This window comes from Echinimonas agarilytica, from assembly GCF_023703465.1.
Taxonomy (GTDB): domain Bacteria; phylum Pseudomonadota; class Gammaproteobacteria; order Enterobacterales; family Neiellaceae; genus Echinimonas; species Echinimonas agarilytica.
On sequence record NZ_JAMQGP010000003.1, the window covers coordinates 115,344 to 230,686 of the forward strand.

Below are 115,343 nucleotides of genomic sequence, written 5' to 3' on the forward strand. Positions count from 1 at the left end.
AGCTATTGAGCCAAGTCGAGCAACACATTCGCTATTTCGACAATAGCATTGGCCAAAAAGCCGGCACTAGCTTGTCGGATATTTGGGAGCAAAGTCGAAGCGAATGCATGGTCGACAATGGGCTTGGAGTGATGCTGCCAGATGCGCGTCGCATGGTGACACATCTAGACCAACTACTGAATGTCATTGTGCCGCAAAAGATCGAAGGCCTAAGAACCCTCGGGCGTAATTTTGGCAATGATTTAAGCCAGTACTATCATATTTTGTCAGACATCGATAAACGCATTGCACAGCAAAGCCGGCGTATTAGCAAAGAGGTTGACGAGGAGTTATTCCTCGATGGCGTATCAGAGTCTTCGGTTAAAATTAGAAGTCGCATTAGTGAACTTGAGTTTTGGCCAGAGCTTCAACGTTTTAATCAGCTCCATCAACATTGGCTGCAACAAGAGAGCCAAATACTGCCAGATGAAGACTATGCACATGCAATGCGCACCGTGCTCGACATACTAGGCAGAGCTGTATTGCAAGGCGGGATAAGCCAATTGTTAGACATTGAATTGCACTTGAAAGAGGGGGCCAGTCATTTGGTGATTCGAACCGACAAACAGCTCAATGAATCCTCCAGTCATGGCATGGCGTATTTAATTCTGTGTAAGTTCTTACTTGCTTTCACACGTCTACTCAGAGGCGACTCGAAAGCCACTATCCATTGGCCAATTGATGAAATTGGCACTTTGGCAAATCACAACGTGGCGAAGATTTTCGATGCCTGTGCAAACAACCAAATTACGGTACTTGGTGCGTTTCCGAACCCAGATTCCGAAGTGCTCAATCTATTCGAGAATCGCTATCTGATCGACAAAGAAAAGCGACGTCTGCAAATTGTGCAGCCGAAGCTCAGTGCCATTAGTCAGCGTATTCAACAAGCGGCACAGGCGGGTAGCTCTAAGGAGGTGGCATCATGATGAGCGAAAAAGGTCGTGTATTAGAACGTTTGTTGTCAGGACATTTTATTTGTCAAACCACAGACGAAGAAGGCTATCGGTTCTTAATGGTCGACGCGAATGCAGAAGCCATTGAATCAAATTTGAGCCTGCTCAACCGAACTCTCACAAAAGTGGCTGATAACGATGTGTTCTTTTGCGCTTATCAAGCCATCGGAGACACCGAACGACGACACCTCACCGCACAGTTTAAAGAAACCGCCAATAGCCTTCTCCCTTTGGTGGAGTGGCTGGTACTAGTGCAAGAGGCCACAGGGCAAAATGCGCCGCTGAGTGAGGGCTGTGTGGTGCGGTTAAATGAATTGCAAACCATTATTGAAGATACCCCTGCTTTTACTGAGCAGTTGGCAAAAATCTCTCATTATCCGTTGTTTAATTCATCGAGTAATGTGGTTGATGCGCAACTCAAGTTAGTGTTTAAACGCTTAACTGAAACAGGATATCTGCTTCGTCCAAACCCTGATAAGTTGATATATGTGGCAACGGGTAAAATTGATTATGTTTTTGAGGTTATAAAATTTATTGGTGAAAGCGAAAACTTAGCGCTGACCGAGCAGGCCGAAGATGCCATTAAACAAGGTGAGTTGTTATGAGCCAACCGTTGCATGCGGCGGGCGTGAAACTGCTCAAAGCACTCAGCAATCATTCCGATATCATCATGAAAGCTTATCTTTCCGGTCATATCAGTGAGATTGAGCATTCGCCTCAAGTGATTGAAAATCTCATTCAGCTCGGCGTTTTGTGGCGGCCAGAGCCAAGCGAAGATCTGCGCTTAAGGCGCGCAGTTCGTGCCATGCTGGAAAGCAGTTTACGTGACGACCGCAACCGTCAGGTCGATGCGAATATTGGCTCTCGTTTAAGCATGATCAAAACGTTAGCTGAACACTACAAGGAAGCCCTTCATCATCACAAATTCACAGACGCAGAAGTTCACCTAGAAGAGCTCACCGAACAAACCTACGGTTTGGCCGAAACGCTTAAAAGTAGTGTGCGTAGTTTGTGGAATAGGATTCATAATGAATTTGGTTATGTGGCATCGGTCAAAGCCAAAATTCGAGAAAATCAGCTGGCACAAAGCCAAGTGACCGACATGCTGAATCAGCTCGAAATGCTCGACTTTGAAGAACTAACGGAAATTGCAGGTGGTAACCGTGAATTACGGCGTTTGCTGGTAAATGCATTGCATCGCAGTCACAGCGATATTTCGCTTGAATTAAGCACAGTTCAGAGCCGACTGATCGAGCTTTTGGGACAATTTCGTGAGTATTTAGGGCGATCACAATTGTTAAAAGGCTTTGCCCTGCACATGGCGCAAAAGCCTGATTACAAACCCAGAGAGTATTCGCAGAGCCATCAGGTGCCCAGTTTATTCAATCGTCCAAGCCCGATGCTCAAGCCTGCACAGGCGAATGTGAATAACAGTACGCATGAGCTTGAGCTGCAAACTATTGTGGCGCGCTTGAAACAAGTGACGCACAACCTAGACCATCAAGACAGTAGCCCCCTTGCGCAAACCTTTGTATTGGAACCGCAAGCTTCAATTGCGCTCGACGCCGAGCCGCTTAAAGCTGCGGTAGAAGATTACTTCTGCCAAGTAATCGATGGTCAAGTGCTCATCTCGGCATTGAGTTACCATCAGCAACAACAGCTGCCGTTTGAGCAGGAAGTGTGGATTTATGCCGTGATGGGTGGTTTCCAAGGCTTATCAGCAGAAGAACAACATTTTTTTGAAATGGGAACGCAAGGCCATCCCCATGCCCAGTTTAACGGCAATTATATTATTGAAGATGTGCATCTAGGTCTGCGCTAATGAAAGCGCCACTTGCTGACTTAACACGTTTTTTTAATTCGCCTAACCGGAGGATTAAAGTCGGCACTCGCCTTTACCAGTGGTTAGAGCAACAAGATTACCTTGGTGGGCATGAGGGCTTGCATCAGATTGAGTTAACACACCTACAAAAACAGGCACTTAAAAGTCAAATCGAAGCGGCTCTAAATTTATCCTTTGCAGAAGTGGAACAATTCCAAACGCGCTCCGACTTTGGGCGCACGCGTATTCATAAATCAGCCCCCATTCAGCCTGAACAACACTATGTGATTGTGAAGTCGGTTTCACGTCCCTTGCTCGAATTTGGTCATGGCAGAACTCTGCCACAAGGACAATCACTAAGAGTTGATGTGACCACACTGAATAAGGGGGAACTGAAGGCTGTGGTTGTTGTTGAAAACCTCGATAGTTTTGATGAGTTTCATCGATTTAATCTGCCGGCCGTTGTTCATCATGCGCTGATTGTATTTCGTGGTTACAACAACGAATCGAAAGGAACAAAGGCTTTGTTATGCGCTGTAAGCGAGCATGTTCCGGTGATCGCAGCTTATGATCTCGACCCCGCAGGGCTTTGCATGGCTCAACAGAATCGCTGTATTAGCCATGTTTTGATGCCCTCAGTGGGCAATAGTCAAACGCTAACATCAGATTTAGAGGAATTTAAAAAGCAAAGTGCCCAAGCTCAAAAATTATCTCAGCTCAATTTTGGCAAAGCGCAACCTCTTGCTGAGAATGTATATCAAAACAAGTTAGCGATCATGCAGCAGGGGATGCTGGCTTCTGGCGTTCCATTGGAAGTTTTTGAATTAAATTAACCGATTACAACGAACCAACCCTTTTTCGGGGTGTCAATTTTAGTGTCGCTCATTTTAGGGATGCGACTACATTAGTTATATTAATGTTCGTTGCGTGTTGTAGCAGGCTGAACTCTCAATTAAGTAGATATTGCATGAAAAAAAGCATTAAGTCCCGTTCAATGGTTGCGATCATGTCAATGTATTTCGCGCTATTGACGCCTCACTTCCTTGCTGCACAAGAGCAAGCCTTACTCAATGAAAATGAAGATATAACGCCTACTTTTGCCAGAGAAACTTCCCACGAAAACTTACCCGATGCAGATTTAATCACGGATGTTGAGATAGGATCGGCTGAATTAGTGGGAGAGGCTGTTGAGGCCGAATCTTCTCAAGGTTTGCCGGTAGCGGATTCAGCCGCGTATCCGCAACTACAATCAGCAAATAACGAAGCTGTAGAGCCTGAGTGGGGCAATTTGGAATTACTGGGCGGTAGCGTTGCCCCCGGCACTGAACAAGCTTTGGGTTGGTTCTCAGGCCATTTACCGGGGGGCTTTCAAATGGCCACGCCGGTTGTCATTGTTCATGGTAGCGAGCCCGGTCCGCGTATCTGTCTCACCGCTGCGCTGCATGGTGATGAGGTGAATGGTGTTGAGATTGCTCGACGAGTGGTGCAAAACATTGATCCAGCTCAACTAAAAGGTAGCATTATTTCTGTTCCCGTGGTCAACATGGATGGATTGTGGCGAAAAGATCGGTACATGTCCGACAGACGCGACTTAAATCGAGCATTTCCCGGCTCACCCAATGGCACCACGGCTGCACAGGTCGCTTACAGTCTCTTTAACAACATCGTGAAGCACTGTGACAGCTTAATCGATTTGCATTCGGGATCGATGTATCGCGAGAATCTACCGCAACTCAGAGCCGACTTAACCACGACTGCGGTGGCTGATATGGCCAGTGAATTTGGCGAAATTGCAGTGCTTCAAAGCCTTGCTCCGCTGGGCAGCTTGCGAGGCTCTGCTACGGCAGCGGGGATCCCTACTGTGGTGATGGAAGTGGGCGGGCCATTTACGTTGGACGTGGGTATGGTTGAAATTAGCGTGAAGAGTGTTAGGAGCTACCTTGCATCCCAGGGCATGATCAAGCGTTCGTACTTTTGGTCTAAACCGCAACCCATCTTTTACGAGTCGAAGTGGGTGCGCTCTAGGCAAGGTGGAATTCTGATCAATGAAGTCGAGCTGGGAGAGAAGCCCCGCAAAGGAAAGTTGCTTGGCGTCGTTCGAAATCCGATTACAGATTCGGTGGAAGAAATTCGAGCGCCGTTTGATGCGGTAGTACTTGGCAGGGCACAAAATCAATTTGTCAGCGCAGGTTATGCCGTGTACAACCTAGGGAAACGCAGTACCTTTGAAGATCTAGAGCAAAAAGGTGAAGTGGTTAAGAAAAGTGTTGCTAGGAAAAATGCTCAAGAACTGGGGCTGAATGATGGCATCGTACCTCCTGAAGCGAATGTTCAACCAGAAGAGCCTCCACTTCCTTCCGAGCAAATAATAGATGAACAGAATCCGGAAATTGAACCTGTGCATCAGGCTACTGAAAGCGGCTCGGTCATGAGAGAAACAAGGAATAATCAGGCTGCCGAGGAGGCCGTATCGAAGGTTAAAATCGAGCTAAACACCGTCCCCACAGAACAACACGCGTTATCAACAGAAATCAGCCTAGAGTTAGCGCCAAGCCAACAAGTAGCGAATCCGGGAGATATTAAGTTGTCTGAAAATATTGTGAACCAGGAGTCACCTGAAGGAACATCTGATTCGCAACGGTCGACGCCAGAGCAAAGCTCGATGGACGATTTGAGTGAGGACGAGCATTAGCAAGTTATCAGTACGAACACCAGTGGACGCTCGCTAAATTAAATAAATTATATATTTATTATTAATTTAATAGGCCTGTTCTCGTTTTTGTCTATAGTTATATGACTGAGGATTGCAGGGATCAACTTGCGATGCTTTGTTGTGGGTGTGTTGTTTGTATTTAACAAAGAGAAAAGATATGAAAAAATTCAATTTATCAAAGGGATTTATCGCATTATTTGGCGCTAGTATGATTGCTATTGCAGGCGGTTGTGCAAACTCACAAGGCGAAATTGAATCAGAAACGGAATTTTCAGGTTACCTCGACAATTACGAAAACTTAACTGCGGTAGATGATGAACATTTCCGCTGGGTGAGCAAAAGCTACGATGCTAAAAAATACACCAAATTAGTAGTCGAGCCTGTAGAACTCTACATTGTGAACCCTGAGAAAAAAGCAGAGTTTGAAGAAAATCCAAAAGTTGTTGCGGTCACCCAAAAGGTGCTTGCAGAATTAACGGATGAATTGAAAAAAGAGCTTAGCAAAACCTATGAGATTGTAGATACAGCTGGGCCCGATACACTAGTATTTGCCTCGGCTCTCACCAGCAGCTCGTCACAACCTTTAGGAATGACAGGTTGGGAAGTGATGCCAATTGGCGCTGTTGTCGGCAGTACTATGGCATTGACGGGTAACCGTGCGCGCGTCGTTCAGCTAGTTTGGGAAGGTAAAATCTCAGATGGAGCATCAGGTGAACTTGTCGTGACAGGCATCAAAAAAGGTATTGCAGATCAAGAAGAGAAAGAAGAAGTGACGTTGGATGACTTCATGATCATCGTCAAAGAGTTTGCGAAAGAAACCGGTGCGTCAGCAGCGAACCTATTGTCGAAATAAATAGAACGACATAATGCCTTGGTTAACACCGAAGTAATATGAAGTTGTTTCAATAAAAAAGGCTGCAATGTGCAGCCTTTTTTACGTCAAGATTTAAAATTAACGAAGCCTTTTTCGAAACCCTAACAAGGCTAGGCCAAGCAAAGATGCAAAGCCCAAGCTTCCACCTCCACCACCGCCTGAACTACTGCCGCCATCATCGGGATCTGTAGGCGTGGGAGGTTCATATGTTGATAAAGGCGGCATTAAATCCAAATGGGTGTCTGTGTTTGGATCGGTGACCGTAATCGATTCAATGATCACGTAGTGTTGGTCGGTGAGATCCGTATCAACATCTGGATCGTTTCTTAAAGGCAATTCGGCCAACACACCTCCTGCGTTATAGACCGGCAATCCTGCAATTGCGTCAACCACGTCCATACCATCACCCATGACCACACCGAACGCAGTGAATCCGCCATTTTGAGAATCTAAGTTTGCAGCATTGTTTGCGGTACTAAAGAACCACTGGCGTGTCGCGCTGTCGGGAGACGAAGCGCTTTTCGCCATGGCAATGGTGCCACGAACATTTGAAAAAACAGGCTCATTTTCGACCGGGGCTTCACTGGGTAGTGTGGAGAGCAGTTGTGTTTCTGCATCATATCCAATACCACCACCTTGAATGACAAAGCCAGGTGAAGAGCGGTGAATAATTGATTGATCAAAGGAGTTATCCTCGTCATTCACGTAGCTCAAAAAGTTGGCAACCGTTTGAGGGGTTGAGCTATCGAAAAGGTTGACGTCAAAATCACCCATTGATGTTTTGAAGTGAACAACAGTGGCTTGAGCAAGCGGGCTAAACGCAGAAAGACTAAGAAAGGCCGATGCGAGCATCGAGCAATAATGATGTTTTGGCATGATACAGCTCTATTCATCCAATTATATAAGGATGGCCATTGTATACAAAAGACAATGAAAAACTGTGCTCGAAGTTTTAATTTTTTCACATAAGTGATGAGTATGTTGATTGGAGGTCGAACGCTATGGAGTTGAATGATAGCGCTGAAGGGGGCTTTGCTCGAGGCCATTATCAAGGAAAGGTGCAGGCCAGAGCTGAGTTTTGGATACTATTAAGTATTTAAAGTATTTATAAATATGGCAATGAGCACTTCACTAAACTACTACTATATTTACATCAGCTAGTTACATTTTGTTCTGTTAAAAAATTTTAAAAGGAATAAACCGATGAGTCCATTGTCTTTAGGGTTTGACGCGAAGCGCTCTCTTTTATGCCTCGTTGCCGCCGCCGCAGTTGTGATGGCCGGTTGTGCTTCAACGTCATCACCGGCACCGCAAAAAAATTCAGGCTTCTTAACTGAAACCTACTACGATAAGCTGGCTAGCGTCCAAGCTCCTGAAGATCAGGTGGTGTACAGATTTATCGCGCCAGGTTTTGATAAGTCAGCTTATCACCATGCAATTATCACCCCGGTCACTGTGTTTCCAAAACCTCAACCCACAGAGCAGATCTCTATGGAGATGATGCTGACGTTGCAAGGTAAATTAACACGATTGATTGAAGACGCCATGGCATCGGCTATTCCGATCACCAACACGTCTGCGCCGGGGGTGCTCCGCGTGGAAATGGCGATTACAGGTATTTCAATTTCCAATGAAGACTTAGCCCCTTATGAGTATTTACCTTTTGCATTGGTGGCTGCTGGGGTAAATAGCGCTGCGGGCGGGCGCGATCAAGAGGTGAAATTATTCTTGGAAACCAAGTTAACCGATAGTGTCAGTGGCGATGTATTAGCCGTGGGGGTTCGTGAGATTTCAGGTGAAGATTTAGAAAACGTGAAGGAAAAACTTCAAGCGCAGCATTTGAACCAAGGTCTTGAAGATGCCGGTAAAGATATGGCTCGAGCGATTAAGGAAATGTTCCAGTAATCACGGCCCAAGCCTTTAAATAAAAAAGCTCGGAGCTTTGAAAGCTCCGAGCTTTTTTGAATGAATGTGAAAAAGACAGATTAAACTGCAGCTTTGCGAGGTTTGTGTCCGTCACGCAAATGATCGATGCTGTCCCCAGTGAGCGTATTTCCGGTAATAGAAAAGGCTTTCCCAAAATTCTTCACATAACGGCCGTTAAGCGGTGTTAAACGAAACAAATTAAAGTCATTGAGAGCAGCAAGCTGCTCGATACGTTCGCCTTGGCGCGCTGCGAGTATGGCGAGCCCAGATTCAAACTCTTCAGTTTGATGGGCAATATGTGCTGCGCTAATTTGGTAATTGACGCGCACGCGAGCAAAAATAGTATCCGCTTGCGATTCATCCTGAACGATCAGCACGGCTGCTTTGGAGTTCCGTTTTAGGTTCAAGCCATGAACAGCAATATCACTGACCAAAATATAAAAACAGTCATCGCCAATCGCGAATGGTGCATACGACGCATAAGGATGACCGTCTTCATCCAGTGTTGATAAATTGAGAGTACGCTGAGACTCTAAAAACTCGAGGATTTCGTTGCTAATGCGTTGTTCCGCTATTTCACTTTTCATGAGGGCTCCTGAATTGGCGGTGCGTATTGAGAGGCAAGCTCTTGTAATTGTCTAAAACGGAGAACTTGGGTTTGAATTAATTCGCCATTTTCTTCTCGGCCCACAAAGACTTTAAATACATTGTCTCCGTTTTTATCATTAAACAGCAATGCCAAACTTTGTACCCCACGATGAGGTTTGTCTTGAAATCCAACGGATGCAATATTTGATGTTCGAATATGACCCTCGAAGCCTTCGCCTCCGCTACTCAAATTGAAATAGCCATGACTATAACTGCCCGATGGAAAATGACCTTTAAATTCAAATACGCTGCCTAAATGAATCACGATTGTAGTGGTTTTTCCCCACGTTGGTAACTCTTCTAACAACGGACTTACATAGGATTGATTCAGCGTTAATTCGCTCATTCAACTCTCCTAAGACGATGGTTAAAAATAGAGGGCAAGCCCCCTTAACATTGGCGATTAGAATGAATATTTCGCCGACAAGCGAACTGAACGCCCAGGTTCATAAACCTCTGACCATGCAACGCGATAGTTTTGATCAAACGCATTGTTCAGACTTAAATCGATTTTAAGTCCTTGGGCAAACGTCGAAGGTTCCCAGCTGACATACACATCAGCTAAAGTGTAGCCATCATATTCAGTGGCTTCTGCGTCGGCTGCTGGAACTCGATCTTGCTCAGATACATGCATGACTCGAACACCGGCTTTAGTGTCGATGTCCCAAAAACCGTAGTTCACATCAGCAACCCACTTGTCGGCGGGAATGCCGGCCAAGTAGTCGCGTGTAACTTGGTCACCCACCACGGTGTTGCCTTTGGCATGAGTTTGACCATAGCTCAGACTGGCTGACAAAGCGCCGATACTATAGTCTGCCCCAACTTCAAACCCCTTAAGCTCGGCATCTGTCGCGTTAAGGTGAGTGGACGTGCCGGTAATGCAGTTGCACGATGGTGGAGCGCCAAAGTCATCTTCGGTGACGACGTTAAGGTAGATAAAGTCGTCTACATCATTTTTGAAGACAGTAGCGAACAGTGACAGCTGGTCCTTGCCGAATACATTCTGAAAATTCAAATCTGCCGTGAGTTCAATATTGGCTGATTTTTCAGGTTTGAGATCAGTATTTGCAACAAATACATTGTCCCACCCCGGAGCACCGTAGTTAAAGTGAGTACCTTGAATATATAATTCATAGGAGGAAGGGGCTCTAAATGCCTCGTCGTATCGCAATGTCCAGCGCAGCCAGTCAGTTGCCTTCCAGCGGATCGCGGCTGATGGTGACCATGAACTCTCGCTGTAATCAGAATCTAAGTCCGCTGATTCTGTGTCGAAGTGATCGTAGCGCAAGCCGGCTTCAACCTGCCATTGCTCATTGATAATGTGTGTGACGTTAGTAAATGCACCCCATACATTGCTCTCTGCTTCTGACGGAGGCTCTGGACGATTGCTAGAATCAGGGTTCTCGGCACGGCTGGTGTTGACTGTGTCGCGGTAACCATCAATGCCTGCCATTACTGATGTTTTCCCTAAATCAAAGGTGTTGATGATATTAAAGCCAATGGTTTCAACATCACTTTGATCGGTGCCGCCGAACAGCGGCGTTTCTTCATTTTCTGACTTGTTGTAATAGGCTTTTGTAGTGAGGTTCAGTAGTGGAGATGTGCCAGATATCTTATAGTCGATTGCTATATGAGTATCTGTAACGTCGCGCTGAATCAGGTTTTCCGAGCCGTTTATCAGATCGTCTGCCGAGCCCACTGTGGGTGGAACCCCTTCGAGATTTGCTCGTCGTACTTGAAAATTAAGAGTTTGGTGGGAGTCTAAATTCCAGCCGAGTTTAGCCAAAATTGTCGAATTTTCAGCTTCTGTACCATACAGCGTATTACCGTTGCCTTGCTCCATTTCGCTACTGTCACGGAACGTTGCAGCAAATAGGCCGTTAAATTCATCATTTTTGGCGGCCACTGTTCCTGTGGTATTCCACACATCGCCATTATCTTGATATCCAGCTTTGACGAATCCTCCGACCGACTTTCCGGCAGCAATAACATCATCAGCAGTAATGGTATTTTGAACCACAACGCCGCCCAAAGCACCTGATCCCCAAAGGTTGCTTGAAGGTCCTTTCAATACTTCCACTGAAGACAGTAATTCGGGGTCTAAAAAGTAAGAAGGGCGGTGCGAGAAGTTGGTGTTACTGCGAGCGCCGTCGATCACTTGAAGCACTTTTTCGCCCGATAAACCGCGAATGTTGATACTTTGATTACCAGGAACCGCGCCGCCTTCAATGCTGACGTTGGCTTGGTATTTTACAGTTTCTGCAACAGAATTCGGTTGAATTTCTGAAATTTCTTCAGCACTCACCACTGCAATTTGCCGAGTGACATCTTCTTTGACTTGTTCTGTTCGCGTTGCGTTGACATGAACAACGGCAAGTTGCGTTGCTTGTTTGCTGTCGTCAGCTGCAATGGCATGTTGTGACAGTGTTGCGCTACTAATCGCCAGTGCGAGGAGTGATAAAGGGAATTGTTTAAACATCTTCATGTGTTTTAAATGATCCATTAGGTGTGATTGAAAGAAATGACCTTGAGTCAGAACCTGATTAAATTTGTTGCGAACGATAATGGATCTCATTATCATTATCAATAGAAAAATTCTGAAATATGTCCTATGAAGCTCGACGGTATGGTTACTGAAAATGCAAAATTTGAATGGCTTGGCGCTCAAGCAACTCGCTCTGATGTGAGGGTTTGGGCGTTTGTCGTAGCTGTTGCAATCCATATTGGCTTAGCAATGGAACTCTCAGTTCAAGACACTTCGCACGTGGAAATGCTCAGCGCCCCATCGAGTTTATCCATGCATGTATTTCAATTGCCTAGCTCCGTTTCTGAAACTAATGACTCCGTTGAACCTGATGTTCAGGCCATGCCTGAACCGGTCAATCAAGATGTAGAGGTTTCAGAGGTCATCAGCCCCGATGCGTACGACCCTATTGAAGCGGTGGAAGTGATTGAGCCCGATGCGGAAATAGCTCAACAAAGCGAACCTGTTGCTGAACAACAGAATGACAGACAAGCACTGGATGAAGATTCGCCTAATCTAGACGTCGATGCGGATCTTGTTCCCACAGTGCTCAACGACACTGTCGAGCCTGAGCAAGACTCGGGTCTACACAATGAAATCGTGACTGAACCTTCATTTAGAACACCGCCGCAACCACCGGTTTACCCACGATTGGCACAACGTCGAGGCCAAGAAGGAGTCGTGTGGCTAGAGATTCAATTAGACGAATTTGGCCGTCAACTCAATACCATTATTTTAACGAGTTCGGGTGTTGACTCACTGGATTTAGCGGCGCTCACAGCCGTCGCTCAATGGCAGTTTGAAGGCCGGCAGCGCGGGGATTCACGTGTGCCGTCAAGAGTCCAGATCCCAATTAATTTTTCACTGCAGTAACACTGTTCAATCAGTACTGTTTTATCGAGATTTTTATGTTTAATCAAACGTTTACGCAGCAGCTTGGTGAATTGAGTTGGCCCTTAGCCATTCAATCTATAATTGTTATTACGCTCATATTGGAACGGTGTTGGGTGTTGGGGGGACTGTCGATCTCTCGGGCAAAAATCTTGGCGAAAGCACCACTTTGGGCCAACGGCTACAAGACTTCATTAATTGCTCGAGGCGTCAATTTGCTCGCTCAGCATCAAGCCGAAGATAAAGCAATTCGAGAAGAAATTGCTGAGATCTGGTTGGCACAGCAGCGCCGACACCTGCAACGAGGCATTCGAGTGCTGCAGCTCATCGCGATTATCGCGCCGCTAACAGGGTTGCTGGGGACGGTGCTGGGTCTAATCACGGTCTTTGATGATGTATCTCTTATCGAGGGTGGAATTCAGCCGGCAGTGCTTGCCGCTGGGCTTGGCATGGCCATGTACACCACTGCGGCAGGCTTGTTTATTGCGTTGCCAGCTCTGATTGCCGTGCATCTATTTCAATTGTGGATTGATCAAGTTATTGCCAATGCTGAATTTGCCATGAATCAATGCCAATTGTTGTTAGCGGGTAAGGTCACCCATTGGACTGATGTAAAACGAGAAGCGGCATGATTAAAAGTTCGACATGTTCAGATCCCTCTTCTGGGGCGATTGAGCTGACGCCATTGATCGACATCGTATTCATTGTGGTGGTGTTTTTATTGGCCACTTCTAACGCGCCTGTGATGCAAATAGATGTTGATTTACCTTCCGATCAGCAGGGGCTCAGTGTCGTTGCAGATGCAAGCGAACCTGTGGTGATTGGGCTAAAAGATTCACCGCCGCGCTGGTGGATCGATGCGCAGTCATTCGCCACATACACAGAATTCGAATCTCAATTGCTGGCGCACGTCACGAGCACCACACCGACGCAACTAGCCATTGACCGAGAAGTGCCTTCAGAGCATCTCATACAATTAATTTCATTGTTGCAACACCATCAAATCAGCAATGTTGGATTACTTATGTCGCCTCAAAATAGCGACTCAGAATAAAGGAAATATCATGTCTCCCATTGACCGTCTCACGGCAAGCTATATGCCGCACGTTGCTCATATTATGAAAGGCCTAACGCTCATGATCGCACTGTTGGTCACCGCTTTGCCTAGCGCGGCAGAAACTCGCGTGATCAGTACCGATGCTGGCACTACTGAAATACTTATAGCCCTAAATCAACAGCACTTATTGGTGGGAGTGGATGTGACTTCATCCTTGCCTGAAGGACTTGATTTACCCAGTGTGGGTTATCATCGAGCGCTGCCTGCAGAAGGACTGTTAAGCCTCAAGCCAACTTTGGTCTTTGGCAGCGAACACATGGCACCTAAAGAAACATTAACGGCACTCAAGGCGCTTGATGTGCCAGTGATTCAGCATGCGACAGCAACGAATGCGGAGCAACTGAAACAAAATATTCAAGCGGTGGCAAAAGCACTCAATGTTGATTCGAGTAGCGCGCTGAAGGAAGTCGAAAAACAACAAAGCATCCTTCAAATGTACCCCTATGAGGCGTCATCGTCAGTGTTCTTATTGAGCATGCAAGGTAAAGGCATGCGTCAAGCTGGCAAGGGCACAGCGGGCCATGCATTCTTAAGCTTGTTAGGGCTGCCCGCCCAGGCCAATTATCAAGGCTATCGTTCTATTTCCGAAGAAGCTTTATTAACACTGCAACCGGAAGTCATAGTGATTGCGGCTCAAGGAGACTTGTCGGTTGAACAAGTGCTCAAAAATATGCCCGCGCTGGCGCACACGCCTGCAGCCGCACAGCATCGAATTGTGATTGTTGATGCCTCAAGTTTAGTGGCTGGGATTAGCTTGTCGGCATTGCAACAAGCGTCTGCGGTGGCTGCTCAGTTGAACGCATCGTCATGATTCGTCATTGGTCTAAATACGCCATAGCATTGCCACTGGCGGGTGTTTTATGGTTGTCGTTGATGAGTTCGATAGGCTCTGGCGCGATGCCTCTATCATTGAGTCAGAGTATGTGGTCGTTGTGGGATGGGCTGTTTGGTACAGACCACAGTGGTTTGTCGGGGTATGAACAAATTGTAGTGATGGAACTGCGATTGCCACGCACCTTACTGGCTATGATGGTGGGCGCTTTGCTCGCTCAATGTGGCGCGGTGATGCAAGGTGTTTTTCGTAATCCTTTAGCTGATCCCGGCATCATAGGTGTGAGTTCAGGAGCTGCACTAGGTGCCGCGATTTGCATCGTACTGTTACCTGCTTCAATCAGCGCATACGCATTACCAATAGCGGGCTTTGGCGGCGGATTACTGGTGACTTTAATGGTGTATAAGTTGGCGCAAGGACCAGCAGGAACCTCGGTGACGTTGTTGCTGCTAGCGGGGGTTGCTATTGCCGGTTTTGCAGGCGCAATGATCGGCTTTCTTACCTTTATTGCCAGCGAACAAGGGCTACGTGATTTAAGTTTGTGGCAAATGGGCTCTGTGGCTTCAGCGTCTGATACAGAGCTCGGCCTTATGGCGGCGGTCACAGTGATTCTTATGGTGTGCTTTCAATTCAAAGCATCGGCTTTGAATGCTCTGCTTTTGGGGGAATCCGAAGCGCGCCATTTAGGCATTGATGTTGAACGAATGAAACGCCAATTTATTTTGCTCACTGCGTTGGGGGTGGGGATCGCGGTTTCAGTGTCCGGCATTATTGGCTTTGTTGGACTTGTTATTCCGCATATTGTTCGCACCTTAGTTGGGCCTAATCACACGCGTTTATTGCCAATTTGTGCAGTGCTCGGAGCTGCATTAATGTTGATTGCAGATTCAATTGCACGCGTTGCAATGAGTCCTTCAGAAATGCCTGTAGGCCTTGTTACGGCTGCTATCGGGTCACCTTTCTTTATGGCACTGCTGTATCGCATGCGCCGACGAATATTTTAGGAGTAAACCATGTTTTCAGTGGCGCATTTAAAGTATGCAATGGGTGAGAAAAACATTCTTAATGTGGATTTGGCAGAGGCTAATAGTGGCGACTTTATTGCACTTTTAGGCACCAATGGGGCCGGCAAATCAACCTTTCTCAAGTCGATGACGGGCGAGCTTATGGCATCGGGGAGTGTTTCTTTTTATGGCCGAGCCCGCGAACAGTGGAATCGTCAAGCATTGGCAAAGCAGCTTGCGGTATTGCCTCAAGCGAGCGAACTATCGTTTCCATTTACAGCTCAAGAGGTGGTTGAACTGGGGCTAATCCCTTTAAGCTACAAGCAACAAGATGGAATACGCGTGGTACGCGAATCCATGCAAAAAACGTCGGTGTGGGACTTGGCCGACCGGTTGTATTCACTACTGTCGGGCGGGGAGCGTCAGCGAGTCCATTTGGCGCGTGTATTGGTGCAATTGTCGCAAGCCAGCGAACCGCCAATCTTGCTGCTAGATGAACCTACATCCGCACAAGATTTAGCTCAGCAGCACGACATTTTGAGTTTGCTTAAACAGCTGTGTGACGAACAACAATGGTGTGTTGTAGCAATTGTGCACGATTTGAATCAAGCGCTTCGATTCTGCAATCGAACATGGTTAATTCATGACTCAGAGCTGATTGCCGAAGGCGCACCAGAGCAGGTGCTTAACCTTGATACTATTGAAAAAGTATGGGGTTATCGAGGTCAATTACTTCGTACCGATGACCAACAGTTAGTTTTTATTTAATGCACGTAAGTTGCGCGCATTCAAATACTTCAATGCGCGCGAACAAAGCTAGAACAATCTTGTCAGTGTTAGCAGCCTACACGTTCTGATATTTTGTTGGCGGTATCAATCACAGCCTCAATCAACGCTTGCTGATCGGTATCTTTGCCAATACTAGAAGTCAGCGAAGACACAGACAATGCCGCGATCACCGCACCGTTGGGTTCTCCCACAATGGCAGCACAGACAGTCACGCCTTCGGTGAGAAGACTATGTGTGAAGCAATATCCCTTTTTCACAATATCATTTAAGTTGGCATCTAACGCTTGGCGTTGCTCGGTATTCATGGCCACATAATCTTCATCGCGTTCATAAATCAGTTCGCGAACGGCTTCTTTACTATGTGCCAGTAGCAGCCTTCCTGAAGTGCTTTGAACGGAAGGGAATAGCGTGCCTTCTGCAATGGCTAGAGAAACAGGCGCAGGGCTACGTGCTTGAACCACTACCATTACCTGACTTTGGTGCAACATGCTTAAATGGCAAGAGTGGCCGTGATTGGCTGCAAAGTCTTCCATGATAGGAATGGCTGTTTGACGTAATTTATCGATAGGCGACAGGCGCCTAGACAGCGTAAATAACTTCAGAGATACGCGGTACTTGCCTGAAACGTCATCTCGGATTAAGTAACCGCGGCTTTCTAAACCAACCAACACGCGATAAATTTCATTCGCGCTGCGGTCAATCCCGTCAGCAATTTCCTTTTGCGAGAGAGGAATGTCCTTTGTTGCCAAAAACTCTAATATGTCGAGTCCCTTGTCCAACGCGGGAACTGCATATTTGTTGGCCTTGGTTGTTGTCATTTAAAAATCCTAACGTTCCATCTTTGAGGTCAACCATGTTTGATTGTGAGTACAAACGTAACGAGCGTTAACCTACTTTTTAATCAATGGTCGTCATTAAATCATAGGTTGAGGCAGCTTTATATTGAATTGTGCTGAATCAATCCGCGTTCTCGTCGTTATTTGAGCTGTGTTAATGGTTCAGTGCTTTTGCCACAAGTTGTTTGCGCTCTTCTTCAGATAGGTAGTCATGTGCCGTTATCCAAGCCTTAGCTTGCGCTGTATTGTGGGCCAACCAAACTTCTAAAATTCCATTCATGCGCTCGTCATTCCGGTTGTTCGGAAGCTTGTGGTAGAGCCAATTTGCAGCGTTGGCATATTCTTGTTCGCTGGCAAGTGCGTATGCTGTGCTAAATACCGCTGATTGGTATTCATCTTCATTTTCCAATGTATCGATCCAGCTTTCCAATTGCGCCAAATCTTGCTGCGCAGCCTGAGTGCTGGCTTGATTGATTAAGGCTAGTTTTTCAGATGATGGCGGGAGCGTTTCGATCCAATTTAACGCTCCCTCTGGGTCTTGTTTGGCCCATGCGCTTGCCGTGTCGGATTGGCGTAATAGTTCCAGCGATTGCTCGATGGGAAGTTGTTCATATAAATGTTCGGCGGTGAAGGCCGGGTCATGTGCAGACATGGCTGCTGTGTAATCGGCAGCAACTAATTGTTGAATGTCGTTGGTTTGGCTAAGAAGCCAGTGTACAGCACCTTGCATATCTTGGTTGACCCATGTCTCTGCGATACCTGCGGCTATCGCAGCTTTGTGTTCAGGGTTTTCGGTTTGGCGAAGCCAATGCTTCGCATTGTCCAAATGATGTTGCGCAAATGCCGATGCACCCGCATAAATTATACTGTAATGAGGGGATTCAAGGTCGTGCATTAATCTCAAACCATCACTGGGATGATGTTGAAATAGCACGCGAATAGCAGGCACTAGCGACGAAATTCTTTGCTCTGGAGTAATGGTCAGAAGGTCCAATGAGGCCCGCAGTTGCTCAGGGTGCTGTTCAGCTATATGGCGCAGCGAGATTGAAACCAATTCAGTGTTGTTCTGCAATTGGCTGTGAAGCAAATATTGAAAAGCCGACTCGGAAGATTCAGAGGCCCAGATGGAGAATATGGCACTTAGGTCTGGCAATTTTATATCCATAGGGCCAAATGTACTGAGGTAATCGATGCTGTCAACTGGCGCCGATTTAATCCACCCCTCAAAAACAAATTGGTTGGCGCTGGCCTGAGTTGCCATAGGAATGGTGTCTGTAACCCAGTTTAGCGCATGAATCGGAGAGCTTTCCCCCCATGCACGAAAGGCAAAATCGAAAGTGTAAATCCCAAGACCACTCTCATTTATGAGCGTATTCATGATCTGAACTTGTTCATTTTCATCGGCCGCTTCAAGTACCGCAAGTGCAATCGATTGCTGTGGGTATTGTTGCATAAAGACTGCGGCGTATTGAATTGCATCGTTTCTTGACTCAATCAGCCATTGTTGAAAAATTGTCTGAATCTCATTCGCTTGCTCGAAGCCCTGTAAAAATTGTACAGCGCGTTGTAGGCGAACAATATATGACTTAGATTCTGTGCCGAAAGGGGCATCAGAGTGCTTTAGATCTGTTTGAATTTGCAGGGGTGGATTGCTCGAAGCATTAGACAATAGAGTGGTGTTAGAACCCAATAAAAAACATAGGGATATGATAATACTCAGCACAGCGCCGATCATCATGAATTTTAGAGGCATAAACTCGATCTCCTCTCGGTGATTGAAATGAACTCCCCAAGTGCTATGGGGAGTTCAGAAAAAGGAATTAACAGCCGGAGATAACGGTTTTTAAATTCCCAGAAGAGTTTTTCTTCAATGATTTCGAGCCGACGATGGAGTCGTCATAGTAACTACTGTTGTTTTTGGCAACGAAATTCGTGTAACTGCAACTTGGAACGGAATTGCCCGTTAGACTTAATGTGCCATTCCAGTTGGTGCCAAAATTGACGCCATATTGGATGAAGTGTGGTTTTTTCTTGCCTGAGTCTGCCACAATCGAAAAATTGTTGAGTTTCAGGTTTTTGGTCTTGGTCGTGTTGTGATTCGACCAGCTTACTGCTCCCAAGTTGTACCCGCCAGCATCGGCCCCTTTAACCGTTACATTTTGCGCCAGCAAGCCTGTTGTGGCTGATTCTGCCCACCATCCAAGTTGAATTGGTGCGCCATTTCTGCGGTGTTTAATGGTGGTGTATTTAACCGATGAATTATTAAAGTAGAGTTTTACAGCATCATCCAAAGTATCAATATAGCTACTTTGAATAGTGGAACCCGCAGCGCCGCCAAAACCGTCTGAATTGTTGTGGGAACCTCCGCGATTATCGATGATATTGATCCATTTTGCATCGATTTTGGTATTAAAAGAGGTGATGTGGTACGAACGAGCATTCACGAACTTTAGATTTCGAATCGTTACAACCCCAGAATTTTGAACGGCTATAGCCCCGTATTTCCACTTTGAATTATCTGGAATATTGTTGTTAACCGACCAAGACTGTTGTGACGTTCCAAAAATCGTCGCGGAGCGATGCCAAGATTGTTCGCCTTCTTTACCACCACTAATAGTGAGTGCATTGGGGTGATTGTAAACGCGAAAACCGCCAGTCACTTTCTTTCCCTTAGCAATGTGAATGGTTTTTACTTCGTTGGGCACAGGAAAGTAAAAGCCTTCTTTACCTTTGTTGGTCCAATTCACGTTGTTTTTCACTGTCAATGTGCCGCTTGCTGAGTTCCAAGTGGCATTGTTGTCGTTGAAATATCCAGAAGCCCAGTTTGGCAGTGCTAGGGCCGAGCTCGATGCCATAAATAGACATAAACTGAGACAAGTTTTTAATTTCATGAGTTTCTTCTCTGTTATTGATGTTTTATTTGAGTTGTGTGGCTCGTGTTTTTGAATCGTTAATGATGACAATTCAAATACTTCAGCAGCGAACTTATGTTTGCCTTAATCGAATGTGCGACAAGACCCCACTTGAATAGCTGTTTAATGCAGAGCCTTCAAACCGTTGGTCGCTAAGATTTATTGATTTTTTAAACCTCAGGAAATTAAGGATTGAATCAACATTTATTGATTTCGTATTAGTGATGCAATTCAACAAATAGCGGGTTATTTCAAGTTGTGAACTATTTTTGTTTGTGGGTTGCTGATTTGGCGAAAACTCGATCTACGATTTGGACATCGAAGGGAGAACGGTTTTGAAAGTAATTTGAGGCCTTTGCTGAGTTGCCTTGTATTATTTCGGTATGTGATGAATGGTTTTGATTCGTAGCAGTAGAGTGGTGTGAGAGGCGCTGATTCTGAATGGTTAAATAGTTGGGGGCATAGGTTGAATATGAATTTGTTGATGCTAATGCTTTGCGCCAAAAAAAAGGCCCTCTATAGTAGAGAGCCATAGTGGAACTGGTTTTGCTTTGTTCCTCTGCTTTAGAAGGATGCCTCCTTCCATTGTGTTCCAAAGCCTGTATTTGTCGTCAAGCTGAACCCTGTGCTCGTAGTCTGAGCTGTTGAGCTCGCCGTGAGTCTTTTATTAGGGTAATTGCGGCTTTCCAAATAGAAGTAGCCGTTGCTCGTTGCCACTTTCTTCCATTGAACTTTGTTTCCTGTATCTTGAGTTAAATCGAATGACAGGTTGCCATCCACGGCTTTTAAGCGCTCATTGTTCTGTGCTTTATTCTCAAGGTAGAAATAGCCATTGTCGGTTTCAACAAGGCGCCATTGCACCATGGTGCCATTCGTATTGACGAGCTTAAGGCCACCAGTACCATTGGTTGCTTTAAAGTTGTACCCGGCAAACAATCGACTCTCAAGCAATACATATTCAGATGTTACCGGTGGTGTTTCACCTGAATCGCTATTGATGTTGAGTATATTGTTATTGGTGGCAGCGCTTCCGGTAAATAGCATAGAGCGGTCTGCATTAGTGACCGGTTCGTCGCTAAACTCGGTGATCAATAAATTATTGAAAGTGACATCTTCTAAATTAAATTGCGCGGCTTTATCAACTAAACTTTTCGTTTTTTGGCGTCCATAAATCGTCAAATCATTAATTTCGATATTTCGAACCCCAGGATTATCAGAAGCCTTGTCCCACCAAACTGAATTATCAACTAGGCTTGATGTTTTAAGGTTGAGAATCGCAATTGGGTCACCGTACACATCCATGGTGTTAATGGTGATGCCATCACATTCTTGGTAGGTGCCAATCTGACTCATGACAATACCGTTGTTATTGCCAATATTGGTCCACTCGGGATAAACCATGGTGGTATTACTCACTTTAATTCCACCTGTATTGTATTTGCCGGCCCAACCACAGGTAATGAACCCACCGTTAAAACTTGGCCAAACTAGGTTGTCTTTCACGTCGATGTCAAAGGCATAAAATGAATCGTCAACCGGACGTAGGAAACTATTTTGCACCACCGAACCATTGTGTGGACGAAATGCGTCGTTGTTGCCGTGCCAGCCCCATATCTTCACGCGATCGATGACTGAGTTCCAACCAACCACAACCCCGTGCCACATGATATCGCCGATGATAACGCCACGTAATTTGGTGTTTTCACCACCGTTTAATCCTACGGCTTCCACCATGTAAGGTGATGATGTTGACGTGTGAGCCTTATCGTTTGGACGCCAATATGGACCGTTGTTTGGCGTTGAAGGAGAATTTCTATAGTCGCCCATGTAGAGCATTCCTCGACCATAAATCTCAACATTGTCAGCCACGCTCCAACTATTGCCGTTCTCGCCATTTGCGTCATAGCCAATGATATGGCCCGAAACCAAAGCATTTTGATGCAGCCATACTTTAGTGCCATGAGTTACGGGGATACCCTTCAGACCAAAGCGAGACTCTAAATCATGGTAGCCGGCGCGAAAAACAATGACATCAGCATCGACTAATTCTTGCCATGTGGTGGAGTTATCGTACACCACTTTGGTGTTGCCAGATGACGCGTTGGGCTCGACTAAGTCGTTGTTGATTGGGTCAGCAAAAATAGTCAGCATGTGCTTCACAACTTCATGTTGCCCATCGACATGTTTATTGCTGTTGACGTCGAAATTGACCACCACATATTTGGGCTCTGACAAGGTGAATTCAATCGTATTATTGTTGATCTTAGAAGGGGCCGAATCTGCACCGATCACTTCTACGTTGCTCGCATCGAATACCACGTTCTCTGATATTTTATTTGAATTTTTGGTGACTTGAATCGTAATAGGACCGTCTTGGGGCGTGAACGAAAGGGGGATAAAACTGAAATCTCTGTTATGCAGTAACGTATTATTTTTATTGGGGATCAGTTCATCTTGAGACTCCGCCATTCTGGGGTGGAGAGTCTTCCACTCGCCATTGCCTTGTTTGACGCGCGCGCTATACACGTCGGAACTTTGAAGGTAGGAGTTATTGGGAGTTGGAAGGTTTGCAATATTAATTTGTGCTATTGAGGTATTCACCGAAAATAGCGAAGCGAATACTAAAGTGCTTGATAGTGATAATCGCATGATGCGGCCTAATTTTTATTTGTGTGTGTGTGACTTAATAGGGAAACATAGCGGCAAAAAAATCAGTTATGGTGAAACCTGTTCTATGCCGTAAAGTGTGACATAACTGACTTATATTAAATTTTTAGAAATTTTTAATGAGGCCTTTAGCACAAAGTTCGACCTTGAGAGATACAAATTATGATTCGTACAATGCACTTGATTGACGGTAGCCTGACTCAAAGAGGGCGGGAGGGCGTTCAACATTGGGAGCTTAATGGTGGCGTGTTGTGGGTTGATATCGTTAATGAAAATGATGCCGATGAAACTCAGCTTCTAAAACAATTAGGGTGTCACACACTTGCCATCCGAGATGCGCAACGATTGCGTCATCCGCCGAAAGTGGAAAGCTTTGAGAACAACTGCTTTTTGTTATATAGAGGTTTTAACCAGTGCGGCAATGGGCTAGATATCCAAACTATGCAATTGGGTATTTTTGTCAATAAAAATCTATTAATCACTCGTAGAAACGGTGAATCAATTGGTGTTGAAACTGTTTGGCACAGTCCTCAGTTGATCAAGCAACTGAATGATCCAGCAGTTGTGTTGAGCAAAATTATTAACGCATCGGCGGAACGCTACCTTGAAGCTGTTCTCGATGCGGAAAAGGAAGTATCAGATCTAGAGGATGACATGCTTGATCGCCCGGATGACGCTTTGATGCAACGATTGATTTTATTGAAATCTCATTTTCGTAAATTGCTTCGAATATTTCGATATCACACGCGAGTGTTTCAGCGTATTTTATCCGGCTTTTCTGAACACATAGACATGTCACATGATGCTGTTAAGCATAGTTTTCATGATGCATTCGATAAACTCGAACGCCTCGAAAGCTTATGCAGTATGTACTACGACATTTGCGGTGACTTAATTGAGGGTTACATATCACTAAGCTCTCACCGATTAAACAAAACCATGCAGGTGCTCACGGTTATTACAGCTATTTTTGTACCACTGACCTTTATTGCCGGAATTTATGGGATGAATTTTGAGTATATTCCAGAGCTTGGCTATCGAAATGGATATTTTGTGTCGTTAGGTGCCATGTCCGCAATTGCGTTGTGTTTATTAGGCGTTTTTCGGGCCAAGAAATGGCTTTAAGTTTGTGGAGCATCGAGTCGTACTTTGACGCAATTAGAACTTAATTCAACAATCATCTTGCACATATGTAAGAACGAATATATGATTTTCCATATATTCATGGCGAGGCATTCCAAATGACCCCCTTAATGTTTTTTAAAGCACTAGCTGATGACACAAGATTAAGTTGCTTATTGTTGATTCAGTTGGAATCTGAGCTGTGTGTATGCGAGTTAATGACAGCCCTGGAACAAAGTCAGCCTAAAATATCGCGCCACTTAGCTCAGTTAAGAAAGCTAGGCTTATTATTAGATCGGCGCCAAGGCCAGTGGGTGTTTTATCGAGTAAACCCCGAACTTCCGTCGTGGGCAGCTGATATTTTGCAAACCGTTGCGCGAGATGAAGGTCAGATGGTTGAGAGTCATCGAGCACGGCTCGTTCGGGTCGAGAGTGATTCACAGAAAATGCGTAATATGTGCCAGTAAAAAGCACGCTGCGCTCACCTTTTACTTTTTCATTATTAATCCTTGGGACAAATATCATGGGTACTTTCGAACGCTACTTAAGTGTTTGGGTCGGTTTATCAATTGTGTTAGGTGTGGTGCTGGGCAATCTTATGCCAGATGCTTTTGCCGTTGTGGCAGGGCTTGAATTTGCACACGTCAACATTGTTATTGCCGTTTTAATTTGGGTGATGATTTACCCAATGATGATACAAATTGATTTTTCGTCCATTAAAGATGTGCGCAAAAGCCCGAAGGGGTTAGTGCTTACCTTAGTGGTGAACTGGTTGATTAAGCCTTTTACTATGGCGGCACTGGGATGGCTGTTCTTTCGGGTGTTTTTTGCTGGGTGGGTCGATCCTCAAACTGCGACAGAATACATTGCAGGTATGATTTTACTGGGCGTGGCACCTTGTACTGCAATGGTCTTTGTGTGGAGTCAACTAACCAAAGGTGATCCAAACTATACCTTGGTGCAGGTGTCGGTGAATGACTTGATCATGGTCGTCGCATTTGCGCCAATTACTGCGTTGTTACTGGGCGTTAGCGATATTCAGGTGCCGTGGGATACCTTGTTATCGTCAGTTTTATTATATGTGGTTTTGCCCTTAGTTGCGGGGGCATTGACGCGGTATGTGTTGCAGAAAAAGAACGATGATCAGGCGTTAGATGCTTTCGTTGGGGGTTTAAAACCGTGGTCCATGATTGGCTTGCTTGCCACTGTTGTATTGTTGTTTGGCTTTCAAGCAGAAACGATTTTGGCGCAACCCCAAGACATATTGCTGATTGCTATTCCACTTTTGATCCAAACTTACGGCATTTTCTTTGTGGCTTTTTATGCTGCTAAAAAATTGAAGTTAAGCCATAAAATCGCAGCACCGGCATGCATGATCGCGACCTCAAATTTCTTTGAATTAGCTGTGGCGGTTGCCATTTCATTATTTGGCTTGCACTCAGGCGCAGCGCTCGCAACAGTAGTGGGCGTATTGGTTGAAGTGCCCGTCATGCTTTCACTGGTGGCTATTGCCAACCGGAGTCGACATTTATTTGTTGAACAGGAATCCTAGCGCTCAAGGTTTCAATCACTATGAACTTTATTGAGTGCTGTTACCGCTATTGAAGCGTTTGGCGCGCTCAATCAAAGGGACAATGGTGCTGCCTTGAACCAATATAGAAAATAGCACCACCGCGTAAGTCATGACCAAAATGGCTTCGCGGACGTCAATTCCTTTATCTGCAAAGAGCATCTCCCCTTCAGGAACACTCATTGCCATTGCAAGTGCTAAACCGCCGCGTAGCCCCCCCCAAGTTAAAATGGGAACAGACATTGGGTTGTACGATCGCCAAGGCCACATGGCCATGTATGGCAGTGCTATGCTAATGAATCGTGCCGCAAGGACCACGCCAATGGCTGCGAGCATGATCACTCCATCTTCAATATGAAAGGTGAATGTGATCATCACCAATCCAATCAGTAAAAATAGCAAGCTGTTTAAAAACTCATCAATTAAGTGCCAAAAACCCTCAAATTTTTCTCGATCTCGGGGAGACATGTAGGGGTGAATGGATTTGTTCGCAATGAAAATACCTGCAACAACCATAGCGAGAGGGCCAGAGACGTGGATGACTTCAGCAAATACAAAACCAGCAGTAGGGATGGTCAATGTGGTCAGTAATTCAAGCGATGCATCTTGCGTGGCCTTGATCAGAATATGGGCCAACAGACCTAATCCCAAACCATAAACGATGCCGCCAATAGCCTCTTGCAAGAACAATAGACCGATACTGCCAATCGACGGTTCAGCGGTACCAAACGCGATACCGAATAGAGTCACAAATAACACTAACCCAAAGCCATCATTGAACAGTGATTCTCCCTCGATCTGAATGGCTACTTGTTCGGGGGCATTGAGCTTTTTAACGATGGCTAACACTGCGATAGGGTCGGTCGGTGATATTAGAGCGCCGAATAGCAAGCAATAAATAAAATCCAAAGGAAATTGTAGCCACTGCAATACATACCAAAGTCCCGCACCGACAATCGCGGTTGATAGAGATGTGGAGCAAACGACCAAAATTGCAATTTCTCGCCGCTGGTCGGATAAATGCTTCAAGTTAATGCCAAGCCCACCGGCAAATAGAAGAAAACCTAACATCCCTTCGAGCAATAGCGACTGAAAGTTTATGTTGCTCATCCAATCCACAATTGCGAGTGAGTGGCCGAATGCTCCTAATTTTCCCAGTCCGATAATGACAATGGATGACAACACAGTAAACGCGGTGATAGCAATGGTGTTCTGCAGCTTGCCAAAACGCTGGTTCACATGAGCAATCACTAACGCTGCAGCACCCAAATAGCAGAGTGTATTGTACGCATCCATGCATTGAGACCTTTTTAGAATAGGGTGTGTGTGACTCCATCATAGTCGTAGAAGACATAAAAAATAGTTTTGAATCCGCTGAATCTGAGCCGTAGGGCAAGCTGACTGATTCAAATCAAGGAAGGAGTGATTGTGGTTCAACCCGTCGGCTGTAATTCGGTGTAATTCATTGGTGCATAGCGGTTAGCTAAAGTAATTAATGTTACGTGATTGTAACAAGTTGTTGTGAGCCATTAATTTACACTATAAGTGACTAAAAAATAATATAATTTAAAGTGTTGTATGAAAGCATTGTACAATTCTAATACATTGACATTGATCAAATAATGTTTAAAAGTTGATCAGAGTGTCAAAAAAATGACGCGATATGGACAGTTGCACCGTCACGTATTTTTAACCGTGTACGAAACAAGAATACGATTCCGCTTGGATAGCTAAGCGGGCGTTTAAGGATTGCTATGAAAGCCCCCCGCAAGCACTTGGCTCTAAGTGAACAATGTTCAGCACTGACTGCTTACGCGTTAATCTTCGTGTTCTTCTTTCAGCCTTCAGCCGCCATTGCAAATAACATCATTGTTGATGGGCGCACAAAAACCTCGGTCACGACTCAAGGTGCAAAAACCGATGTGCGAACAGAAACTGTGCGCGGGGCCAGCGGTTTCAACGCTTTTCGCGAATTCGATGTGCATCAAAATAAAACGGTTGATCTTCATTTACCATCGGGTACCGAAAACCTGATCAACATGGTCTATGACAAGCGTTCCAACATTGAAGGCGCGCTGAACAGTGTCAAAGACGGCTCCATCGGCGGTAATCTCATATTTGTTAACCCTTATGGCCTGATCGTAGGCGAGCAGGGCAGTATCAATGTGGGCAACTTATCGGTGTCTACGCCAACACCAGAATTTATGAATGAATTGATCAATGCTGATGGGGTGATTTCTGATGCACGCACCCAGCAGCTGATGATTGGCAATATTCCATTGTCGGCTTCTGGTTTGATCACCGTGAAAGGCCAAATTAATGCGCAAGACCAAGTGTTGTTGCATGGTGCATCGATTGATGTTTCTGGTCGAGTGGCAGTTAACCCTGCGGTACAAAGCCTATCTCCGGCGTTTACTCAACTTGTTAATGTTGATGCCGAGCAGCTTGGTGCGGCGTTAGTTAACAATAACGGTGTGATCGAAATTGTTGCTCAAAACAACATTCGCATCGACGGAACTCTGATGGCCGATGGCTCTGACCAGTCCAATGCTGGCAGTGTGGTGTTGAATGCAGGCAAAGACATTGAGCTGAATTCCAGCACATTAATATCGGCCAAAGGGCAAGGGGGCCTGTCTGATGGGGGCGTGGTTTTATCGCTGGCTCAGAATGATGCGGTAATGAAGTCTGGTGCAGTCATTGATGTGAGCTCATCTGCCGCCTCTGGCAATGGTGGTTTTGCAGAATTTAGTGCAAAAAAATCACTGCGAATTGAAAATGCTGAATTTGCCGCCCATGCCACCAACGGTAAGAGCGGTTTGGTCTATCTTGACCCTGAAAAAATGGAGATCGCGGGACTCAAAACATCGGCCGGCAGCGAGCTATTAATTGAAGCTGATGAGTTGGTAGTGATTGAAGAAGGCGCAATCGTCTCTTCGAGAAGTGTCGACAGCGATCATGTGAATGGCGCTTCTACGGCTGATTCCGGCGATATTGTCATTCGAGCGCCAAATATTGTGGTGGAGCAACAAGCGCAAATACTAGCCCACAGCGATAGTGCAGCGTTTGAAGCCGGAGACGTCACGCTAACGAATTTACGCGATACAGAAGTGATCGATAACGATACGTTAGACGATATTATCGATAGTTTGGGGCTTGAAGGTAAAGACATTGCACGATTGCTTAATGGTGATCGAGACGCTCAGATTTTAGTGGGTGTGACGAAGAATGCTCAAAGTGAATACGTGGAAGGAACTGGCGCGATTATCAAAGGTAAAGATGTTGATATTCATGCCTACGCATCCGATCGATTTGTGTCTGAAGACCGACTCTTTGGGAAACGTGCCCGTGCCAACGTATGGTTGCACAATACTCAAATTGAAGCCGAAAGTATTAATGTTCAAGCGGAAGCCGATACCTCTTTAATTCCTGAATTATTTGATGAAAGTTTATCTGTGGGCGGTTTTGAGCTCGATCCAAATGCATTTGTTGAAAATAAAATTGATGCACTCGGTATTCCAGATTCCGCATTCTATGTAAAGACAGAAGCCACGGCAGACACTCGGATCAGTGGCGACAACACCGAATTACATTCAACCGGCGAAATGAGCATCGCCGCGCAAGCCATTAACGCTGCAAACCCATTGTCGGTCGGCTTTTACGTTGGCCTGGAAATTATTGAAGCGGATACAACCGCCACCGTGAGTGTTGAAGATCAGAGTGTTCTCAGATCAGACTCAGATGATTTTACGATCGAGGCCAGTAGTGACACTGAAACTACTGCGGATGCCAACGTTGCAGGCATTAATAAAAAAATCGAAATTGCGCTCGCACTCACTGAAATAGAGTCGACTGCCAGTGTGACCTTGTCGGGTGAAGGTGAAATAGAAGCGGAAAACCTAACGGTTTCTGCAACATCTTCTTCTGAGGTGGAAAACACCGCGCTTGCCAACAGCTCAGGTGGCGACAGTTTAGTGACGGCATTATCGATTTCTGATGTTCAGTCAACCGCAAACGTTCAGGCCAATGGCGACATCAATGCCGATACCTTAGAAGTGAATGCATTGGTTGAAGCAGAAAGTAATACCTCAGCATCGGGCGGTGCCAAGGGCAAACCGGGATTAAGTGACCGCTTTACCAATTTGCAAAACGCCAGCAAGGCATTGTTGCTGGACAAAGCTTTGCAGGCTTTGAACTTTCATAACAGCTCGATTCCAGACAAAATGTTCAAGCAAATGAAAGATGGCAAGTTCAATGTTGCAGGCGCCATCACTATTGCTGATTCAAATCATAATGCTTCTGCACTATTGGGTCCTCTGACTCACGCCAACGTGCAAAATGCATCCAATATTACAGCCCATGTAAGTGATGAAATTCAAATTGGTGCCGATGTTGCCTCTAGCTCAACGGGAACCGCGTTAGGCGGCGCCATTACTGTGGGTAACTACAACAATTCCTCGAACGCTGAAATTCTTGGCGGTGCAGAATTAAAAGCCGGAGATGTAAATGTTTCTGCGACCACTGAACATCCGTACCCGTGGGATTTTGACTATCGCTCTTACGAAGAGGTATACGACAAGTTAACGGGCGGCATTGCCGGCATGCTTTTTAATGGTGTGGCGAGCAATAAAAACAAAGCCAAAGGCAGTGGTGCGGCAGCATCTGTCAATAGTATTGAATACAACTCGAACGCTAACGCGGCCATTGAAGATGGTGCAATTGTGCGTTTAGTGAATACCGGCGAGCACAGGCTAAATGTAGAAGCTCAAACCGACACCAACTTAGTCATGATCGCAGGACAAGACCCTCGCAGTACAGGCAGCAACGCCATTGGTGGTTCGGTCAATGTTGTTGTGCTGGGTGGGGAAGTTTTAGCCTCGGTGGGGGCGGCTGATATCTCGAATGATGATGGCACTGGCACACTCGTGGGCGACTTGGTGAATCTCGATATCAATGCTCAAACCACGAACAATGCCATTGTGATCACAGAAGCGGGCGGCACTGCCGATCGCATTGGCATCAATGGCACTGTGGGTTACGTCAAGTTAGACAAACAAACCAAAGTCTATGTTGATCCGGCTGCTGATATCTCAGCACAGATATTGTCGTTAAATGCTGATACGGATTTAGGAATTTGGAATATTGCCGGTGGTTTTATTAAATCAGGGGCCGCAGGTGTTGGTGTCTCTGTGGCGATTAACGACGCCGACGTGACAACCACATCGATGATTGGCGATGACGATGATACCAAGCCAGCCTCTGCGTCTATTCATACCGAAGAAGTGGCTATTGAAGCGCGCGCTAAAGGTGTGCTGGATACCATTTCTATTGCCGGAGCAATTGTTTCAAGCTCCGATGAGAAGAGCACTGGTATTTATCAAAAATACAAAGATACCAAGAAAAAAGTAGAAGGCTATTTGGTCAGTGCGACTGATTTTGTAAATTCAAAACGTTCCACAGCATCTCAAGATGGTTCGGGGGGAGATAATTCAGCAAGTTCAAAAGACTCACCTAAACCTTCATATGGCGTTGCTGTGTCTGGCGCTGCATCGGTTAACCAAGTCGCTTTTGAAACTCATGCTGGCGTGCAAAACGCTGCACTCAACACCACTGACTTAAACACCAATGCCATCAATTCGGTTGATCTAGATGCTATAGCGGGCTCGGCCAGTTTAACCAAAGCGAAATCGAGTTCGACCAAAACGTCGGCGGCATTTGCCGGCGCATTTGCCTCAAATGATATGGACAACCGCACGACAGCCACCATTGACAATGCCACTATTGATGATGTTAATTCTGTGCAACTGCAAGCGCTTTCTGGTGGCGACCAAACAGCCGTTGGTGTTGGAATGGCCGTGAATACATCCAGCAGCTCAAGCAAGTCAGCCAGCATAGCAGGCTCAGTGTCTTTGACTCACTCTAACAATCAAACGACTTCAGAGCTGACCGGCAATAGTGAAATGAATGGCACTGCCAACCTCGATTCCAGTTTGGCCATGACAGCATACGACCAAAGCCAAGTTCATGCCGGTGGCGGTTCCTTATTCTATGGTGGGAAAGGCGGCGTAGGTGCTGCGATTACCTTTACCGAGATTGCGAATCAGACCCAAGCGATTATCGATCATGCAACTGTACAGAACCTGCACGCAGTGTCTGTAAAAAGTATTAATGCCGCCAACATTAGTAGCGGTGCGGCGATGGCGGGGGGCGGTTCGTCTACTAACAGCCTTGCCGGTAGCTTTGTCTTCAATGAAATAAACAACAGCAATCAAGTCTTAATTGAAAATGGCACGGTCGCTTCAACAACCGATGGCGATACTATTGAATTAGTAGCCATTGATCAAAAAACTGTATCTGCACTTGATGCAATCATCGACGGCCGAGATTCAGATTCTGACATCGACAACAACGGTTCAACCTTGTCACTCAATAATGATGAAGGCAACAGTATTGTTGGCGTTGCAGGCCTGGTTCAAGTGGGCAAAAACAATGTGGGTGTGTCACTCGCAAATAACAAAATATCAAACACGACCAATGTCGTCGTTGGCATTAGTAAGCTCGCCGCTGATACGGTTTCAGCAGAAGCTAAAACCAAAACAGCAATCAATGCTGTAGCAGTGGGCGTGGGCGGAGGAACCAGCAGTTTAGCGGCCAATGGCTCGGTGGCTCTCAGTGAAATCAATAACCAAACCAATGTATTCATTACGCCTAATCGAGTTTCTGCGCCTATATCATCCGGTGCGCAAGCCGATACGGTCATTGCTTCAAACAATACGTCTTTGATGGCGTCTGATGAATCTGACATTAAAAGCTTAGCGGGAAACCTTTCCTTTTCTGCAAAAACAGCTATTGGCGCAGCGGTCAGCGTGTCTGAAATTTCAAACCAGACGAAGACTCAAGCGCAAGGTGTGACCTTGTTGCACAGTGAGTCACTCATGGCCTCCGCAGCCAATGATTCGGACATTGAAACCTTGTCGGCTTCGGGCGGTGGAGCAGGCAAAGTCGCCATTGGTGCGTCAGTGTCGGTGAACGAGATCGACAATCAAACAATTGCGCAGGTGAGCGATTCTAGTTTTGCAATGCCATCTCAGCGATTGCAGGTTATTGCGAACGATGAGTCAGATATTGGTTCATTAGCTGGAACAATTAACGGTGCAGGTAAAGCGGCCGGAGGCGCGGCAGTATCGGTCAATACTATTGGCAACAGTACTCAGGCGTGGATCAGCGATTTGGCCCACCTATCTATAAGTGACCTAATTTCTATTGATGCAGCCAATCGCGCCAATATCGACAGTTATGCGGTGGCTGGAGGCGGTGCAGGAACAGCTGCTTTTAATGGTTCAGCCTCTTCCAATGAAATTTCCAATGTGACTGAGTCGTACCTGAGTAATGTGCAGCAGGCCAGCAATAGTGCAGCATTGGTGGTTGCTAGTGGTGACTATTCGACCATTGAATCGTTAGCGGGCAATGTGGGTTTTGCCGGCTCTGCTGCGGTGGGGGCTTCTGTTGCAGTCAACCGAATCAGTAATACAACCTCTGCCTACGTGACGCAAAACAGTGTACTGAAAGCTAATAACGTGATGGTCAATGGCTTCAGCAGCGCAGAGACCGACACCATAGCAGTGGGTGTGTCAGCCTCTGCTAATGCTGGTATCGCAGGTTCTGTGGTCGTCAATATTAACGACAGTAGCGTTGATGCTCACATTGATGGTGATTCCAACGTACTGGCACAACATAACGTGGCCGTATCGGCGCAAAGTTCTGATGATATTGATGTATTCGCCGGAGCCTTAGGCATTGGTGTGAATGGTGCTGGCGCAGGTGCAAGTGTTAGCGTGAATCAGATTACAAGCACCACTCAAGCCTATATTTCTGGCGCGGGCACGCAGGTGAATGCACTTGCCAACAGCGCCACAGGCTTGGCAGTGACCAACGGTATTTCTGACTTTGACTTTGCCTCTGAAGTGTCAAGTGTTGCAGAGGCTGCAGAAAATGGCGAAGACGGCGAAGGCTCAACTGACAGCGATTACGAGAAAATAGCGCTGGAGAGCAAGCTCAATGCAGATACTAAAGCAACGGGCGTGATCGTGAACGCTCGTTCGATGCAAAATGTCGATAGTATTGGCGCCACCGCAGGCGTGGGCTTCTATGCGGGGATAGCGGCCACCGGCAACGTCAATATTTTGGGAGGTGAAACCCGCGCCTATGTAAATAATGCAACGTTGAACAGTGTGGCGGGAGCAAATGATCGCCAGTCGGTTGCAGTGGTCGCTGAAGACCACACCTATACCAATGCTGTGGTGGGGGCGATTGGTGGCGGTGCTGCTGGTATCGGTGCAGCCGTAGATACCGTCATCATGGAACGCGAGACACTGGCTTCGATCCAGAACAATGCCACTGTGAACAGCGAAGGGAATACCAAGATCAACGCATTATCATCGCAAGGGGCCAATTCAATTGCGGTGGGTGGGGCTGGTGGTGGGGCAGCTCTAGCTGCTTCGGGCTCTGTACTGAAGTTTGATGCTATTACAACCGCGCAAGTCGAGCAAAGTAATCTCGACTCAGGCTCTATTGATGTGCGCGCTCATGGCCAGAATCAAAGCTCGTTTTATGACTTCGCTGCGGCGTTAGCTAGCGGTTCGGCTGGCTCCGGTACATTTGCCGTGAACATCGTCAATAACCAAACACACGCCACAGTGAACGGTACCCAAGCCACGCCATTGGTGTTGAAATCGGCCGGAGCCGTAAACGTTGGTGCGTCTAGCGATATTGACAATCAAAGTTTAGTGATTAGTTTTGCAGGTGGAGCCGGGGCTGCCGGTGTTGCGGGTATGGCAGTAGTGAACTTGATCACCAGTGATACTGCCGCAGAAGTCACTGATGCCACCATTGGTAGCGATGCCGATAAAGTTGATTCACTCACATTATCAGCCACTGACGCCATTTCTATTGACAGTAAAGCCGGTGCCGCAGGTGTGAGCGGAGGAGCGGGCATTGGCGCGGGTGCAACGGTAAACATCGTTAAAAACCGTGTACGCGCCGACATGGTGAATGCTGATGTAGTAACCGAAAATTCAGGCTTTGTCAGTCTTATTGCTGACAGCCAAAAACAAGCCGACACCATTACTGCAACCGCGGGAGCTGGCTTAACGGTTGGGATCGGTGGTGCTGCATTAGTAAATTTATTTGGCGCAGAACTGACCGGTGATGCTGCTGACGAGCTGGACAATGGCGGAGACGGTACATTGAGCACGGTGGACAAGTTCACTCAAGGCTCAAAATCGGACTTGTTAGAAGGGCAAAGTAGCAACACGATCACCGCCCAAGAGCTCGCAGCTATTGATACTAAAGGCCAAACAGAAGTGAAGTCTTCTGCAAGCTCAGCGCCACTGGAAGGCCAATTCATTACTCGAACATCTATTACAGGTGCGGGATCGTCGGTTACCACAGGCACACTTAACCTTGATGCAAGCGATCAAACATCTGCCGAATCAACAGTCGGTGGTTTTGCTGCCGGAGCCGTTGGCTTTGGTGGGGCATTTGCACTGACCGAAGTGAACAATAATTTAATCGCCGAGGTGGGCCAAGGCGTCAATGTTACTGCATCAAGCGTTAATCTGAATGCTCAAGCCGATAAAGTATCGGGTGAAGCCGCAGTGATCGACAGCGATGTATACGCCGGTGCTGCTGGTATCGTAGGGGCTGGTGCGGCGATAGCGTTAGGGTCTGTTAACAATACGGTGTTGGCACGTTACAACGGAAATCTCAACGACCACTCTCCAAGCCTGAATAAAAATGCATCGGTGAACATTCTCGCGCAAGACAGTAGCAGTGTTTTAACTGACGCCAAAGGTGCCGCAGCTGGAGCCGCCGCGGCAGGTATTGTGGTATCAGAATCAAGCAAACAAAGCGCTGTGGTCGCCGAGTTAGGCAATGGCAATATTGAAGATTTTACGCAACTCAAAATTGAAGCTATCACCGAAGGAAATATTCACACCTTAGCGCAAGCTGCCGCAGGTGGACTGCTGGGCTCGGGAGCGGGGGCGAGTGCCCTTGCGGAAGAATCGACAGAGGTTTCGGTCGAAGTGGCCGACAGTGCCAATATTTCAGATCAATCCGGTAACGTGATTGTTCTTGCGCAGGCCGATGCCGATGTGTCAGCTGATGCCGACGGTGTGGCAGTTGCTGGTGGATTGGGAGTTGGAGTGTCGACGGCTGAGGCGATTCAACACACCCAAGTGAAGGTTGATATTGGAAACAATGTCGATATAGACGTCAATCGCCTAACGGCGAAAGCCATGTTGAATCAATCAAATATCCATGCCGATGCGTTAGCTGTCGGTGGCGGCCTTCTATCGGGTTCAAGTGCAACGTGGGCCAAATCAGAAAACTTAAGTGACACTTCTCTTGCCATTGGCAACTTAGCTTCACTCATGACGCAAAACGGATTGAGCCTAATGACCGATTCCCAAGCCGTCCAGTCAGCGTCGGTGGATGCTGCCAACGGCGGAATTGTGGCCGTGGGCGCCAACCAGTCATTGGTCCTAAATCGAGCTCAAAGTGTTGTAAACATCGGTGACAGTACAAGCCTCAATAATGCCAATGCAGGTGATGTAATCTTGGCTGCGAAAGGCACCACATCCAGCTTGGCTGATTCTGTTAGTGGCAGCGGTGGGGTTGTGTCTGGAGTGAGTACAAAAGCAACCACCAACACTGCAACACGGACTCAAGTGAACATCAATAGCGACAGTTCGATTTCAAACGCAAACGATGACGTGCAGCTTTTGGCGCAACAAAGCAATCAAATCAACAGCAAAGTTGATGGTATTAATGCCTCTCTGGTGGGGGCAAGTGGCGCGCTTGCAAGTAACATGGTTGATAGTGAGGTCGGCCTTTCTTTAAGCAAAGCTGCGATTGAAGCCAAACGCATCAGTCTGGCTGCCAACAATACAACACTGAAACATTGGTTGGGTGCTGTGAGCCAAACATCGGATGGCAGCAACGCCACAGCCAATGTGAATTCAGGCTCTGGTGGCGTCGTTGATGCGCCCGCGGCACGAAGCTCAACGTCGATACTGCATGCCACGAACATTGATGTTGCTGATGAGTCACAGTTACTCGCTTCTGGCGATGAAAACTCTCAGTCAAATACTGCCCTCGCAGTGGATGTACTCAATACAATCCAAGCCAAAGATAAGGTGGTTTTGAACTCAGGGGGCGCCATTGCAGTGGCGAAATCGAGCTCTAAAATTGTATCGACCATCAACGGCGGTGTTCAGATCGATGACAGTAAAGTCCTTGCCGAATATGGCCAATTAGCACTCGGAACACGAAATGATGTGGCAATTTATGCGCGTGCAGCAGCAGACACTTATGGCTTAGCTGGCGCACCTGAAGGGATTTCTGTTGCGAGTTTGGCGGGTGATCAAGGAATCACTATTGGCTCAGGCTCAGAGTTATTAGCCGATCACGGACAACTCCGGCTGACAGCAGGACAAAACTCAAGTGGCGACAATTCAAGCATTGATCTCAAGAGTAAAGTTAACCTTTGGAATAAAACGGCGATTCCAATGGATACCGACCCAGACGCGCGTGCTGAGGTGTCGCTGAACTCTTTGCTCGATGTAAAAAGCAACGCTGCAGTTAAAGCATCGGACGATATTTACCTGATCGCTACAGATGGCGACGTTAACCTATATGCCTATGGTTTGGGTAAAGATATTTATCGCGAAACTCTAGCCAAAGTGGGCAGCGCAATTAGCAATGCGTTTGGTGGGGGTGATGTGAACTTTGATATTACCAGTAGCACTGAGACCGACAATACCAATGCCACAGTCAATATTGATGGCAGTATTGAAACGTCAATTCATCGTGACCAATTCATTGAGATCACCTATGTGAAAAACCCGGCATCGACCGACATGATCGTCGATGCCGACGGCACAGTCACTCAGTACGTACAATTCAGCCCTGATGACCCATCCAACACAAAGCTCCAAGGCTTGTACTACAAGATTAAAACATCATCAGAAGTCGGTTATGAATCGATTGAACGCTTGGGGCTGGCTGATAACTTAAAGCAACGCATGGAAAAGCTTGAAGATCTGCAAGACCAGTATGCGGCTGATAGTGTTTCATTTGCCGCCTACGGAAACGAGATTGACTTTTTACAGCGTCAATTAGTCGACATGGGGTTGGGAGGATTCGACGACAAAGGTGATTACATTCCAGGCACGTTAAACACTGCCAACAAGTTAAGTCCAAAAGCGCAATTGCAAATTGTTCAGGACGACAATAAAGCGCAGCGTACCGACGTCAATTTAGAGATTGATGCTAAAACGGCCGACCAAACCGCTATTGTCGGAGAAATTGCAACCGTTGACGCTGATAAAGCTGAATCAGAACGCTTACGTGACATAGAGCAAGGGAAGTTGGATGCAGAAAATGCAAAAGACGAAGCAGATCGAGATGCCGACTTAATTAGTGAGTATGAAACGGAGATTGTTCGACTCAATGATGACATTGCAGAGAAAGACAACGAACTTGGAGTGTTGAATACCGAGCTCGGTGTTGTCAATGTTGAACTGGCTGGCTTGGAAAATAGAAAAACCTCAATTCAAAGCAATATTGATACCCTCCAAGCTCAAATCGTGACGGCATCAGATACCCCAATTAGTGGGCCCGAAGCCGATTTCATGGAAGTCGACAGTATTCGCGTTGACTTGGGTAATATCATCGTAAAAGCCGATAATTTGACCGGGACCGGCTCCATTAAAGCGCCCAACGATGCCAGTATTTCAGTGTCGAACGACGCCCCAATTCACCTCACATTGAATGACCTATTTATCAATGATCAAGGTGGAAACATCACATTTAATAGCTATTTAGTGGATGGTATTAATGATGTGAAAGCCATTAATAAATCTGGCAATGCGCCCGGATTTACGGCCAGCAATTTTGTGACAGCCCGTTCGGACGGTGATCCGGAAATTACCATTACTAGCACATACAACCCAACAGCCGCGCCTTACAAATCTGATTTTCCTGCCACGGCGCCGGACATCTACTTTGGTTCCAAAGACAATGAAGAACGCTCAACCATCTGGAACCCAGAAGGTAGATTTACCGCCACTAGTGCTGCCGGTAGCTTAATTTTTGAATATGCAGATGTGCTTGCAGGCACCGTTGAATTGGCTGCAGAAAATGGCGACTTTGTACAAAGCTATACCGACAATTTTTATCACGTTGGTGGCGAGCCGATTACGGTTGAAGGTAACAAACAAACGGTTGGCAGAGGTATTTTTGCCAATGGCGATATTCTGATTAGCGCCCGTTACTTGAACATCAACAGCACCATTCAAAGTGGTCGTGAAATGTGGCAACTGGATATTGGCTCTGCGCCAACGGTTCAAGCTCGAATCGACGGCAATGATAGCTTTGTCACTGAATCAAAAGTGAAAAGTTTGGCCAGCGGGCAGGGCGCCAGCGTCACTTATATCAAAGACGATGATGGCAAGTTAGTGAGTGTTGAGTTCAGTACTGCCTTTGCAAAAACCTATTACGACACTTATAAATCGCAAAGCAATGCGAGCGAATTTTTCCGATTGGTGGTTGCGAATGACGACACTATTGGTGCCGCTTTTGACGCCAGCAGCGACACAATTGTGGTGGATGGTGTTGAAGTCAGCGGTGGGTTTATTCAGTTGTTTGGTCAGCTTATGAATACCAGTAATGACTCGGGCAAATTAGTGGTACTTGACGGTTATGGTCAAGTTCAGATTGATAATCAAAGTGGCTATAACCTTGAATTGTCGAATATCAGCACTGGGCGTGGTGTTGAAGGTGTGATTGATATTACCGACATTGTTAGTGTTGATGCCGACGATAAACCCGTTCTGAAACGCACTATATACGAACGCCTCAATGGCAAAGTTTATCAGACGGTGAACTCAGGCAGCGCGACCAATGTGAACGAAAGTGGGCTCAGTTATGCACCCAAAGCAGGCATGGAATTTGTACTCACCACAGCTCAAGATCAGTCATCTAAGTTTGTGTACATCAAAAAAGGAACGTCGTTGTTTGGCTTTATCAAGCTGAGCGAAGGTGAACTCAAGCAATACTTAGTGTCCTCAACGCCCGTTGGAGAGCCGGTTGCACTTGATGGTGGACGTTACTTGTTGGAAAACAATACAGGTTCTTACACCAACGTTAAGAAAAAAACAGAGACGAAAACCACTGCCAGTGAGTTTACCTACAGTGAACGTTCTGAGTGTAACTGGTGGACACTGTGTACAGTGCAAAATGTCACTATTACAGCGCGAGAAACGCGTGGTCAAACCGTGGTCAATCGCAACTCTGTTTATGCCAGCCATCCGATCGCTATCGATTTTATTGGGGATGAAAGTGGTGGAGACGTTTCGGTGACATCAAATTTCAATTCCAAGGTTGATATCGCAGGTAGTATCTTCAATGAAAATGGTGTGACTAATATTCTCGCAGGCTCTGGTGAAATTGTGCAATCAGACGAAACCTCCGTGTTACAGACGGGGGCGCTCAATTTAGTGGCGAAAAACGACATTTACCGCGATGCCGATGCCACCCGAGTACAAGTTCGAGCAAGTGGCCAAGTCAACGCAGTCAGTGCGGATGGGCTGATTCGAATTGAACAGCAGCAAGGTGACTTGCAGGTCGGTAGCATCGTCGCTAACAACTTGGTCGAACTGAAATCGGCAGGCGCTATCCAAAGTGCGTCCAATGCTTCTCAAGTCAAAGCCGACCGTATCAACTTAGTCGCATCTGGCGGAGGCATTGGTGAAAGTGCCGATGACCGACTGACGATTGCAGCAGGCTATACCACCGAATCTTTAAATGATGCCTTTGGTGTATCGATAGATGCCGTGGACGGAATCTACCTTGAACAAGTCGCTTCTGACATTAACATCGGTGGTCACTTATTGATTGATAAGGTTAAATCGGCAACCGGTGATATAGATCTCAAAGCACATGGCACTTTCATCGACAACAACCCAGATGAGCGTGTGGATGATGCCACCCAAGAGCAACTATTGGCATTTTGGGATAGCACAGCATTGATTGGTGATGAAAACGACAATGTGTTCTTCGAAAGTGATGAGTTTAGTCAGTGGATCGATAGTCGAGACTACGATGCCATGTTCGCCAGCAGTGAATATCAGAACCTTTCTACCAATGGCAAAAAACAAGTGCAGTCTTTGGTGTCTGAAGAACGTCAAAACAACAATGGCTATTCTCAATATTGGCAAATGCGCTTAGAGCAAGCGGATCCTGACACATATAATGAAAACTATCGTTATGCAGCGAGCGATGTCGAGATTGCCAACTTAGAACGCCAATGGGCTCGTGAAGGCGTTGATTCCAGTGAGTTCTCGGCTCGAACTACGCAATACGAAGACGACCGTACCTCGCAATATCATACCTTGCATGATCAAGTGGGTGACTTAAACAACGGAGTTTATGACCAGGATTACGTGTATCAATTGAGTGAAGACGACAAGCAAGCATTACTCAAAGGATCGAGCTGGACAGAACGTGAACTCACGCTGGCTTTATCACCCGGACTCATCAAGGATGTGACCGATTCAAACCCAATTCTTAAAGTCGCTAACGTCAGTGGTAAATCGGTTCGATTAGAATCGCAATCTGCTGGCATTGGGCACCAAGAAGTTCAGATCCGCATTCCCGGGAATGTTGCCGTGGGCACGTTGTCGTTGAGCCAAAAATTGGCACTAGCCTCGGCTGAACGTGGCGATATTCGTTATGAGGACGACGATATTATTATTACCCGTCGTCGTCAGGTGAATTTAGATTCCACCGATACCGTGTCGATCATCAGCCATTTTGGTGATGTTTATGTCGGCTCAGAAAGTGACATTACCATTGCGGAAATCGTGGCCGATAAGGAAGCACGGATCAAAGCCGCAGGCACAATTGATACTGAAGCTCTCAAGGGCGGCCAAACGGCTCATGTAACAGCCGAAAGTATCATACTTGAATCAGCTCAAGGTGGTATTGGTAACGCCACCAACTCGGTGCTGATTGACCTGATCAATGGCGGCAGCTTAATTGCACGTTCGGAAGGTGATTTATTCGTCAAAGAAACCAACGGAGACTTGTCGCTCGATACGGTTTATAGCCGCTCAGAGGTGTATTTAGAAAGTGATGCCAACATTATCGACGGTTTTGCCAATGATGACATCAACCTGATTGGGAACGGCATTTACCTCACCGCCAACAATGGCAGTATTGGTGACGCTGCGAATGCAGTCGATATAGAAGCGAGCCGCAATTCGTTGCTTACCGCCACCGCATTGCACAATGTTTATTTAGCGAATCATTCAGTGCCGTTGAATATTGACTCGATTACTGCGGGCAATATTGTGGGATTAGACGTGGGTGTGACAGGTACCGCGATACACACTGAAATTTCGGCTGGCAAAGATGTTGTGATCACAGGCGATGGTAGCTTGGTTCTGCTTGCACCATCGGGGGTGGGGAGCCAAATTAACGCGGGTGAGAATACCGAGATTGATATTGAAGGCAACCTGCTGATGGAACAAGAAAGTGCCATCATCGCGGACAATCTTACACTCGAAACCGGTGGTCAGGTAGAGCTTGCTGATATCACGGTATCTGAAGACTTGAATGTGCTGTCCGGTGATGACCTAACATTGGTGCAAAATTCTGCCATTCAAACTTCAGGAGTATCTTCAATTCGCTCTTTGGGCGCCATGAATAGCGCTGCAGGTTCGTCGCTGTTAAGCGGCGGCGCAATGACCTTGAGCGCTCTGGGTAGCATGACGTTGAGCCAGATCATGGCTCAACAATTGAGCGTTGATGGGCGATCGTCGGTGTCGTTAAACAACGTATCGATTTTGAATGATGCACGCATTAGCGCACAAGGTGACATGAGCCTCAATCAAATCACAGCCAATACGCTGAATGCTGATAGCGCTGCTGCAATTGAACTGAGCACTATTGCCGTGACCGAAGGCATGACCTTGGTTGCCGCTGATGATGTGATGATGGCACAAGCACAAGTCGGTGCTTTGGATGTGACCGCAGGCACAGCCGTATCGCTGGACGAAGTGGATGTAGCCGCAGCCGCAATACTGGCCTCACAAGGTGACATGAGCCTCAATCAAATCACAGCCAATACGCTGAATGCTGATAGCGCTGCTGCAATTGAACTGAGCACTATTGCCGTGACCGAAGGCATGACCTTGGTTGCCGCTGATGATGTGATGATGGCACAAGCACAAGTCGGTGCTTTGGATGTGACCGCAGGCACAGCCGTATCGCTGGACGAAGTGGATGTAGCCGCAGCCGCAATACTGGCCTCACAAGGTGACATGAGCCTCAATCAAATCACAGCCAATACGCTGAATGCTGATAGCGCTGCTGCAATTGAACTGAGCACTATTGCCGTGACCAAAGCGGTGACGTTAGTGTCATTGTTGACTATGGAATTGAGCGACCTTATGGCGCAGTCAATCACTGCAACCTCGCAAAATACGATGAATCTGACTCGCGTCGATATTCAGCAACAAGCCAGTTTCGACGCCTCGGGCGATCTTGCATTGACCACTGTCTCTGCGCAAAACGCCGATATTTTAGGGCGTGCAAATATGGCACTTACCGATGTGAAGGTCGTTGATACCGCCAATGTGAACTCAGCGCAGCAGCTTTCTATGAATGATGTGAACGCCGCAAGCTTGCTTGCAAATGGAGGTTCGACCATCACCATTGTTAATGCCACGATTTCATCGGACGCAACAATCAATGCACAAGACAACATGTCACTGACTTCCGTCTCGGCGGGGCAGCTTATGTTAGATGGCAAGGCATCCACGGCAATGCAGGATATTACAGTGCAAAACGATGTCACTGTGACGACGGTCAATGTCCTTGAATTGGCGAATGCCATATCTGTTGGAACAGACGCAACAGTCTCAGCCAGTGGTATAAAAATGCAACAAGGCAGTAATATGAACGTTGCTAAAAATGCGGTTCTAACCAGTGCTGATAGCATCGAATTGACTCAATTGAACGTTGGTAACAATCTAATGGTGGATGTAACCGGCGACATGAATGTCATTCAATCTGTCACAGTGGGCGATAGTCTCAATGCACAAACATCTGGTGATGTTCGTTTCAATGCTGGTGCTGTTGTAACTTCGGCATCTGACCTAACCATCACTGCACAAGGCGCAATCCTAGGGGCAGAGAATTCAGAGCTCACAAGTGGCGAGTTGCTGACTTTGCTGGCTCAAGGAGATATCGAGATTGAACAAGTCTCATCTCACAATGCCGAAATTCGGGGGCAGTCTGATGTCACGGTGGAAAACGCCTCATTTGCCAATGAGTCGCTGATTGACGTGCTAGGCGACTTAACCCTCATAAACATCGCAGCTGAGGAGCTATCTGTGACCAGTGAAGCCAATGCTCAAATGCAGGAAATTGCAGTGGGCAACAACTTTACGGCCGACATCGCTCAAGCCCTTGAACTTGGCAGTACCACTACAGTTGGCTTTAACAGCCGCGTTGAATCTGCATCCCTTGAGATGTTGCAAGGCAGCTCATTTGAATCAGGCAACAGTTCTGAGTTCACCACCGATACAGCGGCGAGCCTGACTGATGTTGCAGTGGCAGGTCAATTGATGATCAGTACTGGAACAGACTTACTGCTCAGAAACTCGATTTCTGCTGGCGCAGACCTAACGGCGAACAGCCAAAGAGCGTTTGAACTCGATAATGCTAGCGAGTTACGTTCCATTGGAGCTATGAGCTTATCCTCAGCGAATGACATGGTCACAGCATCTGACGCTCAAATCAGCTCTGGAGAGTTGATGACAGTAAGCGTTGGCGGTGATTTGCAAATGAGCCAAGTCACAGCCAATCAACTTGACGTTGAGGGCGAAGGTTCGATAGCGCTCGATCGAGTGACGATCGCACTTGGCGCGTCCATTGATTCTGCTGAAGATCTGCTGATTGAAGAATTATCATCCGATCAACTTACAATTGTGGGCGGTACTGATGTGTCACTTCAAACCATTGATGTCAGTCATGCCATAGCACTGGTCGCCGCGAATGTCATTGAGATAAACGATACGCTTGATGCTGGAACGAGCATTGAAGCAACCGCCACGCGTTTATTCATGAATCCAGATAGTGTGCTCAACGCTGGCAGTGACGTTGCTGTGAATACCGCTGCTGATGCGAGTTTCGAGCGGGTTAATATCGGCGGTCGATTTGATGTGACAGCAGGTTCTGACGTGTTATTGAACCAAGCAGTTACAGCCACCAATGACGTTAGCATCAACGCGCTGGGCAATTTTGTCATGGCCAATACCGCGACTTTGAGTAGCGGCGAGCAAGTCATCATTGAAAGCGAGCAGAGTGTGGATATTCAAGAAATTGTCACCACTAGCACACTCACCGACGCGGTTGTGATTAAAGCCGGAGAACATATTGCGGGTTCGGATTCATCCGCACTTCATATTTCAGCGGTAAATGGTGGTGCAGAGCTAACGGCACAAACGGATATTGGCGCAGCTGATGTCGCGCTACTCACTCAAGTGCAAGCGCTTCAAGCAGAATCGGCGACAGGCAATATCTTTGTTCACAATACAGGTGATGTAGAAATATTGCTTGATGCCGGCACAGCCATCGAAGCAACCGTTGTAGGCCACATGACTTCAGCAACTCTGGTGCAAGCTGGAACAACTGCACAATTGGTTGCCTCTGAGTCAATGATGTTGAATCAACTTGAAGTGGGTCAGTCGGCCATGCTCGATAGCGCGTTAATTACTGCAAATATCACTCAGTTGGACGGTATAGACGCACCGCTAGCATTGGTGATTCAGCAAGGCGATTCGGCTGTGGAACAAACACAGTTGGACGTGACAACTGATAACGGATTAGTGTTTGAGCGCTTTTGGAGTGAGCAAGTGGATGTGATGAGTCATCATCGCGAACTCATACTTGAAGGCGGCATATTCGAAACAGGCGCGCGTTTCCAAACGCCAGATACCTTGCTCGTTGTTGATAACGTTGAAGTGAAACGTCAGGTAGAGCCCGATGTGCAAGTGTACTCAAAACCAAAAGATGTAGAGTTTGTATTGGAAGGGCGTCAGCTTACCACCGAGAATGTCGTAATAGGAACGCGCAGCAGCCACACAGTGAATACACCTTTGGGTGAAAACGTTGATTTAGCACGCTATACCGAGCACCAAACGCAAACCAGCTCAGCGCATCATCAAAGCCGTGATAACGCGATTGAAGTGCGTCAGAACGTGCTGCAAGTTCGTCAACAACGGGCGCAGCCAAGCTTGGCGTTACCTGAGGATACTAAACCAGAAAATTTAATGAATTTAGACAATGAAGAAACGGATGTGCCTTTGACGTATTTACCCAAGGCTCATGATGAAAACGGCTTAGCCATGTTGAAAAATCAAGATGCAAGGTTGCTCGTTGCTTCCCATTAATAGCTCTATGATGTTTGAAATCAGAGGGATATGCAAAGAATCATGAGGACGTGAAATGTTAAAACTCAAAGGCACACAAACGGTACCACAAAGTAGCGTAATCAAAAGACTGGGTGCCGTGGCGTTGTTGCAATGGGGGGTGTGCAGTGCAGCCATCGCGCAGGAACTTCCTGCATTGCAATTGCCCAATGACCCTGCCGCAACGCAGCAGCGTCAACAACAAAACCGTGAGCGTCTTGAGCAACAGAAAAAACTCAAAGAGCGCGCGGAATTGGTCGATCCGATTGAAGGCGACATCACCATTGATTCACCAACAGTGCCCACCAATGACTCGGTTCGTTTTGAACTAAAAGCCATCAAGTTCACCCCATCGGAATGGCTGACTGAACACCAATTAAGCGAAGTGGCAGCTCAATTTACCGGTAAATCTGTTGGCTTTTCTGATGTCAAAGCCTTGTTGGATGCAGTGAACCAACTGTATCGAGATAAAAATATTTTAACTGCGAGTGCTATCCTGCCGCCGCAAAAAATAGCCGATGGCATTTTAAACATTAAGTTGGTTGAAGGCCGCGTGGGTAAGATTGATGTGCAAGGCAACGCTTCAACTTCTGAAAAATATGTGGCCGACCGAGTTCAGCTCAAACAAGGTGAGTTGGTTGATTTGTCGTCATTAGAGCACGACTTAGTGCGACTCAATCGCACTAGCGATATTCAGGTGCGGGCGCAAATGGCAAAGGGGGATTCATTCGGCGAGACAGACCTTATTCTGCAAGCGTTTGAACCACCTCACCACATTATTGATGTGTACGGTGACAATACCGGTACTGATGAAACGGGCGAGAATCGTTTTGGTATTGGTTACACCAACAACAGCGTGTTTGGCGTTCGAGACCGGCTCAACATGAATTTTACGGGCGCTTCCGGTAGCCAAAGCTTTATGTTTTATTACGATGTTCCGGTCACGCGCAGCGGCGGTAAAATAGGTATTACCTACCTTGATGACGAACTCGATATCGACAATCCATCGCTGGGAGATGTGGATGTCGATTCAGAATCAACGGCCAAAATCATTCGTTTTGTACAGCCGGTGTGGATCAACGATTTGGATCTGGTTAACGTCACATTTGATTTTGAAGATCGAAAATCGAAAACCACGATTGATGGTTTCTTAGTACAACGCTCAGATGTAGACACATGGCCCATTGGCATCAATTGGAACCGTTATACCGAACAAGGAGCGGTATTTGCTGGCTTCAAGGCTATTCGCGGTCGAGAGCAAGAGTTTGATGCTCGTTATTTCACACGTTACACCGCATACGGTAGTTATGTGCATCAGTGGAATGAGAAGTGGTCGGCATCGCTCAATGTGTCAGGCCAGTTTGCCGATGACAACAACTTGCCCGGAGGCCAAGCATTCCAAATTGGTGGTGCCGCCACAGTGCGAGGCTACGAAGAAGGCCTCGTCAGTGGCGATGAAGGTTTCTTGCTGAACTTTGAATTACAGCATTCTATTCCTCAACCACGTTTAGCTGCATCACTAAACACCCCAGTGACGTTTACCGCATTTGCCTTTATGGACCGAGGTGGGGCCTATCGTTATCGCCCTGAAGGCCCGAGTCATCGCAAAGGTGATCAGCTTGGCAGTGTTGGTGTGGGCTTCAACTTGAGTGCATCACGCGTATTTCAGGCGACCTTCACACTTGGCTTCCCTGTGCTGGAAAATGTGCACGACCAAGACAACGGTCGCGCTCATTTCAATATCTCGTACACGCCGCTTATTCTTTAAAACGCCGGTGCAGCGAATAAAAGAGAACGCTCACCGTAATGAGTGAGCGTCGGTTTTTGTTGATACCTATGGTGGATATAGCGTTTTTAACGTCCCGAGCTTAAAGCCCTTACTTGCGATGCGGTTTCCAAATCGAGTGCCTTTTGGGCAAGGCTTTGGCAATCTTTCAATGATAACTCGCGGACGTGTGCTTTGATGGCAGGTAAGCTCGGCACACTCACTGATAATTCATCAACGCCTAAGCCGATGAGTAACGGTACAGCTTGTGTATCAGAGGCAATACCGCCGCATACCCCCACCCACTTACCATATTTATGCGCGCCTTTGCAGGTTAATTCAATCAAGCGTAATACCGATGGGTGAATACCGTCCACTTGAGCTGCTAGTTTTGGATGTCCACGGTCGATAGCAAGCGTGTACTGGGTGAGATCATTAGAGCCAATAGAGAAAAAGTCAGCTTCTTTAGCAAACAAGTCGGCCATCACGGCAGTAGAGGGAACTTCCACCATGATGCCCACCTCAAAGTTAGTCACATTCAGCGCTTTGGCTTCAGCGTGTACAACTCCCTTGGCAGCACGGAGTTCTTCAATGGTTGAGATCATCGGGAACATGATTCTTACCAAACTCTTCGGATTGTGTTGCGCTGCACGCAAAATTGCGCGGACTTGGGTTTTTAAGATAGAAGGGCGATTGATACCAATTCGAATACCTCGCTCACCCAGAAACGGGTTTTCTTCGGTTGGCATTGGCATGTAATCAAGTGGTTTATCGCCGCCTACATCCAGTGTTCTGATGATCACCGGTTGGCCTTGTTGAGACTGAACAATACCGTTGTAGGTCGTGAATTGTTCATCTTCACTTGGCGCAGTGTTGCGGTCTAAGAATAGAAATTCGCTGCGGAGCAATCCAACACCTTCAGCGCCTAACGTCATGGATTTTTTCGAGTCTTCGAGATTGCCTATATTGGCCACAATTTCCATCGTGTGTCCGTCGTTTGTGACGGCATGCTCGTCTTTAGCAGCAAGATCTAATTGAGCTTGTACAGCGGCTTTCGCTTGTTGTGCTTTAATCGACTTAATTTCGTCATCGGTAACATTGATTTTCAGTGTGCCTTTAAAACCATCGAGCACCACATTTGCGCCATTCTCAAGAGCATCCGTTTGCTTTCCAACTGCAGCAATGGCCGGAATGTCCATGCTGCGCGCTAGAATTGCCGAGTGACTTGAAGAGCCGCCTTCGGATGTAGCAAATCCAACAACTTTTCGAGTGTCTAATTTCACCGTCATGGAGGGGGTTAAATCACGTGCCACCAGAATAGTGTTGTCGGGCAAGTCTAACGACTGCTCAGGAATATCGAGAATGGAACGAAGCACACGTTTGCACACATCTTCAAGGTCTGCGACACGTCCAGCCATGATCTCGTTGTCTAGTTGTTTGAGCGTGTTGCATTGTGCATCGATGGCTTGTTGCCAGCTGAAAGCCGCCGATTTACCGGTGTTAATCTGTTGCTCAACGTGAGCTGTTAAATCCGGATCATCCAACAAGGTCATGTGAGCATCGAAAATTTCAGCTTGTTCAGCATTGCCTGCAGACACCACATTGTGTTTGAGACAAGACAATTGATGTTTGGCATCCGATACGGCAGAAACGAACAGTTCGCTTTCTGCCTTGATATCTTCACCATGCTCGTGAAGTTCAAATAAGTCTTCTGCTAATTGGAATACCTGCCCAATTGCTAGCCCCGGTGAAGCCGCTACTCCTTGTAAAACGTTGGGATCGTCGTTCGACTGTGCTAACAACGAGACTTCTTCGGGAAGCTCTTTCGCATGATTTGGAGGCGAATAGGCTGCTAGTTGTTCTGCTGCGCAGTCTTCGCCAAGGCCTTCTACAATCGCTTGCCGGATGTGGTCGATGGCGTGTTGCGCATCATCACCTGAGGCCAATACTTCAATACTGTCATGCAGGCGCGTACCCAATCCTAACAAAGCAACTAGCGAACGCGCGTTGGCTGTTTTGTCGCCAAATTTAATGTCAATTTGGGCGCTGAATTTGTTGGCGGCGGCCACTAAGTTCGCACTTGGTCGTGCATGCAGACCCGCGGGGTTAGGCAAGCTGATGGGGCCCGAACTCATGGCTGAATGTTCGGCGCTATTGGGGGTGTTTACATCCACCGTGGACTCTTCCCCTAAATCGATGGTTAAGCAGCTGTCGCCCACTAAAACGTCACCTAACTCAGGCGTGATGATGTGTGAATCGGCTGCATTGGTCACGACCATCATGGTGTGTGAACTGGCAGCTTTGTGCTCAATGAGTGATGTGTCAAAGGTGATTAAAGTGTCGCCTGTTTGCACGGTGTCGCCCACTTTAACCTGAGGTTCAAAGCCTTCACCTTTGAGTAAAATGGTATCGACCCCGATGTGTAGCAATATCTCAATACCAGATTCTGTGGTTAGGATTGCGGCATGGTTGTAGGAATGAACTAAGGTGATTTCGCCGCTGCACGGAGCAATAAGAGATTGTTTTTGAGGTGATTGCTTTGGATAAATCGCAACCCCTTTGCCGACTAATTGCTGAGCGAAAAGTGGATCGGGAACCGTGTTGAGATCGACCATGGTGCCATTGATAGGCGCGGTTAAAATGATTTGGCGAACTGCAGTCGCAAGGGAGTTTGTCATGATGGTGATTTCCGAATTCTGAACCTCAGACGTCCGTTCTACGAACGCCTGAATCAAGGTTCTCAGAGCAATGTAGCGTCCACTACTCCGAGGTACGATTAGGTCACGTGATTATTAAGCAACGTGTTGTTGCTCATACGCTTTGACGATTGATTTTTCAGGAATACTGCCAGGTTCTAAATTGGTAAAGCGGCATACCGCAGAAGCAATGCCTTGTTCACGAATCACTTCTTGCACTTCTACAGCTTGCTCATCTTCATCATTTTTGTATAAAAATGCCGCTGCAATGGTGCGCAACAAGTTTTCGTTGGCCACCTTGTATTCCAATGTTCCTTCTAAAGGCTTAATCAAGCGATCTTCAGCGCCTAACTTCCGAATCGGTTGGCGGCCAACACGAATGATTTCATCGTGTAGGTGAGGGTTGCGGAAACGACCAATGATCTTGTTGATGTACTGTGCGTGTTGTTCACGGTCGAAACCAAAGCGACGAATCAGTACTTCGCCACTTTCTGCCATCGTGTTACGAACACTTTGTTCGATGTCTGTATCATTGATAGCATCGGCAATAGTGGCGTAGCCTTTGGTCATGCCCAAGTAAGCTGTGGCAGCATGGCCGGTGTTGAGTGTGAATAATTTACGCTGAACAAACGCCAACAAATTGTCGGTAAGTTCCATGCCTGCAATGTCTGGGATGTCACCACAGAATTGAGTTTTGTCCACAATCCACTCGCTGAATGTTTCAACCGTGACGCGCAGTGGGTCGTCTTCAGAATTTTCAGTGGGCGGCACAATGCGGTCTACTGCTGAATCTACAAACCCAACGTGTTCAGCGGCAAATGCTTTGAGCTCATCGGAAAGTTCGTTCATCACCATTGCTTTGAGCTGTGACGTACCACGGACCATGTTTTCACAAGCGATGACGTTCAATGCTTCGACGTTACCTTGCTGCTGACGCAACGCAATGCCTTGGGCAATGGTGGGGGCGAGCAACTTAAGTACTGTAGGGCCAACAGCCGTAGTGATCATGTTGACTTCAGCAATTTTGGCTGGCACGTCATCGTGGATTGAATTCAGTGCGTCTACACCTGTTACCAAACATACTTCTGATTGTTCGCCCACCACGTCAACGTAGTATTGTTGCTTTTGTTTCAATGCATTTACCACAGTTTCATTCACGTCTGCGAAGGTCACTTTCATGCCTGCGTCAGCTAATAATTTGCCAATAAAACCGCGGCCAATGTTGCCTGCGCCAAAGTGAAGAGCTTGCATTAAATTTTTCATAGATGTGACTCCAGAGTTACCGGCTATTTTTTGGCCAGTATTCAATTAATTTTTAAAAGGTTGTTTGTGAGTTACTTAGGCACTCTTGGCCAAGTAGTACGCCGACTCACCAGAGAGCACTTTGTAAATAAGCGTGCTGTTGTCGGTCGTTGCGAGTAGATCCATCAAGCGTTGGTGACCCATGATTTCGGCAAGTGATGAAAGTACTTTCATGTGTTCGTCACCGGTGGCGGCGATACCAATCAAAATGTGGGCTTGTTCACCTTCAGTGCCGTACATCACACCTTGTGGGAATTGGCAGACGACTAAGCCTGTTTTCTTCACGCGGTGTTTTGCGTCAGAAGTGCCGTGTGGAATAGCAACACCATTGGCCATGTAAGTAGAAACTTGTGCTTCGCGCTCAATCATTGCGCTTTGGTAATCGGCATCCACAAATCCAGCTTCGTAAAGTTTCTGGCCGACCAAGCGAATGGCGTTATCGCGGCTCATGGTGGGCTGGTCGATATAAATGTTTTCAACCGTAAGAATGTCGTCGTGCTGTTGAGGGGCAGTTGCCACCTCAACTTGAGTGCTAGCAATAGGAGCTGCATCCGTACCCTCTGCATGTTCGGTTAATCGAGCCACGAGCTGGTCATAGAATGCGTGATCCATGAAGTTACTGAGCGACAAGTGTTGTGCAGTAGGGCATTCACGTAATGCACGTTCTGTGAGGTTCTGGTGGGTAACAACAATATCGATGTCATCCGGCAGATCGTTAATCGCGAGGTTCTTCACCATGATGTTGAGATTCTGTGCTTGCACTTTTTTGCGCAGAATCGCCGCACCCATCGCACTTGAACCCATGCCAGCATCGCATGCCACAATGATTTTTTTGATGTGACTTGTGCTTACTTCAGCAATCGTGATGCCAGCGGCAGGTTGGCTTTCTTTGCCTTTAGACGATTGCTTCATGCCTTTCATTTGAGCTGATGCTTGCGCTAGAGAGTCTTCGTCGCCTTCTTGAGCCGCAGCACTTTTCACAAACACACTTGCCACAACAAATGATACGGCCGTAGAAGTCAGCACCGACAACAGTACGCCCACGATGCTCGCTTTTGGTGTCATCATGAGTAACGCAATGATGCTGCCCGGAGATGCTGGAGATACAAGGCCTGCATTGAACATTGCCATCGTTGCAACACCTGTTGCGCCGCCTGCAATCACAGCTAACAATAAACGTGGATTCATGAGTACATACGGGAAGTAAATTTCATGAATACCGCCAAAGAAGTGAATGATCAAAGCACCTGGCGCAGATTGTTTTGCGTTGCCACTGCCGAACAAGGTGTACGCTAACAAAATGCCCAAACCTGGACCGGGGTTTGACTCAATCAAGAAAAAGATTGATTGGCCCATTTCGCTGGCTTGTTGAATGCCTAAAGGCGAGAAAATACCGTGATTAATGGCGTTGTTTAAGAATAGGATTTTTGCAGGCTCAACCAAAATAGAGGTCAGAGGCAATAAATTGTGCTGAACGAGTACATTCACCCCCGAGGCTAAAACAGTTGAGACACCCGTCGCGAACGGGCCGATTACCATCATGGCTGCAAGTGCGAGTAACATCCCCACAATGCCAGCGGAGAAGTTGTTCACTAACATCTCAAAGCCACTTTTGACCTTGCCTTCAAGTGCAGCATCAACCTTCTTAATTGCCCATCCACCTAATGGACCGGCCATCATTGCACCCATAAACATCGGCATGTCTGAACCGACGATGACGCCCATGGTGGTGGCTGCACCTACCACACCACCGCGGTCACCACCGATTAATTTACCACCGGTATAACCAATTAGGAGTGGTAAAAGATAAGTGATCATCGGACCGACTAAACCTGCCAGAGTTTCATTGGGCAGCCAGCCGCTTGGTATAAATAACGCGGTGATAAATCCCCACGCGATGAAGGCGCCAATATTTGGCATGACCATGTTACTTAAGAAGCGTCCGAATGATTGAACTCGAACCTTTACGTTGTCATTGAGCATTTTAACCTACCTGCAACATTTCATCGGTAAGGACTTTCGATGCAGCTTGCGACTCATCGTGTCCTCGAAAACGGTAGATTTATCTTTCACCACTTAAGAAAAGATTAAAGTGACCAATGTCACGCTAAAATTTTGCTGGCGTCAATTTGGTAGTGATCCACATCACATAAATCAAGGTAAAAGTAAGAATTGAACATAGATCACACTTTAAGTGGCTGTTTTTTAATCTATTAAGTGTGATGTGTGTCACATGTTGTGTTGGGTGGTTTTCATCTAAAATTGGTTTTAATTGAGAGTGATAATTATTTGAGATGTTTTTTTGGGGAGCTTGGGCAAAATGTTGTTAACACAGTATTTACATGGTGAGGGGTTAGGTCGCTATCTTCTGGGCAATAGTCTGAACTGACAGTGCCAGAGCTGCGCGAATACTCGACTCAACTGTGGTTAAATATTGTGCTGATAAGTCGGGGTCCTCAGGCACATTCTGCAAGCGCATTTCAAATTGTTGCAGCAGCATTGAATCAAAATGGTTGAGCGTGCCCAGAGCATTCAATGCAACGGCAGAGGTAAATCCGACTTCTTCTGGGGAGTTAATCAGCTGTTGACGAAGGTGGCCGAGATGTTCAATGTCAGCAAACACGGTGGCATCTATTTTACCCAAGGCAACGAGTAACCGAGCTTTAAGCAAAGAATCATGCAGCGGGCTTTCTTGCGTTAATAGCGGAGCGGTGACATAACGTGTGGCCTCATCTTCTCCTTGAAAAGACTGCTCAAGAGCACTCTGCAGTAGAATGTCGAGTTGATCCATAATCAGTGTCAGGCTACCTCTCAATGTGGGTAAGCGCGTAATGGCTTCCATCAAAGGGATAGACTCTTCTTCATTAATTGGAACGTTAATCGTTTGCATCGATTCGATTGTACTCTTCATTCATACCACTGAAATTATTGTGTGCACAACCCCAGAACACTGGGGCTATTATGCGGCACCTTGGGTGACTTGTCTGCCTGAGGCCATTCAGGCGAGCGCCTTACTCACATGTCTATTCCTTTAGTCGGCTGATTAAGTCATCGTAAAACACATCATCGGTAAAGTTAGACAGCGACAAATGCTCGGCCGATGGTGCTTTGTTTATCGCCCGACGCGTGAGCTCTTGGTGCGTAATGATGATGTCGATATCATCAGTCAAATGGTCAATCGCCATATTTCGAACGTCGATATCCAGCGCAGCAGCCACTACTTTTTTACGGAGCAAGTTCGCACCCATTGCGCTTGAACCCATGCCTGCATCACAAGCCACCACGATTGTTTTAAATGTTTTTTCTGGCAACGGTTGAATAGGAACAACTGGCGCGAATACTTGTTGAGATCCCACAGAGCCCTCAGCTTCAGTATGAACATTGGCTATAGGAGTATTGGCTGTAGGGGTATATTCAGCGCCCAATTCTTCGTTTGCTTTCGCTTCTAATGCTGCTCGTTTCACGAAAAAGCTGGCAATAATAAAAGATACAAGTGTGGAGCTAACAATCGACACTACAACGCCCAACATGCTGCTTTTGGGGCTCATCAGCAATATGGCAAATATGCTGCCTGGTGATGCCGGAGAGACTAATCCTGCATTAAACATGCTCATGGTTGCCACCCCCGTTGCTCCGCCTGCAATCACGGCCAGCAGTAGGCGCGGATTCATTAATACGTAGGGAAAGTACACCTCATGGATACCACCAAAGAACTGAATGATAATGGCGCCGGGCGCGGTTTGTTTGGAAAGGCCGTGGCTGAACAAGCTATACGCCAGTAGAACACCTAAACCGGGTCCAGGATTGGACTCGATCAAAAAGAAAATAGACTGGCCCACTTCACTGGCTTGTTGCATGCTAATGGGCGAAAAAATGCCATGGTTAATGGCATTGTTGAGAAATAGAACTTTGGCAGGCTCCACCAAAATTGAAGTCAGTGGTAATAGGTTGTGCTGCACTAAGGTATCAACACCTGCGGCAAGCGCCTCTGCAAACCAATCGGCCAAGGGCCCAAGTACCACTAATGCAAGTAACGATAGCAACATACCAACAATGCCCGCTGAGAAGTTGTTTACCAACATCTCAAAGCCACTTTTGACCTTGCCTTCAAGCGCGCTGTCCACCGTTTTAATCACCCATCCCGCGAGTGGACCAGCAATCATCGCGCCTAAAAACATCGGATCATCAGAGCCAACAATGCAGCCCATAGTGGTAACTGCGCCTACCACACCACCGCGTTCGGCAGCGATCAACTTACCGCCGGTATAACCAATGAGCAGCGGCAACATGTAGGTGATCATGGGGTCGATCATCACCGCCAACGTTGCATTCGGTAGCCAGCCGCTTGGTATAAATAAAGCGGTGATAAATCCCCATGCGATAAACGCAGCGATATTGGGCATCACCATATTACTTAAGAAGCGTCCGAACGATTGAATTCGGCTTTTGGTATTGCTGTTGAGCATGTCGGGTTCCAATGTAAGCGATAAAGCACCGCGCTGAACGGTTAATAATGCGACAGTTTTCAGTCGAGTACGAATCTATCGTGCTCGCAATGGTCTGAGTTTACATCAGGTTTGTGGTTTCGGCTGATTTTACCGAGCAAGTTTTCCCCCAAGGGCATGATCCGCATTAAATTTTATTGAAAAATAGCGGAGCAACCAGATCGAACCCAGCAAGAATAAGCGTCCACCTTATGCTATACCTCATACAATGGAGAATGATAGGGACGTTCAACGATGACAGACAATCATGAAAGTGATGTGCCTACACTTGAACCTCAGGCTGCGCTGGAATTGTGGAAACAAGGCTCAAAAGTTTGGAATGATTGGGTGGCTGAAAACCCTATTTACAATATCGATTTTTCCGAACTAGATTTTGAGCCCTGTCGTTCAGTGCCGTCCTCCTCGATTTCATTTGATGATTATCGGTTCCCAAAAGGTCAAGTGAACTTCACAAATACTCATTTTGGTGACGGCCCGACCTTATTTAACAATACAAGTTTTGGCGAAGGGGATGTTGATTTCAGTGGGGTGTTCTTCGGCCGATTTGATTTGGTGTTCACAAATGCCAAATTTGGCAAAGGGAAAATCCGTTTTCTAGCGGATTTTGGACAGGAAAGTGACGTCAACTTTCAGGGCACTGACTTTGGTGACGGAGAAACGGATTTTTCCGACTCCGTCTTTCATGCAGGGAAAGTCGACTTCTCTCATTGCTATTTTGGCAAAGGGCAGGTGACCTTCAATAAAGTAAAATACAGCCATGCGAATGTTTTATTCGAGAAGATTTATTGCGCAGCAGATTTTACCATGACGTCTCCTGAAGACTTAAAGGACTTATCATTTCGCGGGGCAACGCTTGAGCGGTCGCTTGACCTAAAAAAGGTCAGCACATTATCTGTCATCGATTTGGTCGGAACCCGAATATCCAATCAATTGTCGTTGTTTCATTACACCTACAACATTCATCGTGAACCCCGTTACCGAAAGGTGTACACCGACCGGCAAAAAATAAGTTACCGATTGAAGCGTCGATACCTATCGCCACTTAAGTCGCGTCGTCCATATGATTCAGAAAAACTCAATCGTTTAAAAGAGCTGGCGGAGGTGAATAAAGATCACGGGCTTGCGTTACGTGCCAATGCTGATGAGCACAGAGTGCGGCGTTGGCGAACCATGAGCACTGCTCATTCAATGCTAGATATGTTGTATTCCGGTTTGTGCGATTATGGTCAGAGTATCCTTCGGCCGTTGTTGTATTGGTGGTTGTCGATTGTGATGTTTGGTGGTGTTTATGCCATGTTGGCCTCTACAACGACTTCTGTTCGGCAGGTGTGGGAATTAATGATGTTTTCAGCCGCCAATAGTTTGCCCTTCTTAGCGCAGGCTCGAACGGCGCGCGGAATCGGCATCGACACTCACTTCGTCCAATCAGATATGCTGGCATGGGTGATCCCCATTGTATTGTTTCAAGGGGTGGTGTCTGTTGTGTTGGTGTTCTTATTGGGGTTAGGGCTTAGAAATCGTTTCAGATTGTAATGCCTGAGTATGCTTGTGATGCCCTTCGTGCGGATATCATTGGGAGTTTGAATGTATTTTATTGCAGCTTTTGGCTTTCTCATGCTGTGTTTGAGTAGCATGATGATAATACGCCCTCAATTGTGGGCAGATGGCATCGTTCAATTTAGCCGTAGACGTTATTTTCATTGGTTTGAGGTCTTAAGTCGGTTGGCAGTAGGCGCAATGCTGGTTGTGTTTCATTCATCCTCGATCTATCCCCAATTGATAAAGGGGATGGGGTATGTACTGATTACAGTGAGTGTAGGGCTGGTTCTGATAGGGGCGAACAAGCATCGTCAGTTTGCAGTGTGGTCGGCGCGTAAATTTCAGAAAACGTTCAGAATTGCAGGTGCAGTCTCATTTATGTTTGGTTTGTTTTTGATGTATATTTCCATCGCAGTGACATTTTAATCGCCGTGCGACTCATCAGTGGTGAAGGGCGAGTCCGCTTTCTACACTATGAATTCTCAATAGCGGCCAACCACTTTAAAAAGCTGACATTAACGATTGAATATCACCTCAACTTTCCAAGCTTGTTCATCGTGAATGGTTTTGTAATGCCAGCCGTGATGTGCAATGAGTCGTTGAGTTAACTCCAGCCCCAATCCGAAACCTAGATTGTCTTCGCTTGTTTCAGTGCCATGGTTATGGTTGACGATGGAAATTTTCCTATCTGTTTGAATGATATCAACTTTGCCTTTTTGAGTGTGCTGGAACGCGTTCCGGATTAAATTGGCAATGACAATACGACATAAGCTTTCAGGTAGCTCGGCTTCGGCGTTATCCACGCTTAGATTGACATCAACGGGTTTGCCTTGCAGTAAATAATGAAGTTCTGACTCAATTTGTTTCGTTAATTCACCGATTTGAAGAACCTGACTTGGTAATGACTTTCCTTCTTGGCGATTAAGCCACAACAGGGTTTCAGTTAGGTCGGTCATTGTATAGCCTGCGCGCTCGATTCGATCCAATACCGCTAACTGCTTTTGAGTTGGAATTTGCTTATTGATCATCTTACGGAGTAACTCTGCATTTGTGCGGGTTACTGCAATGGGGGTGCGCAATTCATGACTGGCATAGCCTAAAAAGCGTTGCTCTCGTTCAAGGCTTTTTTGCACGGAGCTAAGACTCGAACGAATCAATTCTGCCAATGAATTTAATTCGCTGTAGTGAAAGTTAGGAACGGGCTGAGTCAGCTGTTCTTTATCTAAGCCTTTGGCCCAATTTCTTAAGCGCTCAACTGGTGATGCAATTTTCCGCTGCACCACAATTAATACTAAGGAGAAGAAAAGTATTGCAACCAAGCCGGTTAAAATGATGTAGAAGAATGGTGGCAATTGCCCATTAAATTTTTCATCCTTGCGGAGGTGTTCCAATACTAAAGCTGCGTAACGAACCTTGTCGCCTTCTACAATTTTCATCACAAAGTAGCCAAACTTCGGTGGAGATATGATTGGAATACCATCAATGACCTTGACCAATTTATTTGGGGTTAACTCAGCTTCAACAAAGTTGTATTGGATGGGAAGCGGTAAATCTTGCCATGTTGCCGCAATGGTTAAGTCATCCGCTTGCAGTGGTGAATCATTGTCTCCTAGCGCAAGGGCCATAGCTTGCGAGCGAAGCATGCCGCTCATCGCCATATCCATGCCTGAGAAAAAGTAATTCACAGCGGTTGCTGTCAGTACGCCAATGGTCAGTGTGCCGGTGAATAGCATGGCAACGAGAAAGTAAATTCGAATACTCGGTCTTATTTTCACGCTTGGGCCTCTTCTTTTTTCAAGGCAAATCCGTGTCCTGTGATGGTGTGAATCAGCTTGTGTTCTGAATGGCCATCAACAGCTTTTCTTAGATTAAACATGTGTACCTTGAGGCTATTGCTGTCTGGCTGAACATCTCCCCATACGCTTTGCATCAATTTGTCACGAGAAACGGTATTCGGACTATTCCGCAGTAAACATTCCAATAACTTAATGCCGATTGGTGAAAGCTTAATGGCTTGATTGGCACGCGTAGCTACTTTTTTTTGTAAATCTAACTGAAGATCGTCCACTTTAAGCTTACTGATTTGGCCGCTGCGCCGACGAGAAAGCACTTGGGTGCGAACAATCAATTCTTCCATGGCAAATGGTTTCACTAAATAGTCATCTGCACCTTTCGAAAAACCGGTTAGCTTGTCGTCCAAGGTGTCGCGCGCGGTTAGCATCAGGATTGGCACATCAATGCCTTGAGAGCGAATGCGTTCACTGACCTCAAGGCCGTTCATTTTGGGAAGGTTTAAATCTAGGATCACAACATCATAGTGGTTTGATTCAATAAGGCTGTAGCCCGATAAACCATTTGCGGCATGATCACACTGGATGCCTTCCAGTTCTAGGTAGTCGATAATGGCTGTTGCGAGGTCGATATCATCTTCCACCAGCAGCAGTTGTAGATTTTCAGCCATTATTTCTCTCTCATTGTTTTATATGGTGAGGGAACGTTCAAAATCAAAGCGTTGTTGGCTTTGCTGCCCTCGTCAAGCTCAAATAGATGTATTTTATGGCATCTTTGCACTTTGCTTTGTCTCAATAACTAAGGTTTGTATTCTGCCCCAGAACCCTATTTTTTAGTGCGCTAATGAGCTGTTTTACATCATTTTGAATCATTAACAGTGACGGTGTAAGTAGCAAAGTGATGACGGTTGCAAACAAAATCCCGTAACCCAGAGCCGCCGCTGCGGGAATTAAGAACTGTGCCTGCATTGAAGTTTCACTCAAGATAGGAGCAAGACCCGCAAAAGTTGTCACTGAGGTGAGTAACACAGCGCGCATACGAGCGGTACATGCTTTCTCAATTGCTTCATTGATAGACAAATTCTTGTCTTTCACCAGTTCATTAAAGCGTGACACCAATAGCAGGCTATCATTCACCACAACACCGCTTAATGCCAAAATTCCGTTCAGCGATAAAATACTCAGCGTTAAATCATTCAACCAGTGGCCTAAGATTGCACCGACAATGCCGAACGGGATTGCAACCATGATAATCAGTGGCTGCACGTATGATTTGAGAGGAACGGCCAGCAGAGCGAAAATTGCGATCAGTGCCAAAATGAAGGTTGATTGCATCGAATCTGTTGACTCTTTTTGCTGTTCAGCTTCGCCTGCAAAGTCGATGGACACCGTTGGATAATTCAACTTCAATTCTTTAACAATACTGTTTTGTAGCTGTGCGACCAACTCATTTGAGGCGATAATGTCTTGGTCCAACGACGCCGTAATATAAATAGCTCGTTGATTATCAATGCGTGTGATCTCTGATTGTTGATAACCCGAATGCACAGCCGCTACCGTTGTGAGTGGAACCACTGTGCCATCTGCCGTGCGCACATTCGATGCTTTAATATCTGCCAGAGTTTGGCGGGCTTCTTCGGGATAACGAACACGGACTTTCACTTCGTCTTTGCCCCGTTGGAAACGCTGAACAATATCGCCCCCAAATGATTGCAACGCTTGCTGTGCCAAAGCTGCGGTATCCATGCCCAATGCACGGCCTTGGTCAGTTAACTCAAACCGGTATTGTGGTTCTCCTAGGTCTAAATTGTCGTCAATACCACTTACTCCGGCGACCTCTTGAAGCTGGGTTTTGAACTTGTTTGCGGCTTCTGTCAGCAGCATTTCATCACTGGCTTTCAACTCGACCTTAAAGGCGTCTACCATTTCCTTCATAGAAAGAACTTTGAGTTTTTTCACGCCTTCCATATGAGATGAATTGGCCAGCCAAAGTTTGGCAAAATCGTTTGAGGTATAGCTTGCTTCCTCGTCAAGCTCAATCGTGACAGAGCCTGCTTTATCTTCACTGGCAATCACCTGAACGCTGTCAATTGCTGATTTATCACCGCCATGTTCGGCGCGTAATTGCTGGTCTACCTCAATAGCATTTTGTTCAAGAGCTAATAGGTTTGTGTGGGTTTGGCCAAAGCCGCTGTCGTTGTACATGCGAATATCAGCGGTCACAGTATCACCGGTAATTGCTGGGAAAAAGGCAACGCGAACGGCTCCGGTAAATGGCATGCCAACCACTAATATAAACAATGCTACAAAGCCTAAAACCACTGCATATCGGAAGTTTAATGCTTGTTGAATGGCACGCTTATAAACCTTGTGATTAAGCCATTCAAGACCGTTATCGGCACCTTGTTGAATGCGATTCCAAATGCCTTTCTTTTCGCTACGCTGAGTATTGACATGAGCAAGGTGCGAAGGCAGGATCAGCTTTGACTCAACCAATGACAGCATCAAGCAGATAGCAACCACAGAGGCGAACTGTGCGTAAATTTGCCCCATTTTGCCGTCAACCATGGCTATCGATACAAATGCGACCACAGTGGTAAGCACACCAAAGATCGTAGGTGCAGCAACTTTGTGCGTACCAATAATGGTGCTCTTGATAGAGTCTCCTTGTTCTCGGCGAGTGGTGTACACGCTTTCACCAATGACCACGGCATCATCAACAACAATACCCAACGCCATGATAAAACCAAAAGTGGTCATTTCATTAATGGTTAAGCCCATAAAAGAATCGGTCATGAAGTAAAGCGTGCCGCAGAATACAAAGGGCAAACTCGCCGCGACCCAAAACGCAACTCGAACATTAAGAAATAGCGCAAGAACGATAAAGACTAATGCAATACCTGTCATCGCATTCTTAATTAGTAATGACAAACGCTCTTTAATTAGCGTGCTTTTGTCGTACCAGCTTTCAATCTCAACGTTGTCAGGAAGAAGGTTGCTCGCTTGCCAAGCATCAATCACTTGCTTAGCCTGATTGACAATGCCGATCACGTCGCTGTATTCATCCATTACAATCTGGATGCCCATCGAACTTTGTTGGTTGTAGCGAGATAAACTGAAGATATCTTCTTCAAAACCATCGGTAATGGTTGCAATATCACCTAACTGAATTTGGCTGCCGTTTGCGGTTGTTAAGACAGGAATCGTTCTAAAGTCTTCAACCTCATAAGCTTGCTCGCTCACTTTGAGGCGAACGGTCTTTTCTCCATTGCGCAAACTGGTTGCAATGCTGGTTGATGACTCCGCGTTAATCACATTTGATACATCGGTGAGCGTTAAGTTGTAGGCTTGCAGCTTGGACTCATCCACTTCAACTGAAATCATTGGATCTATCTTCGCTTTGATGTCCAAATCACGAATTTCACTTTGGGCGAGTAAGTCTGATTTAAGCTGCTCTGCTAAATCTTGCAGTGTGCCGCGATCGGTGTCGCCATAGAGTTGAATCCACAATGCATGCTCTTGCCTGCGCGCTTTATCGATGACTGGATTATCGGCTTCGACAGGCAGGTTGTTGATTGCGTCGACCTTGGTTTTTACGTCATCGAGCAATACGTCTAGCTCGTAATTGGTTTCTTTTTCGATAGAGACATGGCTACCTGTGGAATCTGAGGTTGACGTAATGTGTTTGATCCCCGACACCGTTTCTAACGCTTCTTCGATCTTGATTGCGATGCCTTCTTCGGCCTGAATCGGATCACCACTGTCGTATGTGACTGAGACCGTTACAATGTCTGGTTCTAAGCTTGGAAAAGCTTCCTTACGGAGATTATTGACTGACAGTAAACCCAACAGGATCACACCAATCATCAGCAAGTTTGCTGCAACCGAATTTTGGGCAAACCAAGCGATAACGCCTTTTGGGTAAGGTTGCTCTAAATGACTTGAATCTGAACCGTCGTTGCTCGTGTCTTTATCTACAAGATTACCGCTCATTTTAGTCTTCTCCAGATTCATTATTCGCAGTAACCCATGCAATATCTGTTGATGCTTGTGCCAGTTTAGGCTTAACCATCATGCCGGTCTTAAAGTTACTCAGTGGACGTTTGACCACCTGCACATTGTCTGAAGGTTCGGTTGGCTTGATATAGATATGGCCTTGACGCTCAAAGACTTTGGTTGCGGCCTTGTTAGCTAACAGACCTTGTGCATCGACCGTCCAGATCTCGCCTTGCTGAGATAATGCTGATGCAGGAAGTTGCCACAAATTATTCACTTCAGTGCCTTGGATCGTCGCTTTCACAAAAGTACCTGGGAATAGTGGCTCTGTTTGTTCGAGGGGATTATCAATTACTAATACAACAGAGCGTTGACGAGTTTCTTGAGCAACATACTGAAAACTGCGTTCAATGGTCGCGTTCCAAGAGTGCGAGCCGGTGCTATTGGTAATGGTTGCCGTCCAATTCATTTCCGAAGATGTATTGTGCTTGGGTAAGTTTGCCCACTGCGAATCAGACAGGGGAATTTCAATTTCAATACGGTCGATACTGTAAAGTGTCGCCACATTGGAACCTACGTTGAGGTAGCTGCCCGGCTGAATGTCACGAGCGATAACAACGCCATCAAATGGGGCGATAATTTGTGTCTTTTCGAGGTCGTTTTTTGCTTTTTCCAAAGCTTTTTGCGCATTTTCAAGCTTGGCTTGCGCACTGGCGAGCTGCGGTTCACGCAAAACCAAAGGAGAACTCGGCTCGCCCGTTAGGCCAGAACGTTGCCATTCTGAGCGAGCTTGCTCACCTTCACGCTGCTCTTCAAGTAGCTCTTGCTTTGCATTGGCAAGGTCATACTTTGCAGCGGTTACGGCTTGTTCATATGTGGTTGCATCAAGCGTTGCTAACAGGTCTCCTTGCTGAATAGTTTTACCCGCTTCAAACGATTCTGAAAGCCATTCAACACGGCCACTGACCTCACTGGTATAAGCCAATTCGAAGCGTGGCTTCGTTTCGCCATAACCCACAACTTGAGCTTGGTAGCTGGCGGGTTGAACTAACTGAACTGCCACTTGAGGTAGCGACAGCTCGGTTTGTGGCTTCGCTTTTCGCATTGGTTTTTCTTGTTCAGCTTGGGCAATTTGAGCCCCGTTGTAACTCATAACAGCAAAAATTAAACCGACCGAAGCCAGTGTGATGGCAACGCTTTTTGCATTGTTTTTGAGTGCGTTTTTCATGCTTTTTCTCCAAGGCCTGTAGTACCTAAGCCAAGTGCAAGGCCTAAATCAATGCGGTTGAGTAATCGTAGATAAGTGGTATTCGTAAGCAGGGCTTCAACATCGTAGGCTTGCTGTTGAACGGTCAGCAAATCGAAGATATCGACCAACCCCTGACGGTATTTCTCTTCGTAACTCACCACGCTTCGTTGAGCGCTGCTTAAAGCGTCATTGAGGTGGTGTTGTTGTTTTGCTAACGCGCTTTCTTGGCCGATGGCGTTTTCAACTTCATTCACAGCATTCAGCAAGGTTTCTTGATACGTCCAATAGGCTTGCTCCGTTGTTAGCTCGGCTATTTCGGCATTCGCTTTTAACTTTCCGCCTTGAAAGAGTGGGGCAGAGATGGAACCAAGCGCACTCCACAATGGGTTGCTAAACAGCGCCTGACTTGGCGTTTCAGCCATATCTTGCAAACTTGCAGATAAGCTAAATGATGGCAGCATTGCTTTGTAAGCTGCATCGGTTCTTAGACCCTCTGCTTCAATATTGAAAAAGGCTTGCTGTAAATCAGGACGACCGGACAGGTCTTGCACTGACATCGAATCCAATGGGTTTATAATTTGAGGGAAGCGCTCTGCAACCGTGATCGCTGATGCCTCTGAATTCCATTCGCCTGTGAGTAATACCAGCGAACGCTGGCTTTGTGCTAGATTCTCCTGGTATTGCGCCAACGTTGCACGAGATGACGCTGTGCTGGTTTTGGCATTGTCCAGCTCCTCCAATGTGCCCAGCCCAACGCGGTATCGCTCAAGCACTAAGGTTTCATTGTTACTTAGAATGTCTAAGCGGCGCTGTTCAATTTTCAGCAACTGTTGGTTGACACTGATTTCCAACCAACCACGCATCACATTTGCAGCAAGAAGCGCCTGAGCGTTTTGCAAATTTGCTTGGGTCGCAGCAATGTCTTTACCGGAAGCCGCTGTGATATCTGCCAAACGTTGCCATAAATCTAACTCCCAACTCACGGTTAGATCAGCATTGTAATGATCCTCACTATCTTCGGCATATTGCCTCGATAAGCCAGCATTCACGGTTGGTAATTGATCAGCAAAACGAATGCCTTCTTGCGCGTACGCTATTTTGAGAGCAAGAATACTTTGTTGCAGGCTTGGGCTGTGGGTAAACGCTGTGCTTAAGTATTCATCTAGCTCGGGTACATTCACGAGATCAGTGATCTGATTAGGCTCCAAATCAGAGCTATCCGGTGTGGATTGCTGGTACTTTTCCACCAACAATTCAATCGATTGAATTTGGCTGTTGCTTGCCTGAGTTGCAAAGTCGGAATCACTTGTTGATGCGCAGCCGAGCAGCGTTGTCATCATCACAGCGATGATTGAATACCTAAACGTCATTGGTGTTATCTCCCACAAGATTGTAAGCAAGATAAACCAGCAGAGGTTAAGGGCGGGTTAAAGGCTCAATAGCAGCGATGTCATCTGTGTGGAGTGTTTGCATTCACTTGTTTTTGGGCAAAGCTGAGTGAGCGCAACTGTGAAATCCATCCAGCCTTGAGATGACAAGTGACCGTTGACGTAAAGAGTTATCATCCAATTAAAGTATGATGTTAAAAATCTGGAGAGACTACAAAAACGGCCGCTCTGGTGAGCGGCCGTTTTCTGTTTCTAACCATTCTGTCTATGAAGACTATTCAACCGTCACTGCTTTTGCCAAGTTACGGGGTTGGTCAACATCCGTGCCTTTGATGAGCGCAACGTGGTACGACAAGAGTTGTAGCGGTACCGTGTACAAAATAGGAGCGACGAGGTCGTCACAATGCGGTACATCGAGCACTTGCATGGTCTCATCGCTGGCAAATTGTGCGTCTTTATCGGCAAACACGTACATTAATCCGCCACGAGCGCGAACTTCTTCCACGTTTGAATGCAGTTTCTCTAACAGTTCATTGTTAGGGGCAACTACGATGACTGGCATTTCTGAATCAATCAAAGCCAGTGGGCCATGCTTGAGTTCGCCAGCGGCGTAGGCTTCGGCATGAATGTATGAAATCTCTTTGAGTTTCAGAGCACCTTCCATTGCGATAGGGTACTGATCGCCACGGCCTAAGAACAATGCGTGTTGTTTGTCGGCAAAGTCGGCAGCAAGAGCTTCGATGGCTGTGGACTGGTTCAACAATTGCTCTACTTTTGCCGGTACGGCTTTGAGTTCATGAATGACTTCAGCTTCACGCTCAGCACTAATACGGCCTTGTAAACGGCCAATGCCCAAGGTTAGCAGCAACAATGCCACGAGCTGGGTAGTAAATGCTTTGGATGATGCAACGCCAATTTCTACGCCCGCTTTGGTCATGAATGCCAAATCTGATTCACGTACCAGTGATGAGCCGGGTACGTTACATACTGCCAAGCTAGACATGTAGCCCATCTCTTTTGCCAAGCGTAGCGCAGCTAAGGTATCGGCTGTTTCACCCGACTGAGATAAGGTGACGAACAAGCTATTTGGGCGAACCACGGATTTGCGATAGCGAAACTCTGATGCAATTTCTACGTTACATGTGACGCCGGCAATGGATTCAAGCCAGTAGCGCGCGACCATGCCTGAGTTATAGCTTGTGCCACAGGCGCAAATTTGTACATGTTCAACGTTAGACAGTAGCTCGGCACCGTTTTCACCGAATGCGTCTAAATTTACACCGGTTGATGAAATACGTTGGTCTAGGGTTTGCTGTAATGCTAAAGGTTGTTCAAAAATCTCTTTTTCCATGAAGTGGCGGAAACCACCTTTACCACCGGCGTTATGTTCTACGTCTGATTCAATGACCTCACGCGTGACAGGCTGGCCCGACTCGTCGAATATTTCTACACCCTTGCGGGTCAGTTCGGCCACGTCGCCTTCTTCGAGGTAGCTGAAACGGCGCGTAACAGGCAACAGAGCGAGTTGATCAGACGCTAGGAACATTTCGCCCAAGCCATAACCAATGACGAGTGGACTGCCTGAACGGGCAACGACTAAACGTGTTGGGTCGTTCTGGTCGAGCACTACTGTGCCATATGCGCCTTCTAGCTGGGTCGCTGCGCTTTGAACGGCTTCGCGCAGGCTGTTGGCTGTTTTGAGTTCGTGATGCACTAAATGTACGATCACTTCAGTGTCTGTTTGCGAAGCAAAGGTGTAACCCAAGCCTTGTAGTTTTTCACGGAGTGCATTGTGGTTTTCGATAATGCCGTTGTGAACCACTGCAATAGAGCGGGTTGAAATGTGTGGGTGTGCGTTTACTTCACTTGGCTCACCATGCGTGGCCCAGCGAGTGTGAGCAATACCAATAGGGCCATTGGTGCCAGAACTTTTTACTGCATCGTCAAGCTCTTTCACTTTGCCTAATCGGCGAACGCGCTGGAGTTTACCGTTTGCATCGAGCATGGCAACCCCTGCTGAATCATAGCCGCGGTATTCTAAACGCTTTAGACCTTCGACCAAAATTTCGGCCACATCACGTTGAGCTACTGCTCCGACGATTCCACACATAGTTAGTTCTCCAAATTAAAATTTAAAACTTGTTTGTTGATTCGCTTAAAGGCGCGGCGATCACGGTGACGCCTTGGCGTTCAATCGCTGCTTTCGCCTCTGGCGATAAGTTGGCATCGGTAATGAGTGTATCGATGCTGTCCCAGCCCAATTCCATGTTTGGAATTCGGCGTCCAATTTTGTCTGATTCAATCATCACCACAACTTCTCGGGCGAGTTCTGCCATTTGGCGACTCAAGCCTATGAGTTCATTAAATGTGGTGGTACCGCGGGCTAAGTCAACCCCATCGGCTCCTATGAATAGTTGGTCAAAGTCGTAAGAGCGTAGCACCTGCTCTGCAACCTGTCCTTGAAACGCTTCTGAATGTGGGTCCCAAGTACCACCTGTCATTAAAAGGGTGGGTTCGTTCTCTAATTCGAGAAGTGCATTCGCTACTTTAATCGAGTTGGTCATGACCACAAGGCCATGTTTTTGATTCAATGCAGGAAGTAATGCGCCTGTGGTGCTGCCGCTGTCGATAATGATTCGATTGTGATCGCGAATGCGTTCAGCTGCTGCTTTGGCAATGGCTAGCTTGCACGTTGAAGTATCTTCACTGCCGATTTCATTTGAATCACTGACTAAATCTTGCGGCATTGGCACTGCGCCGCCATAGCGACGAAGCAATTGTCCACTTTTTTCTAGAGCAGTGAGATCCTTACGAATTGTAACTTCTGACGCAGAAAAACGCTGAGCCAGTTGATCAACACTTACTTCACCTTCTTCAAGGAGTTGGCTGACAATCTGATGGCGGCGTTGTTGTGTGTTTCGTTTCGACATGAGCTACATATGTTTCGTTTCGGAGGCAGGATTCTATCAAAACGAAACTTTAAAGTGCAAGTCGAAAGAAATATATTTACCAATAAGTTTCGTTAAGCAGTTTGAATGCTTCACGAAACAAGCCTAGAAACGTGACTTTAGAGGGCAGAACAATAATGGTGGGAAGCGCATGATGGGGCGTAAAGTTGTGTAAAAATCATGGGGTTGTTGGATGCTGCGTTGGTAGCATAGCAACATTGCGATTGACTATTAGAGCCACTATGAAACGTTTTTACATGATTCTTGCCGTTGCGCTAGCTATTTTAGCCAGCTGGTTTTTCTTCTCCGACAGCAATGCAACATCGAAGGGAGACACCAACCAATACAAAACAGAAGTGGTCAGTAAAGGTAATATTCTCAATTCTGTGAGCGCAACGGGCACCCTTGCCGCAGTTGATGATGTGATTTTAGGAGCCCAGTTGTCGGGGCAAATTACAAAGGTTTACGTGGATTTCAACGACATTGTTAGTGCAGGCCAACTGTTGGCGCAAATTGATCCCAGCACCTTTGCTGCAAAAGTCGCTCAGGCTGAAGCGCAAGTGGCTAAAACGAAGGCTGATATTAGTTTACAGAAAATCGCGATTGAGCGCTCTGAGGTTACTTTGGGTAAATCGGAACGTGATTTACGGCGCGCAAAAAAGTTAGCGATCACCAATAACATTTCAGAAGATGAGTTAGATGCATTTCAAACACAGCTCGATCAGGCCAAGCTTGATGTGCAACAAGCTCATGCTCAACTTGAGGTTTTGCACGCTAACTTGGCAGCCAACGAAGCGAGCATGCAACAAAGCCAAATTGACCTGAGCCGAACTGAAATTCGAGCACCTATTGATGGTTTTGTGATTGACCGAACCATTGAAGCAGGACAAACCGTGGCGTCTAGCTTAAACACTCCAGAGCTATTTACGCTGGCTAAAGATTTGTCACAAATGGAAATTGAAGCGTATATCGACGAGTCAGACATTGGCCAATTGGAACAAGGGCAGCGTGTGAGTTTTACCGTAGATGCCTTTCCAGATCGAAAATTTAATGGTGCGATTAAACAAATTCGTCGGGCTCCGCAAAACACTTCAGGGGTTGTGAGCTACACCGTTATTGTGTCGGCCAATAATCGTTCGGGAGCATTACTGCCGGGCATGACAGCCAATTTAGATATTTCTATTGATGCGGTACAAGACGTACAACGCGTCTCAAATGCAGCGTTGCGACTGGCGAGCCGAACCCAAGACAAATCGCAGCAAACCCAGCGCCGAGGTCCAATGGGGCAATTGTCTGAGCTGAATCTGACAGAACAGCAAAAGCTGCAACTTAAAGAGCAAATGCCAGAGCGCTCTCAAGCACTTGGGCGCGGTGCATCGGAGCAGCAACGAAAACGCATGCAACAAGTGATTAATGATGTGTTGACTGACGCGCAGAAAGAACAATATTTGGCACTCAAATCCGGAAAAATAAAAACCTCGCAAGTATTGGTGCTCCGTAATGGTGAGCAGCAGCGCCTGACAATTTCTACCGGCATTACCGACGGGCAATATACTCAAGTGCTTAAACCCAGCTTAGAAGGCGAACATGTGATTACTCAAATGAAAGCAGGTTCGAAATGACAGCAGCCGTTCAATGCATCAATTTAAGTCATAGCTTTCCGATGGCGGGGGAGCACTTTCAAGTGCTCAAAAATATTGACTTAACCATAGAACAGGGCGAAATGGTGGCTATTATGGGGCCATCGGGCTCAGGTAAATCAACCTTAATGAACCAAATTGGTTGTTTGATGACGCCCGAACAAGGTGAAGTGAAAATCTTAGGACAATCTACTTTAGGCATGGGCAAAGACGCACTCGCCACCTTACGTCGCGATCGTATTGGTTTTGTTTTTCAACAGTTTAATTTGCTGTCTCGTACATCGGCTTTAGACAATGTGAAAATGCCGTTGATGTATGCCGACAGCCCGGTGAAGAATGCGCACCAGCTGGGCGTACAATGTTTAGAGTCTGTGGGCTTGGGTGATCGCTTGTCGAACCACCCCAGTCAATTATCAGGTGGTCAGCAACAGCGGGTCGCCATTGCCCGAGCACTGATCCATCAACCGAATATTATATTGGCCGACGAACCCACCGGTGCACTCGATAGCCATACCAGTGGCGACATTATGAAACTGTTCCGAGAACTCAATAAGCAAGGAAAAACCGTCGTATTAGTCACGCACGAAGATGAAGTTGCCGCCTATGCTGACCGAATTGTGATGGTGCGAGATGGTGAACTGCAACCTAGCTCGCCTGCGCAAAATGCTGTAAGCGAGGGGCAATAATATGACCTTAGTTCATACGGCATTGCTCTCGCTAAGACGTAATTTAATGCGGTCAATTCTAACCACCTTGGGCATTATCATTGGCATCAGTGCGGTGATTGTGATGTTTGCTTTGGGTGAAGGCGCGCAGCGCGAAGTTGAGCAACAAATTGAAAGTTTGGGTACCAATGTGTTGATGGTGCGAGCGGGCTCCACTAAATCGGGTGGGGCGAAGCAGGCGGTGGGAAATGTCAGTAAGTTAGAAATGTCAGATGCCGATGCGATTAAACGCGACATTGCAGAAGTGGTTTACGTGGGCGCTTCAAATGGTGGCCAAGCGCAAGTGGTATGGGGCAATCAAAACTGGTCGACGGGTATTCAAGGCACCAATACCGATTACCTCCATGCCAGCAATTGGCAAATCGCTCAGGGCCGTTATTTTTCCGATAGCGACGTTAGAAGCGGCGCTAAGGTCGCTTTAGTCGGTCATACCGTTGCTCAAGAACTGTTTGGTGATGCGGAATTCGCACTGGGCGAAGTGGTTCGAGTGAATAAAGTACCATTAACGATTGTGGGAGTGCTTAAAGCCAAAGGGCAAGACATGCGCGGCTTTGATCAAGACGATATCTTGATCATTCCCATCAGCACTGCCAATCGGCGGGTATTGGGGCGCTCCGGCACTAATATTAAGCGAGTTCAGCGTTTGACGGTCACAGTTGATGAAGCCCAAAACATGGATTACGTCTCTGAGGAATTGGAACGTCTTTTGAACCAGCGGCATCGAGTGCCCGTTGGGCAATTGAGCGCCTTTCGCATTATGAACTTATCGGCCATGTTGTCGACTCGTGCTGAAGCCAATCGCGTCTTTTCTATGTTGCTAGCTGGCGTTGCGGGAGTGTCATTGCTGGTTGGTGGTATTGGCGTCATGAATATTATGTTGGTGAGTGTGACCGAACGAACTCGCGAAATCGGACTGCGTATGGCCGTTGGCGCAAAGCCCAAACATATTTTGATTCAGTTTCTCATTGAGAGCGTGACGCTTTGTGTGATCGGTGCCTTAATGGGCGTGTTGTTGTCGTTGCTGGTGGTTGCGATCTTGCAATATGGCGTGGGCTGGACCATGGCTCTGTCACCAATGATCATCGCCATTAGTGTAGTAGGCACGGCGCTTATCGGTATTGGTTTTGGCTTTTATCCGGCTTACAAAGCTGCAAACCTAGATCCCATCGAAGCGTTGCGTTACGAATAAGGTAGAATCAGTTTTTGTTCAAAAGATATAAATACAGAGCAAGCTGGGGGATGACTTGCTCTGTATTCAGTTTTTTCTTGTGACGAGTGATATTGCGGTCAGTTCAAACAATGGTTAGGGGAGTGAGAGCCAATGCCTGTAGGCATTGACCTTGGTTTAAACTAGGGCTTGAGTGTTATGCAAAGGCACCCAGAGCTTGCTCCATGGAAATACCTTTCTTGTTGAATATTTGGCGTAGCTGAGCCAGTGCTTTAGTTTGGTAGTGGCTTGCTACTTGACGTGAAACGCCCATGCTTTTACCGATGTCGGTGATCGTCATTGGCTCGTATCCAAGTAATCCAAAGCGTCGAGCCAAGATTGACTTCAAATCGTCTTCTAGGCCTTGCAAAGATTCAGTGAGTACACAGCTCACTTGCTTTTTTTGGATTGCGTCTTCTGCGTTTGTTTGGTCTTCGTCAGCGAGTAAATCGACCAACGAAGCATCTTCATTTTTACCAACGGGCACGTCTAGGGAGCTTGTTTTGGTGTTGAGCTTGAGCATTCTTCTCACATCAGCCACGGGCTTATTCATCTTCTGTGCAAGTTGCTCTGCTGTAGGTTCATTGTCTAAAGACTTTGCCATTTCGCGAGCTGTTTTAATGTACGCATTCATTTCTTTGAGTAAGTGAACGGGCAAACGCACAGTTCGAGATTGATTCATGATGGCGCGGTCGAGCGTGTCACGAATCCAGTAAGCGGCGTATGTAGAGAAGCGGAATCCTTTTTTAGGGTCAAACTTCTCAACAGCTTTGATGAGTCCAATATTGCCTTCGTGAATTAAGTCTAACAGTGGCAACCCACGGTTTAAGTACCCTCTGGCAAACTTGATGACAAGTCGTAAGTTGCATTCAATCATTTTCTGGCGAGCAGCTTGGTCACCTTTTTGCACTCGCTCAGCAAGCTCTATCTCTTCAGCGGCTTTCAATAATGGGTAGCGCCCGACTTCTTGGAAATAAATGTAATCAGGAGCCACATCCTGTGAGGGCTGACGTTTGGTGCTGCTACGAAATTCTTGGTCGAGTTTTTCGTTTTTAGCAATAGTGGCGTCAATATCAGAAATGTCCGCGATAGCGAATGGAGCGTTTGATGGGGTGTGAGCTAAGTGTGTTTGAGCGTTCATATCGATTCCCTTTCTTGATTAATTTGAGCACTTGCTGGTCTCAGCCGCTTGCTCTTAAATGTTGGTGTGTTGTTGCACTTGTTGATGACAATGTTATGCCTGTTAACGGTGTTGAGGTACTCGCAAAACTTCGGGAAAGTGATAGGAAAACTACGAGCTAGGCCACTGGTAAAATTACCAGTCAGTTCAGTTGGTAAGGTTTCAGGCTAGTTTCATTGTGGTTGGCTTTGAGTTAATCTGAATCCATTGAATGAGCGCTTGCGACGCGTGACAACGTAACGAGATATTGATGAAGAAAACCCTCATTTTGGCCGATGACCACGTCATTGTTTCTGAAGGTATTAAGAATTTACTCATGCAGGAATATGAGGTCGTTGCGACTGTCGAAAATGGTCGAGATCTCATTACGCAAGCTAAAAAGCTGAATCCCGACGTGATTGTCTCGGATGTTTCCATGCCATTGCTCAATGGTATTGATGCGTTAAATAAGCTGAGAGAGCAACACGTAGACACAAAAGTAGTATTCCTGACCATGCATCCAGACGTTAAGTATGCAATTAGGGCATTAGATGCCGGCGCTTCAGGGTACGTGCTTAAAAACTCGGCGGCCGATGAACTGCTTGCAGCGGTTGAGGCCGCATTGGTTGGGCGCACGTTTATTACATCTTTGTTGGCTGCTGAAGTGATGGAAGCATATCGCTTGGGGGGCGACCAAAAAAATGCCGACCCATTGGCACTCCTATCTCCCCGCCAAAAAGAAGTGCTGCAACTGCTTGCCGAAGGCCGAACAGCCAAAGAAGTGGCGAATGTTATGAATATTTCAAGCCGAACGGTTGAGTTTCACAAGTATAAGATTATTGAAGTGTTGAAGCTCGACAATGCCAGAGAGCTGGTGAAATTTGCTATTGAAAACGGATTAGCGACGAACAACTAAAGCTCACTTCAATGGGTGAGTTTTAAAATGAAGGGAAGTGCCCTCGGGTGTTAGATATTTCACTATGATTCAAGATAAATGGTTGAAAACAACGCAACAGATTGCCTCAGTAATTTCTGTTTGCTTAGGTCTTTTGGTACTCATTGGTTGGTACACTCACAACGAGTTACTTATTCAGGTTTCCCCTTCATTTGTACCGATGCAATACAACACTGCATTTGGTTTTCTTATCGCAGGTAGCGGCTTGTTTGCGGTGAACTCAGCCCTTCGCAGTGGCGTTTTATCGTTTGTGTTAATGCTCTTAGGAGCGCTGACTTTATTTGAATACATTGCTGCTATTGATTTGGGTATTGATCAACTTGCGATGGAACACTATGTCGATATCAATACTTCACACCCGGGTCGAATGGCTCCGAATACCGCCTTGTGCTTTTTGCTCTTTGGCGCAGGGATCATGGTCATCTCACGCCAAAAGGGTTTGAATGCTAAGTTAGCGACTTCTGCGATTTTGGCATCCATTGTTTTCTCATTGGGATTTATCGCATTTACGGGCTATTTAACAGGAATTAACACTGCATATGGTTGGGGCAAACTCACTCAAATGGCCGTTCATACGTCATTTGGATTTATCGTACTGGGGATTGGCTTGCTCGGACATGCGATTCGCTCTGCTTCGGCTAATCGTACTTTGCACTTTCCGCAATGGTTGCCTTGGCCTGTTGGAATTGGCTGTTTGTCTTTTAGTATTGCGGCATGGCAAGCCTTAAAATCCCATGAATATCACCTAGTGGCTTTGTTTGGCTCATCGGCCAACACATTTGCGGACGAAGGCGTTCTATTTGTAGGGATTATTGTTACGCTGGGTTTGACCATGGCCATTCGAAATAGCCTGTTCGCTGCTCAAGTTAAACCGGGAAAATTTAAATATTATGCGCCTTGGGTGACGCTGATCTTTGGTATCGCGCTAACAGGCCTGCTGTATATCATTCTCGACAAAAGCTCGCGAGAAACCACAGAAGCGCGATTTAATGCTGCGGCTCAAAGCCATGCCAATGCTATTTCTAGAGGTATTGATGCGTATACGGAATCGCTTTTCGACATCAAGAAATTGTTCTGGGCCTCACAACAAATTAGTCGTGAAGAATTTGCGCTTTACGTTCAACGGAATTTACAGGTTCAGCCGGGATTATTGGGTTTGCAATGGCTGCCCCGGGTAGTAGATGAAGACCGAGCTTCCTTTGAGCGAACGACGAGTCACATCTATGACAAACCGGTGCAAATTAGCCGCTTAACTGACGATGATGAAATGGTCGTTGCGCCGAGTAAGCGAGAGTATTACCCCATTTTATATTTAGAGCCTTACGCCACCAATCAACACGTACTAGGGCTAGATGTTACCTTCCAATCCTTTTCTCTGCCGGCGATTTACAAAGCTATTGATGAGAACATCGTCACAGCGGCACTACCGCTTCGCTTGGGAAGCTCTAAAGGTGCAGTGGGTGGGGCGTTAGTTTTGCCCATATACGATATTGACCAGCCGTTGGCAGATATCGCGGATCGCCGTAGGGCTGTGGTTGGGCTTGCGGCCGCAACCATTGAAATTGGTTCGATGATCGAGGATATTCTCAACAATTACTCTGAGCCTGCCGGTTTACACATGCAGTTTATGGATGTGAGTGAGCCCAAAGCGCCGTTGTTTCTCTACACCCACCGTAGCCGCTATCCAGATTCAACAGAGCCGCCCGAAACCTTTGATATTAGTACCGAAAAGGTCATGTCCGTTCAGACTATCTATTTCGGTGATCGTCAGTGGCGAATAATTGCTTTGCCGTCTAATGATGCACTGTATCCAAATTGGGATCCAACCAGCTTAGTACTGCCTTTTGCCGTACTATTGCTCACGATTTTCTTGTTTATCTACTTACGACGAAGCAATCTTCAAGATGAAGAGAAAAGCCTGTTGATTCAGCAGGTCGAACTTGCTCGCCACGATGCAGAGCGAAAGAATAAAGAGCTTGAAGATTTAACCATCGACTACAAAGCGATTCTGAATTTCTCCAGCGACTTTTTGTACATTAAAGACGCTAAACATCGGTTCAAAGCACACAATCTCAACTTTGGGCGCTTAATTGGTTTCGATTCGATTTTTGGCGGACGAGGCAAAACTGATTTTGACGTATTCCCACCAGAAGATGCAAAAGCCTATTTTGAAGCTGAACACAACGTGATTGAACGCGGTGAGCCTCTCATTGATCACCTTGAAACATACCTGAAACCAGATGGTTCAAAAGGGTGGGTTAAGTCGAATAAACGCCCCATTTATGATGATGACAATAACATTGTAGGTATGTTTGGTTTTTCTGCGGAAGTGAGTGAGCTGATAGAGGCGAAAAAAGTTGCAGAGGAAGCGACGCAAGCCAAGTCTGACTTCTTGGCCAATATGAGCCACGAGATTAGAACGCCAATGAATGCGGTGATCGGTATGTCGCATATGGCGCTTCAAACTGAGCTCGATGCTAAACAACGAAATTACATCGAAAAAGCTCACCGCAGTGCCGAAAGCCTACTGGGTGTGATCAACGACATTTTAGACTTCTCGAAGATCGAAGCGGGCAAGTTAGACCTAGAGTACATTGATTTTCAATTGGAAGATGTGCTCGAAAATCTAAACAATCTATTAGGTCTCAAAGCTGAAGAAAGTGGCATTGAATTGATGTTTGATGTGCCGGTCGAGCTGCCTACCGCGCTGAAAGGAGATCCGTTAAGGCTGGGACAAATATTGCTCAACCTGGGGGCCAACGCCATTAAATTTACGGAGTCGGGCGGTGAAGTCGTCATTCATGCCAAACTTATAGAACAACGTAATACCGACATAGAACTTCAATTTTCCATTCGAGATACCGGTTTGGGCATGAGCGTCGACCAACAAACACATTTGTTTGAATCGTTCAGTCAGCTCGACTCTTCAACAACGCGCAAGCACGGCGGCACGGGTCTTGGCCTTGCCATTTGTAAGCAGCTTGTGGCGCTGATGCAAGGCCGTATTTGGGTAGACAGTGAAGAGGGCAAAGGCAGTACCTTCTACTTCACAACATGTTTAGGTATTCAAGAAAAACCAAAGCGACGAGTCAACAAAGAGCCGGTTGTACTCAAAGATTTAAACGCTTTGATTGTTGACGATAACAGCTCATCCAGGCTCATTCTTAAAAGCATGTTGAGCAACTTTGGTTTTTCAGTCGCTGAGGCAACAAATGGCCGTGAAGCCATAGCCATGATTGAAGACGCCGAACAGACCAAGCCATATCAATTGGTACTCATGGATTGGCGCATGCCAGAACTTGACGGTATTGAAACGGCTCGCACTATTCAAAGCGATCCGAATATTAAATCTGCTCCCACGGTGATTATGGTCACTGCCTATAGTCGAGAAGAGGCAAAGCTAGAGGCCAAAGGTGTTGCGCTGGCAGGTTTTCTAGCCAAACCTGTGATGCCTTCGTTACTGCTCGATACCATTATGGTGGCATTGGGCCATAGCGTTGTGGTCGATTCGAGATCGTCCACCAAACAAGAAAGCCTTATCGATGCGCTGCGGCAGCTGCAAGGAGCCAAAGTCTTGTTGGTGGAAGACAACGAGATTAACCAAGAGTTAGCCATTGAGCTGTTCAAAAGTAAAGGGTTGAAGCCGACTTTGGCATGCAATGGCCAAGAGGCGCTTGAATTGTTGGACACACAAGAGTTTGACGGGGTGCTGATGGATTGCCAGATGCCCGTCATGGATGGCTATTCCGCGACTCGTGCCATTCGTCAGCAGCCGCGTTTCAAAGATCTGCCGGTGATTGCTATGACAGCGAATGTGATGGCCGGAGACCGCGAAAAAGTGCTTGAGGTGGGAATGAATGATCATATCGCTAAACCCATAGACATCGAAACTATCTTTCAAACCATGGCGCTTTGGATTCACCCCAAAAATGGAGCTTACAGCAAGGCCAATGGTCAGCTTATTTCTCAGTCTGGCATCGAAATTCCAATCATCGACGGGGTTGATACTCATGCCGGTTTAAGAGCATCGATGAATGATAAAGTCTTGTACCAAAAGCTGCTGGCGAAGTTCTCTGAAGGCTACGAGAATTTTGAATCTGAATTTGAAGAAGCGCTCGTAAGTGACGATCACAGCATGGCTTCTCGAATGGCACACACGTTAAAGAGTGTAGCCGGAAGTATTGGTGCAAAATCAGTGCAGGATGCAGCCAAAGAGCTAGAGTACGCGCTGTTGGATAACCTTGAAACCGAAAGAGTAGATCGGTTACTCAATACGTTGATGGCTGCTCTTATGCCTGTACTCGCGTCATTACGAGAAATGCACATTAATAGCGCTTCAAACGATCTACACAAAGCGCTATTGCGTTTAGTCGGCTATCTGAAAACATATGATGCACAGGCAATGACTGAGATTGAGAATGTTCTTCAAGCCATTGACAAAGGCGACTCAGAACTCTTTTCAGTCGTGTCGAGCCTAAAGCAAATGATCGAAGACTTTGAGTTTGACGAGGCGCTTGAACGGGTTATCGAGCTGAGTCATCAGCAGGGGCTAAACATTGCGTAATTACCCAATGATGTTTGATATTACTCGTAGGAGAGTCGTTAAAATATGAGCCAAAAATTATCGAACAATTCCGCCGTGCTAGCGACTTTTTTGGCTCACTGCGTGAAAGACATGATGCAGCTCAAGCGAGTGTTGAAGCGATCGGACACCGATGCTTTAAAGCTGGTGGCGCAACAAATATCTGCCTCAGTCGCAGAGATTGGCGCACAAGACACTTGTCACCTCGCACAGCAACTTGAGTCACAAGCCAGCTCATTGTCAGCGCAAGATAAACAAGCAATGTGCAATCAATTAGTGACGGATTACCAACAACTGATTCAGCAGGTCAGAAGTCATCAGCAACGATTAGAGAAGCAACCCAACCCTAATAGTCAAAGCGCTACTGACGTCAATTCAGTCTTGTCTCAATTGAATGCGTTGGACTTAAACATTGATCGCGAGGAAAGTATCAAACGCTGTGGCGGCAGCGTTGAACTCTACAAGAAGTTGCTACTTAAATTTGTGGATATGTACGGCAATGGGTTCACGATTGCCAGTCACGAACTGCAAGCGTTTACACACAGCATTAAAGGCGCGGCTTCTTATTTAGGCCTAACCGATATTGCAGAATTAGCAGCTAGATCTGAGCAGGCATTGAAGCTTAATGCTGATGAACAAGTGCTTATAGCACAACTCGAAGAACTTACGATCCGTGTATGTGAGCAATTAAAACGTCAACTCACAGCCTTCACAACGTAAGCTTAATCACTCAATTACAACACCTACCTCAATCGTTATAAGGCTCTGAAGCGTTATTCAGAACCTTTCTGTGAACGATGCCGCGCTATAAGTTGTCGACTACAATTCAAAAATTCAAATTGATTTTGGCTTGCGTTGATTCATCACAATTCAATTGTTATCGAGATGAATCTCACTTGTTAAACATATGATGTTTGACATCGTGATATGTTGAAGTATATTGGCGGTCACAACATATAAAAACAACCATTGTAGTGTTGCGGATCAACACTATATGAAGCGGGTGAAATCATGAAACGACTATTCTTAACAGCATCAATAGCGTCTGCATTGTTGCTTACGACGGGCTGCAACGAGAAGGCAACGGAACAACAAAGTACACCGCAGGTGCAAGCTGAAGTTGCTCAAGATAGTGCTATTGCAATGGGCGCATTGGAAACTCAAGCGCGTCAGAAATTAGCCACACTTGAAGGTATGATGGACGAAGCTCGAACGAAAGAAATTGATGTGGCCCGCGAAGAAACCATAGTGTGGTTCTCGGAACAGTTTTTAAAATTTGCCAACTGGGATGAAGCCAACCCAGAGACGATTGCAAAAGCATTTAGCTATGAGCGTTATTATGCCAATGACAAAGATAAATTAGCCGCAGAACTACCCGATTTTGAACGCCGAAAAGTGATCGAAATCCTCGACAAAGGTATTGATGTTTTAGGTCAAGAACTTCGAGGAGAAATCAAACGTCGCCCCGTCAATAAAGTAGATTGGCAAGGCACTAAAGCTGGCGACAACATGTTTATCAGCAACGGTAAACCTATTTTCCCATACGACTATTTTTCTAAAACAGTGGGCCAGCCACTGACCAATACAGATATTTATAACGACCACTTGGGGGCCCTTTACCATGGCGGCGAAAACCTCTACCCGGTCGACCATGATCGTGCGATTAATTCGTTCTTGTTGAAAGAAGACGGTACGTTTGATGAAGAACTGATGAAAGAACTCACAAGTATTCCAGATACTAATATTGGTTTTTTAGTGTATTGGATTATGGGGATTCCGGAATGGGTTGAACAACAAGAGCCAGAAGTGCGCAAAGGGCGTTCTCTATTCACTGGCTTTGATGTTGATAATCCGTTAGCTCGCGATTTGTGGGCCAAAATTATTCGCAGAACGGGTGAGCTCACGAAGGGCAAAAAAGTCACTGAGCTTGGTTTTGTTTTGGCGAACGAACCGCATTGGTTTTCTGAAAAAGACCACTGGACTTATCGTTTTGAAGAAATGAACTCGATTTCTTCATACACATTGAACAAGTTCCGTAATTGGTTGAATGCTAAGTACAGCGGCGACATTGCGGTACTGAACGCCAACTGGAACACTGAATACACTGAATTTGCTCAAGTCGAGATCGAAATCCCACTGGATACTGCCTATAAAGGCCAACCGATTTGGTACGACTGGATGCGCTACAACATGGACCGCGGTACTGATTGGTTTAAATTTATGCAAGACAACTTGCATGCGGTGAATCCAGAAGCTGCGACTCACATTAAAGTCATGCCGCGCATGTTTATGGATGACTCGCGTTCCGGTGGTATCGATACAGAAGCTTTGGCCGAACTCACTACAATGGTTGGTCATGATGCCAAATCATTTGGTAGTAAGAATATTCGCCCGGGCAAATCGTCTGAGTGGATTGAAAAATATGCGTACCACTGGGGAATCGTAGCCATGTTTCATGACTTCATGGAATCGGTTGCTCCAGACAAGATCAACGTGAACTCAGAGTCACACTTTTTATCGTCGGGCCAATGGCGCGATCTAGATACACGAACAAGCTACGTTCGCAGTGTTTATTGGTTGGCAACCTTGTTGGGAATGGACGCGAACATGGGTTGGTTCTGGGCCCGTGACCCAGATGGTTCACCGGAAGACCGTTTAGAAGGCGAATTAGACTTCTTTGATCCTGGTTTGGGAGGCGCGTATGCCGGTTCCAACAATATGCAGCCGCATGTGACCAATGAAGTCACGCAGGTCATGTACGACTTGAACAGTTTCTCAGAAGAGATTGTTGAACTGCGCGAACAGCGTCGTCCAATTCGCTTGTTCTATTCAGAAACAACAGCGATCAACATTGATGACTACATGACCCAAGGTTACAAGCTATACGAAACGCTTTTCTTCGAAGGCACTCCGCTAGGCTTTGTGACTAAGAACATCATTGAAAAGCAGAATAACGATCTTTGGGACACTGTGGTTGTATACCGCAACGCATACGTCACTGATGAAGAGTTCGCAACACTGCAAGGTTATCTAAACAATGGCGGCACCGTCATTCTAGATTCTGAGAAAAGCTTATCTCTGAATGAATACGGTCAGAAACGCGCTGACAAGCTAACTGCTGCGAAAGGCAAATTGATTGTGCTGGAAACAGACGACATCGAGAAGATCAAACAAGCAGCAGTGGCCGAAGTGAAGTCAACGAGCCTGTCGGGCGTAACTCTCAAAGAAGACAATGGCCAACCACACAAAACCACTACGTGGCGCGCAGTGAAACAAGCCGATGGCCGCTACTTGGTGAATATTCTTAATTTCGGCCACAACACGGCCAAATTGGAACTGGCACTGAACACAGGTCAAGCGTTCAGTATGATTGACTTGATGACACGTAACCCCGTTGAGTCAAGCTTTGAACTTGAATCTGAAGGCGTATTGTTGATTGAATTAACGCCTAGATAAACACCATCTCCCCCCCGCTAAAAAGCACCGGTCTGTTTCAGTCGGTGCTTTTTTTTGCGTGTTGAGCAAAGAGAAGAACAACCAAGCGTAAGAAGTGTAACAAAGGGGTGTGAAATCTAGTGCCTGTTGAGTTCAGTTATGGCATTGGAGTGGGGCGCTTACCACGTACATATCGAGATTGGTACTTGGGTAATAAATATAAACCAGCACCTATGAGGCTGAGCATCAGCGCTGTATCTAAGTGAGGAACTTTGCTTTGTAAAAATACTGCCAACGGTACGTGAACGAATATTTCACTGATCGTGGCACAAAGAAGACCGATATATGACCAGCATATAAAAAAATAATGCGCATTCAAGTTCTTGTAACGTATTGCTACGTAACCGGCAACCAAGGGAGCTAAACTAGCAATAGCCATCCAATGAAAAACGCCCCAGCCTCCAAATAGCTTATATATGCCAAACGAGGTCACATTAAGCGCCAGCATACATATGAAATAAACTCGTCCCAAAAGCCGATGGCTCGAGTTTCCCTTTCTTTTAAGCAAGACGATAAAGCCACTAACGAGAGAAGCGAATCCGAAAAATACGTGCAATACTTCAATCATCTGTCCCTCTCATGAGACTTTTTTCTAATTGACCTAGAAACACAGATAGCTGACTAAAAGTGCGATGAAGCAGAGCCGACCAAACTGCAAGTTCAACAATGAGCTTGTTGTTCGAATTCTAAGTTTCATAGAAAAGTATCATAGAAATAAATAGCTAAAAAACTTATCAGCCTTTTTTTTGAAGGTATTAAATGAATACATGCCCAATATGACCTGCGCCATGAGTAGGTTTACTGAATCAAAATTCGTACATGACTGCCTTTAGCCTCATACTCATTGGTTTTAAGTGTCGAGGCTGATAAGTGTAGTACTATTGTTGGTAATAGGGTTTAAATTGTGCATATTTAATAAAAACAAATGTTTAATAGTGCTTCTGGTCATTGCTAATGATTGACCAGGGTAGGTTTGTATATGTATAGCCCAAAATAAAATAAGGCTAACGTTTGCTAGGCAGTTTTGAGTTGTGCGCTACGTCTTGCCACCATGCCAACAATTGACTTTTCATTTCTTCAACTTTTTTGGGGTGTTGGTTGGCTAGATTGTGTTGCTCAGATTTATCCTCAACCAAGTTGTACAGCTCTACATGAGTCGCATCTACACTCATAAGTAGCTTCCAATCACCATCTCTCATTGCCAAAGGAGGACTCACATGACTCGCTTTACCGGGTTTGATGCTCCCTTTAACGCCATATTCCCAAAACAATGGTTGGTTTCGACTGATTTTTTTACCTAAAAAAGTAGACGACATATCTTTGCCATCTACTGATACATTTTGAGGTAATTCAAGGTCAAGTAACCCTGCTAGACTGGGGAGAATATCAATGGCCGATAAAATAGATGTATTATTCTCAGTTTTAGGTTTTATTTGAGCAGGCCAGCGGATTATGAATGGCATTCGAGTTCCTCCTTCATATAAACTCCACTTACGACCTCTATAAGGCCCAGTAAAGCCAGGTGGTTCAATATTTTCATCGTAGTATCTTTTCCAATCGGTTGGGCCGTTATCACTGGTGAGCATGACAACCGTATTATCTGACAATTTTAATGCACCTAATGCATCGAGTAATCGACCAATTTGATTATCCATCTCATCTAATACTGCAAAAAATTTTGCATCATACTCATGTCGACCTTGTCCTTTCCATTTGGCTAATTGAAGCGATGATGGGTTATGTCCGTCATGAACATCGTTTGGGAACAAATTGAGTAAAAAAGGTTTATCTTTATTTTTGATGATAAATCTAATCGCGTAGTCAATGTACGTTTCTGTTGTTTTGTGCTTTGGAAGGTCCAAAATTTCACCTTGACCATGCTGCCAACTTAACGTTTGATTGCCCGTTTTACTCCATAGAATTCGGTCTCCTAGCCCCTCAAAAGAAACGAGTGATTCATCATAGCCATATGATTGAGGTAACGGTGCATTATTCACATCTCTTCCACCTCCAATATGCCATTTCCCATAGTGCGCGGTGACATAGCCTGAACTTTTAAGCAGTTTTGCATAAGTAAAATATTCAGCTGATAGGAAGTCTGGCATTTGACGGCTCTTGTTGTGTTTTCGTGTACTTAAGAACGAATGAATACCAGAACGTTGAGGGTATAAGCCAGTTTTAAGGGCGACTCGAGAAGCTGAACAAATAGGTGAGTTAACGTAAAAGTTTGTAAACTTTAATCCTTCTTCTGCAAGCCTATCTATATTTGGTGTTTTTAATTTTTGGTTGCCAAATGCGCTAATGTCGGCGAACCCCATGTCATCGATGAAAATAAAAATAACATTAGGTTTATCTGTATTTGATATGTCCGAATGAACGTTTTTTTTTAATTTTTCGGCTGAAGAACAAGTTGACAAAGTAGAAATAATTACTGTGAGCCATATGAATTTCATGTTGTGGGTAATTAATTATTAATTTTCATGTTTCTCTATTTTAATTGAGATAAGGCAGTGTTAGTACCTTTTTTGTGAATGTTAGGTTGATGATTTTATCAGGAAAAACTTATGCGTTTAAATTGAGACTTGAGTCCAGAACGTGTTCCGTAGTTTGAAGTACGATCCTGAAAATCGCTGGAGAGATAGTGGTTCCTCTATTAATGGAAGTTGGTATTTATTAAATGCGATTTTTGTTAGTGGTTTAAATCAATTTATATATTAAATAAGATGTCTTTATTTGTGTTGGTAATGTCTGAACATTTAAAGTTAACAATAAAAGGATACAAAAATGACTCTGTTACAAAGGTTAATTATTTTTTCTTTGTTTTTCTCTGTAAAGTCTTTTGCCGTAAATGTCGTGTGGGAAAACGAAAATATTGGCTCTTACTGGATCAACGAAGAAGGTACTTACACCATTAAAGGAACTGTAAAAGGCCTCATTCGAATTGGTTCGGGGGTTAAAGGCCCTGTTATAATTCAGGGCGAAGGAAAAAATGTCAGCACATTGAAAGACATTGATCAAGATGACGGCACCATTTATGTCATACACAATGGCTATGGAGGTAAAGACGTTACAGTCAGAAATTTGCGTATTGAATATGGTCTTGCTGGCCATAAAGGTGTCAACATCATGGGTAACGGCAATAAATTAATTAATGTTGATGTTGTTAGCTGTAGTGATAGAAGTAATTGTGCAGGGCATATCCGCGTTGGAGATGATGGTGTCATGGACGGTGTTTATGCGAACATTGTTGATGACACATTTAAAGTAAGTGATCCAGGTGCAACTGTTCAAAACTCTACAGCCGTAATGAAAGGTAATGGCTCTGCAATTACGCTTGATTGGGGCGGTGCTAATACGCCACGACACTACGCAAAAAATATCATTGTAAAAGGTAGAACTGATCTTCACCCAAGCCAAAGTGATCAAGTTCTCTATACTCCTGATGGACGGCTTTACGCAAACCATGCCGCGATGTCGGTTCAAACAAAGCATAATATAAGCGAAATTCACTACACTGACATTCGAGTTGAAGATGGACCTAACTTCGCTTTTATCGCACGCATAACTAATGGCGGTACAGGCACAATTGATAATGTATGGATGACTGGCGAGCTGCCAGATGGAGCCACCAAAAAAACTAAAGATGGCAATACTTATAGCCCAATTGTGATCAACGCAGGAGATGGTGTCATCAAAAACGTTACCATCGATATGAGAGGCAAGCTAAGTAACCCTTCTATGCATTATCTTGCAGGTGAGTTAAAGAACGTATGGATTGATGGAGTTGTCTACAACGGTTACTACCCTGGCGCATACGGTAATAATGTGTCTCACACAATAAATGAAAATGCTCGCTACGTGCTACTTCGCAACAAACATAGCGGCCTTAATTTAAAAGCAGATGACGCTGCTGGTGCACTTAGCATGTCTTCGAATACTTCAGGTAACTCTCGTTGGCGTATGGTACCAACAAGTAGCGGTTGGTTTTATTTAGAAAGTAAAGGCAAAAGCAATGAAAGGTTGAAGAACGTAGACGGTGCGAAGTCTTGGGATCTCACCAATAATACTGGGTTCGCTGTTCAATGGCGTTTAGTGCCATCAGGGGAAGAGGGGTGGTATTTCCTTGAGAATCGAAGCCATTTTGAAAACCTAAAAGTAATTGATTCAAGCCCTAACTTGGATTTAACCAATGATACTGGCGACAGAGTACGCTGGCGTGTTATTGCCACTCCTGCGAAATCGAACTTGTAACAATCATAGTTGTATTTGTGATTGAACCATTGATAAGCGGCACCGATTTTCTAGGCGCCGCTTATCTATTCATTAACTTGATGAACGGTATGTTCAGGAGTCTGGGAGCAGACACTTTCCACGGCTAAAACCTACAGCCACGCTTTCGGTTTACCTGCCAACCCTAAATCGGGTCCTCCGTATACAGAGAAATGTAGTGGCCTACTTACTATCTCGGCCTAGTTTTGTAGTGCCTAAACGACAACATCACACATCCAAATAACATCACCAGAATAGGCGAAAAAAGTAAGTTGAACCCAATTACCTTATTACGTATCTGATCAATATCTTGCCGCAGATCTCGACGCATGATCCGAGCTTCTGTCTGTGTCGCCTTTAATTGTGCCGCGAGATCGTTAATTCTCGCTTTAGTTTCACGACTTCGTACAGGTTCATCCAATGTATTGGAAAATGTGTTTTTGGCGTTACTCAACTCTCTATCTAGCCTCTCAGAGAGCTGATCGAGCCTTTTAAGATGCTCGTCATAATTCACTTCTGTTTTGCGTTCAAGTTCAATCATTTTCGTCAGAGGCCTTGAGCGGCGGGTTTTCGAACGAGCATCAATTAAATCCAAGTTCCCAACTAGGTAATCAACGCTATTCAAAACCAAGCTTACATTGTCATTTTCTGGGTAAAAAACATGTCGCCTTTGTACTTGCATGCTTTGCCCAGCAAATGGGTCTGAAGCAAAATCACTATCTCCTAAAAGGAAAATTTGAGAGGGTTGAGTACCAGCCTCAAGTTTTCCGCTGACCAGGGATGGAAACTCCCCTTCAAGGATAAGCGCGAGATCATAATGAGAGTCGTCAGCCTTGAAGGTCCTTAACAATTTTTCCGACTCATACTTTCCTGCATCCATAACCTGAGTGATAGGTGAAGTCATCGAGTCTCGTGTTGATTGTGCCAATACCGTTTTCTTGATGCCACTTCGAGGATCACCCGAAAAGTATCCGCTTGAGGCAAAAACCAATTTACTCATCTGCTTAGTAATTGGATGCTCTTGGTTAATAGAGTTTTGATCTAAAGTTAAGATGAAGTTGAGTTGTTCAGGTCCTTGCCCACGATTCAGTGACGTTTTTAACTGCATATCAAGAACTGTATCTGTCACGCTAAATGATACACCTGTAGCTCTTTCAAGTGCTGGCCAGGATGAAGAGACCGTTTCTGTTACATATCCTTGGCCATAAAACATGAATGAAAACGCAAGGGGATCTTGCATCACAATCATTTTCCCTCCGCGCTGTATGAACTGATCAATGGCAGTTTCAAAACCCTCAGCTAAATCCATTGGATGCATTAGCATGAGCACATCTACATCCTTTGTGATCTCTAATTCAAGGCCGCTAAGGTGTGTAATGTCGTAACTACTGTTAAGTTCTTTAATTAAGCTCCATTCTGGAAGCTTCATCTCACTTCCTTCATAGACCCCCAACGCAGGCACGTTGGAGTATATTGCCACCCGCTTACGATTAAATAGCGTAACCTCTTTAAGTTTACGGATAACATCGTACTCCAGCGTATTCTCTCTATTTAGATCTAAAAATGGTAAGACTCGCTTCTGATCAAGGCAATTGATTGAAAGCCCCATAAACCCTTCAATTCCGGGAGCTACTGAGTGAGGCTGAATGCCATCAAGCTCAGCAGAAACTGCCGCATCCGAGTCAGGCTCAGGATCGTACTGAATAACTTTGACTTTACCTGCACTCACTTGTTCAAGTTGAGCTAGAAAATCATTCACTCGCTCAGCGTAATTCCTCAATACAAAAGGCAGAATGTTATCGGATTTATTAACGTAATACCGGATAGTGACTTCCCTATCTAGGTTTTCTAGCACCTCAATTGAGCCCGTTGATAGGGTGTAAATTTGATCTGCAGTAAGATCGACTCTGGATGATATTTTTTTCAGTGGAAAAGCGACCAACATTAGAGCAATAAATAGCAGCAGTAAGGTTAATGCTGGTGGAATAGCGTTGATGGTCCTAATAATTTGCTTGTACATTTGAAGTCCTACCCCTGCTTCCAACGAAGAATCTGGTAATTAGCCAACAGCGCAAAAGTGGTTAATACCGTAAAATAGCCCACGGCTTGAGTCGCCAGTAGGCCTCGCCGGAACATCGCAAAATATTGAGCAATACCTGTTGCGGCAATACTTTCGACTAACCAGCGCTGTTCAGGAAATGATCGAACTAAAACTTCGCCAACCTCCTTTGAGCCAATTAACACCAACATTACGCAAAGTGCCGCACCAAAGATAAAAGCAATTACAGGGCTTCTAGTTAAAGCCGAGCAACAGCAAGATAATGCTAAAAAAGAGGCTCCAAGTAATACACTACCCAAATAGCCCGTAACAATAGGGCCATAATCAGGGTCTCCGAGGTACTCAACAGTGAGCACACTTGTTCCGGTTAACAATAATGTAACCAGTAAAGGTACCAATGCAGCCAAGTACTTAGCTAACACTAACTGGCCTAAAGAGACAGGGTGAGTGAGCAGCAATTCGATAGTCCCTTGGCGGTTTTCTTCAGTCCATACGCGCATACCAATAGCTGGTACTAAAAATGCGTATAACCATGGATGCCATTTAAAAAATGCATATGCTAACGTTGCTTCTCCAGCTTCAAAAAAACCGCTTTGAACAAAAGTTAATAGGGAAGAGATGATCAAGAAGATAAAAATGAATACATATGCAATCGGAGCATGAAAGTATCCGCCAACCTCTCGCCCAACAATTGCCCACATCACTGACAGAAAATCTTTCATAGCTCATCTCCTCGGCAGTGCGTTCCATATGAAGTCATGGTTCTAAATGCCAACTCCAAGCTCCCCTGATCTTGTCTTAGCTGTAATAGCTTCATTTTCTCTTCAACAACCAGTTGAACAACACGATGAGTTAAATCTTCTATCCCACTTAGTGTTTTATCTATCACTTTCACCCTAAGCTCATTTGAGTTCATTTCACTCATCTCGACAGCTGAAACCCCAGCCAAGATCTTCAACTTTTCTCTAAATGTCCTAAATTGCTCCACATAATCGAATCCAACCTGTAACAGTAAGTCTCCAGCTTCAGGTGTTTGAGATCTCAGTTCGGCTAAGGTGCCCGTAAACAGCTTTTTGCCCCGATCGAGCAAAAGCACATCAGTACAAACAGCATTCACCTCATCAAGAATATGAGTAGAAAGAATGATGGTTTTGTTGTGGCGAAATTCATTGATCAAGTCTCTGATTTCTTGTTTTTGGTTAGGATCGAGTCCATCCGTTGGCTCATCAAAAATGATGATGGGTGGATCGTGTAATATGCTTTGTGCTAAACAGACACGATGGCGATAGCCTTTCGATAGAGTATCGATTGCCTGATGGCGAACGCTCTGGAGAAAGCAAAGGTCAACGGCTCGATCGATTGCCTGGGTCCGTTCTCGCCCATGCAGACCGCGAACACCTGATAAATAACCCAAAAAGCCTTCCACAGACATATCTTCAAATAGTGGAGCACTTTCTGGAAGGTATCCAAGTAATCGCTTAGCTTTTTTGGGGTGTTGCCATACATCAATTCCCCCTAACGAGATGGATCCCGAGCTTGGCCGCAGAAATCCAGTAATCATTCTCATCGCAGTAGACTTACCTGCGCCATTGGGACCAATCAGCCCTAATACTTGGCCTTTCGATAAGGAGAATGAGAGGTTATTCACCGCTTTTTTGGCGCCGAATGTTCGGTTGAGCTGTTTTACTTGAATCATAGTTATGTAGCGCTTTAATTTATAAGTTATTATTGATGGCGTTATTTGAAATGAGCTGATGGAGTGCCTTAGGTAAGTTAGCGACACAGAGCTTCAAGCTCATTTCATCCACTTTGCTTAACGAAATTGGATTAGGAACCTCCATCTTGCCATTCAAAATCTTCTGGTCTTGTCGGAGTATTTTGTCGAAGATGGTCACTCCTACGAGACATTTCGTTTAGTAGTTGCTCTCGCTGTTCGAGATCTCCTAGGTCGGCACTTTCTAGCCAATCCTCAAAGCCCTCCTTATCATTCAACATAAACGTGGCACCTACCGAAATAACCGCATTCGTGCGCCTGCTCTCATCGACAACTTTATTCGCCCACTCCATCGCAACGAAACCATCATTTTTCGACGCATACTCAACGGCATAAACCTCAAGAGCATTGTCAGCACGAGCATCTCCTGGCTCCAGTGTGTGGTAAAATTGAGGAATATCTTCTGGCTTTACTACAGCCCAATGAGATAAAGCATTGGTCAACATTTGATTACGACGAGCATCGTCTTCAGGAAGATTCTTGATATAGTCGACTACTTCATAGGCTGAATCACCGGCCATCTCCTGTTTATAAAAATGATAAAGAAGAGTAGAGTTATTAAAACTCGGATTATCACGTACCCACGCTAATAGCTCTCCTCTGTTCTCTTCTGCCCAATCATTAAAGACATAACGTCCAGTTTCCTGAATTGAACCAGAGGTATCCATTGACGACAGCAATTCCATACGTTCAGGCCCGGTATAATATTGTTGAAGATGCTCTGCAACTACTTGATAAGGCAATTCAATATTATATTCCAAATTATGGCTTTCTAGTTTCTCCATAGTCCTTAGCGCTTGGAATATATCTTTCTCCAATAACTCCATCATCATCCGATCAACTTCCTTTTCATCACCAGCCTCAAAGGCTTCAATCATCCTAAGATAATCATCATCGATCAACCCAGGGTCAATGCCATGTAATTCAACCAGATTATTAATACGCTCTGATAGAGTATTATCTTGGATATGATTTCCCGATGTATGTCCGTTTTCTTTCTTATGAACATGCACAAAAACTTCTGGATGTGAAGAGAACTCCTTTTCATCTAAGCTGGTCAACTCAGCTTGTTCACGCTCCACCTCTGAGCCAACAAGCAAAACAACCAAGCCTCCCACAACTACTATTGCAGCCCCTAACCCTAATAATTTCTTGTCAATTAGCATCATGACTTACTCTTTTCTAAGTGAGGTCTCTTAGAGTTTTCCTCTGAAATATTGAACAAATTTAAGATCAACAACAGCGACTTCTCATCAATTAAGAATCCACGTTGCGCCCCTCCTTTAAAAGGCCCCATTTGTGTATCTGAAATCTGAATTGAATCTGGAACATGAATTCTGATAGTAACAGCCAGATAATCAGCATTATCAGCTATTGGCTTACTGGTGAGAGTAAGAACCGCATCAGTCAATGCGTTAGCCGGATCATGCTCTTTAGAGAGGCTTGTCTTATTTCCAATTTCAAAATCATGAATTGTCCCATCAAAATCTTCAACTCGAAATCTACGGTGATTCGACGTTCTCATTACCTCCGTTAGCGAATGACTAGGTAATACATCTGAAATATATCCTCCTTCAAAAAACATGCTAAGATTTTTAAGGAATTCAGAATCTGCCTTAAATTCTTTTAACGATCCTTCTCCCATCACTTTTCCAAATCTTGAGTTGCGATACAGGGCCCACTCATCACCTTTGTCTGAATACCCTGAAATTCTCTTAAATGCTTGAATAGGTACAACCCCTTTATTAATCCATTTTCGGGTCATTGGGACTGCTCTCATTAAGCTAGAAGAAGTTAGGAAAACTCTTTCTTCCTCACCTAAAATACGTACATATCGTCTCGCCGAAGCACGTTCACCCACGATTGAAATAAGTGGCTTGTTATCTGGGAAATCAAATTTACCCAAGATGAAAGATTGTTTGTAACCCCCTGATAAAGAAGATATTTCTACCTTTACTGCAGATGTGTTTTGATTCTCATCAGACAAAGGGTCAGCAAGCATTAGCCGAGAAAGATCATCATCAGCAACCTCAACCTCTTGGCCTCTCTGAGCTTCTTCAAGATCAGCAAGAAACCACTGTACCTTGCTTTGAAAGGCCGGATAGTCTACTGGATCCCCTACATTCCAAATTACGCCATCACGATTTAAAAAGACTGTTTCATGAATATTTGAAAGAACTATTTTATCAATATCATTAACATCCAGATCTGGAAATAATAAGCCATCGTACTCTTGAACAGGTGGATTAGAATCTTCCGAGTAACCTAGACCAAAGAGTAATGCAACCACAATCAGAATTGTGGCAATCACAGTCACATGGTAAATTGAAATTTTCATAAAATATCAGAGCGCATAATTATTTTAACTGCTAGCAAACAACACTATTTTGCTATGTAAGATTAAGTAAATGAAGTGAAGCCTGAAGGCCTCTTTCGAAGCCTTCAAAAGGCAAAAGCCAATTTATCAATTCAATTAGTAAGTAATTTTCATCCAATCAACATAAAGGTCTGGATAACGACCAGAAGGTAGGTTTGTGCCTCTCTCGACCAATTGGACAACTGACGGGCGGTTATTGAATAGAGGCCAAACGGTTCTACCTGTATTATCTTCACTGATAACAGAGGTGTATTGTAAGTTTCCATTCATATAAAACTTAACTTCCTTCGCTTTTGTGTAGTCGGCCTTATAAGTTCTATAGCTGTTTCTCCACCACTGAGTTCCAATCATTGTTTTATGGTCGCCAGTAGGGAAAGCTCCCGATGCCCAGTAATTGAAAGTATTGAAATTATTTCCTTCCGGGTATGGAGTTTCCATAATATCAATTTCATAAACATTGTTATCCATTAAGAGGTTACTTACCCACCATGCGCCCCAGTTATAGGGAGCATTCTGTGAGTTTCCGTACATAGTGACACGCGCTTCTGCAATAGCTTTAGCTTTCTTTAAGGTATTATTGGTATTAGCCCAATATGCACCACCATGAGCATAGTTACCAAGCCACTCGGATGACATACCGACAAAGCCACCAGCTCGCCAAACTGCACCGCTCCGATATGCAATTGAATACCCTAAGATATTAAAGTCTGAGTGGACTCTTTGGAAACTACCATCATCTGCACCATCAAAGTTCTCAACTATTGTAGCCGCATGAGACATAGTCACAGAAGCAAGTGAAACTGCTAATGTCAAAAATATCCTATTCAAAATTTTCATGTTATTTCTCGCAAATTTATTAATAGTAAAAATCTAAATCTAAAATATTAGATAGAGGGCAACTTTTGTTTTATATGAAAGACATATAACTTCTGAGCACACAACACGTTGTAACAACACATTAACGTTTTGTTTGCGGTACGTTTATTAGTCAGCTGTTGGTTCTCTGTCAATGAGTCAGAGCTTCAAATGGGAGCTATTGACTAGAAGTAATATTGAAATGTGATCCAGTTCTTGTTTAGTTAACATTAATCAAATAATAGTTAACAATTAATCAAGGGAGGGCTAGGCCTACTAATCTGTAGTGGCGCACTGAATTTGGCATCTGATTAGAGGTGATATGCTCACCTCGTAAACCAAACAGGTGAACCATGACAAAACGTACCAGACGAACATTTAGCCCCGCGTTTCGATTAGAAGCCGCCCAGCTTGTTGTTGACCAAAACTATTCCGTCAAACAAGCAGATGAAGCCAGAATGGAACAGGCTGCAATCTCCTGGTTGGCAAATGAAAAGCGTTTGAACGAATGGAGTATCACGTTGGACTGTCAGCCCGATGTTGAATGCTATAGCCAGCACCGCATCCATAAAAAGAGCGGCCATCATGTTCAGTTCTCCAGCGTTGATTTTCAGGGGATCTTAACGGTTGAAAACCCTGATACATTTTTTAAGAAATATCGTGAAGGGTTTGGCAGAGCCAAAGCCATGGGGTGTGGTTTGATGATGATTAGGCCAGCATAAGTTGGTTTATTGCGAATCCTGACTAGATTAGAGCCTAATTTGGATTGAATTAAGGGGCAAATTTTACTCTATGCTGGCAAGTGGAGCTGATAAGGGTCGGTAGCGCTACTTACTTAACTCACGGTTGTATTGCGCCCATAAGGACAAGGAATGTCATTTATCCCTTTAAAACCCATTCCCATCAAAGATCGGAATTCAATGAGTTAGAGCAGCAGATATACCGTACCAATGACCCCAGAGCAGATTGATATTCCGAGTTGAAAAAAAAATTTCCACTACGCTATTAACAGTACAATCACAAAAGCAGGGGAGCTCTAATGGGACCCCCATATTCAGGAAACCCACTTTACAAAGGAATGGGAACCTTATAACAGGCTTGGTAAGCATAAATATACTTGGGGATAACATTTATGCTTTCTTAGCTCAACTAGGAAAAGGTAATGAAAAAATTGAAACTTAATGGCGCAATTTTGTTGACCTTGGGTATAGCGGGCAATGCCGTCGCACAGAATGACTTCTATGCGGGGGCGAGTATCGGGCAGGCTAGCATCGATGCTTGCAGCGGTATCACCAACTGCGACGATGAGGACACCGGCTGGAAGATCTTCGGCGGTTGGGAGTTCAATTCGCACCTCGCCTTTGAGGCCGCTTGGGTGGATTTTGGTGAGGTCGATGGCTCCTTAGACGGTTCGAAAATTAGCGCCGAAGTAGACGGATGGTCACTCGCTGCGAAGGGCACGCTGCCACTCAACGACCAGTTTGGCCTGTTCGGTAAGTTCGGCATGATCATGTGGGATGTCGAAGGGGGCGGAGCTGCTTCCGGTATTGATGACGATGGCAGCGACCTTTTGTATGGGCTCGGCGCTGAATACATGTTTACAGACCAGTTCAGTATTGTAGGTGAGTGGGAATGGTATGATATAGACGAAGACGTTGATCTGTTTTCCGTCGGTGTACTGTTCAGGTTCTAATCTAATCGACGGGTGGGGCTAATTCAAATAAATGCGCTAACGCATTTATGCCCCAAAGTTTGCTAGCTCCGATTATTGATAAATCATCTACTATTAGCCTGTGCCACTTTGAGTGCAGTTTTTAGCAGTAGTGGCAGGGATCACTTTCCAATTACTCTTCACCGCCGCACAGGCGGCTTAGAAACTGCTGTAAAAAATTGAGCGTCACACCTCCGACTTCACCGCCGCACAGGCGGCTTAGAAAAAACAGGTGTTCCCCGTACCCACGGGGATGAGTCATCTTATGAATTGTTTTTTTGGTTGGCACTTCAGTGTTCTTCGCGATGCTCTTTAGGGGCGATACGCTTAGCTACCAAAGTGTGTGCTTCGTCTGCCATTTCGCGAGCGGCTTTCAATGATATCGTAGGTTAAGTTCCAAAACCCATGTTGATGCGCTTTTTGGTAAATGGGTGTCGAGAGTTTAAACCCCACTGTTGGCTGCCATTGGTGCGTACTCGAAATTGCAGGCCTTCGCCATTCGTCAAGATGTAATCTTTGTCTTTTGGGGGGCTGATTTTAACTGTTTGCCTGATAGTTTGTACTTTGCCATGGCTGCACCCAAAATTGGTATTCCAAGCCGAGCTTAGCAGATGTTTGGAATACCGAAAGGGATACTTATTGGCTGAGATACGATGAGATGAAAATATACTTAAAGAGATTTAACTTATTGAAAAAGTTAAATTATAGGCAAAAAAAAGACGCCCTAAGACGTCTTAATTCTATAATGTGGTGGAGCCGGGGGGAGTTGAACCCCCGTCCGTGAATGCGCCATCCTCGGTACTACATGCTTAGTCAATCATTACATTCGCCGGTACGCTGCGGACAGACACGCCACGCACAGACTATCCTGAATTAGATTTAATGCTTCGGCCATCAGGCATGGCGTCCACACGATCCCGTTTGGGTTTGACTATCTGAACTCCCCGTCCTACGGGCAGAGGCTAGGGCAGATAGGCTCTAGCAGGTTATTAAGCTGCTAGTGCGTAGTTTTCGTCGTTTGCGACTATTAATGTGCGGCTTTTAACGAGGCAAACCGCCCCTCGACATGCACCTAAGACTTTATCATCCCCGTCGAATCCAAAATCGGCCCCAAGGGTTTGTGTCATAGACGGGCTAAGTGTAACAGAAGTATTCCTGTGTGCGTTAGCCCCAAACGTTCGTTTGCTCAGAGATTAAACGATATGTCTATTATGCTCGCTTCATGACGCGTGATTTCTGGCGTTGCCAATCTTGATCTTTGGCACTGTCACGTTTGTCGTGAAGTTTTTTACCTTTCGCTGTTCCAATTTTTATTTTGACCCAAGGGCCTTTCCAATATAGCGATAGTGGCACAATGGTTTGGCCGCTGCGTTCAATTGCCCCTGTTAAATGGTCGAGTTCTCGACGATTTAACAGCAACTTACGAGAACGAGTGGGATCACATATCACGTGAGTGGAAGCAGCAAGTAGCGGCAAAATAGACGAACCGTACATAAAGCACTCGCCGTTTTTTACCGTGATGTAAGACTCTGCGATGTTCGCTTTGCCTTGCCGAAGTGATTTGACTTCCCAACCTTGTAGCTCAAGCCCTGCCTCAAATTCTTTTTCAATAAAGTAATCGTGACGGGCGCGTTTGTTGAGCGCAATCGTGTTGGAGCCTGATTTATCTTTTGATTTTTTCTTAGCCATAGGGCGCTTATTATACCTGCGTATTATTTGAATGCCATTAGTCTGAGCATTCAATCGTGAATTGAGCTTGTGTTACAATCATGACACTTAGTAGGTGGAGGACCAGCGTGGCGAAAGTAGACCGATTTGCATTAGTCAGTTTTAGTGCTCAGCAAATGTATGATCTTGTGAATGATGTGGCATCGTACCCAGAGTTTTTACCTGGATGTTCAGAAAGCCGTTTGTTAGACACTTCTGATAGCCATATGAAGGCTTCGTTGCGCGTGGCCAAAGGCGGCATTAGCAAATGGTTTACGACCCACAACAACCTGACTTCAAATGAATCGATTCATATGGAGTTGGTGGATGGGCCATTTAGTCATCTTAAAGGGTTATGGGAATTTACTGAGCTTGCCGAAGATGCTTGTCGGGTCAGTTTGAAATTGGATTTTGAATTCTCCAGCGGCCTACTTGGCGCTGCGTTTAATAAAGTGTTCCATCAATTAGCCAGCAATATGGTGCAAGCGTTTGTTGAGCGCGCTAAGGATGTTTACAGTGCCAAATGAAATTGCGATTGAAGTCGCATATGCCTTGCCGCTGAAGCAGACCTTGTTGAGCGTGAGTGTGCCAGAAGATTCAACCGTGAAAGACGCGATTGAAGCCAGTGGCATTTTAGACATGCATTCTGACATTGATTTGTTGGGAGACAATAAAGTGGGTGTTTGGAGTCGGGCCTGCAAATTGGACTCTGCTTTAAAAGATGGCGATCGAATTGAGATCTATCGTCCTCTCATTGCTGATCCTAAGCAGGTTCGAAAAATGCGTGCGGAAAAGGCAAAGCTTGAAGGGCGAGCAGATAAAGTCACTGGAGGGCGAGTCAATCCGAAGCGAGCTTCGAACTGACTCTGAGTCGCTATGCGTTCTTACATTTGAGGTAAGTGCGCAATAATTGGATTGGTTTTTGTGAGCTCAGCGATGGCCTCTAATTGACCTTGCAGCTCTTCTTGAGTTTCTGCTGAATCTGCAAAAACACTCACAGGCTGACCTTCAGCAGGCTGCTCTGGCCATGTCGTCACAATGTAACCGGCTTGCTCAAGTTGAATGCGAAGACGTTTCACGTTGGCTGCATTTGAAAATTCGCCAACTTTAATGGCCCACAGATCTGATTCTTTAGAAGCGGCTGGAATGACCGGAGGCTCTTCCACAACATCGCTAGACAATTCTGTGTTGTCGAAATCTGAAACGTATTCATCAATTGGAACGTTGAACTTCTCACTTGGCTCGTAATCGCCAGTGATTTCTGTGAGTAATTCATTCTCATCAAATTTTGCGACTAGACGCTTTTCAATGAGCTGCCCTTTACCGGTTTTGTATCGGTACTGGTAATTCCAATTTTTGGTGTTGAAAGCATTATTCACCATGGGAGTACCCAGAACAAACTTGACCTGTTCTTTGGTCATTCCGACTCTGAGTTTCTCAACCTGTTTCTCATCGATAAAATTACCCTGCGGGATATCAATTTTATAGACAAGGCTATTTAAAAAGCTACAACCTGGCAGGCACATAAGGCCCAGTGCAACGATTAGTACTCTAACCATTTGGGATATGACTTCTTCGTTAAATCTAAGTTGGAAGCATCATACCGAGTTCCAACTATTCCGTACACTGTCGTTCGCATATTCCGCTCACAAGATGACTATTTTTACATTGATTTTATGAATGAAAAAGTAGCTCCTGAGCATTTGCCAGCGTATGTTCGGTGATTTGTTCACCACCTAGTAGTCTCGCTAACTCCTCTACACGGCCTTTTTCATCTAGGACTTGTACCCGCGTTTCGGTTGAACTTTGTGCAATTAGCTTGTCTACAAATAGTTGGTGATGCCCACTCGCTGCTACTTGAGGTAGGTGAGTCACACAAATAACTTGGCTTTTGCTGCCAAGGCTTCGTAATAACTTACCCACAATAGAGGCTGTCTGGCCGCTAATACCCACATCAACCTCATCGAACACCAACGTTGGAGTGGTTTGGCTGTTGTGGGTAATGACCTGTATCGCAAGGCCTAAACGAGACAATTCACCACCAGATGCCACTTTACCCAATTCGCCTAACGGTTGACCGGGGTTCGTTGCCACCAATAAGCGTATATCGTCAGAACCAATAGCTGAAGGAGAGTTGGGTTGAATTTCAAATGCGATTTTGGTGTGCGGCATATTCATGCTTTGAACTTCAAACATAATGCCTTTGCATAAAGATTTACCGGCTTTTATTCGGCTATGCGTGAGTTTTAACGCCGCTTTGTGGTAGTGATCTTCAGCATCTCGAACTTGTTGCTCTAACTCTTCAAGTGTTTCAGATGGATGACCAATTAACTCCAATTCTTGAACGAGTTGCTGATGGTGGCGGCAAAGTTGCTCGGGTTCTACATGATGTTTGCGGGCCAGATCCAAGGCTTTTTTCATGCGTTGTTCTGTTTCGTTGAGTCGAACTGGGTCAAACTCAATAGAACCGCAAAAGCTCTCAAGTTCTGAAGATGCTTCATCAATCTGTATACGCGCTTCTTCTAAAATTTGCAGTGTAGGTTTGATGGATTCATCGAGCTCTGCGCACTGATGTAAATGTTGGCATACCTGATGAAGCATAGCGTCCACATTGGCGGGCTCTGCGGTTGCGAGTGACTCATGCGCTTGTTGGCCGTGTTGAAGTAAATCAACTGCATGAGAAAGGCGTTTAAAATCGAACTCTAGTTGTTCAAATTCACCTTCTTGAAGGGCAAATTCGTTAAGCTCTTCTACTTGATAACTGAGTAGTTGTAAGCGATCGCGTTGGGCATCTTGGCTGGACTGAAGCGACTTTAAATGAGATTGAACAGTTTGCCATGCTTTAAACCGTTGTGCGGTTTTTTGTAATAGATTGTCGTGCCCCGCGTATTGGTCGAGAAGCGCTTGTTGGCGTTCATTTTTAATTAAATCGAGGTGAGCGTGCTGGCCGTGAATACTAAGCAAATGCGCGCCTAGGTTTTTGAGCTGTTGAATAGGAACGGGCTGACCATTGATATAACCGCGCGACCGGCCTTCGGCGGTAATCGTGCGGCGAAGAATACACTCACCGTCTTCATTTCCTAAATCATTTTGGTCCAACCAAGCGAATGCCTGTGGAATCTCATTCACATTAAAACAAGCAGAAATATCGGTTTTATTAGCCCCAGGACGCACCATAGAAGCTTCCGCACGAGCACCAATACAAAGGCTTAAAGCGTCAAGCGCGATGGATTTACCGGCTCCGGTTTCGCCAGTGATGGTTGTCATCCCTTGTTGCCAATCTAAGCTGAGCGAGGACACTACGGCAAAATTTTGAATGGTAAGTTGCTGTAACATAATAGAACCACTGTATAAGTACTGTATGGATGAAGTTTATACAGTGTTTATACAGTGGTGCAAGTTATTTTTTATGAAGCTTTGGTGTTGCTCTAAAAGAGTTTACTGCTCCAACCTAATTTACTGCGGAGTACTTCGTAGTAGTTGTAACACCTTGGATGGACTAAACGAAGGCGGTGAGCGGCTTTGCGGATGATGATTTCATCTCCGGGCATGACTGACAATGTGACATGTCCATCACAGCTCACCATCAGCGTGTCGCTATTTTCTTCCATTACACGTAATTTAACTTCGCTATCGGCTGCGATCACGATTGGCCGCGCGCTTAATGTGTGCGGAAACATTGGAAGTAAGCAGATCGCGTCGAGATCTTGGGTTAGGATCGGGCCGCCGCCTGAAAGTGAGTAAGCGGTTGAACCTGTTGGGGTAGAGACAATCATGCCGTCGGCACGTTGCTGGAATACGAATTCGTCGTTGACCAACACCTCAAAAGCAATCATGTGGGCCACTTTTCCCGGGTGAAGCACGGCTTCATTGACGGCTGTGTTTGCACTTTTTAACTCGCCATGACGGTATACTTCAGTATTGAGTAAAAACCGGTATTCGGTCTGATAGTCACCTCGGAGTACCTGTAATAACGGGGCTTCAAAGTCTCCCGGGTTCAGATCTGTTAAAAAACCTAAATTGCCTCTGTTTACGCCCAATACCGCAACTTTAAAACGGGATAGCACACGCGCTGCACCAAGCATGTTACCGTCACCTCCGACGACAATGGCAAGGTCTGCTGCTTGTCCTATGTCGCTCAATGCCGCTGTGGCATAGGTATCATCAAAAGATGCAGCAAGGCGCTCTTCAATAATGATATTGAGGCCTTCGCGTTCTAAAACGGTCAGTAGCGCCTGAACTGTTTCGATGGCGCCAGCATGATCGGGTTTACCGATTAAGGCGATGGTTTTAAAGACTGACTCGCTCATTGGGGTGTCCATAGTAGTGGTCAACCGTCAGGATAATGCGGAACTTGTGATCGAACAAGCGATAGAAGGTCTTGAATTCCTCTTCCGGTGTACGCATATGTAAATGATGGGATTCATTGCAGTGATTTGGTATGAAGAAACTGAATGCTCGAGCAGAGCAAGTATTACAGCATCTGATTGAAGAGTTTATTCGAAGTGGCAACCCTGTTGGTTCCAAATCGTTGGCCGATCACCAAACTATCCAAGCCAGCCCCGCCACGGTGCGCAATGTGATGTCTCAGCTTGAGCGTTCTGGATTACTTATGTCGCCGCACACGTCTGCAGGCCGCATTCCCACTGAATACGGACTTCGTTTATTTGTAGATTCGATGCTCACAGCAAAGCCCTGCGACGACTGGCACAAGCCGATGCAAAATCAACTCGATTTATCCATGCCCACGCAGCAATTGTGCCGCAGTGCCAGTGATTTGTTGTCTGAAATGACACAACTCACAGGGTTTGTCATGTTGCCGCATTGCAGGAGCTCTAAACTGGCTCGCATCGAATTAGTTCAGCTTACCGAAACTCGCGTACTCGCTGTGCTTGTGTCTGATGATGGCTCGGTGCACAACCGCATGCTTCAAATGAACAGGCACTTTTCTGCCGATTGCTTGCTAGATATGACTCAGCAGTTAAACAAGTTACTGCAAACGCATGACATTGAAGAAATTCAGCAACACCTCAGCCAATGGGTAGACGCAGAAGAAGCTGCGCTTGAAGTGGGTCAGCAAGCGTTAGATTTAGCCGAACAAACGAGTCACTCCAAGCAATATCATGTGGCTGGAGAAGCGCACTTATTGGATGCCGATATTGCCAATGATGTGAGCCAAATTCGAAGTGTATTCGATGGTGTGTTACAAGCTGAAAAATTACTCGAATTGGTGGATTCTTGTTTAGATAGTGAAGGGGTCAAACTATACATTGGCAAAGAGAGTGGCATCGACTTTTTATCATCATGCTCGGTGGTCAGTTCACCTTATGCCGTTAACGGAAAAGTCGTGGGGGCTTTGGCGGTGATTGGCCCCATGAGAATGGACTACAGTCGAGTTATTCCAATGGTGGACGTGACCGCTAAGATGTTGTCATCTGCCTTAAGTTCTGTTCAGCGGTAGTTGGATCTGAGCTTGATTCGTGCTTGGAATGTAAAAAATTTATCGAATATTGGCTTCAGATCTTGAATCGACGCCAAGCGTCCCCATAATTAGCGTCAGTATATTTGACCCCATTTATAACCTCTGGAGTTGCAATGAGTGAGCAAGAGCAAAAACAACCTGAAACCGAGATTGAACAACCTGAGTTAAACGAAGCAGACACTGCCGAGGTTGAGCAAGAAACTGTAGAAGGCCCTTCAGAGCGTATTGCTGAATTAGAACGTGAGCTTGCAGCTGCCAATGCAACGATTGCCCAACAGAAAGAATCTGTTGTGCGTGCGGCCGCAGAAGTGGAGAACATTCGTCGACGTTCTGCCACAGATGTTGAAAAAGCACACAAGTTTGCATTGGAAAAGTTTGTGAATGAGCTTTTACCCGTGATCGACAATATGGAAAGAGCACTCTTGGTTGCAGACCGTGATCAAGAAGCATTGAAGCCGATGATCGAAGGTGTGGAACTGACCTTAAAGAGTTTCACCGATGGTGTGGTGAAGTTTGGTGTGGAAGTGATTGACCCTCAAGGTGAAGCTTTTAATCCAGATTTGCACCAAGCAATGTCGATGCAAGAGTCAGCGGAAATGGCTCCTAATACTGTGATTGCGGTGATGCAAAAAGGCTATCAGCTCAATGGGCGTTTGTTGCGTCCAGCAATGGTCATGGTCAGCAAAGCTGCACCTACGGTAGATACCAACGCATAATCGCGTTTTATCAACGAATAAATGTTAGGTCGCTCACAGAGCGGCCTTTTTTATACCTGAAAAACAGATGACTCAAAGTTAATCGTTAAATTCGTCACAGAAATTTATTTGCTGGAACAATATTTTGTTACCGGTAACGTTGGCGGTTGGGTTTGTTTTTTGTAGCACGACCGAAGTCTTTTAAAGCTCTTTCCATAGTGATCATGAAGAGTCATGTGCGAAAGAGGTGGTTTCTGGGGAAACGAATGTCTTTGTATTCATCTAAAACATTGTGGTTAACGGCGGCGCTAACGCTTGCTGGTTGCGGCGGCGGTTCTTCGTCTAGTGAAAAGCAAGTTTCGTCAGGTGACGATTCGCCACCGATAAATGCCACTCCCGAAGTGCCTCAAACGCCAGAGCAGGAACCAAGAAACACATACGAACCAGAGGATGGTAAAGTTTTATTCTTCATTGGCCAAGATAATGAAGGAGTCGGTGGGAACCAAAATATCGAGGCCCCGCAGGAAAAGTGGTCTGGTTATCTAAATACCGAAGCGCCAAAGGCCGCAGGGATCACCAGTTACATCTCCTTGGTAGACAGCTCTAGCAATCCGTCTGCGAATGTTCCTCAGGGGAAGATGATTGCAGGTTTATTCAACAAAACGAACTATGGCGCAGGGCCTGTTTGCTTACAATGTTATTTAGACAGCCCTGATATTGATTGGAGCGATACACTGGTTCATTTATCCATTTGGTATGCCGACGGCAGTGCGGGCGATATTGCTCAAGGCGAGCGTGATCATATCATTGCAGAGCTTGCTGAGTTCTTAGCCATATATCCAAACATCAAATTTTTTATTCGACCGGGCTATGAATTTGAGTTTCAGTATCAGCAACAAGGCGTGAGTAGCCAAGACTATATTGGCGCATTTCAGCGAATTGTTTCAGGCTTAAGAGAGGCCGGAGTGGGTAACTTTGTATCAGTGTATTCGGGAGCCAGCGCGTTTACATCAATTGACAATTGGCAACAGTATTACCCTGGTGATGACTATGTAGACTGGTTGGGCTATTCGTTTTTTGAAGCGAACACAAATCCAACAACGCAAGCAGGGGGGCTAGCGTTTGCTCAGCAGGCTCAAAAACCGGTGATGATAGCAGAGGCTTGTTTACATGATGTGGCCATTAATCAAGCCAATGGTGAAGATGTTTGGAATGAATATTTTGTAAGTTTGTTGCAACACATTGGTGATCATCCAGAAACCATTAAGGCACTGGCATATATCAATACAGATTGGAGAGCACACAGCCTGTGGCAAACAAATCCGTATTGGGACGGTACTGACAGCCGCATTCAAAATTCAGACTATATACTTCAGCAATTTCAAAGTAGCTTTAGCACCGCCCAATTTCTCACCGCTGACGATGATGTGTACGACGCTCTCAACTAAGTGTTATCGAAATTGATTGCTATCTGGGTAGTACTCCATATCGATACTACCCATTTTCACTTTCAATGCTGACTTTGGAATATCACAGCTCGAACAAAGTGAGTCCAGAGAATTATATTCATCTCTTAACTTCATGTTCACCATGCTGAGCAGCATAAATGCATCCATAGTATCGAGCTGACGCTTAGACAGTTGCATAACTACTCCCCTCCGTGGTTCAGATTAATAGTAATACGAAATTGGGATAATGTGCAGAAAGTAACCGATAAAACCTCGATTTCTTCTAGGCTAAGATACGACAACTGATTCAGGGCAGATCAGTCTGATACCATGTAAAAAATTTTTGAGTGCGCTCAACAGAATTAAGTGAACCTTCGATGACATCTTCAAAATCAATTTCTAGCGGTATTTATCAGCACTATAAAGGCAGTCGATATGAAGTAATTGACGTGGTGCGGCATAGTGAAACGGAAGAATATCTTGTGCTTTATAAACCACTATACGGAGAACAAAAGCTATGGGTTAGGCCGTTTGATATGTTTGTTGAGTCGGTTGAGGTTAACGGTGAGATGAAGCCACGGTTTGCCTTTTTAGAGGCTGAATAACGTTTAAAAGGTGTTTTTTGAAGAAAAATGTAACTTTTTTTGGGGATCTCGGTTGAAATGCTTTTGCCCGCCCCAATTTACTTTTTCAACAGACAACTGATGTAACGTTTTTCGGAGATTGACCCCATGGGCAAGATCATAGGTATTGACCTCGGTACTACCAATTCATGTGTCGCTGTATTAGACGGCGGCAAGGCTCGTATTCTTGAAAATGCAGAAGGCGACCGTACTACTCCTTCTATTATCGGCTACACCGATGATGGCGAAGTGCTTGTCGGCCAATCTGCTAAACGTCAGGCAGTGACAAACCCACAGAATACTTTGTTTGCAATTAAGCGTCTTATTGGACGTCGTTTCGAAGACAAAGAAGTTCAGCGCGACATTGACTTAATGCCATACAAAATTGTGAAGGCAGACAATGGCGACGCTTGGGTTCAAGTTCGTGACGAAAAAATGGCTGCGCCACAAGTATCTGCAGAAATTCTGAAGAAAATGAAGAAAACTGCAGAAGACTTTTTAGGTGAAGAAGTCACAGCCGCTGTAATTACAGTGCCTGCATACTTCAACGATTCACAACGCCAAGCAACGAAAGATGCAGGTCGAATTGCTGGCTTGGAAGTGAAACGTATTATTAACGAACCAACGGCTGCCGCACTCGCTTATGGCATGGACAAAAAGCAGGGTGACAACATCGTTGCTGTTTATGACCTCGGTGGTGGTACGTTCGATATTTCTATTATTGAAATTGACGAAGTAGACGGTGAGCACACCTTCGAAGTACTCGCAACCAATGGTGATACGCACCTAGGTGGTGAAGATTTCGATAGCCGCGTTATCAACTACTTGGTTGAAGAATTTAAGAAAGAGCAAAACTTCGACTTGCGCCAAGATCCATTGGCAATGCAACGTCTGAAAGAAGCTGCTGAAAAAGCTAAGATCGAGCTGTCTTCTGCACAACAAACAGAAGTGAACCTACCTTACATCACTGCTGATGCAACAGGTCCAAAACACTTAGTTGTGAAAATGACACGTGCGAAATTAGAATCTTTGGTTGAAGATTTGGTGAAGCGCTCTTTAGAGCCATTGAAGGTCGCATTGGCTGACTCTGATTTGTCAGTGAGCGAAATCAATGACGTTATTTTGGTGGGTGGCCAAACACGTATGCCAGCGGTTCAAAAAGCTGTTACAGAATTCTTTGGTAAGGAGCCACGTAAAGATGTGAACCCTGACGAAGCTGTAGCAATGGGCGCTTGTGTACAAGGTGGTGTTTTAGCCGGTGACGTGAAAGACGTATTGCTTCTTGACGTGACTCCGCTAAGCCTTGGTATTGAAACCATGGGTGGTGTAATGACTCCGGTCATTAAGAAAAACACAACCATTCCGACTAAAGAGAGCCAAACGTTCTCAACTGCGGAAGACAACCAATCAGCGGTTACGATTCACGTGTTGCAAGGTGAGCGAAAGCAGGCTTCTGTGAACAAATCTTTGGGACAATTCAATCTTGAAGGTATTGCTCCAGCGCAACGTGGTACGCCTCAAATCGAAGTTATTTTCGATATTGATGCAGATGGTATCTTGCACGTATCTGCAAAAGATAAGAACACAGGCCAAGAGCAAAATATCACGATTAAAGCCTCATCGGGTTTGAGTGATGACGAAGTTGATGCAATGGTTCGCGACGCAGAAGCGAATGCTGATGCCGATGCCAAGTTTGAAGAGCTTGCGCAAGCACGTAACCAAGCGGATGCCCTTGTTCATGCAACACGTAAGCAAGTTGAAGAAGCCGGTGACGATTTGCCAGCAGATGACAAAACAGCCATTGAAGCTGCATTGACTGAACTTGATACGGCTGCCAAAGGCGACGACAAAGAAGTGATTGATGCGAAAACTCAAGCATTGATGGAAGCTTCGTCTAAGTTGATGGAAATTGCTCAGGCAAAAGCTCAAGCGCAACAATCAGCGGATGCGGGCGGTGCTCAGCAAGAGCAAGCTCAACCGCAAGATGATGTAGTTGACGCCGAGTTTGAAGAAGTCAAAGATGACGACAAAAAGTAATTTTACTTTTTGATTTGAAAGTTCAACGCGGACGTTAGCGCAAGCTTCGTCCGCGTTCGTATTTGCACGAAGGTTATTGCAGAAGATGTCAAAGCGAGATTATTACGAAGTATTGGGTGTTGGACGAGACGCGAGCGATCGCGACATCAAAAAGGCGTATAAGCGTCTTGCGATGAAGTACCATCCAGACCGAAATTCTGGTGATGAAAACACCGAAGAACAGTTCAAAGAGCTGAAAGAGGCTTATGAAGTGCTTTCGGACTCGCAGAAGAAAGCAGCCTATGATCAATACGGGCATGCAGCATTCGAACAAGGCCAAGGTGGCTTTGGTGGTGGGGCTGGTGCGGGTGATTTTGGTGATATTTTCGGAGATGTCTTTGGTGATATTTTCGGCGGTGGTGGCGGAAGACGTCGCGGTCCACAGCGTGGGGCTGACTTACGCTACAACATGGAATTGACGCTAGAAGAAGCCGTTAAAGGCATCAAGAAAGAAATTAAAATTCCAAGTTGGGTTAGCTGTGAACCATGCGATGGTTCAGGTGCTAAGAAAGGAACCAAGCCTCAAACTTGTGGAACCTGTCATGGTACTGGTCAAGTTCAAATGCGCCAGGGCTTTTTTGCCGTACAGCAAACATGTCCAACGTGTAAAGGCCAAGGTCAAATCATTAAAGATCCATGTGGAGAGTGTCACGGCCAAGGTCGTAAGCAAACCACTAAAACCTTGTCTGTTTCGATTCCAGCGGGCGTAGACAACGGCGATCGTATTCGTTTAGCCGGTGAGGGTGAAGCCGGTGAGCCGGGTGCACCAGCGGGTGATTTATACGTTCAAATGCACGTGGCTGAGCATCCTATTTTTGTCCGTGATGGCTCGAACCTGTATTGCGATGTGCCAATTAGCTTTACTCAAGCTGCATTGGGTGGCGAGATTGAAGTGCCCACTTTAGATGGTCGCGTTAATCTCAAGATTCCAGCTGAAACTCAAACGGGTCGTATGTTCCGTATGCGCGGTAAAGGCGTTAAGTCTGTTCGTGGTGGCGGTCTGGGCGACTTGATGTGTAAGGTTGTGATTGAAACACCTATCAAGCTCAATGAAAAACAACGTCAGTTGCTTGAAGAGTTTGAAGAGTCGATGGGCGAAAGCTCTCATCGTCCGAAAGCAACGGGCTTTCTCGATGGCGTGAAGAAGTTCTTTGATGACTTAGCTAAGTAATATTCTTTACCTCATAAAAAACGCAGGCCTGAGCCTGCGTTTTTTTATGTCTGATATTCGTTGCTGTTAAAGTCACGAATGTAGATGAATCACCATTATTGTTGCATTACCGCGGGGTTTGGTAGCGCCGTGACACGATATGTACTGCCTTGACTTAATAGTTTGACGCTATCGCCAATACGAATGGGAATTTCATTTTCAGCAGATGCTTGTACCACTGAAATGACTTTACCGTTTTCCAAGCGAATGGTGTATTCAATAGCTTGTTGACGAGTCATACTTTCTTCTGCAGCCGCTCCTACAGCAGCACCGGCAATTGCACCCACAACTGTCGCGATATCTTTGCCTTTACCCCCACCGACTGCCGAACCCGCAACACCACCAAGTGCACCACCTGCAACAGTTCCTGCGCCTGATTTAGTTCCCTCGATATTGACCGTTTGCATGTCTAATACTTGGCCAATTTGAACTTGCTGGACTTTGCGCGCTTCATTTCGTGAATAGTCTTGCCCTGTTTGGCTTGATGGTACGCAGCCCGCAATGAGTGCTGTTGTTGCAACAATTGCAATGCTTATCGATTTCATGTGAGTTACCTTTTCCATGCTGTACTCAAAGTAAAAGTTATTTTGCTTATCAGTACACTGTAGTGTGTTGAACCAGCAGCCTTCAACTTTAATGAGCTGATTATTTGTAACAATATTCTACCGCACCGATCGACAACAAAAATTTTTTTACTCAATTTGTTTGATCTGACATTCTCGCACCCGCAAGGTTTTAACATTGAGTCAAACTGATACAATTACTGTTAATAAGTGAGTTATAGAGAATTACAGTGATGAAACGGAATTTTAAACAATATGGTGTTGCAGCAATGCTGTTGAGCTTAGCCGCGTGTTCGTCATCGCCCACGGGACGTTCGCAATTGGCCTTTCAGAATGAAGGTGAGATGGCCTCTATGGGCGCTCAATCGTTTGAGCAATTAAAGCAAAAAGAAAAAGTGTCGACGGATACGAATCTGAATAATTATGTTCAGTGTGTTGCAAAAAACATTGTCCAAAATGTACCTGCTAGTTATGGCTACGAGCCTGCTGCATGGGAAGTTGTTGTATTCGATAGCGATCAGGTCAACGCATTTGCATTACCGGGTGCCAAAATTGGTGTGTACACAGGTTTACTTAAAGTGGCACAAAATCAAGATCAACTGGCGGCGGTAATCGGGCATGAAGTCGGGCATGTCATGGCCAAGCATTCGAATGAGCGAATGAGTACACAAATCTTAGCGGGCGTGGGTATGGCAGCCGCAGGTGTCGCATTGAGTGATGTTGACAATAAAGGTGCTTATCTTGCTGTGCTTGGGCTTGGTGCAACTTATGGCCTTATTTTGCCATATAGCAGAGTTCACGAATCTGAAGCTGATATGATTGGCCAAGAACTGATGGCAGAGTCGGGTTTTGATCCTGCAGAGGCGGCCGAACTATGGCGAAATATGGCAAAAGCTTCCGGGGGCAATGCGCCGCCAGAGTTGGCCTCGACTCACCCCTCGCCTCAGACTCGCATTAATGATTTGACGGCAGGAGTTGTTCACTACAACCAAGTTTACAAACAAGCGCAAGCGAATGGTAAAGTGCCAAACTGTAAAAAATCAAGCTGAAAGTAATGATACTAAGCTGACTCAAAATGCAAAAAGCCTGCTTATATAAGCAGGCTTTTTATTTGGGGGTGATTTGGATTATTGGTGCGTTGGCTTCTTCATCCCTCGTCCAGCAGCAATGCTGATTGATGATGTCACTAGTAACAGCATCACATAATAACTGTGACCCACCACATTCATGGGTGTGATAGCAAAGGTCGACCCGAGCAGCAGCGCTTGAGCTCCCCAAGGGATCATACCTTGACTTATACAGCTAAAAATATCGAGTAAGCTGGCGCTTCGTTTCGGAGATACTTTTTGTTCTTGAGCTATATTGCGAGCAACATCACCACACACAATAATCGAAACCGTATTGTTGGCCGTGCAACAATTCGTGATGCCTACCATACTAGCCAAGGCTGCTTCAGTTGCTTTTGGGTTGTGGGCTCCTTGGTTCGCCTTCGATAACTTCTTCACCAAGCCACGACACAGCTGGGTTATGTATGCCAATCCACCTTGAACCTTAATGAGTTGGCTCAATCCTCCTATCAGCATCGACAGAATGAAAATTTCCTGCATGTTTTGAAAGCCAGCATAAATGTCTTTACTGAATTGGAGTACTTCATAGCCTTGGTTAAACATGCCAATAAGGCCCGCCATCACAATGCCAATGGTAAGTACAACAAATACATTTATGCCCGCCACCGCTAATATCAAGATGGTCAAGTAGGGAAGCACTAGTAACCATTGTGTAGGCTCTGTTGGTGTGGGGGCTGTATCGGGTTGCAGCACGTAAAACAAAATCACAGCAAGTAAAGCTGCAGGCAAAGCGATATGAATGTTCTCTCGGAATTTATCTTTCATTGCACAGCCTTGAGTTCGTGTGGCAGCAATGGTGGTATCCGAGATGATCGACAAGTTGTCGCCGAACATAGCGCCACTTAAAACCGTTCCGGCCATCAGCGCTTTGTCGATGCCTGCGGTATCTGCAATTCCTAATGCCACAGGAGCAATGGCCGCAATGGTGCCCATTGATGTGCCCATCGCGGTGGCAACAAATGCTGCAATCAAAAAGATACCGGGCAGAATAAATTGCTCCGGTATCATCGTCAGTCCTAAGTTCACTGTGGCGTCAACGCCGCCAGTGGCTTTCGCAACCGATGAAAATGCACCTGCTAATAAGTAAATCAAGCACATGGTGATGATGGTGTTTTGGCCAACCCCACTCATAAATTCATTCAGTGTTTTGGTCAGAGGTGCTCTATGTAGCCATATCGCTAGAATAATCGCAGGTAAAATGGCCACAGGTGCTGGGAGCTGGTAGAACGCAAACTCTATATTCATCTGCGTGAGCACAAAACCCGTGCCGACAAACAACGCTAAAAATAATGCGAAAGGGAGCAGGGCGATAGCGCTAGGCTTGGGGGATTGTTGATGGTCTGTTGGCATAAAGCAGGTCTCAAAATGTGATTGTTTTATTGTGGGCTCAAGTAGCCAGCCGCTTGGTTACTGACAGGCCAAAATCGAATAGGTTCACAATATATAGATTACTCAATGCGATACAACTAAAGCACGTGTATTGATTTAGTTACATTTACGCTTAAAAAAATCGTATTTCTAGCTAGAACATTCGCAAATGCCTACTAGACTTAGACGCGATATCCACCAAAGCAGTGGATATTTATAAAAGGATCAGCAACTTGGCCTGTCAATGGTCCTTGATAATGCAAAAAAGGCTTAAAACAATAATAGTGCGCAGCACATAAAAGGCTAATCTTGCAGGCCAGCGATTTATCGCTGGCCTTTTTTATGTCCATTTCATCTCTGTCACCTATTTCTATTGGCTTTTTTGTAGTCAAATCAGTAAAGTTAGGCGCCGAAAAAACACAACAAAGGATAGAATTCATGAGCAATCAAGTTAGAGTCGCCATTGCAGGTTGTCAGGGTCGTATGGGCAAGACACTTCTGGAAGTGACTCAAGACAAACCATTTGTCACCTTGGGAGCTGCTTTTGAACGCGCAGAAAGTCCATTTGTTGGAATCGATGCCGGTGAGCTTGCTGGTGTTGGTAAACTTGATGTTGTAGTGACCGCAGGATTGGAAGGCTTGGAGGACAAGGTTGATGCAGTGATCGACTTTACCGTTCCTGAAGCGACCTTGGCTAATTTAGAGTGGTGTCGCAAACACGGCAAAAAGTTAGTGATTGGTACCACTGGTTTTAGCGACGCACAAAAAGCTCAAATTGAGCAAGCAGCATCTGAAACGGCTGTGATGATGGCGCCCAATATGAGCGTTGCTGTGAACTTGATGTTCAAACTTCTTGAGCAAGCCGCGAAAGTGATGTCGGACCACGATATCGAAATTGTTGAAGCACACCATCGTTTTAAAAAGGATGCTCCATCAGGGACGGCTCTAAAAATGGGGGAAGTGATTGCCGACACACTCGGCCGCGATCTCAATGAATGCGCAGTGTATGGCCGAGAGGGAATTACTGGCGAACGTGACCCAAAGACCATTGGTTTTGCAACGGTTCGTGCAGGAGACATCATTGGTGAGCATACTGCAATGTTTGCCGATATTGGTGAGCGCCTTGAAATTACTCACAAGTCTTCAAGCAGAGCGACGTACGCAAATGGCGCAATGCGTGCTGCAAGTTGGCTCATGGACAAAGAAACCGGCTTGTACGACATGCATGACGTACTCGGATTAAAGTAATATTTCATCTGTTTTCTACTATTTTCCGATGAAATTTAAATGAAAGCTTTATTATTAGAGGTTTTTTAAATTCTTAATGGACTGAAAGGCCAATTTGAACTAGAATGCGTCCAATTTGCCAACACCTAGGCAAAGAGGGATATATAGGATCATTTTGGCTTTAACGAGCTGCCTATATTGAGTTTAACAGCTGACCACAACCAGTGGAGGTTATCTTGACTAAGGCTGCCCTCTTGGTACTCGAAGACGGTACTATTTTTCGCGGCACATCAATTGGCGCGAACGGTACTGCAACCGGTGAAGTCGTTTTCAACACTTCAATGACCGGCTATCAAGAAATTCTTACAGATCCATCTTATGCACGTCAAATTGTCACCCTAACGTACCCGCACATCGGTAATACAGGTACAAACTCGGAAGACGAAGAATCCAATGCCATCTGGGCAAAGGGGCTTGTTATTCGAGACTTACCGATTATTGCGAGCAACTTCCGAAGCGAAGAAACTCTTAGCGAGTACCTGAGCAAACGAAATGTTGTGGGTATTTGTGACATCGATACTCGCAAACTCACCCGCATTCTGCGCGAAAAAGGCGCTCAATCAGGTTGTATTGTTGCAGGCGACTCGCTCGATGAAGCATACGCGCTTGCTGAAGCTCAAGGTTTTCCAGGTTTGAAAGGCATGGACTTAGCGAAAGAAGTGACTACTTCTGACGTTTACTCCTGGACGGACAGCACTTGGGAGCTTGGAAAGGGTTTTAGTGAACTCGGCGATAACGAGAAGTTTCACGTTGTAGCATACGATTTTGGTGCCAAACGCAATATTTTGCGCATGTTAGTTGAACGCGGTTGTCGTTTAACGGTTGTTCCAGCTGAAACTCCTGCTGAAGAAGTGTTGGCATTGAACCCCGATGGGATCTTTCTATCGAACGGCCCAGGCGACCCTGAACCGTGCGATTACGCCATTGCTGCGATTCAAACATTCCTCGAAAAAGATATTCCTATTTTTGGAATTTGTCTGGGTCATCAACTTCTGGCGCTTGCGAGCGGTGCAAGCACTGTGAAAATGAAGTTTGGTCACCACGGAGCAAACCATCCGGTGAAAGATCTTGACCGAGATGTTGTGATGATTACTGCACAAAACCACGGTTTTGCAGTAGACGAAGATACGTTGCCTGCAACACTTCGCACCACTCATAAGTCTCTGTTTGATGGTTCTTTACAAGGTATTCATCGCACTGATAAGCCTGCGTTTAGCTTCCAGGGACACCCTGAAGCAAGCCCCGGCCCACACGATGCAGCACCTTTGTTCGACCATTTTATTGATTTGATGCAGGCGCGTGCCTGAGAACTGCAGCGAGATTCTGAATCATGCCAAAACGCACTGATATCAAAAGTATTCTTATTTTAGGCGCTGGCCCGATTGTCATCGGCCAAGCCTGTGAGTTCGATTACTCTGGCGCACAAGCGTGTAAAGCTTTGCGAGAAGAGGGGTACCGCGTGGTACTCGTGAACTCGAACCCAGCAACTATTATGACTGACCCAGAGATGGCCGATGCAACATACATCGAACCCATTGCCTGGGAGGTTGTTGCTAAAATTATCGAAAAAGAGCGGCCAGATGCAGTGCTCCCGACTATGGGTGGCCAAACTGCATTGAACTGTGCGCTCGACTTGGACCGTCATGGCGTGTTGGAAAAATTCAACGTCACCATGATCGGTGCAACTGCTGATGCCATTGATAAAGCCGAAGACCGTAATCGCTTCGATAAAGCGATGAAGTCCATCGGTTTAGAAACACCAAATGCTGAAATCGCGCATAGTAACGAAGAAGCTCACGATGTATTAAGCCGCATTGGTTTCCCTTGTATTATTCGTCCGTCATTTACGATGGGTGGTACAGGTGGTGGTATCGCATACAACATCGAAGAATTTGATGAAATCTGTACGCGTGGACTCGACTTGAGCCCCACCAATGAATTACTGATCGATGAGTCGCTTATCGGTTGGAAAGAGTACGAAATGGAAGTTGTTCG

The 115,343-nt window shown here is 45.7% G+C and carries 79 protein-coding genes and 1 other RNA gene (2 of these 80 cut by a window edge); 42 read left to right on the forward strand and 38 right to left on the reverse strand.

What is annotated here, in order from left to right:
* From NAF29_RS07885 to NAF29_RS07910, 6 genes are all read left to right on the forward strand, one after another.
* Positions 1 to 965, forward strand: partial view of an ATP-binding protein gene (locus tag NAF29_RS07885; RefSeq protein ID WP_251261034.1) — the 3' portion only. Its footprint begins 2,728 nt before the window's first position; the window shows 965 of its 3,693 coding nt (coding positions 2,729–3,693); its start codon lies beyond the left edge, outside the window; it ends in the stop codon at positions 963 to 965.
* Positions 962 to 1,597 carry a hypothetical protein gene (locus NAF29_RS07890; protein WP_251261035.1) on the forward strand — a complete coding sequence of 212 codons (636 nt, stop codon included), beginning with the start codon at positions 962 to 964 and terminating at the stop codon, positions 1,595 to 1,597. Before NAF29_RS07885 ends, NAF29_RS07890 begins: the two co-directional genes overlap by 4 nt.
* On the forward strand, positions 1,594 to 2,814 hold the full coding sequence (locus NAF29_RS07895; RefSeq protein WP_251261036.1) for a hypothetical protein: 1,221 nt from the start codon (positions 1,594 to 1,596) through the stop codon (positions 2,812 to 2,814). The genes NAF29_RS07890 and NAF29_RS07895 overlap by 4 nt, the downstream gene beginning before the upstream one ends.
* On the forward strand, positions 2,814 to 3,647 hold the full coding sequence (locus tag NAF29_RS07900; RefSeq protein WP_251261037.1) for a DUF7281 domain-containing protein: 834 nt from the start codon (positions 2,814 to 2,816) through the stop codon (positions 3,645 to 3,647). Before NAF29_RS07895 ends, NAF29_RS07900 begins: the two co-directional genes overlap by 1 nt.
* Before the next feature lie 173 nt (positions 3,648 to 3,820).
* A complete protein-coding gene (locus tag NAF29_RS07905; RefSeq protein WP_251261038.1) occupies positions 3,821 to 5,506 on the forward strand; it encodes a succinylglutamate desuccinylase/aspartoacylase family protein in 1,686 nt (561 codons plus the stop codon).
* Positions 5,507 to 5,684: 178 nt separating this feature from the next.
* The gene (locus NAF29_RS07910) at positions 5,685 to 6,380 is read left to right on the forward strand and encodes a DUF3313 domain-containing protein (protein ID WP_251261039.1); all 696 of its coding nucleotides are present in this window, start codon (positions 5,685 to 5,687) and stop codon (positions 6,378 to 6,380) included.
* 99 nt (positions 6,381 to 6,479) lie between these two features.
* Here the strand turns inward: NAF29_RS07910 and NAF29_RS07915 are convergent, their stop codons facing one another.
* Positions 6,480 to 7,277 carry a peptidylprolyl isomerase gene (locus NAF29_RS07915; protein WP_251261040.1) on the reverse strand — a complete coding sequence of 266 codons (798 nt, stop codon included), beginning with the start codon at positions 7,275 to 7,277 and terminating at the stop codon, positions 6,480 to 6,482.
* A 327-nt stretch (positions 7,278 to 7,604) separates the two neighbouring features.
* On the opposite strand from NAF29_RS07915, the gene NAF29_RS07920 reads away from it, so the two are divergent.
* Entirely contained in the window at positions 7,605 to 8,306 is a 702-nt protein-coding gene (locus NAF29_RS07920; RefSeq protein WP_251261041.1) for a DUF3313 domain-containing protein, read from the forward strand.
* Between the two features lie 80 nt (positions 8,307 to 8,386).
* On the opposite strand, the gene NAF29_RS07925 is transcribed toward NAF29_RS07920, so the two are convergent.
* Genes NAF29_RS07925 through NAF29_RS07935 form a run of 3 tightly spaced genes read right to left on the reverse strand, consistent with a single transcriptional unit; the run spans position 8,387 to position 11,460 of the window.
* The gene (locus NAF29_RS07925) at positions 8,387 to 8,914 is read right to left on the reverse strand and encodes a HugZ family pyridoxamine 5'-phosphate oxidase (RefSeq protein WP_251261042.1); all 528 of its coding nucleotides are present in this window, start codon (positions 8,912 to 8,914) and stop codon (positions 8,387 to 8,389) included.
* Positions 8,911 to 9,321 carry a heme utilization cystosolic carrier protein HutX gene (gene hutX, locus NAF29_RS07930; protein ID WP_251261043.1) on the reverse strand — a complete coding sequence of 137 codons (411 nt, stop codon included), beginning with the start codon at positions 9,319 to 9,321 and terminating at the stop codon, positions 8,911 to 8,913. The genes NAF29_RS07925 and hutX overlap by 4 nt, the downstream gene beginning before the upstream one ends.
* 57 nt (positions 9,322 to 9,378) lie before the next feature.
* Positions 9,379 to 11,460: a TonB-dependent hemoglobin/transferrin/lactoferrin family receptor gene (locus NAF29_RS07935; RefSeq protein ID WP_251261044.1), complete on the reverse strand. Its 2,082-nt coding sequence runs from the start codon at positions 11,458 to 11,460 to the stop codon at positions 9,379 to 9,381.
* Between the two features lie 126 nt (positions 11,461 to 11,586).
* Here NAF29_RS07935 and NAF29_RS07940 point away from each other — a divergent pair, with 126 nt between their 5' ends.
* Genes NAF29_RS07940 through NAF29_RS07965 form a run of 6 tightly spaced genes read left to right on the forward strand, consistent with a single transcriptional unit; the run spans position 11,587 to position 16,111 of the window.
* Entirely contained in the window at positions 11,587 to 12,372 is a 786-nt protein-coding gene (locus NAF29_RS07940) for an energy transducer TonB (RefSeq protein ID WP_251261045.1), read from the forward strand.
* Between the two features lie 35 nt (positions 12,373 to 12,407).
* A complete protein-coding gene (locus tag NAF29_RS07945) occupies positions 12,408 to 13,022 on the forward strand; it encodes a MotA/TolQ/ExbB proton channel family protein (RefSeq protein WP_251261046.1) in 615 nt (204 codons plus the stop codon).
* The gene (locus tag NAF29_RS07950) at positions 13,019 to 13,444 is read left to right on the forward strand and encodes an ExbD/TolR family protein (protein WP_251261047.1); all 426 of its coding nucleotides are present in this window, start codon (positions 13,019 to 13,021) and stop codon (positions 13,442 to 13,444) included. The genes NAF29_RS07945 and NAF29_RS07950 overlap by 4 nt, the downstream gene beginning before the upstream one ends.
* Before the next feature lie 10 nt (positions 13,445 to 13,454).
* A complete protein-coding gene (locus NAF29_RS07955) occupies positions 13,455 to 14,318 on the forward strand; it encodes a heme/hemin ABC transporter substrate-binding protein (protein WP_251261048.1) in 864 nt (287 codons plus the stop codon).
* Positions 14,315 to 15,343, forward strand: coding sequence for a FecCD family ABC transporter permease (locus NAF29_RS07960; RefSeq protein WP_251261049.1), 1,029 nt, complete (start codon positions 14,315 to 14,317; stop codon positions 15,341 to 15,343). Before NAF29_RS07955 ends, NAF29_RS07960 begins: the two co-directional genes overlap by 4 nt.
* A gap of 9 nt (positions 15,344 to 15,352) precedes the next feature.
* Positions 15,353 to 16,111, forward strand: a complete 759-nt coding sequence (locus NAF29_RS07965) for a heme ABC transporter ATP-binding protein (protein WP_251261050.1) — start codon at positions 15,353 to 15,355, stop codon at positions 16,109 to 16,111.
* Positions 16,112 to 16,179: 68 nt separating this feature from the next.
* Here NAF29_RS07965 and NAF29_RS07970 read toward each other — a convergent pair whose 3' ends face one another.
* The 4 genes from NAF29_RS07970 to NAF29_RS07985 form a co-directional block, all read right to left on the reverse strand.
* Complete coding sequence (locus NAF29_RS07970) at positions 16,180 to 16,950, reverse strand: IclR family transcriptional regulator (protein ID WP_251261051.1); 771 nt, start codon at positions 16,948 to 16,950, stop codon at positions 16,180 to 16,182.
* Positions 16,951 to 17,122: 172 nt separating this feature from the next.
* Positions 17,123 to 18,721, reverse strand: coding sequence for a hypothetical protein (locus NAF29_RS07975; RefSeq protein ID WP_251261052.1), 1,599 nt, complete (start codon positions 18,719 to 18,721; stop codon positions 17,123 to 17,125).
* Between the two features lie 67 nt (positions 18,722 to 18,788).
* Positions 18,789 to 19,859 carry a hypothetical protein gene (locus tag NAF29_RS07980; RefSeq protein ID WP_251261053.1) on the reverse strand — a complete coding sequence of 357 codons (1,071 nt, stop codon included), beginning with the start codon at positions 19,857 to 19,859 and terminating at the stop codon, positions 18,789 to 18,791.
* A 585-nt stretch (positions 19,860 to 20,444) separates the two neighbouring features.
* Complete coding sequence (locus NAF29_RS07985; RefSeq protein ID WP_251261054.1) at positions 20,445 to 22,529, reverse strand: hypothetical protein; 2,085 nt, start codon at positions 22,527 to 22,529, stop codon at positions 20,445 to 20,447.
* A 180-nt stretch (positions 22,530 to 22,709) separates the two neighbouring features.
* On the opposite strand from NAF29_RS07985, the gene NAF29_RS07990 reads away from it, so the two are divergent.
* The 3 genes from NAF29_RS07990 (at position 22,710) to arsB (ending at position 25,221) form a co-directional block, all read left to right on the forward strand.
* The gene (locus NAF29_RS07990; protein ID WP_251261055.1) at positions 22,710 to 23,672 is read left to right on the forward strand and encodes a magnesium transporter CorA family protein; all 963 of its coding nucleotides are present in this window, start codon (positions 22,710 to 22,712) and stop codon (positions 23,670 to 23,672) included.
* A 116-nt stretch (positions 23,673 to 23,788) separates the two neighbouring features.
* Positions 23,789 to 24,136 carry a metalloregulator ArsR/SmtB family transcription factor gene (locus NAF29_RS07995; protein WP_285817676.1) on the forward strand — a complete coding sequence of 116 codons (348 nt, stop codon included), beginning with the start codon at positions 23,789 to 23,791 and terminating at the stop codon, positions 24,134 to 24,136.
* A 56-nt stretch (positions 24,137 to 24,192) separates the two neighbouring features.
* Positions 24,193 to 25,221 carry an ACR3 family arsenite efflux transporter gene (arsB, locus tag NAF29_RS08000; RefSeq protein ID WP_251261056.1) on the forward strand — a complete coding sequence of 343 codons (1,029 nt, stop codon included), beginning with the start codon at positions 24,193 to 24,195 and terminating at the stop codon, positions 25,219 to 25,221.
* 27 nt (positions 25,222 to 25,248) lie between these two features.
* On the opposite strand, the gene NAF29_RS08005 is transcribed toward arsB, so the two are convergent.
* Positions 25,249 to 26,535: a cation:proton antiporter gene (locus NAF29_RS08005; RefSeq protein WP_251261057.1), complete on the reverse strand. Its 1,287-nt coding sequence runs from the start codon at positions 26,533 to 26,535 to the stop codon at positions 25,249 to 25,251.
* 458 nt (positions 26,536 to 26,993) lie between these two features.
* Between NAF29_RS08005 and NAF29_RS08010 the strand changes: the two genes are divergently transcribed.
* Together NAF29_RS08010 and NAF29_RS08015 are read left to right on the forward strand one after the other, a co-directional pair.
* Positions 26,994 to 45,758 (forward strand): leukotoxin LktA family filamentous adhesin, encoded by an 18,765-nt coding sequence (locus tag NAF29_RS08010; protein ID WP_251261058.1) that lies wholly within the window; start codon positions 26,994 to 26,996, stop codon positions 45,756 to 45,758.
* A 55-nt stretch (positions 45,759 to 45,813) separates the two neighbouring features.
* Positions 45,814 to 47,544 (forward strand): ShlB/FhaC/HecB family hemolysin secretion/activation protein, encoded by a 1,731-nt coding sequence (locus tag NAF29_RS08015; protein ID WP_251261059.1) that lies wholly within the window; start codon positions 45,814 to 45,816, stop codon positions 47,542 to 47,544.
* Positions 47,545 to 47,630: 86 nt separating this feature from the next.
* Here the strand turns inward: NAF29_RS08015 and ptsP are convergent, their stop codons facing one another.
* The 5 genes from ptsP to NAF29_RS08040 form a co-directional block, all read right to left on the reverse strand.
* Entirely contained in the window at positions 47,631 to 50,219 is a 2,589-nt protein-coding gene (gene ptsP / locus NAF29_RS08020) for a phosphoenolpyruvate--protein phosphotransferase (protein ID WP_251261060.1), read from the reverse strand.
* A 114-nt stretch (positions 50,220 to 50,333) separates the two neighbouring features.
* Entirely contained in the window at positions 50,334 to 51,500 is a 1,167-nt protein-coding gene (locus tag NAF29_RS08025) for a mannitol-1-phosphate 5-dehydrogenase (RefSeq protein ID WP_285817677.1), read from the reverse strand.
* Positions 51,501 to 51,575: 75 nt separating this feature from the next.
* The gene (locus tag NAF29_RS08030) at positions 51,576 to 53,522 is read right to left on the reverse strand and encodes a PTS mannitol transporter subunit IICBA (protein WP_251261061.1); all 1,947 of its coding nucleotides are present in this window, start codon (positions 53,520 to 53,522) and stop codon (positions 51,576 to 51,578) included.
* A 370-nt stretch (positions 53,523 to 53,892) separates the two neighbouring features.
* Entirely contained in the window at positions 53,893 to 54,450 is a 558-nt protein-coding gene (locus NAF29_RS08035) for an MltR family transcriptional regulator (protein ID WP_251261062.1), read from the reverse strand.
* Between the two features lie 112 nt (positions 54,451 to 54,562).
* The gene (locus tag NAF29_RS08040; protein ID WP_285817678.1) at positions 54,563 to 56,005 is read right to left on the reverse strand and encodes a PTS mannitol transporter subunit IIBC; all 1,443 of its coding nucleotides are present in this window, start codon (positions 56,003 to 56,005) and stop codon (positions 54,563 to 54,565) included.
* 273 nt (positions 56,006 to 56,278) lie between these two features.
* Between NAF29_RS08040 and NAF29_RS08045 the strand changes: the two genes are divergently transcribed.
* Positions 56,279 to 57,577, forward strand: a complete 1,299-nt coding sequence (locus tag NAF29_RS08045) for a hypothetical protein (RefSeq protein WP_251261063.1) — start codon at positions 56,279 to 56,281, stop codon at positions 57,575 to 57,577.
* A 51-nt stretch (positions 57,578 to 57,628) separates the two neighbouring features.
* Positions 57,629 to 58,009, forward strand: coding sequence for a hypothetical protein (locus NAF29_RS08050; RefSeq protein WP_251261064.1), 381 nt, complete (start codon positions 57,629 to 57,631; stop codon positions 58,007 to 58,009).
* Between the two features lie 89 nt (positions 58,010 to 58,098).
* Here NAF29_RS08050 and NAF29_RS08055 read toward each other — a convergent pair whose 3' ends face one another.
* The 7 genes from NAF29_RS08055 to NAF29_RS08085 all read right to left on the reverse strand — a co-directional run bounded on the left by NAF29_RS08055 (position 58,099) and on the right by NAF29_RS08085 (position 68,936).
* Positions 58,099 to 59,358: a sensor histidine kinase gene (locus NAF29_RS08055; RefSeq protein ID WP_251261065.1), complete on the reverse strand. Its 1,260-nt coding sequence runs from the start codon at positions 59,356 to 59,358 to the stop codon at positions 58,099 to 58,101.
* The gene (locus NAF29_RS08060; protein ID WP_251261066.1) at positions 59,355 to 60,044 is read right to left on the reverse strand and encodes a response regulator transcription factor; all 690 of its coding nucleotides are present in this window, start codon (positions 60,042 to 60,044) and stop codon (positions 59,355 to 59,357) included. Before NAF29_RS08060 ends, NAF29_RS08055 begins: the two co-directional genes overlap by 4 nt.
* 121 nt (positions 60,045 to 60,165) lie before the next feature.
* Positions 60,166 to 63,366: an efflux RND transporter permease subunit gene (locus NAF29_RS08065; protein WP_251261067.1), complete on the reverse strand. Its 3,201-nt coding sequence runs from the start codon at positions 63,364 to 63,366 to the stop codon at positions 60,166 to 60,168.
* A gap of 1 nt (position 63,367) precedes the next feature.
* The gene (locus NAF29_RS08070; protein WP_251261068.1) at positions 63,368 to 64,597 is read right to left on the reverse strand and encodes an efflux RND transporter periplasmic adaptor subunit; all 1,230 of its coding nucleotides are present in this window, start codon (positions 64,595 to 64,597) and stop codon (positions 63,368 to 63,370) included.
* On the reverse strand, positions 64,594 to 65,988 hold the full coding sequence (locus NAF29_RS08075; protein ID WP_251261069.1) for a TolC family protein: 1,395 nt from the start codon (positions 65,986 to 65,988) through the stop codon (positions 64,594 to 64,596). The genes NAF29_RS08070 and NAF29_RS08075 overlap by 4 nt, the downstream gene beginning before the upstream one ends.
* Positions 65,989 to 66,280: 292 nt before the next feature.
* Complete coding sequence (gene glmS / locus NAF29_RS08080; protein ID WP_251261070.1) at positions 66,281 to 68,116, reverse strand: glutamine--fructose-6-phosphate transaminase (isomerizing); 1,836 nt, start codon at positions 68,114 to 68,116, stop codon at positions 66,281 to 66,283.
* A 22-nt stretch (positions 68,117 to 68,138) separates the two neighbouring features.
* Positions 68,139 to 68,936 carry a DeoR/GlpR family DNA-binding transcription regulator gene (locus NAF29_RS08085; RefSeq protein WP_251261071.1) on the reverse strand — a complete coding sequence of 266 codons (798 nt, stop codon included), beginning with the start codon at positions 68,934 to 68,936 and terminating at the stop codon, positions 68,139 to 68,141.
* A gap of 260 nt (positions 68,937 to 69,196) precedes the next feature.
* Here NAF29_RS08085 and NAF29_RS08090 point away from each other — a divergent pair, with 260 nt between their 5' ends.
* From NAF29_RS08090 to NAF29_RS08100, 3 genes are read left to right on the forward strand one after another with little or no spacing between them, the layout of a single operon-like run.
* Positions 69,197 to 70,576 (forward strand): efflux RND transporter periplasmic adaptor subunit, encoded by a 1,380-nt coding sequence (locus NAF29_RS08090; protein WP_251261072.1) that lies wholly within the window; start codon positions 69,197 to 69,199, stop codon positions 70,574 to 70,576.
* The gene (locus tag NAF29_RS08095) at positions 70,573 to 71,280 is read left to right on the forward strand and encodes an ABC transporter ATP-binding protein (RefSeq protein ID WP_251261073.1); all 708 of its coding nucleotides are present in this window, start codon (positions 70,573 to 70,575) and stop codon (positions 71,278 to 71,280) included. The genes NAF29_RS08090 and NAF29_RS08095 overlap by 4 nt, the downstream gene beginning before the upstream one ends.
* 1 nt (position 71,281) lies before the next feature.
* On the forward strand, positions 71,282 to 72,508 hold the full coding sequence (locus NAF29_RS08100) for an ABC transporter permease (protein ID WP_251261074.1): 1,227 nt from the start codon (positions 71,282 to 71,284) through the stop codon (positions 72,506 to 72,508).
* 175 nt (positions 72,509 to 72,683) lie between these two features.
* Here the strand turns inward: NAF29_RS08100 and NAF29_RS08105 are convergent, their stop codons facing one another.
* Complete coding sequence (locus tag NAF29_RS08105) at positions 72,684 to 73,667, reverse strand: sigma-70 family RNA polymerase sigma factor (RefSeq protein ID WP_251261075.1); 984 nt, start codon at positions 73,665 to 73,667, stop codon at positions 72,684 to 72,686.
* A gap of 289 nt (positions 73,668 to 73,956) precedes the next feature.
* On the opposite strand from NAF29_RS08105, the gene NAF29_RS08110 reads away from it, so the two are divergent.
* The 4 genes from NAF29_RS08110 (at position 73,957) to NAF29_RS08125 (ending at position 82,678) form a co-directional block, all read left to right on the forward strand.
* A complete protein-coding gene (locus NAF29_RS08110) occupies positions 73,957 to 74,601 on the forward strand; it encodes a response regulator (protein ID WP_251261076.1) in 645 nt (214 codons plus the stop codon).
* Between the two features lie 64 nt (positions 74,602 to 74,665).
* Positions 74,666 to 79,204, forward strand: a complete 4,539-nt coding sequence (locus NAF29_RS08115; protein WP_251261077.1) for a response regulator — start codon at positions 74,666 to 74,668, stop codon at positions 79,202 to 79,204.
* 45 nt (positions 79,205 to 79,249) lie between these two features.
* Positions 79,250 to 79,942 (forward strand): Hpt domain-containing protein, encoded by a 693-nt coding sequence (locus tag NAF29_RS08120; RefSeq protein ID WP_251261078.1) that lies wholly within the window; start codon positions 79,250 to 79,252, stop codon positions 79,940 to 79,942.
* A 291-nt stretch (positions 79,943 to 80,233) separates the two neighbouring features.
* Positions 80,234 to 82,678, forward strand: a complete 2,445-nt coding sequence (locus NAF29_RS08125) for an alpha-amylase family protein (RefSeq protein ID WP_251261079.1) — start codon at positions 80,234 to 80,236, stop codon at positions 82,676 to 82,678.
* Positions 82,679 to 82,814: 136 nt separating this feature from the next.
* Here the strand turns inward: NAF29_RS08125 and NAF29_RS08130 are convergent, their stop codons facing one another.
* Together NAF29_RS08130 and NAF29_RS08135 are read right to left on the reverse strand one after the other, a co-directional pair.
* A complete protein-coding gene (locus NAF29_RS08130; protein WP_251261080.1) occupies positions 82,815 to 83,285 on the reverse strand; it encodes a DUF2306 domain-containing protein in 471 nt (156 codons plus the stop codon).
* Positions 83,286 to 83,721: 436 nt separating this feature from the next.
* Complete coding sequence (locus NAF29_RS08135) at positions 83,722 to 85,170, reverse strand: sulfatase-like hydrolase/transferase (protein ID WP_251261081.1); 1,449 nt, start codon at positions 85,168 to 85,170, stop codon at positions 83,722 to 83,724.
* 331 nt (positions 85,171 to 85,501) lie between these two features.
* Here NAF29_RS08135 and NAF29_RS08140 point away from each other — a divergent pair, with 331 nt between their 5' ends.
* A complete protein-coding gene (locus tag NAF29_RS08140; RefSeq protein ID WP_251261082.1) occupies positions 85,502 to 86,968 on the forward strand; it encodes a hypothetical protein in 1,467 nt (488 codons plus the stop codon).
* Between the two features lie 208 nt (positions 86,969 to 87,176).
* Here NAF29_RS08140 and NAF29_RS08145 read toward each other — a convergent pair whose 3' ends face one another.
* From NAF29_RS08145 to NAF29_RS08170, 6 genes are all read right to left on the reverse strand, one after another.
* Positions 87,177 to 89,006 (reverse strand): Gldg family protein, encoded by a 1,830-nt coding sequence (locus tag NAF29_RS08145; RefSeq protein WP_251261083.1) that lies wholly within the window; start codon positions 89,004 to 89,006, stop codon positions 87,177 to 87,179.
* An 8-nt stretch (positions 89,007 to 89,014) separates the two neighbouring features.
* Positions 89,015 to 89,767 (reverse strand): ABC transporter permease subunit, encoded by a 753-nt coding sequence (locus tag NAF29_RS08150; RefSeq protein ID WP_251261084.1) that lies wholly within the window; start codon positions 89,765 to 89,767, stop codon positions 89,015 to 89,017.
* Positions 89,764 to 90,741, reverse strand: coding sequence for an ABC transporter ATP-binding protein (locus NAF29_RS08155; protein ID WP_251261085.1), 978 nt, complete (start codon positions 90,739 to 90,741; stop codon positions 89,764 to 89,766). The genes NAF29_RS08150 and NAF29_RS08155 overlap by 4 nt, the downstream gene beginning before the upstream one ends.
* Before the next feature lie 131 nt (positions 90,742 to 90,872).
* Entirely contained in the window at positions 90,873 to 91,988 is a 1,116-nt protein-coding gene (locus NAF29_RS08160) for a hypothetical protein (protein WP_251261086.1), read from the reverse strand.
* Positions 91,985 to 93,157: a DUF4340 domain-containing protein gene (locus NAF29_RS08165; protein WP_251261087.1), complete on the reverse strand. Its 1,173-nt coding sequence runs from the start codon at positions 93,155 to 93,157 to the stop codon at positions 91,985 to 91,987. Before NAF29_RS08165 ends, NAF29_RS08160 begins: the two co-directional genes overlap by 4 nt.
* Before the next feature lie 135 nt (positions 93,158 to 93,292).
* A complete protein-coding gene (locus tag NAF29_RS08170) occupies positions 93,293 to 94,033 on the reverse strand; it encodes a LamG domain-containing protein (RefSeq protein ID WP_251261088.1) in 741 nt (246 codons plus the stop codon).
* Positions 94,034 to 94,404: 371 nt separating this feature from the next.
* Between NAF29_RS08170 and cas6e the strand changes: the two genes are divergently transcribed.
* Complete coding sequence (gene cas6e / locus NAF29_RS08180) at positions 94,405 to 94,773, forward strand: type I-E CRISPR-associated protein Cas6/Cse3/CasE (protein ID WP_285817679.1); 369 nt, start codon at positions 94,405 to 94,407, stop codon at positions 94,771 to 94,773.
* A gap of 440 nt (positions 94,774 to 95,213) precedes the next feature.
* Positions 95,214 to 95,744 carry an outer membrane beta-barrel protein gene (locus tag NAF29_RS08185; protein ID WP_251261089.1) on the forward strand — a complete coding sequence of 177 codons (531 nt, stop codon included), beginning with the start codon at positions 95,214 to 95,216 and terminating at the stop codon, positions 95,742 to 95,744.
* A 766-nt stretch (positions 95,745 to 96,510) separates the two neighbouring features.
* On the opposite strand, the gene ssrA is transcribed toward NAF29_RS08185, so the two are convergent.
* Both ssrA and smpB read right to left on the reverse strand, forming a co-directional pair.
* Positions 96,511 to 96,874: a transfer-messenger RNA gene (gene ssrA / locus NAF29_RS08190) on the reverse strand.
* Positions 96,875 to 96,971: 97 nt separating this feature from the next.
* Positions 96,972 to 97,451, reverse strand: a complete 480-nt coding sequence (gene smpB, locus NAF29_RS08195) for an SsrA-binding protein SmpB (RefSeq protein WP_251261090.1) — start codon at positions 97,449 to 97,451, stop codon at positions 96,972 to 96,974.
* Positions 97,452 to 97,558: 107 nt separating this feature from the next.
* Between smpB and NAF29_RS08200 the strand changes: the two genes are divergently transcribed.
* Together NAF29_RS08200 and NAF29_RS08205 are read left to right on the forward strand one after the other, a co-directional pair.
* A complete protein-coding gene (locus NAF29_RS08200; protein WP_251261091.1) occupies positions 97,559 to 97,996 on the forward strand; it encodes a type II toxin-antitoxin system RatA family toxin in 438 nt (145 codons plus the stop codon).
* Positions 97,977 to 98,333 (forward strand): RnfH family protein, encoded by a 357-nt coding sequence (locus NAF29_RS08205; RefSeq protein WP_251261092.1) that lies wholly within the window; start codon positions 97,977 to 97,979, stop codon positions 98,331 to 98,333. Before NAF29_RS08200 ends, NAF29_RS08205 begins: the two co-directional genes overlap by 20 nt.
* Before the next feature lie 20 nt (positions 98,334 to 98,353).
* Here the strand turns inward: NAF29_RS08205 and bamE are convergent, their stop codons facing one another.
* From bamE to nadK, 3 genes are all read right to left on the reverse strand, one after another.
* Entirely contained in the window at positions 98,354 to 99,028 is a 675-nt protein-coding gene (bamE, locus tag NAF29_RS08210; protein ID WP_349665566.1) for an outer membrane protein assembly factor BamE domain-containing protein, read from the reverse strand.
* Positions 99,029 to 99,143: 115 nt separating this feature from the next.
* A complete protein-coding gene (gene recN, locus NAF29_RS08215) occupies positions 99,144 to 100,805 on the reverse strand; it encodes a DNA repair protein RecN (protein WP_251261094.1) in 1,662 nt (553 codons plus the stop codon).
* Positions 100,806 to 100,897: 92 nt separating this feature from the next.
* Positions 100,898 to 101,779: an NAD(+) kinase gene (gene nadK / locus NAF29_RS08220; protein ID WP_251261095.1), complete on the reverse strand. Its 882-nt coding sequence runs from the start codon at positions 101,777 to 101,779 to the stop codon at positions 100,898 to 100,900.
* 131 nt (positions 101,780 to 101,910) lie between these two features.
* On the opposite strand from nadK, the gene hrcA reads away from it, so the two are divergent.
* From hrcA to NAF29_RS08235, 3 genes are all read left to right on the forward strand, one after another.
* Complete coding sequence (gene hrcA, locus NAF29_RS08225; RefSeq protein WP_251261096.1) at positions 101,911 to 102,930, forward strand: heat-inducible transcriptional repressor HrcA; 1,020 nt, start codon at positions 101,911 to 101,913, stop codon at positions 102,928 to 102,930.
* A gap of 134 nt (positions 102,931 to 103,064) precedes the next feature.
* Positions 103,065 to 103,667, forward strand: a complete 603-nt coding sequence (gene grpE / locus NAF29_RS08230) for a nucleotide exchange factor GrpE (protein ID WP_251261097.1) — start codon at positions 103,065 to 103,067, stop codon at positions 103,665 to 103,667.
* Positions 103,668 to 103,912: 245 nt separating this feature from the next.
* Positions 103,913 to 105,094: a glycosyl hydrolase gene (locus tag NAF29_RS08235; RefSeq protein WP_251261098.1), complete on the forward strand. Its 1,182-nt coding sequence runs from the start codon at positions 103,913 to 103,915 to the stop codon at positions 105,092 to 105,094.
* 3 nt (positions 105,095 to 105,097) lie between these two features.
* On the opposite strand, the gene NAF29_RS08240 is transcribed toward NAF29_RS08235, so the two are convergent.
* A complete protein-coding gene (locus NAF29_RS08240) occupies positions 105,098 to 105,292 on the reverse strand; it encodes a DUF4250 domain-containing protein (protein WP_251261099.1) in 195 nt (64 codons plus the stop codon).
* A 179-nt stretch (positions 105,293 to 105,471) separates the two neighbouring features.
* Here NAF29_RS08240 and NAF29_RS08245 point away from each other — a divergent pair, with 179 nt between their 5' ends.
* The 3 genes from NAF29_RS08245 (at position 105,472) to dnaJ (ending at position 108,964) form a co-directional block, all read left to right on the forward strand.
* Positions 105,472 to 105,699, forward strand: a complete 228-nt coding sequence (locus tag NAF29_RS08245) for a DUF1653 domain-containing protein (RefSeq protein WP_251261100.1) — start codon at positions 105,472 to 105,474, stop codon at positions 105,697 to 105,699.
* 126 nt (positions 105,700 to 105,825) lie between these two features.
* The gene (gene dnaK, locus NAF29_RS08250) at positions 105,826 to 107,754 is read left to right on the forward strand and encodes a molecular chaperone DnaK (RefSeq protein WP_251261101.1); all 1,929 of its coding nucleotides are present in this window, start codon (positions 105,826 to 105,828) and stop codon (positions 107,752 to 107,754) included.
* Positions 107,755 to 107,839: 85 nt separating this feature from the next.
* The gene (gene dnaJ / locus NAF29_RS08255) at positions 107,840 to 108,964 is read left to right on the forward strand and encodes a molecular chaperone DnaJ (protein ID WP_251261102.1); all 1,125 of its coding nucleotides are present in this window, start codon (positions 107,840 to 107,842) and stop codon (positions 108,962 to 108,964) included.
* 95 nt (positions 108,965 to 109,059) lie between these two features.
* Here the strand turns inward: dnaJ and NAF29_RS08260 are convergent, their stop codons facing one another.
* Positions 109,060 to 109,548, reverse strand: a complete 489-nt coding sequence (locus NAF29_RS08260; protein WP_251261103.1) for an outer membrane lipoprotein — start codon at positions 109,546 to 109,548, stop codon at positions 109,060 to 109,062.
* A gap of 251 nt (positions 109,549 to 109,799) precedes the next feature.
* Between NAF29_RS08260 and NAF29_RS08265 the strand changes: the two genes are divergently transcribed.
* Complete coding sequence (locus tag NAF29_RS08265; protein ID WP_251261104.1) at positions 109,800 to 110,615, forward strand: M48 family metallopeptidase; 816 nt, start codon at positions 109,800 to 109,802, stop codon at positions 110,613 to 110,615.
* Positions 110,616 to 110,693: 78 nt separating this feature from the next.
* Here NAF29_RS08265 and NAF29_RS08270 read toward each other — a convergent pair whose 3' ends face one another.
* Positions 110,694 to 112,043, reverse strand: coding sequence for a Na+/H+ antiporter NhaC family protein (locus NAF29_RS08270; protein ID WP_251261105.1), 1,350 nt, complete (start codon positions 112,041 to 112,043; stop codon positions 110,694 to 110,696).
* 456 nt (positions 112,044 to 112,499) lie between these two features.
* On the opposite strand from NAF29_RS08270, the gene dapB reads away from it, so the two are divergent.
* The 3 genes from dapB to carB form a co-directional block, all read left to right on the forward strand.
* Positions 112,500 to 113,309, forward strand: a complete 810-nt coding sequence (dapB, locus tag NAF29_RS08275) for a 4-hydroxy-tetrahydrodipicolinate reductase (RefSeq protein ID WP_251261106.1) — start codon at positions 112,500 to 112,502, stop codon at positions 113,307 to 113,309.
* 215 nt (positions 113,310 to 113,524) lie between these two features.
* Positions 113,525 to 114,655: a glutamine-hydrolyzing carbamoyl-phosphate synthase small subunit gene (gene carA, locus NAF29_RS08280; protein ID WP_251261107.1), complete on the forward strand. Its 1,131-nt coding sequence runs from the start codon at positions 113,525 to 113,527 to the stop codon at positions 114,653 to 114,655.
* A 23-nt stretch (positions 114,656 to 114,678) separates the two neighbouring features.
* Positions 114,679 to 115,343 carry the start of a carbamoyl-phosphate synthase large subunit gene (carB, locus tag NAF29_RS08285; protein ID WP_251261108.1) on the forward strand. It continues 2,557 nt past the right edge of the window, so only the first 665 of its 3,222 coding nucleotides appear in the window; it begins with the start codon at positions 114,679 to 114,681; its stop codon lies off the right edge, out of view.

Coding starts and splice junctions, on each gene's coding strand:
- NAF29_RS07890 (WP_251261035.1), top strand. CDS start 962: ATGATGAGCGAAAAAGGTCGTGTATTAGAACGTTTGTTGTCAGGACAT.
- NAF29_RS07895 (WP_251261036.1), top strand. CDS start 1,594: ATGAGCCAACCGTTGCATGCGGCGGGCGTGAAACTGCTCAAAGCACTC.
- NAF29_RS07900 (WP_251261037.1), top strand. CDS start 2,814: ATGAAAGCGCCACTTGCTGACTTAACACGTTTTTTTAATTCGCCTAAC.
- NAF29_RS07905 (WP_251261038.1), top strand. CDS start 3,821: ATGTCAATGTATTTCGCGCTATTGACGCCTCACTTCCTTGCTGCACAA.
- NAF29_RS07910 (WP_251261039.1), top strand. CDS start 5,685: ATGAAAAAATTCAATTTATCAAAGGGATTTATCGCATTATTTGGCGCT.
- NAF29_RS07915 (WP_251261040.1), bottom strand. CDS start 7,277: ATGCCAAAACATCATTATTGCTCGATGCTCGCATCGGCCTTTCTTAGT.
- NAF29_RS07920 (WP_251261041.1), top strand. CDS start 7,605: ATGAGTCCATTGTCTTTAGGGTTTGACGCGAAGCGCTCTCTTTTATGC.
- NAF29_RS07925 (WP_251261042.1), bottom strand. CDS start 8,914: ATGAAAAGTGAAATAGCGGAACAACGCATTAGCAACGAAATCCTCGAG.
- hutX (WP_251261043.1), bottom strand. CDS start 9,321: ATGAGCGAATTAACGCTGAATCAATCCTATGTAAGTCCGTTGTTAGAA.
- NAF29_RS07935 (WP_251261044.1), bottom strand. CDS start 11,460: ATGAAGATGTTTAAACAATTCCCTTTATCACTCCTCGCACTGGCGATT.
- NAF29_RS07940 (WP_251261045.1), top strand. CDS start 11,587: ATGAAGCTCGACGGTATGGTTACTGAAAATGCAAAATTTGAATGGCTT.
- NAF29_RS07945 (WP_251261046.1), top strand. CDS start 12,408: ATGTTTAATCAAACGTTTACGCAGCAGCTTGGTGAATTGAGTTGGCCC.
- NAF29_RS07950 (WP_251261047.1), top strand. CDS start 13,019: ATGATTAAAAGTTCGACATGTTCAGATCCCTCTTCTGGGGCGATTGAG.
- NAF29_RS07955 (WP_251261048.1), top strand. CDS start 13,455: ATGTCTCCCATTGACCGTCTCACGGCAAGCTATATGCCGCACGTTGCT.
- NAF29_RS07960 (WP_251261049.1), top strand. CDS start 14,315: ATGATTCGTCATTGGTCTAAATACGCCATAGCATTGCCACTGGCGGGT.
- NAF29_RS07965 (WP_251261050.1), top strand. CDS start 15,353: ATGTTTTCAGTGGCGCATTTAAAGTATGCAATGGGTGAGAAAAACATT.
- NAF29_RS07970 (WP_251261051.1), bottom strand. CDS start 16,950: ATGACAACAACCAAGGCCAACAAATATGCAGTTCCCGCGTTGGACAAG.
- NAF29_RS07975 (WP_251261052.1), bottom strand. CDS start 18,721: ATGCCTCTAAAATTCATGATGATCGGCGCTGTGCTGAGTATTATCATA.
- NAF29_RS07980 (WP_251261053.1), bottom strand. CDS start 19,859: ATGAAATTAAAAACTTGTCTCAGTTTATGTCTATTTATGGCATCGAGC.
- NAF29_RS07985 (WP_251261054.1), bottom strand. CDS start 22,529: ATGCGATTATCACTATCAAGCACTTTAGTATTCGCTTCGCTATTTTCG.
- NAF29_RS07990 (WP_251261055.1), top strand. CDS start 22,710: ATGATTCGTACAATGCACTTGATTGACGGTAGCCTGACTCAAAGAGGG.
- NAF29_RS07995 (WP_285817676.1), top strand. CDS start 23,789: ATGACCCCCTTAATGTTTTTTAAAGCACTAGCTGATGACACAAGATTA.
- arsB (WP_251261056.1), top strand. CDS start 24,193: ATGGGTACTTTCGAACGCTACTTAAGTGTTTGGGTCGGTTTATCAATT.
- NAF29_RS08005 (WP_251261057.1), bottom strand. CDS start 26,535: ATGGATGCGTACAATACACTCTGCTATTTGGGTGCTGCAGCGTTAGTG.
- NAF29_RS08010 (WP_251261058.1), top strand. CDS start 26,994: ATGAAAGCCCCCCGCAAGCACTTGGCTCTAAGTGAACAATGTTCAGCA.
- NAF29_RS08015 (WP_251261059.1), top strand. CDS start 45,814: ATGTTAAAACTCAAAGGCACACAAACGGTACCACAAAGTAGCGTAATC.
- ptsP (WP_251261060.1), bottom strand. CDS start 50,219: ATGACAAACTCCCTTGCGACTGCAGTTCGCCAAATCATTTTAACCGCG.
- NAF29_RS08025 (WP_285817677.1), bottom strand. CDS start 51,500: ATGAAAAATTTAATGCAAGCTCTTCACTTTGGCGCAGGCAACATTGGC.
- NAF29_RS08030 (WP_251261061.1), bottom strand. CDS start 53,522: ATGCTCAATGACAACGTAAAGGTTCGAGTTCAATCATTCGGACGCTTC.
- NAF29_RS08035 (WP_251261062.1), bottom strand. CDS start 54,450: ATGAAGAGTACAATCGAATCGATGCAAACGATTAACGTTCCAATTAAT.
- NAF29_RS08040 (WP_285817678.1), bottom strand. CDS start 56,005: ATGCTCAACAGCAATACCAAAAGCCGAATTCAATCGTTCGGACGCTTC.
- NAF29_RS08045 (WP_251261063.1), top strand. CDS start 56,279: ATGACAGACAATCATGAAAGTGATGTGCCTACACTTGAACCTCAGGCT.
- NAF29_RS08050 (WP_251261064.1), top strand. CDS start 57,629: ATGTATTTTATTGCAGCTTTTGGCTTTCTCATGCTGTGTTTGAGTAGC.
- NAF29_RS08060 (WP_251261066.1), bottom strand. CDS start 60,044: ATGGCTGAAAATCTACAACTGCTGCTGGTGGAAGATGATATCGACCTC.
- NAF29_RS08065 (WP_251261067.1), bottom strand. CDS start 63,366: ATGAGCGGTAATCTTGTAGATAAAGACACGAGCAACGACGGTTCAGAT.
- NAF29_RS08070 (WP_251261068.1), bottom strand. CDS start 64,597: ATGAAAAACGCACTCAAAAACAATGCAAAAAGCGTTGCCATCACACTG.
- NAF29_RS08075 (WP_251261069.1), bottom strand. CDS start 65,988: ATGACGTTTAGGTATTCAATCATCGCTGTGATGATGACAACGCTGCTC.
- glmS (WP_251261070.1), bottom strand. CDS start 68,116: ATGTGTGGAATCGTCGGAGCAGTAGCTCAACGTGATGTGGCCGAAATT.
- NAF29_RS08085 (WP_251261071.1), bottom strand. CDS start 68,936: ATGTCGAAACGAAACACACAACAACGCCGCCATCAGATTGTCAGCCAA.
- NAF29_RS08090 (WP_251261072.1), top strand. CDS start 69,197: ATGAAACGTTTTTACATGATTCTTGCCGTTGCGCTAGCTATTTTAGCC.
- NAF29_RS08095 (WP_251261073.1), top strand. CDS start 70,573: ATGACAGCAGCCGTTCAATGCATCAATTTAAGTCATAGCTTTCCGATG.
- NAF29_RS08100 (WP_251261074.1), top strand. CDS start 71,282: ATGACCTTAGTTCATACGGCATTGCTCTCGCTAAGACGTAATTTAATG.
- NAF29_RS08105 (WP_251261075.1), bottom strand. CDS start 73,667: ATGAACGCTCAAACACACTTAGCTCACACCCCATCAAACGCTCCATTC.
- NAF29_RS08110 (WP_251261076.1), top strand. CDS start 73,957: ATGAAGAAAACCCTCATTTTGGCCGATGACCACGTCATTGTTTCTGAA.
- NAF29_RS08115 (WP_251261077.1), top strand. CDS start 74,666: ATGATTCAAGATAAATGGTTGAAAACAACGCAACAGATTGCCTCAGTA.
- NAF29_RS08120 (WP_251261078.1), top strand. CDS start 79,250: ATGAGCCAAAAATTATCGAACAATTCCGCCGTGCTAGCGACTTTTTTG.
- NAF29_RS08125 (WP_251261079.1), top strand. CDS start 80,234: ATGAAACGACTATTCTTAACAGCATCAATAGCGTCTGCATTGTTGCTT.
- NAF29_RS08130 (WP_251261080.1), bottom strand. CDS start 83,285: ATGATTGAAGTATTGCACGTATTTTTCGGATTCGCTTCTCTCGTTAGT.
- NAF29_RS08135 (WP_251261081.1), bottom strand. CDS start 85,170: ATGAAATTCATATGGCTCACAGTAATTATTTCTACTTTGTCAACTTGT.
- NAF29_RS08140 (WP_251261082.1), top strand. CDS start 85,502: ATGACTCTGTTACAAAGGTTAATTATTTTTTCTTTGTTTTTCTCTGTA.
- NAF29_RS08145 (WP_251261083.1), bottom strand. CDS start 89,006: ATGTACAAGCAAATTATTAGGACCATCAACGCTATTCCACCAGCATTA.
- NAF29_RS08150 (WP_251261084.1), bottom strand. CDS start 89,767: ATGAAAGATTTTCTGTCAGTGATGTGGGCAATTGTTGGGCGAGAGGTT.
- NAF29_RS08155 (WP_251261085.1), bottom strand. CDS start 90,741: ATGATTCAAGTAAAACAGCTCAACCGAACATTCGGCGCCAAAAAAGCG.
- NAF29_RS08160 (WP_251261086.1), bottom strand. CDS start 91,988: ATGATGCTAATTGACAAGAAATTATTAGGGTTAGGGGCTGCAATAGTA.
- NAF29_RS08165 (WP_251261087.1), bottom strand. CDS start 93,157: ATGAAAATTTCAATTTACCATGTGACTGTGATTGCCACAATTCTGATT.
- NAF29_RS08170 (WP_251261088.1), bottom strand. CDS start 94,033: ATGAAAATTTTGAATAGGATATTTTTGACATTAGCAGTTTCACTTGCT.
- cas6e (WP_285817679.1), top strand. CDS start 94,405: ATGACAAAACGTACCAGACGAACATTTAGCCCCGCGTTTCGATTAGAA.
- NAF29_RS08185 (WP_251261089.1), top strand. CDS start 95,214: ATGAAAAAATTGAAACTTAATGGCGCAATTTTGTTGACCTTGGGTATA.
- smpB (WP_251261090.1), bottom strand. CDS start 97,451: ATGGCTAAGAAAAAATCAAAAGATAAATCAGGCTCCAACACGATTGCG.
- NAF29_RS08205 (WP_251261092.1), top strand. CDS start 97,977: ATGTTTACAGTGCCAAATGAAATTGCGATTGAAGTCGCATATGCCTTG.
- bamE (WP_349665566.1), bottom strand. CDS start 99,028: ATGGTTAGAGTACTAATCGTTGCACTGGGCCTTATGTGCCTGCCAGGT.
- recN (WP_251261094.1), bottom strand. CDS start 100,805: ATGTTACAGCAACTTACCATTCAAAATTTTGCCGTAGTGTCCTCGCTC.
- nadK (WP_251261095.1), bottom strand. CDS start 101,779: ATGAGCGAGTCAGTCTTTAAAACCATCGCCTTAATCGGTAAACCCGAT.
- hrcA (WP_251261096.1), top strand. CDS start 101,911: ATGAAGAAACTGAATGCTCGAGCAGAGCAAGTATTACAGCATCTGATT.
- grpE (WP_251261097.1), top strand. CDS start 103,065: ATGAGTGAGCAAGAGCAAAAACAACCTGAAACCGAGATTGAACAACCT.
- NAF29_RS08235 (WP_251261098.1), top strand. CDS start 103,913: ATGTCTTTGTATTCATCTAAAACATTGTGGTTAACGGCGGCGCTAACG.
- NAF29_RS08240 (WP_251261099.1), bottom strand. CDS start 105,292: ATGCAACTGTCTAAGCGTCAGCTCGATACTATGGATGCATTTATGCTG.
- NAF29_RS08245 (WP_251261100.1), top strand. CDS start 105,472: ATGACATCTTCAAAATCAATTTCTAGCGGTATTTATCAGCACTATAAA.
- dnaK (WP_251261101.1), top strand. CDS start 105,826: ATGGGCAAGATCATAGGTATTGACCTCGGTACTACCAATTCATGTGTC.
- dnaJ (WP_251261102.1), top strand. CDS start 107,840: ATGTCAAAGCGAGATTATTACGAAGTATTGGGTGTTGGACGAGACGCG.
- NAF29_RS08260 (WP_251261103.1), bottom strand. CDS start 109,548: ATGAAATCGATAAGCATTGCAATTGTTGCAACAACAGCACTCATTGCG.
- NAF29_RS08265 (WP_251261104.1), top strand. CDS start 109,800: ATGAAACGGAATTTTAAACAATATGGTGTTGCAGCAATGCTGTTGAGC.
- NAF29_RS08270 (WP_251261105.1), bottom strand. CDS start 112,043: ATGCCAACAGACCATCAACAATCCCCCAAGCCTAGCGCTATCGCCCTG.
- dapB (WP_251261106.1), top strand. CDS start 112,500: ATGAGCAATCAAGTTAGAGTCGCCATTGCAGGTTGTCAGGGTCGTATG.